Genomic DNA, 115,343 nt, shown 5'->3' with positions numbered 1-115,343 from the left:
TGCTATTCGTTTTTTAGAAGGTAAAAGCCAAGACATATTGGATGAGTTGGGTGTGCGTATGGATGCAGCAGTAGCAGCTTTGCAATTTGAAGAGGCGGCAAGATTACGCGATCAGATTAAATCTTTGCGCTTGGTTCAGGAACAGCAGAGCGTGGTGCAATTAAGGGGAGATGCAGATGTTATCGCTATTGAAGTAAAACCTGGGTTTGCTTGTGTGCAGTGTGTAACGATTCGGGAAGGACAAATTTTAGTAAGCCAGAAATTTTTCCCTTCCGTCCCAGAAAAAAATTTTGAAGAAGATGAAAACGCGTATGATTTATGGCAACAAGTGTTCTCTGCGTTTATTTCTCATTTTTATATAGACACACCTGAAAGAATTCCCGCTCTTATTATTACCAATCATAAAGTTATCGATTGCCATGCGCTTGAAAAAATGCTCAGTAATTTGCGTGGAAAGACTTGTAAAATTCAAACCAATCCACGGGGGGTAAAAGCTCGCTGGTTTGATTTTGCGCAAAATAATTTACAGCTCGCAATTAATGAACACCGCGCGTCCACAAAACTTTTACACGTCCGTTTTGAAGCTCTATCACAATTATTAGGAATGGAACGAATTAACCGAATGGAGTGCTTTGATATTAGCCATACCCAAGGGGCGGAAACCGTTGCATCTTGTGTGGTTTTTGATGAAAAAGGGCCATGTAAAAGTCAATACCGGTGTTTTAATATCAAGGGAATAAAAGCGAATGATGATTATGCTGCTACTGAGCAAGTACTAATCAGACGGTTTAAAAGATTAAAAGAAATGCAAAATTTACCCAATTTAGTAATTATTGATGGTGGGAAAGGCCAGGTAGGCGTGGCAAAAAGAGTTTTTAACCAACTAGAGATAAATAATATTAAGCTATTAGGTATTGCTAAAGGCCCTACCCGAAAAGCAGGGTGGGAACAGTTAATTTTAGCGGACGAAGAAAAAGAATTGGTTTTACCTCCTGACAATCCGGCGCTACATTTGTTACAACACATACGGGATGAAGCGCATCGATTTGCAATTACTTTTCATCGCAAAAAAAGACAAAAGGTTGGAATAGAGTCTTCTTTGGAGAGTATAGAGGGCGTTGGAGGAAAACGAAGGCAAGCATTATTGCGCCGTTTTGGGGGGATCAGGGAACTTTCACGTGCATCTATTGATGAGATTGCCAAAGTCCCGGGAATTAGCGAAAGCTTAGCCTCACGCATTTATGAGCATTTTCATGCGAATTAATAGGTAGGTTGGCGCCGATAGGCCTAAGATCCTCACTTCTTTAATGTTGTCATTTCCTCCTACGCGGGAATGACAAAAAATCTTCGGCGCCAATCACGGTTTTAAGAAGATGAAGATTCTTGTTTCTAAATATTTTTTTCTAAGTTAAAGTGTTTTTATGCAAAAGAAATAAATTAATCTATGATTACATTAAACTTTTGCTAAAAGTAGCCGAAAACAAGAATAACAAAGAACTGAGTAGAAAAATGAAAAGAAAAATTATAGCAGCAGCGGCACTTTGTTTTATCTCTTTTGTAGTAAAAGCAGAAGACAAACCTATTTATTATGGCCCCGCGCTTTGCGCGTATCCCGAGTACGAATGTATAACCATTCGTGGGGGAGAAACCTGGGAAAAGCTTTTTCCTAATGAAGAGCAGCGCGACATAGTGCAAAGGATTAACCGAAGTTATAATTATCTTTGGGCGGGTAAGAAAATTGCCGTGCCAAAGGATTTAGATCATATCACTGTATTTGATGTTTCACCGTTTCCTTTAAAAATTCACGAGGATGAAAAAGAAAAACAGATTGTTGTGGATCAGGACAAGCTAGCTTGGGCAGCTTATGATAATGAAGGTAATTTAGTGAAATGGGGGCCTATTTCTTCTGGAAGTGATAGATGCTCTGATAACAGCAGCCCAACTTGCCGCTCACTAACGGGTATCTACCGTGTCTTTAGTAAAGAGGGTCCAAAATGTAAGTCCAATATATTCCCAATTGGTAAAGGCGGGGCCAAAATGCCCTGGTGTATGTTTTTTCACAAAGGGATAGCTTTACATGGTTCAGATGATATCCCGGGCTACCGCGCTAGCCATGGATGTATCCGTATGTTTACAGAAGATGCCAAATGGTTAAATTTGAATTTCGTAGAATCATCCAATGCTAGCAATAACAATCTAGGCACCAAAGTGATTGTAAGGCCGCTTCAAGATACCGAGAAAAAACCATGAAAAATAAATTAAAATTTCTGACAGTCGGAGCAGTCGCCATTTCTTTATTGAATGTTGCTTTTGCAGCGAAAGAAACCGAAGATTTTAAAAATCCTTTTGGCTGCCGGGATGCCGGGTATCATTTTGATTTAAAAATTTTAGAATTATTACCGGAAGCTGCTGGGGAACGCCAGTCTCTGTATTTTATTTTAAATAAACAAAACCTCCCGGTTAGCCTTTATCAAATGCGTAAAGAAGAAAGCTCACGCAATTTGTTTTTAAATAGTACCTTAAACCCTATGCAATGGTCTGTTTTATCTACAGCTGAAAAATCCATGAAGTATATATGCACGGTTCCCGATGCCAAATTACCTTATGGTCGGATTGTAGATTGCGGTGAAAGCTTGCAAATTTGCGAGTACGTGAATGTAGTGTATGGTTTGAATAACCGAGGCGCATATTGGATAGTAAAAAATACTAGTAGAAGCGCTGCCGTTTCTGGGGTCGTCCATTACGGAATCATTCCTAAATAATTTTTTTTTAAGTTGTGCTTAGAGGGAGAGTCAAATGAAATCGCTTGTGCCATGGGTTTGTATAGTTGCTACTAGTGCTATTCAAGGAGCATTTGCAAGTGATGGCATTGAGGCTTATAGGAAAGGCGAATATAAAATCGCTGCAGAACAGCTGCCTGCTCTATCCGGGAAAGATGCAGAAGCCGATTTCTATTTAGGAAAAATGCGATTATATGGCTATGGTCAGTTAAAAAATAACACTTTGGCGATTCGCCATTTTAAACAGGCGGGTGAAAAAGGGTATTTAAAAGCCCAGCAAATTATGGGGCGCTATAGTTTACTTGTAGAAAATAATCCCGAACAAGCATTTTATTGGTTTAAAAAAGCAGCGGATGCGAATGATGTTGATGCGCAAATGTATTGTGCAGCAGCTTCTTTGTTTGGCTATGGGGTGAAGAAAAACACGGATGCGGCTAAACGCTACTACACTGCTGCCGCAAAAAATGGAAATAGTATCGCGCAATACACATTAGCTGATGATTTTCTTAATTCAAAACATGCTCAAAATAAAAAATTGGGACTGTTATGGTTAAATAAAGCAATAGGCCAAGGCAATTTAGCTGCACAAGTCAAATTAGCTGAAATATATGCTACAGGAAATGCAGTTCCCAAAGATCTTAACAAAGCCAAAGAACTGTTGGACGTACCCTTAGCCCAAGGCTCGGTATTGGCACAGATAAAAATGGGGGAAATCGCGGAAGCGGAAAAAAATCTGCCTTTAGCAAAAACATGGTATTTAAAGGCAGCAGAAAAAGATTATATTCCTGCTCAAATAGCATTGTCCAATCTTTATTATCAAACCAATTCTCCCGTGTTTGATCCGCGCGAAGGCTATCTATGGCTATTAAAAGCCGCCCAGCAAGGGTCTACCGATGCACAGTTAGCTTTAGCAAACATGTATAAAGAAGGACGCTTTGTCGCTAAAAATGAAGAGTTGGTACAAGAATGGCAAGAGGAAGCGAAAGAAAGTACTAAAGAAAATAGTCAACAGGCACAAAAAAATGCGGCCGAGTGGCTAACTAATGGCAAGGAAAAAACCTTAGCAAAAAGCGGTTATAAGTTGGAAGGTATTTTTTCGGATTGGCGAAATCCCGATGCGCTTAAAGAGAATATTTACAACCAACCCCCGCAAATGCAAGAAGTGTCACGCGAAGAATTGTATCAGCCTCAATTTACTATGATTTCGCCCAATGAAATACCTATTAATGAATATTATAACGCGCTGAGTGCGAGCTTGGGTGAAATTAAAAACTCCTATGCCTATCCTTCTTACCCTATTAACTTAAATTACACCAGTTTTACTTCAGAAGAGGGTTTAAGCCCCTATATAGCAAAAGAAAATGCAGAATTCTCTTTTTCTTTTGATACGCCTTTTGATGCATTAACCCTATTAACACCGCAAAGACACGTTAAGAAAGCAAGGAATACTACGGCCATCAAGCAATTATATGACCTGGCGATATTAGGGGATCCTGGCGCGCAATTTACCATGGGACAACGTTATCAAGGTGGAGTAGGCGTTAATAAAGATATTGAAAAAGCTATTCAATTTTATCAATTGGCAGCAGCGCAGAAAGATACCCGATCTATGTATGCATTAGGAATGTTATATCTTGAAGGGAAAGAAGTTCCAAGAAATTATGAAGCTGCTTTAATGTGGTTAAATGATGCGGCTTTTAAAGGAAATCCCTATGCCCAATTTATTCTTGCTGAACTTTATGAAAAAGGGATGAAAGATGAAAATGGCAAAGAAGTAATAAAACAAGATCTACCGCAAGCCACTTCACTATATTTTCTCTCTGCAACTAATAATTATGGTCCTGCCCAGTATCATCTTGCAGAATTATTGACCCGTGAACAAAATAAAAATCAAACGTTGGCGGAAAAAGAACAGAATCAAAAATTAACTAAAAAACTATATGAGTCGGCTGTAGCTCAAGGAGTGCCGGAGGCAAAACTACCTCTCGCTTTCTTTAATGCGATGGATAAAGATGCTACGAAACAGCTACAAGCTTTCTCCGTTGCCCAAAAAGAAGCTGAAACAGGAAATACACAGGCCGCATTATTGTTAGGATTGATGTATGACCGGGGGTTATCTATACCACAAAACCAAATGGATGCATTGGTGTGGTATGAAAAAGCTGCTCAAAATCCAGTGAGTGCTTTTATTTTAGGTACTTACTATAGTGACGGTAAACTTGTAAACAAAGACACTAATCGTGGTAGAACGCTACTACAACAAGCTTCTGATGCAGGTTTCTCCTATGCGAATTTTAATCTGGCTATTTTAAAACATAACACCGGAGAAGCTTTTCTGCCGGAACTTGATGCTGCACTTGCATTAGGGAATAGCAAAGCGGGTTTGTTGCTCGCAGACTACTATTTGTCTACTGCCAGTGACGAACAAAAAATGAAACAGGCGCGCGAAATTTTTAAGCTCTTTGCTGAAAAAGGCGATAAAGAAGGGCAATTGAAATATGCTTATATGCTGGAAAATGGATTAGGCGGCACCGCAGATATAGCCAATGCGCAGATGTGGTATACCCAATCCGCAGATTTAGGGCAGCCAATTGCGTCATTCTTTTTAGGAAGAATGTATCAATTAGGAAAAATAGATAAACAACCTAATTATGAATTAGCCAAGAAGTGGTACAACTTGGCTAAAAATTCCTTTGCGCCTGCCGCAATTGCTTTAGGGTTTATTAATGAAACGGTTGATGATGATTACACGCAAGCATTTGATAGTTATCAGTATGCTGTTAATCAGACAAATCCCATAGGCGCTTTAAACTTGGGCCTTATTTATGAAAACGGAAAGGGGAGGGCGGTTGATTACACGCAAGCAAAAGATCTGTACGAGCAGGCTGTCGTTCAGAATCAACCACAAGCGATGGCACAGCTGGCAGGTCTTTTAGTAAATGGTTCCTTAGGTATACGAGAGGAGCAAAAAGGGTATGAATTATATAGAAAAGCAGCCGAAATGGGGGATAGTGACGCTTTGTATCATTTAGGACTATTGAATGAAACCGGCGTGGGCACTCCATTGAACTTGAGTGAAGCGACTAATTTTTACCAAAAAGCAGCGGAAAAAGGTAATGGTAAAGCTATTTTAGCGCTTGCCCGTATGTATCAGTATGGTCTGGGTGTGGAGAAAAATATTAAAAAAGCTGAAGAACTTTACAAAACAGCGGCTAATTTAAATATTCCCTATGCGCAATATCAATTAGCCACCTTATATTATGAAGGCGCAAATGGTGCGCCAATGCCTGAGCAAGGCAAGCGGCTATTACAACAAGCCCAGGAAAATGGTAGCGCGCAAGCGAAGAATATTTTGCAGTTAATTAACGCACAAACTGAAGTGAAAACGAGTTATATAGAACCGCTTCCTACCAAAACTATCTCTACAATTGCTCAATTGCCAGCAGACTTACTCTATTTGGATGCAATAAGCGAGTGGAATAGTGGAGATGAAGCTTCTTCGCGTAAGATTCTTGATAAAATAATCATGGAATTTCCACACTACACCCCTGCAAAACGGGCTTATGAACAATTAAATCAACCGTCTAAAATTTTAGGAAGTAAACAATATACACAACTGAATGCTTAAGGGTTTTTATGTCTAAAAGGAATGGCGGACAACTGTTGGTACAGTGTTTAGAAGAGCAAGGTGTTGAATATATTTTTGGAATTCCCGGAGCTAAAATTGACATAGTATTTGATGCTTTGCTTGATTCCACAATTAAATTAATCCTTTGTCGACATGAGCAAAACGCAGCTTTCATGGCTGCAGCATATGGCCGTATAACGGGTAAGCCAGGGGTCGTACTGGTAACCTCGGGTCCGGGAGTAGGTAATCTTGTAACAGGATTACTTACCGCAACTACAGAAGGAGATCCAGTGGTTGCTATTGGTGGAAATGTTCCTTTAGCCATGAGCTTAAAACAATCGCATCAAGTAACTAATAATGTAAAATTAATGGAAGCTGTTACGAAGAGTAGCGTTGAAATCCGTGCGGTTGATTCAATTCCCGAGGTGATTGAGAACGCTTTTCGCACGGCATTACGCCCAACGTGTGGTGCAAGTTTTATTAGTCTTCCGCAAGATATTTCTATGGCCATTACCAACGTGAAGCCTATTCCTCGATTACTCCAACCGTATTATGGCGAAGCGCCTGTTAAAGCAATAGAAAAAGCTGCGGAAATAATTAATCAAGCGAAACAACCCGTCATTCTTTTAGGCTTGGAAGCCAGTAGAGCAGAAAATACGAAAGCTATTCGCCAATTAATAAAAAGAATTTTTATTCCAGTTGCCGGTACTTTTCAAGCCGCAGGAGTACTTCCCAGAGACGATATTGAATTGTTTATCGGAAGGGTTGGGCTTTTCAAAAATCAGCCCGGAGATCAAATTTTAGATTTGGCTGATGTGATTTTAACAATTGGTTTTAACCCCGTCGAATACGATCCGGAAATTTGGAATGCTAAAGATAATAAAGTCATTATTCATCTTGATTATCACTCTTGTAATATCCATAGTACTTACCACCCCCAAATCGAACTATTAGGGGATATAGCCACCAATATTTCTCAATTAGGTGAGTTACTTAAGCCCCGTCAACTTGAGCAACAGAATAAAAATATTCTTAAAGTAAGGGAGAATTTAAAAAATAAAATTGACTCTGGCCAACGTTTTAATGGGGCACCTATCCATCCTTTGCGTTTTATTTATGAATTGAAACAAGCAATTGATGAAGAAACCACCATCTGTTGTGATATTGGAAGCGTTTACATGTGGATGGCGCGTTATTTCTACTCTCATAGGCCGCATCAATTGTTATTTAGTAATGGACAACAAACATTAGGGGTCGCTCTTCCTTGGGCTATTGCTTGTAATTTCGCTCGTCCAAAGACAAAGATAGTGTCTATTTCGGGAGACGGTGGTTTTTTATTTAGTGCTATGGAATTAGAAACAGCGGTGAGAGAAAAAGCTCAATTTGTTCATTTTATTTGGCGAGATGGCACTTACAATATGGTTTTAGAGCAAGAGGTCATGAAATATAAAAGAAAAAGCGGCGTGGATTTTGGTACTATTAATATACCTGCATTTGCAGAAGCTTTTGGAGCTATAGGCTGGGAAATGAAAGATCCTGGTCAATTTCAAGCGATGTATAAAGAGGCAATGCAAACTAAAAAACCCGTTCTAATTGATGTTCCAATTGACTATAGCGACAACAAAGAACTCTTTAAAACAATTGATCCGCATGCAGGGCATTAAGAGATTTGAATGGATAGTATTAGTCTTTAACAGTCACTTTCGCGCAGTGGGAACGCACACTCAGACATTTTAGAGGTTTATTTCTCCCATCAAAAGCTTGGAGAGGTAAATTTAAATCAATTAAGAAAAAACTCAATTGTTAATTTATATAGTGGACGGGTAACATATTTTAGTTAAAATGTGTTACCCATGTGTTCGGACATGTGTAACCTATCTGTCCGGGCTAAACAGCCTACGCGGGAATAACAAAAAATAAAATGAAAGAATATTGATAGGATTGAATAATAAGTGACGATACTTTAGGCCGAAGGCCCTACTTTCCATATTTAACTTATTTTCTTCTCCACTTTCGTAACCGAGCTCAAAATACCCAGATCCAAATCCATTTTGTCAAAATCATCTGATTTAAAAGCTTCCATTTCGAAACGGCGCAAAGGAATAATAGAAACCTCTCCCTCCTCCATTTCTAGTTCAAAAACATGCCCTCCCGTTTCTTTTTTATCATCTAAATAATGAAAGTGAAACTGGGGTATGCAAAGACCTTGACTGTATTTCGGGCAATAAAAGCCCACGAGGGTGCCCTTTGAATTTTTTAAATTAAAAAAAGTTTGTAATGTAGGCAAGGTTTCCGCCAAAGGTCGGTAAGTTTTCGTTTGGCATTTCTCGCTGCGAAATTGAATGGAGGTAAAATTACCGTCTATACGGATTGCGTAGAAGATATTTGGAGTGGCCATATGATCTTTTTCAAGCACATTTTCCAGTTTCTCAAAACTATTTATATTTTTTAAAGTGAAAGTTTTATTTGAAACGAAAGGGGTTACCAGAGCAAAAGGAGTGCACATTTGAGCGGGTAAAATCTCTGCTTTTCCTTCGGCATTTATTCGATAACAAACGCCATCTAAAATGACGAGCTCCCCATCTACGGCATTCACAGTTCCCAGACCAAAATTTCCTTTTTTGGTAAGTTCCTCCATACTAAAGGTGCTGTCAAAAACCCCCTGCAAAAAACCAATAACTGTCCCTACCTGAAATAAGCTTGTCATTTTCGTTATCTCGTTAATAGCATATCTTTAAATATACCCAAAATCCCTGGGAATGCTAGAAAGTTCACGTAACCTTGATTTTTACAAAATCATCTCTATATCTATTTATACTAGTTCATTATTATTTACTAGAAAACAGGATAATTAGTATTCATAAAGGAGAGTAAAATGGCAGACATGATGAAACGTGACCAACAATGGCCAAGAGATTATTTCGGTTCTTTATTGAATCAATTTCTAAGACCTTATAATGATGAGTCTACTGTGGAAACCAATTTATGGAGTCCGGCAGTGGATATTAAAGAAGAAAAAGATCATTATATTGTGAAAGCAGATATTCCTGGTGTTGAGAAAGAGAATATCCATGTTTCTTTAGAAAACAATGTTCTTTGTATAAAAGGTGAACGAAAACAAGAAACGAAAGAAGAAAGAGAAGGGTACTCACGAATTGAGCGAGTACAAGGACAGTTTTATCGCCGCTTCGCACTTCCTGATACTACTGATGAAACAAAGATAAAAGCAAAATATAAAAAAGGCGTATTGGAAATAGTTATTCCTAAACGTGAAAATGCAAGAAGTAAGAATATTGAAGTACGTATTGAGGAATAAAAAAACCGAACCGGATTAAACCGGTTCGGGTGTCTTCGGACTTAGAGCTACGGAAACGCTGGATTAAGCAGCCAATGCTTTTACACGTGAGCTTAGGCGGCTTTTAATACGAGCAGCTTTATTTTTATGAATTAAACCTTTGCTAGCTGCTTTATCAATAATGGGCTGCGCTTTGGCAAAAGCAGCTTGTGCGGCTTCTTTATCTCCGGCTTCTACAGCTTTAAGCACATTTTTAATAAAGGTCCGATACATTGAACGCGCAGAAGCATTATGTTGACGCAATTTTTCATTTTGGCGTGCGCGCTTAATTGCTGACTTAATATTTGCCACTTACAGAATCTCCACTGATACAATTTAATCAAAAGAGGATAATATTGCCTAATTTATTATTTTTTGTCAAGTTAGATCCTGCTCTGTATTGTTAATGCAAATCAATTTGCTGAACACATCTGTTATTGTCGGTTAAGCTATCCAGGATTTTGCCTTTCTCTGGGTAGTTTACGTGTTTTTTATGGCGATAAATACATAATCAGGCTATTATTACCCATTTTCACCCTGCGCATTAAAATGTCTGCTCCTGAAATGATAGTGCCTAAACGTCAAAGTCTATTGCGTTCCACCTCATTAGTTTCCTTAATGACCTTTATCTCTCGTTTACTCGGATTCGCAAGAGATATGATTATTGCGCGTATTTTTGGAGCAGATGCGGCAATGGATGCCTTTCTTGTAGCATTCAAAATTCCTAATTTTATGCGTCGATTGTTTGCTGAAGGGGCTTTTTCACAAGCTTTTGTTCCAGTACTTGCCGAGTATCAAAAAATGCGATCGGTAAGTGAGGTACGAGAATTCTTAGCGAGAGTAGCGGGAAGTTTAAGCGCTGTTTTAACTCTTATTACTCTTATAGGTATTGTAGCTGCACCTCTTGTGGTTTATTTATTTGCTCCGGGATTTGGTTCAGGTACTACCCGCTCTATTTTAGCAACCGAAATGTTGCGCCTTACTTTCCCTTATTTAATGTTAATTTCTTTAACTGCCATGGCAGGAGCTATTTTAAATACTTATGGGTATTTTGGGGTTCCGGCATTCACCCCTGTTATGTTAAATGTTTGTATGATTGTGGCTGCTCTTTATTTTAGTCCTTATTTTTCTGAACCTATTGTAGCGCTTGCCTGGGGAGTATTGGCGGCCGGGATTGTGCAGTTATTATTTCAAATTCCTTTCTTATATCATCGGCAATTATTGGTAAAGCCTAGCCTGGTGTTTAATGATCCAGGCGTAAAACGCGTATTGAAATTAATGGTGCCTGCTTTATTTGGTGTTTCTATTGCACAAATTAATTTGCTCATAGATACGGTTTTTGCTTCTTTTCTTCAAGTGGGCAGTGTTTCTTGGTTATTTTGGACAGATCGCTTAACTGACTTTCCTTTAGGGGTATTTGGAGTTGCTATTGCAACCGTTATTCTCCCTCATTTGTCACGTAAACATGCGGAGCAAAATATTGAACCTTTCTCCCGTGCTCTCGATTGGGGGTTGCGATCTTTGCTTTTAATTGGCGTTCCTTCCGCGATGGGACTAGCCGTTTTTGCCATGCCGCTTGTTGCTAGTTGCTTTGCCTATGGCGAATTTAATGCCAGCGATGTTTTACAAACGCAAAAAAGCCTTATTACTCTAGGACTGGGTGTTCCCGCTTTTATGATGGTTAAAGTCTTGGCTTCCGGTTTTTACGCGCGTCAAAATATTAAAACTCCGGTGAAGGTCGGGGCTTTGGCAATGATATTTAATACGCTGCTTTGTGCGCTCTTTATCGTACCCTTAGCCCATGCGGGGTTAACTTTAGCTTCTACCCTTGCGGGTTATATTAATTGTGGAATTCTTTTTTACCTATTGATTCGCCGTAAAATTTATCAACCGACCAAGGGTTGGGGACGTTTCCTTTTGCGGCTGTTTATTGCTAACACCTTTATGAGTATTTATTTATTTTTTGTTTCTGGAAGTGTGGAATATTGGATGTCTTTTCATCTGGCATCACGTATTGGTCTGCTTTTAGCACATGTACTGGCCGCTTTGGTCATTTATTTGCTATCATTAGCACTTTTAGGTATGCGTCCCTCTCAGTTTCGTGGGCAAATGAAGGAGTGAAAGTAAATGCAAGCAAGTCTTTTCTACAGCACCAATTATGAGAATTCTATTCCTTTAATTTTATTAAAAAAAGATCAATGGAAAAATGATACTTCACTGTCTTCTTTTGAACTAAAGTTTCTGAATGCCCAACAATTTACAGGAAAACTTGGAGAAGTTGCTTTATTGCATTCCCAGGAGGGGGGTATTGAAAAAGCATTCGTGGGTTCAATGGAAGGTCAAGATAATCTGGCTGTGGCTCATGCGCTAAATCGTCTTCCCAAAGGTACTTACTCTACAGCGCAACTTTCAAAATCAGCCTTATTAGCATGGTCATTGGCTCAATACCGTTTTGACAAATATAAAAATATCGAAATAAAACCGCGTTTGTTAGCGGTTACTCCAGAAAAACTGGAAGACGTTTTAAAGGAAGCCGATGCTATTTTTCTTATCCGCGATTTAATTAATACTCCCGCGAGTGATTTAGGACCAAAAGAATTGGGAGAAGTGGTTGCCCATTTAGCAAAAAAATTCAATGCAGAGTTTGAGGAGTGGGTAGGAGAAGATTTATTAAAAAATAATTTTCCGGCTATTCATGCAGTGGGCCGTGCAGCCAGTGCCGCCCCTCGCTTACTTTCGCTGACTTGGGGTGATAGAACCCATCCAAAGATTACATTAGTAGGGAAGGGGGTATGTTTTGATTCTGGCGGATTAGATATCAAGCAACCAGCAGGCATGCGTCTTATGAAAAAAGACATGGGCGGGGCTGCACAAGTCATTGGTTTGGCCGCTATTTTAATGGCTAAAAAGTTACCTATTCATTTGCAGGTGTTAATCCCTGCAGTGGAAAATGCCATTAGCAATGATTCTTATCGACCTGGTGATATTTTAACCATGCGCAATGGTTTGCGGGTAGAAATTGAAAATACTGACGCTGAAGGAAGATTGGTGCTGGCCGATGCTCTGGTAAAAGCCTGTGAAGAGAACCCTGAGTTAATTATTGATTTTGCTACTTTAACCACCTCAGCAAGGGTTTCCGTAGGGACAGAAATTTCAGCCATGTTTTCTAATGATGATAAATTGGCACAAGATGTGACTCTGGCTGGAAATGAAGCAGGCGACCCGGTTTGGCGTATGCCTTTATATAAACCCTACGAAAGTTTGTTAGATTCTTCTATTGCAGATTTAACCAATTCCAGTACTTCCCCTTATGCAGGAGCTATTTTAGCCGGATTGTTTTTACAACGTTTCGTTAAAGAAGGTATTCCATGGGTGCACTTTGATATTATGGCATGGAATCTAGTTAACAAACCTGGAAAGCCTGAAGGGGGTGAAGCGATGGCAGTATTAGCGATGACTAATTATTTATCACATCGTTACGGATAAAGCTTAAGTATCTTTGAACTAAGGAATAGGCGCATTTTGCTACTTTGTAAAGTTATTGTTCAAGATTAAGTTGGGTTTTACAAACACGTATAAAGCCATCCTGGAGCTCTCAGACGCCATCCTTGGCGTCAGAGGGTTTGTAAAAAACCTGCTCAATCTTGAACAATACTGCGAGTTCTGTGGAAAAATGCGCCTATTCTCAGTATCTACGATTTATAAGACGTGTGTATGTAGATTATATTGTTTGGAACGATATTCTCGATAATGCTGTCGACTTACTTCCTTTGCGTCTTCCGTTCCATTTACAATTTCTATAATTCGTTTAAAACGTCCAGTAAAGCTGGGAATAGATTTTGATAAATTGAGCAATATGTCATTGTAGCCTCTTGGTTCACTACTAAAACCAATTTGCACCGCAGGGGGTGGTTCTGGACCTTCTCCTTGCAAATTATGAGGAATAAAGCTGTCTTCCTTAAAAGTCCACAATAACTCATCGATTTTATGGGCGTCTGTTTGTGAATCACAAAAGATAAAAACACGATGCCCGCGAAGGTATGCTTTTTCCACCAAGCGACAAGCAGTTAGCCAAACTGTGTTTACATCATTAGTGGGTAGGAGATAAAAATCAACACGAATTGGTGTCATGGACTACAAAAAATGCCAGAAAGAAAGGTAAAAGTTTACACACCTTTTTCTTTCAATGCTATATAATAGATTCTTTTTCAAAACGAGATTAGTAAAAAACGATCGTGATCATTTTCCGCTATTTAGCCAAAGAAGTGTTCGTCACGTTAGCTGCCTTAACCACGATATTGTTGCTCATATTTATGAGTAATCAATTCGTACGCTATTTAAATCGTGCGGCGAGTGGGCAAATTCCTGCTATGTTCATTATGAAATTAATGGCGCTAGAATTACCCAACTTAATTGGGCTACTGCTTCCCTTAGGCTTTTATGTGGCATTATTAGTCGCATATGGGCGTTTGTATGCTGAAAGTGAAATGACTGTTTTGCAAGCTTGTGGTTATAGTCCTGGCAAATTATTAAGACATAGTTTTTACTTAGCAAGCTTTGTAGCTTTGGTTGTAACTGTCCTGATGATTTGGGTAAGTCCTTATATCGCTATTGAACGGGCAAAACTCTTAAAGACCACTGGTATCAAAACGCTTATTCAAACCATTGTCCCGGAACGCTTTAATGAGATTCCTGGGGGACAAGTTTATTATGTAGAATCCATGAATCGTGCTCATACTGTGGCTAAAAACATTTTCCTTGCCAAGATTGAAGAGAAAGAGGGAAAGGCACAATGGAATATTATTCGCGCTGAAAAGGGCTATGCCCATACTGATGCAGGTACCCGGGAGGATTATGTCAATTTCCAAAAGGGCAAAGCTTATCAAGGCGTGCCAGGAGCTTCTGATTTTCAAGTGGCTGAATTTGAAAATTATAAGGCGCGATTGCCACATCCGGTAATGGGTGGAAAAAATGATATTCGCACAGCATCAACTGCGTCCTTGCTTCCACTCAATAACCCCGATCATAAAAAAGCAGCGGAATTACAATGGCGGCTTGCCGTTCCTATTATGATCTTTACTCTTACATTAGTAGGTGTACCACTGAGTCGTGTTAATCCTCGCTCGGGTAAGTTTGCCAAAATATTACCTGCGATTGTTCTTTATATTATTTATGCGAATTTTATTTTTGTTGCCAAAGATTGGATTATCGATGGAAAAATGCCCACCTGGATTGGCATGTGGGGTCTGCATCTGGCAGTGGCGATTTTGGGGATAGGCCTTATCAAACGTAATCAAGTGAAGCCTGCATGAAAAATCGAATTCTTGATCGCTACATAGCGAAAACTATTCTTGCCTCGATTGGCTTGGTTACTTTAATGCTTTCTGGTTTACAAATTTTTATTTTGTTTGTAAACCAGCTGGATGATTTAGGAAAGGCCAATTATGGATTTGTGCAAGCCGCTTTTTTTGTTTTGTTACAAATGCCCTACCAAGTCTATCTGTTTTTTCCTATGGCAAGTTTATTAGGGAGCTTGATTGGATTAGGAATAATGGCTAATCACCGCGAGTTAGTGGTTATGCGAGCTGCAGGAATGTCAATTGGTCAAGTAACCGTGGCAGTATTGAAAGCAGCTTTGATTGTAATTCTTATTGTAACGGCCCTCAGTGAAACGATTGTTCCGCGTTTAGCGCAATTAGGAACCGATCAACGTTTACAAGCTTTAAGTAGTGGTCAAGCGTTTCGTACCTCCAAAGGCATATGGCTACGTTATGAAAATAATTTTATTGCGGTAGGTTCTCTACAACCTAACAATACATTACAAAATGTAAATCAATTCCATTTTGATGAGAAACATAACCTTCAATTTGCCCGTTTGATTAATCAGGTGCGTTTAGTTAATAACAACTGGATAGCAAGTGATGTAGCTGAAACGCGACTCTATGATGATCATACAGAGACCAAGCAAATTAAAAAGATGGTTTGGGAAGTTCCTTTGAAACCCGGTCTCTTAAATATGAGTGGGAAAGAGTCGGAGGAGATGACTCTTTCTGAATTGCGCCATTTTCTTCATGATCAGAAGATGGACCACCATGCTTTATTTAGTTTTAAACTATCTTTTTGGCAACGTATTATACAACCGTTTACTACAGTGGTAATGATGATCTTGGCCATTCCTTTTATATTTGGGCCTTTACGATCTTCTACTATGGGTTCAAAGTTATTGGCAGGTGCAACGGTAGGGTTTGGTTTCCATATTATTAATCGCTTCTTTGGCCCTATCGGTCAAGTTTTCCAATGGCCTGCAGAAGTTGCGGCTTTTGCCCCTACGTTTTTATTTGCACTCTTGGGATTATATTTAATTAAGAGAGTAAGATAGTATTTTGGTATTCTTATTTTTCTATCCATTCCGATAATATACTAATAATCTTTTTGGCCTGATCGTTACTGGAAATAGTAAATTTCGATTTTTGCCAATATTGATTATTCTTTTTTTGATATCGTCTTATAGAAAATTTAGGAGGACCATATTCGTTTTTTGAATTATCCCAGTCTTGATAACGAAAAATAATAGTAGTCCATGCACCTTTTGTTAAAATACATTTGTCCAATTCTTTTACCGTTTCCTTACCATTTTCTGAGTAGGAAACGGTTAAATCTTCAATATTTTCACTCATATATAACCCTCAAAACCTATCATTGCGAACTATGCTTTCTCTCTAATCGATGGATTCTAGTTTGCCATTAACAAAAGTCAAGCTATAAGGGGAATGAAATTGATCAACTTGATAAACCCAAACTTCGGGTTTGCTATTACTGGGAACTGGTTGATTAATGTAGGTGTTGTTAACCATAGTGGGGTTGCCACAGGCTTGATATACCAAATTTTCTGCAGAACCTATTTCAATATTAGTGCCTCCACAAAGGGAAACGGCATTGGAAGAAGAACCATTTATGCGAACATTAGCAACTTTATTATCAATAATATCTACCTCAACATTTACACCGGTTTGCCCACTCGGTATGGACCACATATTGTAGATATTATCGAGACCTGGATATACCGCTCCTTGGTTTAAAGTTGTATAAATTAATTGTTTTACGGGAACCCTTTGAGTCACTGGGGCGTTAGAAGCTTGCTTGCTAAGTGGTACCCCGCAGGCGGCTACAACTTGATCTTGCGTCATGCCAATATTGATAAATGCACTATGTTGTGGGCAGTAAAAAGAGTCGGCGAAAGCAGATGTGATGAGCAAAAAGTAAAGAGAAAAACTAATATACGTTGTTTTCATGTAAGTCCCTGTGTCATCCTTTCTAGTTAAATCATAGCAGGTAATTTCTTACCGCGTCATTTCTTATATTGGATGATTTAACATATACCCATGCTCTTCCAAAAAAGATAATGGGTATAGTTTTGCTGCTGCTCTCGCGGAATACATTACAGACTCTGAATTTTTGCACCCCGCAATCGCGATTCTTGATTAGTCGGGAAAGAAAACTTTGATTATTATGCCAGAGCAAAGTTAAGAGGAAGCCATTAAACCTGGGCCTTCAAAGTCTGGAGGTCCATAATAAGGTAATTCATTTTGGACCACTTTAGCGAGATAGGAGAGGGTAACTTCACCACCGGTACCTTCCTCTTCCGGTGTTTTTTGCGATGCCTCTATATAATTTAATCTAGAATTGGACATTTCCTGAATGATATTTTCAAGCTGCTCAAAAGTTTCTGCATTAAGGCGTAACGAATCGGTTAAATCAGCTTGGCGCAACATGTGTTCTGCAATTTCCTGTCTTTTAGCTTCGTTTTTTATATGAGCAAGAAATGTTAAAAATAATGCCGTATCAGGCATACCTGAACTATCGTTTAGCTCACCCATGGCTTGCGTATAACTTGCCCCGCGCTCAATGAAATCGCCTGCTTCTCTGAAGTGTCGTCCAGCTAAATATCCTTTTACAGCATGATTAAATAAACCGTATATATCGATTTCTTTAGCATTACGGAGATTTTTAGGATTGACTTTTGTACTTGGAGAAATGCCACATTTCTTTAATAATTCATTAACTAAATCGGAATGTCCTGATTTAGCGGCATGATAAATGGCTTGCGGGTAAAAACGAGTACCCTCTATAAAGGCAATCAACTGAGTTCCTTGATTCGCGCTGGCAAAGCCTTCTACCGCTTTTGCAAACAAGCGAATCTCACGGTTGACCATAGTAACAACGCTTTCTTTTTTTCCTGATTGGGCACGGCCTAATAAATAAAAAGGTTTGTAACTCCTCGTTTCATCAATAGCTCCAACAGACTCGAAATCTTCTACTTGCGCAAAACCTCTTATGGCCTGTTCAATGCACATACCTTTTCTTTCTTCAGGACACTCTCTAAGTAGAGCTAAAATCTGATCACGGTTACGTGCTAATGCATATCCATAAAAAGCATCTTCCCACTTTCCTCCCAATTCTTCAATGAGATACCTTACAATTTCATGATGACCCATCTCTGCAAAATAACTTACTAAAGTTTTTCCATTCTCTTGAAAATCAAGAAAAGCACCTTTAATCATCGCCATTTTACTCATATATTTAATCCCCATTATAATCTATGATATTTTAGCGCGAAATCGAGTTATCGCGTGTCAATACCAATGTGCGATTCTTTATCAATTTCTTCTTCATCTATCTTATCAACAGTCTTTCTTGGATTTTCTTCGAGAGTCTGTACTTGCAAAGCATCAACTACCTCATCCTCTCTTTGATCGGTTTGGTGAGAGCGATGAACATCAGCTACTCCTACCCCATGAAGTACCGCATAAGATTCTGGAACATCTGCTTCTTCGTCGGGAGACAATTCTTGCATGTCTTCCGAAGCAAGCGTGGTGTCTTTTGTGGTTTCTCCACCGCGGGTCAGCTTATCGGTAATTGCTCCTGCGCCTAAACCTGTCAGAGTTCCTGCGACTAAACCTGCCCCTCCTAATACAATAGCACTAGTAACGACACTCGATAAACCAAAAACCGCTATTCCTAATGGAGCTAAAACTCCTGTTAGAACTAGGGCGACTCCAATAGCTGCGCCTATTAAACCGAGTAAAGTTCCCCCGATAATTTTTCCTTTATTGGGGCTTGCACGAAAGTCAGGGAATAATTGCCCATGGCCTTCTAACCATGCTCTGAAATTTGCGAAAGGCCTTCGCGCTTCTGAGAAATTCACAAAAGGTAATAAATTGGCATAGCCTTTTAGCGACGCGATAAATGGAACAGACCAATGTGAATATTTAACTGCTCTACCTTCATGTCCAGGATCGTAACGATCATAAACCTTCCACGTATCTAAACTGTATTTACTAAGGGAGAAGCTGGTTAATAATTTTTTAGTTTTATCATTAAGCTCCAGATGCGGAACAGTATCTACCAATTTTTCAACTGGGTGTTTACCATCCAGACACACTACTTCGGTATCTTGAATTGTACGTTTGAGGTTAGTCCAGAGCTTTTGAACGTTGTTCTCATAGTCGTGAAAGAGAAGATTAATTTTAGCGACATTAATCTCTTCGGCTAACAATTCTTTTTGTATGTGCGGCCATTGCTCATTCCATGCCTTATCTGATTTGTCAAAGAAGGTAGTCCAGGCAGGCAACAATTTTTTTTGTTCCCCTTTATCCACTTGTTTCAACATATCGTCAAAAAATGAATTAGTTAAGCTTCTTCTAAAATCGCCCACGGTATTCTTAATTAAACGCTCACATTGCTTTTTCCTATCCATTAAAGCCTGTTCACGCTCAATATAGGCTTCAGTATTTGCATAAAAACCATCAGTCAAAGTAGTTTTACCCAGTTCTTTTTTAAGGCGTTGTTTATCAAGAACTAGTGAAGTTTCTCCCATTGCCCCAAAGCGACCGCTTCGCCCAATAATTTGGGCAAGGTCCCGGGGACGTGGTAAATAGGTGACCATTACATTAAGGCCATGCGCTTTTGCCCCACCTTTTAGGGAAATGTCGGTTCCACGGCCAATCATGTCAGTAGATACGGTAATTTGTCCTGGGAACCCGGCTTTCCCTGTCAATTCTTTTTCATCTTTTGATGATAATTGACTATGAATGTGTTGAAGCTTGCTATCATTTTTAAATACTTCACCGAGCTTCTTGAATAAAAATTCACTTTCTTCGTCATTCTCCGCAATAATGAGAATAGGTTGATTTTTACTGCGAGCAATTTTGATTTGGTCGACTAAAGTATTAATTTGCTGTCTTTGGTTACCCATAAGACGAATAGCTCTGTCAATCCTGTTCATCCCTTTATCTCTTGGAACATCCACAAATTGCATTTTTCCAAGACGCTGTTGTGTAGCTAAGCCGTAGAGGGCTTCTGCTTCCTGGCGTTCAATAATAGAGCCAGAAGTGCCGGTTACTGCTTTTAAAGTTCCCTTGGCATAATCATCGAGTAAGTTTTTACTCGTAGACGAATAAACAATTTGTTTTTCATCTTGTACAAAGAAAGGATTCTCACAGCGGCTTAGTGCGGTACGTAAATTAAGATCTTTAACGGCATCCAAATTATTTCTGGCTATATTTAAACCCGCGTGTAAACATTGGTGAACGCCAAAGGAGAATTTGGAACTTTTTGACACGCGATTGGCAAATAATAACTGCGCTTCACTTGAAATCCTTGGGCCATGGGCTGTACTAATTAATACATCGGGCTCAATAACAAAATCTTCTTTGAATTTTAGTTGACATGCAGTGACGGCTGAGACTTGCCATTGTTCAATTTGTTCATTTGACAAGGCTTTTAGTCGCATTAAATCGCTGGACTTACATTTGCCACTGGCAAATTGCAAAAACTTTTCGCGACTAAGATCGATGTTTTCATAATATAAATCAAGTGGAGAAATAGAAGTTTTATCGTTAAGTGGTGTAGATAAAGCAACTGTTTCCTGAGCGAAATATTCCATAAGTAAAGAATACACAAAGCTCATACCACGGATATTCTCATCACTTTCGGTGGAGAAATTAAAACGCGTATCAGCCACGTCGAAGTAAGTTTTATCCGCTTCATCAAGCAACAATGCACGACTTCGCTCGTCCGGATCAAGTACAAGCTCTCCTTTACCTAAACTACGTGCCTTGTTTCTAAATAAGCTAAGATTAGATGGGTCAGAAAAATTAATCCCGCCAATTTGATATTGAGATGGATCGGTGTTAGCAAATATCATACTAGATTTTGCGCCCATCATTTCAAAATAGGCTTGGTATTCTACAAAATCACGCGTTGCCAATTGCGCATCACTGGTAACGAAATCTACGGTTTTACCTAAAGCATTTTGACAGGCTATGGAAATCATCATAATTCTTGATTTGCCTTCTCCTGTACCTATCTGGCTAGTTACATGACCAGGTGTTTTTAATGATGACAAAATGGCTAAATACTGAGTGGTATTAATTTCCATAGAACTGCCCAGTGCAAAGTCACCCGTTACCATATCCTTTTCATCTTTCCCTTTACTACGGTGTAACAATTCCGCAGCGACCGCTACCAGAGTGTCGTAATCTTTTGCCAGAGCTGGATCATAACTTGGATTTTTGGGATTAAATTTGGCTAATATGCTTAATAACTCATCCGAATTTTTATCGCGCATTGCATCGGTTTTGGCCTTAAATGCTTCGATATTAATTACATCCTGTTTTAATCCTTTGAATTGGCGAAGTTGTTCCTGTGCTTTGGAAATATGAAAACCATTTAATGGGTCGCCATGATAAAAGAGCTCGCGGTGGCAAGGGGCCTTATCGTAGGTTTTATGTAAATCATGCATAGTAAGCGCATAATCCCGGCTTTTATCAGCCAGCTCATGCCAGGTTTTGATTTGTTCAATTGTAGGGAAGGGCGCTTTCTTATATATAGTAGTGAGCGCATCAGCCAATTCTGGTTTTGCATGGGCTAACTCACTAAGCTCTTTAAATTCTTTCAGAGTGAAATCTTTCTCATTGTTAATGAGCGCTACAGCGATTTTAAGTAGTGTTAGTCGATGTTTTTCAGCTACGGAATCAACTATATCTAATAGTTGTAATAATTTTTCGGGTTGAAAATTTTCGTCTTTGTCATTATTAAATTGTAAACATAAGGATAAAACGATATTTTTGTCCTCAATAGTTTCAAATGATTTTTCCAGCCTACTTACAAAGTCATCCAGGTATTTTAATAGTTCCCCGTGTTTTTCTGGAGAATAATGATCGAGATAACGATCATATAATTCAAGAAATTGTCTTTTGCTAGTAGGGTTTGCAGCGGCAAGTGTATTAATCTTTTTGAATAAAGAAACGAGAACAAAAGGATATTTACTGAGTTCTGCATCCATTTCTTTGAGTTCCTGGTGCAAAGTAGCCGTTTGATTTTTTAAATCCGCTACTGTTTGTAAATCTTTCTCAAGCCCTTCAAAAAGTAAGCCTAATTTTTTATCGTCTTCTAACAAATCAGGGGAGCCTGCAGCGGTAAGCATATCTTTTGCAACCATTGCATTGAAAAATTCAGGATTATTTTGTAAAAATGGAATAAAATCTTTATTTAGTAAAATTGAAGGATGGGTTTCAAATTGTTTTTCAATTTTTTCTTTATATCTTTTTTCAAAAGCAATACGTTCTTGTTCAGGTAGTGAATCGTTTAAGTAAGCAAACAATAAAATGGCTGCCGGGTTTTGTGAAATTCTTCCCATGTCTTCGAGAGTAATATTTTTAGGCTTATTTATTTCTCTTAGAGTACTTTGGTACTGAATTATAGAGTCATTTTTTTCAAGATTGGCCTCTTTTGCAAAATGGGATGTGGTAATTCGTATTGTGTTTAAGTCTATTGAGTCGCCATTTTGTATTGCTTTAAGAACTCCAGCCAATTCTCTCTCTTGCGTAGTAATAAGATGTTTTTTGTCATGGACTACATTGCTACCGGCAGTTAATTGCTCTACTGGTGTTTTTAAGAGAACCCTGTGAAGTCTAGGGGATAAATCTAATTGCGCAATCACCAAATTCTCAATTTCTTTGATGCCCGGAACAATTCTGTCTTGATACACCAAAAATTTTTGAGCTAAAGCGGGTATGGTTTTCTCTCCCGACTGCGCTGTTACGAAAAATGCATCGATCGCTTCCTGAGAAGCATGATGAAATAGATCGCGTTCAGATGCCACAAAGTTTAAAAACTCAGAAGGTGAACCCTTGGCAGTGATGCTATCCAGTAACTTAACAAAATAATTATTCTCATCGCTTAATGCTTGTGGATTAACAAGCAATCCCGGTGAACCGGTTAATTTGCTAACAAAAATATTTTTTTCTACAGACGCGAGTGTTTTTGTAATAGCAATAATTTTATTAACCAGTTCTCCATAGTGCAGGTTATCGCCCGGTTGCGAAAACCGGAGTAAAAGTTTGCTTATTTGTCCTTGCTGCTGTTCACTAAAATTCGTCGCTATTAAACGAGCGATGTCTTCGGGAATGCCTTCTTTTCCATAATTTTCAAGAATATCCTCTGGAAAATAGGCAGCTAAGGGCTGGGTACCGGAAAGTTGAAACCCCTTAAGAACGTCTATAACGGCTTTTGGAGTATGGTCAACAGCATCCAGGATAGCGGTGAGATCGGCAAAAGTTAAAGGTCTTAACTCAGGATGATTGACTACAGATAAATTTCTCAGCAAAAGCAGTGCTTCATTACGTCTTTTACGATTAACTCCTTTTACATCGCTAAAATTATTGTCTAAAACAATATCGATATTTTCAGGGGTAATTTGGAAAGAGCTAATCATTCGCATTAATAACTGCGCGTCCAGATCATTGTCTTCTAAAGCTTCGGCTATACGATTTACGACGGCCATATGCTCAAAAAACAATTGTGGGTTGTTATACTCCTCTGCACTATAATCCTTTAGACCTTCATAAACACAAGAACCATAGGACTCAACATGTCTATTAAGGTCATTATTGGCTCTTTCGAGTTTAGACAGATTTCTTGCAATACTAATAGGGCCACTCAAGCTAGAAGAAATAAGAGAAACTAAACGGTTTAACACCACAAGAGAAGGGACCTCTCTTAAACTGCTTAATAATTTAGTTATTGTTAAACGCGCATTCTCTTTTAATCCTGCTGGGGTAATCCCTGGAAGGGGAGTATCGACGAATAATTTAATAAGGTGATCCACATCCCGTATCGCTTCTTCAAGCTTTATGGAGGAGACATTGGTAACCTTGGTGGTTGCAGCTGCGATTAAGGGATATAATTCCTTTTTTACCTCTAAAGACAAGCCACTGTCGCTCAAAGCTTGATGAGTATGTCGATAAAAATCTAACGGTAACTGCCCGTTTTTTTCCTGATAAGCGACGAAACGGAAAAAATTTTCATACAAATCCGCAGGATCTGCCGCTTTAATTTTATTCCATCGGGTAGGGGCGGAATATTGTGTGACTGAAGCAAAGACATTTCCCTGCGTTTCATGCGGGGAACTAACGCGCATTTCGGGAGTGATAAAAGCCCATTTTTTAACATCTGGCTTAGCGAGTTTGATTGCGCCATTGCTAGATAAATCTAATTGCCCTATTAGGGCCCATTGGGCATGTCTATTTTGTTTACTGCTATGTTCTAAAAGATTCAATATCCTGGAAAGAGCTACCGGTAAACTTTTAACGCCCGTTATTGCACAAGAAGGCGGAAGTGCTAAGGGCTTCTCATCGTGTGTTTCAAATGTTTTTAACTTTTCTTTAAATGCTTTAAACGCATTAACCATATCTACCAGGTTGACATCGTTTTGTGCTTTACAATGCTGTTGCAAAAGCGTGTTCCACCATACTTTTTCATTGGCAGAAAACCCTTTGATTGCATTGATAGCGTCTGAATATTCTTCCGTCAAAACAGGGACATATGATTTAGTTTGAGCAAAAACCGTTTCGTCCAGTTCCTTGAACAAAGTCAGATCCGATTCAGCCAATTTGGTTAATTGTTCAATCCCTTTCTCACCTAATTGCAAATGTAACTGCAGTAAAGCATTTAAATTAATTGTAGGTACTAAATCTAATAAATAAGTAACTTTTTGCAGGAGAGAAGGGTCATCATGAACCAAAAGCGTAATTAAATGCTTCTCTTTAGCTGGCATTTTTTCTGAGTAGCCATTTATAAAATCCAGGGCTTCTTTCTTTTGACCGGAAAATAGTTCCGTTAAAACTTTATCAATGTTTTTATCTTTAGGATTAGCGGTAAGGACTGTTTGTAATTGCCTGGAGTTTTCTAATAAAAAACGAAACTGTTGCGGTCTAAATGTATCTTGATCAAAACTCAGCGCAAAAAGGTGTGCTAATTCTGTTTGGTCTAATAAGAGGAGTTGAGGTAAAAATTGCTTGAACGTTTGTTGCGCTATTTTGTTGTATTCAGCTGCATCAATTTTGTCCCAGGCGAGTTTAATACTATCTGTAGGACTTACTGCAGCTAACCATTTTTTAAATAGAGAGTGAGGTAATGGCTTTTCACTGGTAAATTCATTTGCTTGCACTTGCAAGGGGTTGTATTCCGCGAGCAGTTTGAAATTTTCATCAAAGTGAATATAGGTAGTGGGACCTTCTGTTTTCAATAGAAATCCAGGGGGTAAGTTGGAAAAATCTATCCCATATTGAAATTTATCTTTATGGCGTAATAGCTCTGCACAAGCTGTTTTGGATATTTGAAATCCAGTGTCGGGTCGTAAAGCTTCTTCTAAAGTCAATGCACCTGTCCAGTTTAACCAAAGTTGAAATGCTTCTTGTTGAGAAGAGTCCACTAAAAAACTTTTTGAAGCGTTACTAAATTCGCCTGCGCTTAAGGCTGCTTGAAATTTAAATATAGTATAAAGCTCGGCATCACTGGCTTCTAAGTCACCCGTTTGGCCTCCTTGTTCTGCACTCGCATCAACTGCCACTTCTACTTGTTGCTCTTGTTGTAGCTCAATATCAATAGCAAGGTTTTGTTTACTGCCCATACGGGGTCTTTTTCTAACTTCTTGCCGGGCTTCTGGTAGCTCTTGGCTCACGGAAGCTTGCTTGCCAAAAGCGGCAATATTTTTACTACGTATAGTATCTGAGGTTGCTTCGTCGATATTTTTTTGGGCTTTGCTATTTTGAAATGGAGCAGGCAAGGTAATATCCATAGCAATAGGTCGATTGGCTACAAACCTAGCTATTTCTTCAACCATCTCCTCTGTCATTTGATTTTTTGTATCAATAAATTTTAATGCCGATAAATTACTATCTGACATGGTTAATAACATTGTTTTCAAATGAAAGAGGAAACTATGTCTGGCATTTTCCGTATCTAATGATAGATTATCCAAATTTAAAGTAAGTGTTTTAAAAGGAACAGGGGCATTGGTTTCGTTATAAGCAATTAATCCTTGAATTGCGGCATTGTCATAACAAGCGATAACCATTTCATCTAGCTGTTTAGCAGTTCCTGATTTTTTTAGTTTTTCATGAATTAAAAGTAAAAATTGTTGATAATCGATACTGCTTAGTAAGGGCTCAGGTTGTTGTCCAGGAAAAGTAACCTTTTTGTGATAAAGTTGGAATTCTGCTAGTTGTTCACCTACCAAAGGGTGCTGTTGAGCGGCTACAGTACTGATGGAAAAATTTAATAAATCGAATTGCTCTTGTAATACTTCTTTTTTTACCTTTCCTAATTGCAAGGCATCTTGCAAAGGCTTTTCTAATATATCTACTTCATCGTCGTTTACCTGAATTGCTTCTAGTTCAACCTGATAGACAAATTGTTTAGTGGCTTGTATGTCATCACCTAAGCCAGCAAATTCTTGTGCTCTCGCATTGTCTGCTACAAAATCCTCAAGTGCTTTATCTTTATAAAGTGCATGAAGTGTTTTATATCCATGCAGTTTTCCTGAATCACTGCTTGCTATCTTTCCGGTAATTTTTGCGCCAGGGAAAGCAGTAAAGGTTTCACCAGCAATCGTTGTTCCTTCAAACTTTATTCCTTTATTAATAAAGTCTTCCAGGGCGGCTTTTTGCGTTATATTTAAAGGGTGCCCACTATTCGCTGTATAAGTTACAGAGTTGCTCAGAGGGTTAATAGTGATATTGACAGAAACCCAATTGGGAGTTGTTGTTTCACTAGTAGTATTAACCATAAAAGCAACAGAGTAAGGCTCATGGTCATCCTGGTGTTTTATTCGAGTATTGTTTAGAAAAAGTCCCATATGTGCAGGAGAACTAATCACATGAATATGCTCCTGCATTCCCGTGTTAACAATAAATCGTTTAATGTCTAGCTCAGTTAATGGCTCATGGGAACTTAGTTGCGATTTTAGATATTTTTCTTGTATCCCGGTAGTTTCCACATCCCGGGCTAAATAAAGCTTTTGGCTTCTGTCCAAGGCTTGTTCAAACGGAATAAGGGCTGCACTTGCCGCTAATTCATCAAAAGCTAAATGGTCGTTTTCAACTGTAATACATTTTTTTAATAAAGCGACTAAATCAGCTTGTGCAGGAGACTGGCTTAAAGCTTCCCAGTCGAAAGTATCCACTTGATGATTTTCTATAAATTGAAAAGCAGCTATAAAAGGTTTCTTATCTAGTGGGATATCCGCATGAACACCCAAGCTTTCTTTATATATTTCAAATAGTTGATCTAAAATATTTGCTTCAATTTTCATTTAATACTCATCAATTGATCATTATAGATTTTAAGGTATTCAAAATCGTCTTCTTGCAATATAGCAAAGATTTCTTAAGAAAAGATGAATTCCTGTTAAAGATTAGAAATGAGTGGATATAAACAAATTATAGTTTATTTTTTATTCGAGAACGCAAATTACTCAACAACTAAATCATATGAATAGGTAAAGATGCAGCGATAAAAATAATGATTAATTTGAGAACAAGCATAACTACCAGTGGCGAAAAGTCCAATCCTGCAATAATCGGTACATAACGTCTTCCTATTCTCAAAACTGGGTCAGTTAGAGAAGCCAGAACATAAGCGAGAGGGTGGTTCCAGCCAGGGTTAACCCAGCTCATCACAACACGTATAAGAATTGCATAAAAGAGAAAATTTAGCGGCTCTACTATGAGGTCTGTTACCACATAAAGTAAAAGCAATAAAAAAGGCATGACTGTATGCAGAAGAAGTAGGCTAAATACAATAAATTTAATGAATTCGACTACGATTAAAGCAGTAAGCGCAGGTAAGTCGATGCGTCTTGCGCTTGCACGTGACCGAAATAAAAAAGAAAAGGGGATAGTGAGTGGATTGGTTAAAGTATGGATGGTTTTGCTAACCGGGTTTAAGCTACTTACATGATAATAATACATCCCAATACGTGCCCAGAGTAAAAAAATGATAATACTGAATAAGACGGAGATTAAAAAATAAACTGCTGTTATCAAACCGGTCATTTAATTTTCCTGTAGTTGCCCTATTTCTTGTGCACGATGATAGGCTGCCTGCATTGCCTCAATTATGATTTTTTCAAATCCTCTCTGCAATAAGATATCTAACGCAGCTTCTGTAGTACCTTTTTTAGAGGTTACTTTTTTCTTTAATTCAGAAAAACTTTGATTATTTGCAGATGCTAAGTGTAAAGCACCTCGCATAGTTTGCAAGGTAAAAGTGTGAGCTATCTCTTCGGGAAGGCCTAATTGCGTTGCCCCTTTTACTAACACGCTTAAAAATTCAAAAAAATAGGCGGGGCCACTGCCTGAGAGGGCCGTAAAAGTATCGAGTAGCTTTTCCTCTTTTACCCAGGTTGTGATTCCTATGGTATTAAAGATATCCTCAATCTCTCTTAATTGATTTTTATTTACATGGGAATTCGCGAATAGCGGTGTTGCTGAGAGTAGCAAAGAAGCGGCAATGTTTGGCATGGCCCTTACTAAAGGAAAATCAGAAAGCGAATTTTGTGCAAACCATTGAATAGAAATTCCGGCGGCAACAGAAATAATTAATGTTTTTTTTAATAAGAAAGGTTTTATTTCTTCGACCACATCTCGCATTTGTACCGGTTTTACTGCCAAAATTACAATGTCGGCTCGAGATATAAAAGCGGTGTTGTCAGGATTTGTTGCAATGTTATCCGCATTCACCCCCACAGGTAAGGAGGGAGAAGTGGCGCTCATCGTATATTTACCATTGCCTTTAAGACCTTGGGCAATTGCCTTACCCATATTACCAAAGCCTACAAAAGTCACATTCATGCTGTATTTTCTCGTTTACCAAAAATTGCTTCACCGACCCGTACCATGGTGCTCCCAGCATTAATGGCCGCTTCCAAATCACTGCTCATTCCCATTGATAAAGTATCGAGTGAGCAATTTAGCCGGTTATTGATTTCATCCCGAAGTATACGCAGACGTAAAAAAGAGTGGTATTGCCTGCTTGCATCGCAAGGTTTTGGAATACACATTAAACCTCGTACGGTTAAATGAGGTAAAGTCTGAGTTTCTTTTACTAAAGGAATTAGCTCGTCGATATATACACCCGTCTTACTAGGCTCACGATCCAAATTAACTTGTATGCAAATGTTCATGGGAAGAAGTGCAGGGGAGCGCTCTTTACTTAGTTTCTGAGCAATAGCAAAACTGGAAACACTATGTACCCAGTGAAAAGATGAGGCAATTGTTTTAATTTTATTGCTTTGAATAGAGCCTATAAAGTGCCAATTGATAGCATAATCACTTAAGGCGTTTATTTTTTCTTGGGCTTCCTGCACGTAGCTTTCGGCAAAATCCCTTTGCCCGCAATGATAAGCTTCAATTATTTTAGTTACAGGTTGTTGTTTGCTAACTGCAACTAGTCGCACCGAGTCCTTGGCTCGTCCATAGGTAAGCTCCAGTGTGTGAATCTTTTCCCTTACAGCACTTAAACAAGCCGCAACTGTCTTAGCCAACGAAACTACTCCAGATACCATAAAAAATAGCGGTTAAGGCAATTAAACCAATGGAGGTTATAAATCCATTAACCACGCTATTTTTATATTTTTGTAAGCCGGGAATTTTAGCTATGGCATACATTGGCATTAAAAATAAAATTAAGGCAATAATAGGCCCGCCTAACATTTCAATTATTTTTAAAATATTGGGATTAATCGTTGCAATAACCCAACAACTGGAAATGACTATAATATCGATGCCAATTTGCCTTTTATTCGTGGATTCTTTTTTTAATGCTGGCCAAAATTTAATGGCCAATCCATCAAGACCTTCACTTGCCCCCAAATAATGACCTAAAAATGACTTGGCAATAGCAATAAAAGCGATGATAGGAGCTACATAAGCAATTATCGGAGTGTGAAAGTGGTTCGCGAGGTAAGACAAAATAGAAATATTTTGCCGTTTGGCTTCTAAAAGATCGTGTGGAGACAAACTAAAGACGCAGCTAAAAACAAAAAACATGACGGTAATTACCATTAAAAAGTGGCTTTGTTTTAAAATCCAGGCACTTTTACTATCGGCGTCTGCTCCAAATCGCTTTTTTTGTTCAACTGCGAAAGAAGAAATAATAGGGGAATGATTAAAAGAGAAAACCATGACAGGGATTGCTAACCACAAAGTAGTTAGGAAGTTATGATGTTGTGAGCTCAACCATGAAGTTTGCAAAAAAGCATTATTCCAGTGTGGAATTAAGTAAAGCGAGAGAAAAATTAAGGCGCTGATAAAAGGATAAACTAACAGGCTTAGCGATTTTAAAATAAAACGTTGTCCGCAACGAACGACTACCATGAGGGTAGCAATTAATAAGGCAGACAGTAGAAATCGGGGAGGCGCGTGCATTCCTAATTGGTTAACAAGAAAACTTTCAGCGGTATTGGTAATTGCTACGCTGTATAATAGCAAGATGGGAAATATAGCGAAGAAATACAGTATGGTTAAAAGTTTACCCGCTTTGGTACCAAAATGTTCTTCCACAACATCGGTGATATTATTTTCATCCCTTGAGCCAGAAATAACAAATCTACACAATGCTTGATGTGAAAAATAAGTCATAGGAAAAGCTAATAAGGCTAATATAAGCAGAGGTCCTAAGCCATTCAAGCCGGCATCAATAGGCAAGAACAAAGTTCCCGCACCAATCGCGGTACCATAAAGACTAAGCACCCAAAGGGTGTCTTGTTTACGTTCCTTTGCGCAAGTAACGTCATGTGTTGCCAAAGTTATCTCAGAGGGCATAAGCAAATCCTCATGTCTAATACAAATAACAGTCGAAATGTTATCCCTAAACTTTTACCACACATATCCATTTGTGTTGCATTGGCTTCTTCGAAGCCTAATTTAGTACGTATAGTAACCTTGCACGCCTATATGGGCTCAAATGGGCGCATACAAGCGTCAACTCATTAAAAGCAGGAAGTGTCACAAAGCTAAATCAACTCTTTCCGCCAAATGTTTAATATAATCATTTATCTTGGCCCACATCTTCTCATGGGGCAGGCCGAAATATACTTTAGATTTTAGCGAAAGGGTTTGTCCCACGTTAGGTTCCGCAGCTTTGTTACCTTTAGCCTGTCTATAAGTTTCTTCTATTTTTTTAATTACATGTATGTATGCGTCATTTATAACAGTAGCTGTGCGCAAGCAAGAAAGTTCCATCTGCCGCGTTTCTGTTTTTAGCACCTTTAAAGTGTCTTTTAGATGCTTAGAGTTTTCTGTGAAAGAATTAGCGACAGAGGAAAGAAATTTAAGATTTTCGTTCGGTAAATGCGGCATGGGAGCGCGGGGCGTATCAGGCTTCTTTGCAAATATTTTATGAGCCATTGCTAATCTCCTTATTAATGCAGCATTTTTGAGACAGTCTATCAATGTATCATTTTTTTATAATTTTTAAAGCATTTTGTAGAAGTTTTTTCTTAGCCGCGTTTCACTTTTCCAAAAAATCGTCTACGCTTTAAACAGAAATTCTTATTTTATCAGAGATATAGATGCAGATTGCGGAACTATTAGGATTTTCAGTAAAAAATAATTCGTCCGACCTCCATTTATCTGCTGGTATGCCTCCCATGATTAGGGTAGATGGTGATTTGCGCAAAATTAATGTACCTCCATTAGAACATAAAGAGGTCTTAAAAATCGTTTATGACATAATGAACGATAAACAACGCAAGGAATATGAAGAGAATTTGGAAACGGATTTTTCTTTTGAAATTCCAAATTTGGCTCGATTCCGCGTCAATGCATTTAATCAGGATCGTGGAGCTGCTGCAGTATTTAGAACTATTCCTTCTAAAATTTTAAGCTTGGATGATTTAAATTTACCACCTATTTTCACTGAAATGGCTAATTATCCCAAGGGTATGGTTTTGGTAACAGGGCCTACAGGTTCTGGTAAAAGTACTACGCTTGCCGCAATAATCGACTATATCAATTCTACCCGTTACGACCATTTATTAACCATTGAAGATCCCATTGAGTTTGTCCATAACAGTAATAAATGTTTAGTTAACCAAAGGGAAGTGCATCGGGATACCTATAGTTTTAATGCCGCATTACGTTCTGCTTTACGGGAAGACCCTGATGTAATCCTGGTAGGGGAATTACGTGATCTGGAAACGATTCGTTTGGCTATGACCGCAGCCGAAACCGGGCATTTGGTTTTTGGTACCTTGCATACCAACTCGGCCACAAAAACAATTAATCGTATTATTGACGTATTCCCCGGTGATGAAAAACCTATGGTGCGTTCTATGTTGTCAGAATCCTTGCAAGCAGTGATTGCACAAACTCTATTAAAAAAAGTCGGTGGAGGCCGCGTTGCTGCGTTGGAGATTATGATTTGCAACGCTGCCATCCGAAATTTAATTCGTGAGGATAAAGTTGCGCAAATGTACTCTGCAATTCAGACAGGACAAGCGCAAGGAATGATGACGTTAGACCAACATTTGGCTCAGTTAGTCAATGCGAATATGATCACTAAAAATACTGCCCGGGATGTGGCGTTTAACAAATCATTATTTTAATGTAGGTTGGGCCGCGAGGCCCAATAATTTTTTCCAACATCGCTTGTTGGGCCTCGCGGCCCAACCTACATAAAGAAACAGGCTATACGATTGTATTAGAAAGATTGACCTAAAAAATATATCTTATGCACTTTTTTGAATGTTAATTAGTTCAACGATACCCGCTTCCGCCAAGCCTAGCATTTCATTTAATTGTGCACGGGTAAAACTTCTGTCTTCGGCTGTTCCTTGCACCTCAATAAAATGTCCTTCTTCATTCATCACAACATTCATATCCGTTTCGGCCAGGACATCTTCGGCATAGTCTAAATCTAGTACTGCTTGACCGCGGTAAATGCCTACTGAAACCGCAGACACATAATTAAAAGTGGGTTTTTTGCGAATTTTTTCACGTGCGATCATCCAGTCCACGGCATCTTTCATAGCCACACAAGCACCGGTAATGGCTGCAGTACGGGTTCCTCCATCGGCTTGAATGACATCACAATCCAGAGTTATGGTATTTTCTCCGAGTAGCTTTAAGTCTACGCAAGTGCGCAAAGAGCGGCCGATTAAACGTTGGATTTCTAATGTTCTGCCCCCTTGCTTTCCTTTACTTGCTTCTCTATCTGTTCGACTATGTGTAGCCCGGGGAAGCATCCCATATTCGGCAGTTATCCATCCTTGATTTTTACCTTTTAGAAAACGTGGTACCCCTTCAAGAACAGATGCAGTACATAAAACCCGCGTATTACCAAACTCTACAAGTACAGCCCCCTCTGCATGCTGGGTGTAATTTCTGGTAATTTTAATCGGTCTTAATTGATTGGCTTCGCGATTACTGGGACGCATGGGGTAAAATCCTCGACAAAAAATGAGTAATTATATCTGATTTTATATTGAAGGAAACTTTCTTTTGCTGTTAGCAAAAATGATGAGGAAGTTTTAAATTTTCTCAATTTTGCGCTATAGTCGCGCAAATTTCTTTATCTGGATCAAAAAATGACCTACAGCATGACCGCATTTTCTCGCGTGCAACTTGAAACACCCGAAGGCATATTATGCTGGGAAATTCGTTCCGTTAATCAACGTTACCTTGATGTTTTTTTTCGTTTACCGGAAAGTTTTCGTTTCCTGGAATCGAGTTTGCGTTCTTTATTAAGAGGTGAGATTCAGCGCGGTAAGCTTGAATGCCAGTTAAAATTCAGCGAAGTAACTGATGGCTCAACTATGGTTGTCAATAACACGCTTATTAATTCTTTGATGGAAACTGCCGAAAAAATTGCTGGGGAGCATCAATTAGCAAATGATTTAACTGTAGGTAAATTATTGCAATGGCCAGGGATTGTGGCAGTTTCCGAGCCAAATATTGAGGCCTTGGCCATCCAGGTAGAAAAGTCATTTAAAGAAGCTATACAAGAATTACAAAACGCGCGGTTGCGTGAAGGTACCCAGCTTAAGGAATATATTCTTAAAAGAATTGTTCGTTTAAAAGATATTATTCATACCTTACGCGCAAATATTAATAATCTTTCTGAAACAGTTAAAAGTAAGTTTCTGGCCCGTATTAGTAACTTAGGGATGAATTTAGAAGAAGGTCGTATAGAACAGGAAGTGGCTTTAATGGTAACGCGATTAGATATAACCGAAGAAATTGATCGTTTAGAATTGCATACCCGTGAAGTTGAGCGTAATTTAGAGAGTAAAGAACCCGTGGGGCGTCGACTTGATTTTCTTATGCAAGAATTAAACCGGGAGGCGAATACTTTAAGTTCTAAATCAGACGCTATGGAGCTTATCCAGGCAGCCGTAGACATGAAGGTATTAATCGAACAAATGCGAGAGCAAATACAAAATATCGAGTAAAAAATGGTTAATCAAGATCAAGGTACTTTATTCATTGTTGCCGCGCCTTCTGGAGGAGGGAAAACCAGTCTGGTAAGAGCTTTGGTAAAAAATTTAGCTAATATTGAAGTCTCTATTTCACATACCACGCGTGATAAAAGAGCAGGTGAGGAAAACGGCATTAATTACTTCTTTATTGATCAGACCGAATTTTTTCAGATGATTAACAATAATGAATTTATCGAGCATGCTTTAGTGTTTAATCATTATTACGGTACGTCAAAAGCACAAATTAATGAGCGGTTAAAAGCAGGTATAGATGTCGTATTAGATATAGATTGGCAAGGTGCTCAGCAAATTAAAAGAATTTTTACCGATGCTGTGGGTATTTTTGTTATACCGCCATCTTTAACAGAATTAAAAACCCGTTTGCAAATGAGGCAGCGTGATAAAGAAGAAATTATCCACTCCCGTATGCAGAAAGCGCAAGATGAAATGAGTCATTATCCCGAATTTGATTACCTTATTGTGAATGATCATTTTGAAAAAGCGGCTGCTGAGTTAGAAGCAATAGTGGTTGCTACTCGCCTAAAGATCGAAAAACAAAGTATAAAGCAACAAAAACTGCTTTCTTTCCTTTTGGGAGCAGAGTAAAATAATAAGTTTTTTAAGTATTTTGTATTGTCATTGTGAGCAATGACGTGCGTTGTTTACTTCTGAGGTGATTTTATTCATAAAGGGTAACAACTATTCTATAATTACTATTTAAGGTGAAATTATGGCACGTGTAACTGTTGAAGATTGCTTGGAGCACGTTGAGAATCGTTTTGAATTGGTTATGGTTGCGGCTAAACGCGCCCGCCAAATCGCGGTTCGGGGTGCACAACCTATGGTTGAATGGGAAAACGACAAGCCCACAGTAGTTGCTTTACGCGAAATTGCTGAAGGTTTAGTTGAAAAAGATATATTAGAAAAAGACTAATTATTTATTGTTAGTTAAACGCTAGGGTGAGAGCGTGGATCATTTTAAGGAACTGCATGAGGAATTAAAGTTATATTTAAAACCTGAGCATATTGAAGAATGTCACAAAGCATATCTGGTGGCTGAGAAAGCACACCAGGGTCAAATGCGCCGATCAGGCGAACCTTATTTAACTCATCCAGTGGCCGCTGCTCTTATTCTTGCCCATATGCGGCTTGATTACCAAACTATCATGGCCACTCTTCTCCATGATGTGGTAGAAGACACCAATATAAGTAAAAGCGATCTTGTTGAACAATTTGGTGAAGATATAACTGCTCTTGTGGATGGAGTTACCAAGCTTACCAAGATTAAATTTGAATCACGCGCAGAAGCCCAAGCTGAAAACTTTCGCAAGATGGTTTTAGCTATGGTGAAAGATATCCGCGTTATCATTGTTAAGTTAGCCGATCGACTCCATAACATGCGTACCCTTGGTGTGTTACCCGCAGCAAAAAAAAAACGTATTGCTATTGAAACTTTAGAAATATACGCTCCTATTGCCAATCGTTTGGGAATGCATTCCATATACACAGGATTGGAGGATTTGGGTTTCAAAGCACTTTATCCTATGCGTTATTGTGCAATTAAGTCTGCCGTAGAAAAATCGCGTGGTAATCGTAGTGAATTAACCCAAAAAATAGAAAAAGACTTAAAAAATGCTTTAGAGGCTTTAAAAATTCCTTACGAGCATGTTTTGGGCCGAGAAAAGCATTTGTACAGTATTTACCGGAAAATGCGCTTAAAAAAAGCATCTTTTGCTGAAATTACCGATGTATTTGCTTTTCGCGTAATTACCGAAGATATTGATTCCTGTTATAGAGTTTTGGGTGCTTTACACCAAACATATAAACCAGTCCCTCAGCGATTTAAAGATTATATTGGCATTCCAAAGGTTAATGGCTATCAATCCTTACATACCACTTTATTTGGTCCTTATGGTGTTCCCCTTGAAGTGCAAATCAGAACGCGTGATATGGATAACGTAGCTGAAAATGGTGTCGCGGCTCATTGGATTTACAAGTCTTCTGGCCTTGAAGTGAACGAAGCGCAACTGCGTGCGCGTGAATGGGTACAGCGTTTGCTGGAAATGCAACGCTCCACGGGTGATTCTCTCGAATTTATTGAAAACGTAAAAATTGACCTCTTCCCGGACGAAGTATATGTTTTTACCCCTAAAGGCCATATTATGGAGTTGCCCAAAGGGGCCACCCCGGTGGATTTTGCCTATACGGTGCATTCGGGAGTAGGGAATAGTTGTGTTGCGGCTAAAGTGAATAGGCGTCTTGTCCCTCTTAGTATTCCATTAACAAATGGACAAACAGTTGAAATTATTACGGCACCAGGTGCTCATCCTAATCCCTCGTGGTTAAATTTTGTGGTCACAGGGAAAGCTCGAAGTAACATCCGCAATTTCTTAAAAACGCAACAGCACGCAGAGTCTATTGCTTTGGGTAAACGTTTATTGGAGCAAGCATTTGCCGAATTGGCAAGTGATTTTACCAAGACTCCCAGTGAATCCATACAAGCTTTATTGCACGATTTAAATTACAAAGCCTTGGAGGATCTTTTATATGCTATTGGTATAGGCAATCAAATGCCTATGGTTATAGCCAAGCGCTTGGTGGTTGCACAAGAAAGTGGGGACCTAATTAAAACTGCTAACAACAGGCCTTTAGCGATTAAGGGAACGGAAGGGATGGTGGTGCATTTTGCTGAATGTTGCCAACCTATTCCTGGTGATAATATTGTTGGAAGATTCCAACAGGGTAGAGGAATTTTAGTTCACGCCAGTGATTGTAATACCATTAACAAAGCACGAGTTAATCCCGAGCAATTTATTTCTTTACGTTGGGATGAAGATGTTCAAGGGGAGTTCTGGGTAGATATAACGGTCGAGGTAGAGAATCAACGTGGTGTATTAGCTGCGTTAGCTACCGCTATTTCCGAAGCAGAATCGAATATTGGTAATATAAATGTGGATCCCCGCGATGGTAGACATAACGCGGTTACTTTTTCACTCAGTGTTTTAAACCGAACGCATTTAGCCAAGGTCATGAGAAGATTACGTGCGAATAAAATGGTCCTGCGGCTTTATCGCAAAAAACAGGGAGAATAAAAATGCACCCCATACACACAGAACTCGCCCCAGCGGCAATTGGTACTTATAGCCAAGCAATTCGGACAGGTAATACCGTTTATATTTCAGGACAAATTCCCCTGGATCCAACTACTATGCAAATATGTAGTGAAGAAATTCGATTACAAATTACGCAAGTTTTAGAAAATCTGGCTGCTGTCTGCGAAGCTGCGGGTGGAAGTATGCGTAATATTGTAAAGTTAACGGTGTATTTGGTAGATCTCAATCATTTCCCTTTAATTAACGAAGCGATGTCACGCTATTTTCATGAGCCTTTTCCCGCTAGAGCTGCTATTGGAGTAAGTGCTTTACCCCGTGGGGCGCAAGTGGAAATGGATGCCATTATGGTACTGGAAAATAAAGTACAATAATGAGTATATTTGCTTTACAAAATGTTAGTTTCAACCTTGCAGGAACGCAGCTTCTTGAGAATGTAAGTTGGCAAATTCAAGAAAAAGAGCGTATTGCTTTAGTTGGTAGAAACGGCGCTGGAAAGTCGACATTATTAAAAATCCTTCAGGGAGAATATTTACCGGATAGCGGCCACTTGCAAAAAATAGCAGGTCTTCGCGTGGCAGGTTTGGCGCAAGAGGTTCCTGTAGAGGAAAATGAGAGCGTTTATCACTTTTTGGTTAAAGATCTAGGTGAAAAAGGAGAGTGTTTAGCACAGTTCTATCAAGCCACTCATAGTGAAAATCTGGAGCAGCAGGCTATTTTTCAACAAAAAATAGATCATTATCAAGCTTGGGATCTTTTACCCAAGGTAGACGTAATGGCTAGCCGCTTGGGTATTGATAAAGACGCCAAAATGAATGCTATCTCCGGCGGCATGAAAAGACGCGTTCTCCTGGCAGCCGCCCTAATATCTGAGCCTACGTTGTTATTGCTTGATGAACCCACTAACCATTTGGACCTTAATGCCATCGAATGGTTAGAGTCTTATTTAAAATCCTACCCGGGGAGTATAGTAGTAGTTACGCATGATCGCAGTTTTTTAAATGCGGTGGCTTCCAGCATTGTTGAAATCGATCGCGGTAAGTTATTTCACTATGAAGGCGACTATGAAAAATTTTTAGAAAGACGGGAAGCGAGACGTTTGAGTGAGCAAAAAGAGAATGCTTTATTTGACAAGCGTTTAAGTGAAGAAGAGGTTTGGATTAGAACGGGTATAAAAGCCAGAAGAACGCGCAATGAAGGTAGGGTACGTGCTTTAAAAAAAATGCGCGAAGCATTTCAGCTTAGACGCCAGGAGATTGGCAAGGTGAAATCCTTTGAATTAGAGGTCTCTCGTTCGGGGAATATTGTTATTCAGGCAGAAAATGTCAATTTTTCTATACAAAATAAAGAAATCATTCGTGACTTTTCTTTTTTGCTAACGAAAGGGGACAAAGTAGGGATTATTGGCCCTAATGGTTGTGGAAAAACCACCTTGGTAAGGCTCCTTTTAGGAGAGTTAACTCCCGATTCGGGTAAAGTTCGCCAAGGTACTTCTTTAAGCATTGCTTATTTTGATCAATTAAGAAGGCAGCTTAATGAACAAGATACGGTGATGGCTAATGTCGCTGAGGGGGCTGACCATGTGGTTATCAATGGAAAGTCCAAACATGTAGCTTCTTATTTACGAGAATTTTTATTTAGACCTGAAACGTTTAATCAACCAGTGAGTTCCCTTTCAGGTGGTGAGCGCAACCGTTTACTTTTAGCCAAACTATTTGCAAAGCCTGCCAATTTTTTGGTAATGGATGAGCCTACTAATGATCTGGACATTGAAACGCTGGAGTTGTTAGAAGAAATGCTCGTTGACTATCCAGGAACCCTCCTGTTAATTAGCCATGATCGTGCTTTTATTGACCAAGTTGTAAGCAGTGTTCTAGTGTATGAAGGTCAGGGCGTATTTAAAGAATACATTGGCGGATATCGGGATTATCAATGTTTGCAAAAACAAAAAAACCAACAAGCAACCACGACAGTTGCTCCAAAACGTACCAGCAACACCAATAAAATGAGTTTTAAGGAGCAAAGAGAGCTAACGTTATTACCCCAAGAAATCGAAGCTTTAGAAGCTGTGGTTTCTGATCTTCATATTAAAATGGCTAATCCTGATTTTTATCAACAAGATAAACAAAAAATTACCGAAATGAAAAAGGACTTGGAAGAAAAAGAAAATACGTTGCAAGAGATGTACCAAAGATGGGAGTTATTGGAAGAAAAAAATGCCTAACCAATTGAGTAAAGAGTAAATGTATCTAACTATTCTTTTAGTCGTGTGCGCTTCTGCTATCGTAGTGTTCTTTTCACAAGAATTCGGCAATTTATTTAAAAGAATTTTTTCTATACCTGGATTTAAATTATTTGTTCCTTTAATCCTTGCTTCCTGGCTGGTTGAATATTATGAAGAGCTAGGCGTTAAAATTCTTCTGTGGATAAAAATCTATTTACACGATTTTATGAATTGGATAGATAATCTTTCTCCTATAGAAAAAAATTCTATGTTATTCACACATATTCTGCATTTATTCTTGTTTGGTATTTTACCGGTTCTCATTTTATTACTCGTAGCGAAGGCTAAAAAAAGATATGAACCCTTAGCGCATACTTATGTAATTGGGATGGCCTTTTGGCTTACATTTGCGATTTTATTGACTGTTCATAAACCTTGAGGCTTAATCAGCTATATTCTGCAGGTTTGACGCCATGTGCAATCCAGCACTAACCGACACGTTTCCAGGGGAACTGATGCTCAACCTGGAACAATACTCTTCTTCTTGGCCGACTGATATCTCGCCTGTAATTCCACATCAATATACCTATCGGTCGTAGCACTTGAGCTATGTCCTGCATCATCTCTTACATGTTCTCGCGGTCTGATTTTTACATCTTCGGAAATACCGGTATGCCTTAACCAATGAACAGTTGCTGCTTTTAACGTATCCGCTTCTTCCTGTTGGTTTTCTTTGCGTAATAAATCCCCGGCTAAATCAAAACAATGTTGCACAATCCTGCGCAGAGGAGCGGTGTCACTCATAGGTCCAGTGCCGCGTATTTTAGGCAGAAGCGGCGAGTTATCGGCAGGAGAGGGCAGGGGAGTAAGGCCTAAGAACAATCGCCAACGGGTTAAACTTTCAAGCATTGCTTCGCTGACTGCAATTTGACGTTCTTTATTTCCTTTGCCTACCGTTGTAAACCACCAAGACCCATTACTATCTTTCGCAAAGTCATTCATCGTAGGAATCCAGCGATCGCTTGCCGCCAGTTCCGAGATGCGTAAATACATGCCATAAAGGATGCTTATAATAAATCGTGTTCTTTCATGTTTTTCCGGGTTTTCTTGCGCTAAATTTTCAGCAGAACGCAAAACGGCATCCCACTGCATTAAACTTAAGCGCCTGATGGGGGCTGTTTGTTGGCGTTTCCTGATAAATTTACTTTTTTGCCTGATTAAAGCGACAGGGTTGGAAACTAAATATTCTTCAGCGATTAAAAAATTAAAAAAAGTACTCAAAATGGCAAATATTTCTTGAATGGCTCCCTGCGATAAATTGAATTTATTTAATGAGACAGTTTCGCCATTTTTGCGGGCAGTTTTTGATAATGTAACAACAAAAGGTCGCCAGTCCGGGTTGGGTACTCGCATTCCTTCTTTTTCTAAAAAACGCGGCACTTTTTTTAAACTAATCCAGGTTTGTGGTGGGTTTTGACAAAATTTAACAAACTGCTCAATGTCCTCTCTTTTTATATGTGGAAGGGTGTTTTTTCTAATCACCCAACACCACTGTAATAGCCGCTCAACTTCGCGGCGATAGCTGTTGAAAGTTCCTAAGCTGCCATTGTAGCTTTTCAAAAAATTGAGAGTGTAATTAAAATCAGTGCGAAATTGTTCACCAGGTAAAACTGCATGCAATGCATTTTTATGTAAATGATCTATATTATCAAATAAAGGAAGTAGAGTTGTTTTCATAACTAATAGTAAGGTTGCTAGATTCAAGCATCGTAACGTAAGAAATAAGAGACAGCAATTCACTATTTTCTTCTTGACCTTCAGGTAGCCTGCGAGTATCATTTGCGCTCTGTCCTTGGGACGGGTTCACGGGGTGTAGCGCAGTCTGGTAGCGCGCCTGCTTTGGGAGCAGGATGTCGGGAGTTCGAATCTCTCCACCCCGACCACTTTAATTGCGCCCGTAGCTCATCTGGATAGAGCATCGGCCTTCTAAGCCGAGGGTAGCAGGTTCGAATCCTGCCGGGCGTGCCAATACACGTCGAGTGCGGTATTCTCTTATTATGGTAATAGTTATGGTGGGCGTAGCTCAGTTGGTAGAGCCCCGGGTTGTGATCCCGGTTGTCGTGGGTTCGAGTCCCATCGTTCACCCCAGTAAATCAAAAATTATGAATTGTCTTACTTCTCGATTCATCCTGAGTCTTTACAAGACAATTATACTGTTTAATAATTCCACCCTGTTTGCGAAAGTGGCGGAACTGGTAGACGCGCTGGATTTAGGTTCCAGTGGGGTAACCCGTGAGAGTTCGAGTCTCTCCTTTCGCACCATTCATAAAAACATCTATTTAAATGAGGTGATTTGATGCAAGTTTCGGTTGAGACTTTAAAAGGTTTAGAACGTAAAGTGACCATTTCGGTACCTACCGAAAAAGTAGAGGAAGAAGTGAGCCTGCGCCTCAAAAATCTAGCTCGCAAGGTTAAAGTAGATGGTTTTAGACCAGGTAAAGCCCCTTTCCCCGTTATTAAAAAACGTTATTCAGATGGCGTGCGTCAAGAAGTTGCGCGGGATATGGTGCAATCCACATTAAGTGAAGCAATGGAACAAAAAAAATTAGTTCCGGTAGGTTATCCTTCTATCGAACCAGAACAATTGGAAGAAGGGAAAGATTTTAAATACAGTGCGACTTTTGAAGTGTTCCCCGAAATTAACATAAATGAGTTAGATCAAGATAAAGTTGAAATCATATCCTGTGAAGTAAAAGACAGTGATGTAAATGAAATGATCGAAAAATTACGGGAACAAAATAAAGACTGGCATGAAGTTTCACGTAAAGTAAAAGAAGGCGATAAAGTTATTGCTAATTTTGAAGGTTTTATAAATGATGAACCCTTTGAAGGCGGTAAAGCCAATGATTTTGAAATTGTTATTGGCTCCAAAAATATGATCCCCGGTTTTGAAGAAGGTTTAATTGGCGCTCAAAAAGATAAGGAATTCGATCTGAAAGTGACATTTCCAAAAGAATATGGGGCGCAAGAGTTAGCAGGTAAAGACGCCACTTTTAAAGTAACTGTTACTAAAGTAATGGAAGGAAAATTACCGGCGTTGGACGATTCTTTTGCTGAAAAATTTAATATCAAAGGCGGTATGGACGCGCTTAAGAAAGATATTAATGACAATATGACGCGCGAATTGGAAAGACGTGTAAGCTCTTTAAACAGAGAAAAAATATTTGATAAACTGCTAGAAAAAAATGCTTTTGAAATACCCAATTCGTTAGTAAACCAAGAAATTGAACACCTGAAACATGAAATGTTTCATCGTATATTTGGTCCAGAACATCATGATCATGAGAAGATTCCTGATTTCCCACGCTCAATGTTTGAGGAACAAGCAACGCGACGTGTTCATCTAGGTCTATTATTCTCTGAATATGTTAAAAAACATCAACTCGTAGCCGACAAAGATCGCGTTAATGGGATGATTGACAAGTTTGCTGGTGCTTACGAAAGCCCCGAAGAATTACGAGAGTGGTATAGAGGCAATAAGGAAAGAATGGCCGAAGTAGAAGCTTTGGTTATGGAAGAAATTGTTTCTGATAAAATTCTTGAAAATGCAAAAGTAAGCAAGAAAACAATGAAATACCAGGATGTTATGAATCCTAAGCAAGAGAAAGAAGAAGAAAAGGAAAAGAGCAGCAAGAAAGAAAGTAAAAAAGAAAGTAAAAAGGACAAAGAAGAGAAAGGAGCTTAAACATGCGGGGTTACTCTGAACAGATAAGAAATGCCAGTCATCTAGTTCCTATGGTGATTGAACAAACAGCAAGAGGTGAACGCTCGTATGATATCTACTCACGTCTTCTCAAAGAGAGAATTATCTTTTTATTGGGTGAAGTAGAAGATCATATGGCTAATTTAGTCGTTGCTCAGTTGCTATTTTTAGAGTCTGAGAACCCCGAGAAAGATATTTCATTGTATATAAATTCACCAGGTGGAGTGGTCACGGCTGGCCTTGCTATTTATGATACAATGCAATTTATAAAACCTGATGTAAGTACTCTCTGTGTAGGCCAGGCAGCTAGCGCAGCTGCTTTATTATTATGCGCGGGTGCTGCGGGCAAACGCTATTGTTTACCTAACTCACGCGTTATGATTCACCAGCCTCTAGGGGGCTATCGAGGCCAGGCAACCGATATTGAGATCCATGCTCGTGAAACCTTAGCAGTAAGAGAAAGGTTAAATAGTATTATGGCCAAGCACACAGGAAAAACACCTGATAAAATAATGATAGATACGGAACGCGATAATTTTATGAGTGCTACTCAAGCCGCTGAATATGGATTAATCGACAAAGTGTTATACGATAGGGATGAGAAATAGAAAGTAGGTTGGGCCAGAGCTAAGGACCATTACTTTTTAATGACTGTCATTCCTGCGTAAGCGGAAATTTATTCGTAGCCTGGTTGCTTGCAACCAGGGTTTCAATCTTAACGAAGAGTGGGGCTGAAACTAACGATTTTGTTTAACCGCGCGCAAAGCCATGAAGGAGTGGGATTTTAAATCCACGGAAAGGTTCGAAGATGAGAGCCGAATGTTAAACTGGCGATTAATTTCTAATTGACTAAAATTTTACTAAAAGAGATGTTTTAGTAAAAAAGGGGTTTAGTAGATGAGTAAAACCGGAAACGGCAATGAAGAGAAAGTTTTATACTGTTCCTTTTGTGGTAAAAGCCAGCATGAAGTAAAAAAATTAATTGCTGGACCTTCTGTTTTTGTCTGCGATGAATGTGTTGAATTATGCAATGATATAATCCGGGAAGAAACCCAAGAAGTTCATGAAGAGACTGAAACCCACCTGCCCACACCAAAAGAAATCGCAGCTTTTCTTGACGAATATGTTATTGGTCAACCCCATGCAAAAAAAGTTTTATCGGTAGCGGTATACAATCACTACAAACGTATGCAACATAAAAGTGAAGAAGGCTTGGAGTTAGGTAAAAGCAATATCCTTCTTATCGGTCCTACGGGTAGTGGTAAAACTTTACTTGCGCAAACATTAGCCAGGTTATTAAATGTTCCTTTTGCAATGGCTGATGCGACTACGCTTACAGAAGCAGGGTACGTTGGTGAAGATGTTGAAAATATCATTCAAAAATTATTACAGAAATGTGATTACGATATTGAAAAAGCCCAACGGGGAATTGTTTATATTGACGAAATTGATAAAATTTCTAGAAAATCAGATAACCCCTCAATTACTCGGGATGTATCCGGCGAAGGCGTCCAACAAGCTTTATTGAAACTAATTGAAGGGACAATTGCCTCCGTTCCTCCACAAGGTGGCAGAAAACATCCTCAACAGGAATTTTTACAAGTAGACACTTCTAATATTTTATTTATTTGCGGTGGGGCTTTTGCAGGACTTGAGAAAGTAATAAGAGATCGAAGTGATAAGTCAGGTATTGGCTTTTCCGCAGAGTTAAAAAATAAAAAAGACGGGGCAGATCTTGAAAAAGTAATGGACTCACTAGAGTCTGAAGATTTGGTAAAATATGGTCTCATACCTGAGTTTGTTGGCCGTCTCCCGGTTGTTACCTCGCTACATGAATTAAATGAAGATGCCCTTGTGGCCATTCTTACACAGCCTAAGAACGCACTCACCAAGCAATTTCTTGCTCTTTTTAAAATGGAAAATGTGGAGCTTGAATTTCGTGAAGATGCGCTTCGACTTATCGCTAAAAAAGCACTTTCCAGGAAGATTGGTGCTCGTGGTTTACGGTCCATCCTTGAAAATATTCTTTTAGACACCATGTATGAATTACCTTCCTTGGAAGGTGTTCATAAAGTTGTTGTTGATGAGAATGTTGTTAACAATGCTGCAAAACCTCTCTTGATTTATCAAGACGAGCAATCCGTGGCTAGTGGTACTGAGTAATTAAATTAGTCAGTACCTCAAAAAATAGTTTGCAACAAAAAGTTTCACGTCCGCATTTTAGTTGAAAGGGATCATAATGTCTGAGAATGAGTTGACGCTACAAAATAAAGAATCATTAGATAATTTACCTGTTTTACCACTACGAGATGTGGTGGTTTATCCACATATGGTTATTCCCTTGTTTGTAGGCCGCGAAAAATCAATCCGTGCTTTAGAAGCGGCTATGATAAACAATAAACAAATATTTTTAGTTGCCCAAAGAAAATCTGCGCATGATGATCCCACCCCTGCAGATATTTTTGATTTAGGTACTATTTCAAGTGTTCTGCAATTACTAAAATTACCTGATGGAACAGTAAAAGTACTTGTCGAAGGCGAGCGTAGGGCGCGGGTGAAAGAGTATCACCAATCTCAAAATTATATTACCGCCAATCTGGAACCTATTGAGGAAGTAAGCGACGCTTTAAAACAAGTTGAAATTGAGATTTTAATGCGTTCTATCATGTCTCAGTTTGAACAATATATAAAATTAAATAAAAAAATCCCACCCGAAGTACTGAGTTCCATGGCTGTGATTGAAGAGCCCGGGCGTTTGGCGGATACCATTGCGGCTCACTTAACCCTTAAGGTTGAGGATAAACAGATATTATTAGAAACATTGGACGTTGGTGCGCGTTTAGAAAAATTAATGGCGGTTATTGAAACAGAAATCGATCTTTTACAAGTAGAAAAACGCGTGAGAGGTCGGGTGAAACGTCAAATGGAAAAAAGCCAGCGCGAGTATTACCTCAATGAGCAAATGAAGGCCATTCAAAAAGAACTGGGGGACATGGGTGAAGAAGGTAATGAAATCGAGCAGCTAGAGAAATCAATTATCAAAGCAGGAATGCCTAAAGAAGCCAAGGAAAAAGCGCTTTCTGAATTGCAAAAATTAAAAATGATGTCACCTATGTCTGCCGAGGCGACAGTCATTCGCAACTATTTAGATTGGATGCTTTGTGTACCGTGGAAAAAGAAATCCAAAATTCAATTTGATTTACGTAAAGCGGAAAAAATATTAGATAAAGACCACTACGGTTTAGAGAAAGTAAAAGAGCGTATTCTTGAGTACCTCGCTGTACAACAGCGCGTAAAACGTATTAAAGGGCCTATTTTGTGTTTGGTAGGGCCCCCAGGTGTAGGAAAAACATCATTAGGACAATCCATTGCCAACGCTACAGGCCGAACCTTTATCCGCATTGCATTAGGAGGCGTTAGAGACGAGGCCGAAATTCGTGGCCATCGCCGTACCTATATTGGCTCCATGCCTGGCAAGATTATACAAAAGCTTTGCAAGGCGAAGGTGAAAAATCCTCTTATTATGCTCGATGAAGTGGACAAAATGGCTATGGATTTTCGTGGCGATCCTGCTTCTGCACTATTGGAAGTACTCGATCCGGAACAAAACCATACCTTCAATGATCACTATTTGGAAGTAAACTATGATTTAAGCGATGTAATGTTTATTGCTACCGCTAACTCGCTTGAAATACCTGCTCCCTTACTGGATCGTATGGAAGTTATTCGTTTGGCCGGATATACCGAAGATGAAAAAGTTCATATCGCTGAAAATTATCTGGTTCCCAAACAACAGTCATTAAATGGCTTAAAAACGGAAGAAATAGATATAACCAGTGGTGCGATACACGAAATTATACGTCACTACACACGTGAAGCCGGTGTTCGAAATTTAGAACGTGAGATAGCGCATATTTGCCGGAAAGTAGTCAAAGATATTTTGACCCATAACAAGAAGCGTAAAATAGTGGTGGGCAAAAATAATATTGAAAAATTCTTAGGGGTGGAAAAGTTTCGCTATGGTTTGGCTGAGCAGTTTGATCAAGTCGGCCAAGTCACAGGACTTGCATGGACTAGTGTAGGCGGCGAGCTTCTAACGATTGAAGCCTCTATGATGCCAGGAAAAGGTAAAACCTTGCATACCGGCCAATTAGGTGAGGTGATGCAGGAATCTATTCATGCCGCTATGACTGTAGTAAGAAGTCGGGCAAAGCTCTTTGATTTAGCGGAGGATTTCTTCGAGAAACAAGATTTCCACGTGCACGTACCCGAAGGTGCGACACCTAAAGATGGGCCTAGCGCAGGAATAGGAATGTGTACGGCTTTAGTCTCCGTAATAACGCAAATCCCCGTCCGTGCTGATGTGGCAATGACAGGTGAAATAACTTTACGTGGGCAAGTTCTTCCAATTGGCGGTTTAAAAGAAAAGTTATTAGCTGCGCATCGCGGAGGAATCAAACATGTCATCATTCCTGAGGAAAATAAAAAGGATTTGGTGGAAATTCCAGATAACGTCTTGAAAAAACTAACAATTCATCCCGTAAAAAATATAGAACAGGTATTACAAATAGCGCTGCAAAAAAGTCCGTTGGTTCATGAGCCTACTGTAATTTCTACTTTTCCGGAGCAAAGTGCAAAAAAAAACGGAAATAAGGATTTACACGCCTCTGAATAACGGGTATATTTCTCGTCGTTGCCCGCTACTGGCGGGCTCTCAAGGAAGTAACAAGCTTGACTAGAGCGGATGAATCTGATTTAATCAGCTCCGGAAAAGGATGAATAATCAGCAAAGGGGAAATGATGAATAAAAGTGAATTGGTTGAAGCCATCGCTAATGGTTCAGGAGTAACAAAAGCAGATGCTAATAGAGTGCTAGATACATTTATGGCAACTATTACAGATGTGCTGAAACGTGGCGATCAAGTTGTTTTACCAGGATTCGGATCTTTCTCAACTGGTAACCGCTCTGCGCGTACCGGACGTAATCCGCAGACAGGAAAGGCTATTCAGATTCCAGCTTCACGTGTTGCCAAGTTTAGAGCTGGCAAAAAACTAAAAGAAGCTGTACAGAAGTAATTTTCTGGGTGCTTAGCTCAGCTGGGAGAGCATCGCCCTTACAAGGCGAGGGTCGCAGGTTCGATCCCTGCAGCACCCACCATGAATTGGAGTGGTAGTTCAGCTGGTTAGAATATCGGCCTGTCACGCCGGGGGTCGCGGGTTCGAGTCCCGTCCACTCCGCCAGCACAAAGCGCGCCTAACTGGCGCGTTTTTTTTACCAAGATAATCAATACTCGTCAAATGGAGATGTGGTATTTGAGGGAATCGACTTTATATACGTACCGTATATAATACATGACTCCAAAGAGTGTATATCAATAAATGGAACTCCTCATATGTTGCAGAAGTTAAATGAACGTATTCAAGGTGTTGTGGCTTGGGTAGTAATAATACTAATCGCAGTCACGTTTACGTTATTCGGTATTGATTACTATATGCAATCTCGCCAAAACTCCAATACCCAAATTGAGGTAAATGGCCAGGCTATATCCAAAGATTCTTTTGAATTGCAGTACCGACGCACTCGCCAAATGCGTGATCCCGCACAAATTACGGCTGCCAATGAGAACAACTTAAAAAACCAGGTTCTTGATAATATGGTTGCCACAACCGTGAGTCTGCAAGCTGCGCGTGCTAATGGCTTTGAAGTGAGTCCTAATCAAGCCGACGCTGCTATTTTTGGTATTCCGCAGTTCCAAGAAGATGGGCATTTCTCTGCAGATCGTTATCAGCAAGCACTAAGTGGCGCTTTTTATACGCCGGAAACTTTTCAAAAAGAAATCCAGCAGGGCATGCTGCTTAACCAGCAACGTTTTGCATTTATCGGCACGGCTTTCGCTTTACCCTCGGAAATTAAACGATTTGTTAGATTGTATTTGCAAACAAGAGATTATAGTTACCTGACTATTCCTGCTTTTCCATTCATTAAACAAGTGTCGGTGAGTGAAGAAGAAATTAAAGATTATTATGTTAAAAACAAACAGGAATTTTTAACCCCTGAAATGGTGAGCGTTGATTATGTAAGTTTGTCTATGCAAGGCTTGAGAGCAAAACTTTCGGTTACGGACGAACAAATTAATCGCTACTATGAGGAAAATCAAAGCAACTACTTAACCCCTGCACAATGGCAAGTGGCGCATATATTATTTTCCACGCCTGTTAATGCTTCGCCTGAAGAGCAAGCAAAGGCAAAAGAAAAAGCGGATAAGGTCTTTGAAGAATTACAAAAAGACCCCGGCGTTTTTGAGGAAAAAGTTTTAGCATTGTCTGATGACAAAATATCTGCACGAAATAAAGGTATTCTTCCTTGGATTACTGCTGGACAATCTGAATTTGACAAAGTTTTACTGGATTTAACCAAGCCTGGCGAGATTTCGACCCCTGTTAAGTCGCAACATGGTTATGAAATTTTTAAAGTAGTGGATTATAAGCCGGCTGTTGTTAAACCTTTGGCAGAAGTGCAAGATCAAATTAAAGATGAGCTTTTGAATGAGCTTGCGCAAACACAATATTCACAAGCTCTAGAGCAAATGGCTGATCTTAGCTATCAATCTCCTGACTCTTTAACACCTGTAGCTGAAGCTTTAAATCTCATCATAGAGCATTCACAGCCTTTTTCACGTGAGGGCGGGGAAAACGAGTTTACAAAGAACAAGCAAGTTATTAATGCAGCTTTCAGTCAAGATGTTTTAGAAATGGGCAATAATAGCGCACCTATTCAAGTTGATAATGATAACGTTGTGGTTTTACGGGTTAACCGACATGTTCCCGTTACAGAAAAAAGTCTTCCCGAAGTAAACGCTGCTATCTTCGATCTGCTTGCCAAGCAAAAAGCTGCTTTAGCTGCTAAAAAAGTGGGAGAAGAATGGCTTAAAGCTGGAAATGACCCTGCTACCCGCGAAAAAATTATTGCAGAAAATAATTTACAGTGGCGAGAAGTTACTAAGTCGTCCCGAGAGGGAGTAGACCATGAGATTGAAATGATAAACGAACTTGCATTCAATTTGCCAAGAGCAGGGGAAACTGCCGGCAGTAATTTGGATAACGGTGATTATGTTATCGTTCAATTAAGACAAATTAATGATGGCCAGGTAGAAAATCTGGATGATGAGCAAAAAGCGAGTATTACTCAGCAAATTGAAGCTACATACGGTATTTTAGATTATGACTTGTACATTCATTCGTTGATTGCCAAGGCGAAGATAGATAAGCCATAAGCTGTTTTTCTCTGATTTACGTAGGTTGGGCCGCCAGGCCCAACAATCTGTTCACCATCTCTTGTTGGGCCTGACGGCCCAACCTACTTTCTTCCATACTTGAAAAAATAATAGTCAAATAGTACAATCTGCACAACGTTTTAACTCTAGGAGTAACAATGGCTGGGAAATTAACCGATAAGCAATATAAAGATCTGTATTATGGCTTATTACGCCATTATCAATATTGTAGAGAGAGAGGTATTAACGAGTACTGGCAAATCAGGCAGGAGCTCTTTGCAGCGGTAAATACACTGCTTGGAGAGCGTAGATTTCCTGGCATAAAAGAGACGGAATATGCCAATTTATATAATGCAGTTGAAGTATTTGCCAAAGCGACTCCAGCTGGAAGAACGCTTAAAGAAGAGACTATGCCTTCTTCCATGCTCTCCTACCAACCTGTGACATCGTCAGTACAAATAAATAATTATTATCAATCTTCTTTATCACGTTGGGATGATTTTATTTTTTTTACCCCTCGTCCTATTCCTTATTATCCTCCTGTAGTAGTGATAGATCGATCTAGTAATACTTCGAATGACGATAAGAAAAAAAATGATATGTTTGCGAGCTTGGCAATCCTTGGGCTCGTATTATTTGCGGTAGCTGCTACGGGGATTGCAGTTTATTATCTTCTTAAAGAGATATCGCATAATATGGAGCGATTTACCTATAATGAGGGTTGGTTTCAGGCGGCAACCTCTATGTGTAGTATGGCGGCTTTTGCGTTTGCCTCCTCTTGGTTTTGTTCTGCCTTCCTGACTTCTCCGCTTTCGACCTTGGCAATTAGCCTCGGAATGGCAAACCCCTTAAGTGCTGCTATGTTTGGAGTTGTTTGTTGTAGCATTCTAGGCACCGCAGCCGCAACCTTTATATTTACCCTTATCCAACAAAAAATGCTAAAAAATAGCAACCCTGATGCATTGGATGCTAACGATCCGTATCGTTATATAATTTCACCATCACAAGAAGAGGCTCTCGAAGAAAAAAGAATAAACCCGGTGGCAGTAAAATTGGCAATAATTGCCCTGCGCGCAGAGATGTCTGAAGAGCAACCTATGCACCGTTTGTGGAGCTGGCGTACTCAGGTTACAAAAAAAAATATGGATACTATTCGTAAGCTGAAATCAGGGGATTTAGATGAAGTGAAAGTAGGCGATTTATCCTTTGACTGCCGTAAATATGATGTTGTCTCCAGCTACACGGCTTACCCTGCTGCATATGGGCAACCGCCAGCATATAATCCCTATTCTGTACCCTCCGCGCCTCCTGCGGATTCGCGTTTCGGCATATAAGTTTGAATAAAAATCCCCCATTAGGGGGATTTTTATTTATTTAGAAAAAAGTATCGAGTTAATTATCACTCATCTAAATCCACATTGGACACCGCGTGATAGCCTGCATCGACATGCACTACTTCCCCGGTAATTCCTGAAGCCAAGTCAGAGCAAAGAAACGCTGCTGCATTACCTACTTCCTCGGCGGTAATATTGCGTTTTAATGGGGTAATATTTGCATAGGCTGCTTGTATTTTACGAAAATCTTTAATCCCAGCTGCTGCTAATGTTTTTATTGGTCCTGCAGAAATGGCGTTAATACGCAACCCTTTGGGTCCCAAGCTTGCTGCTAAATAGCGCACAGCCGCTTCTAAACTGGCTTTTGCAATACCCATAACATTGTAATTTGGGACGGCTTTTTCTGCTCCATAATAACTAAGGGTAAGCAAGGAGCCCTTGGTATCTTTCATTAATGGTAAAGCTGCTTTTGCCAGAGCCACTAAACTATAAGCGCTGATGTCGTGGGCAATACGAAAGCCTTCACGGGAAGCGTTTTCTACATAATCCCCACCAATTTGATCTTGGGGTGCAAAAGCGACAGAATGGATGACTATATCGAGTTTATTCCATTTACTGCCTAACTGCTCAAATACCGATTGAATTTCTAGATCGCTGGCTACATCACAAGGAAAAGTTAAACGGGATCCAAATTCTGCCGCCATGTTCTCAACACGTTCTTTTAATTTTTCATTTTGATAAGTAAAAGCTAACTCAGCACCTTGCTCATGAAAAGCCTTAGCAATTCCATAGGCAATGGAACGATTACTCGCCAAGCCTACGATTAGTGCTTTTTTTCCGCTTAAAAATCCCACAATAGGTCTCCTCATTTATGTGAAGCTAATAGTTCACGCATTTTGGCTTGAATCATGTCAATGGCAATCCGATTCTCACCTCCGCGAGGAACAATTATATCTGCGTATCGGCTGGACGGTTCAATAAATTGTAAATACATAGGTCTAACCGTTGTCTCATATTGGTGCAATACTGATTCGAAAGAACGGTTTCGCTCCACAACATCACGCATCAACCGGCGGCTTAGGCACACATCCAAAGGAGCGGACATAAAGATACGAATATCCATTAACTCCCGTAATGTTTTATCACTAAAAAGCAGGATCCCTTCTAATACAATAATTGCATGCCCACCCACCGTACGGGTTTCTGGCATCCTAATATGTTTGGAGTGGGAATATATTGGTACTTCGATAGAGTGGCCGCGCTGCAATTGTTTTAAATGCTCACAAAGCAAAGCATGGTCAAAAGCATCAGGGTGATCAAAATTAATTTTTTCTCTTTCCGCCATAGGTAAATGGCTATTATCTTTATAATAGGAATCCTCGGAAATAACTACTACTTGATCAGAGCCAAGTTCATTAACAATGGTATTGGCTAACAGACTTTTACCGGAGGCAGAAGGGCCGGCAATCCCAATGATGATAACTTTTTTACTCATAATAATAAGGCTGATTATTTAGTGCAAATGGTAAGGGTTTATCTAGAGAAATTCAATGTTCTCATGCTATCTGTAATCACTAATTACTCTCTTCGTGTGACTAAGTGAAGAGGTAGCATTGATTTCGCTAGCGCTGCATTAAGCTACTCCTCGTTACGTACAGCTATTTTCTATTTTTCCTCAATAACACATATAAAGCCCCCGTGCCTCCATCACGTGGTAAAGCACTATGAAAAGCAATGACTTGGGGAAGTTGCCGTAACCATTGATTGACATAATTTTTTAGCAAGGGGAGATCGCCATGTCGACCCCCTTTACCATGAATAACCAGAATCAAGCGCTTATTCATATCACTATACGCTTCAATCAAATGGCATAATGTGTCGGCGGCTGTTTCAAAACGAACGCCGTGTAAATCCATCTTTGCTTCCCATTTGATTTTGCCTGATTTCAATTCTTGAAAACGATTAGCAGGTATATCTGGTTCGCAATAGCTTAAAATTGTTTCAGGGCCAACTTCTTCAAAAATAGTGTGGCTGAGTCCATATTTTCTGGAAATATCAGGCTTAGGGATTACATCGGGTTTTCCAGTAGAGTCTTCTTTATTTGGTATTTTTAAATTCGCTACGGTGCTACGGAAGAGTTTTTTATCTTCATCAGATACTTCATTTGCCATATTTATTACGGATAAAACAATTTATTTAAGTATAACCCTTCTCTGTTCCATATTTAAAAATATGCTAAAATAGTCCCCTTTTTCTTTTAAAATTTTTTCATAAGGTTTCTATATGAAGTCGCAAAAATCCCTCGCGTCTCTGTTGCCATTATTTTTAGTATTATTCATTGATGGGATGGGATTAGGCTTGCTTTTCCCTATTCTAAATTCCATTTTAATCGAGCCTCAAGCGGGTTTTTTACCGGTTGATATGAGTATCAATACCCGCGATTTTTTATATGGGTTAACTATCGGCATCTTTATGATTTGCTGGTTTTTCGGAGCTGCTATTTTAGGGGATTTATCCGACAATATTGGTAGGAAACGCTCGTTAATGATTTGTTTAATTGGGTCGTTTATAGGATATTTCTTATCCGCCATTGCGGTGTTATTTCACAGCTTTAGTTTTCTTCTCCTCGGACGTATTATCGCCGGCTTTACTGCCGGGAGCCAACCGATTGCTCAAGCTGCTATCGTAGACGTAAGTACTGAAGAAAATAAAGCCCGTAATATTGGATTTATTTTACTCGCGGTCTCCTTGGGGTTTGTATTTGGACCTATTTTTGGTGGGTTGCTTTCCAATTCTCAATTAGTTTCCTGGTTTAATTTTGATACGCCAATGTATTTTGCAGCTCTATTGTCTTTGTTAAATGCGTTCTTATTGCATTGGTCATTTGAAGAAACTTTTGCCAAAGGTAATGAAACAAAAATAAAAATTAAATGGCATCATGCAGTACATATTTTTATTTCAGCATTTAAGCATCCAGGTATTAAGAAGTATTCGATTGTACTATTAATTATGATTTTCGGTTGGTCTAATTATTTTTCGTTTATCTCTCTCTATTTATTAGAGGTTTACCACTATTCCGCAATGCTGAATTCTTTTTTCCTGGCGGTTATGGGTTTAGGATTTAGCTTAGGTTGTGGTTATGTTGTAAATTGGGCAACGCAGCGTTACTCTCATGTTAATGTAGTAATTAATGGCTTATTGGCTACTGCGTTATTAGTTTTGGTAACTCTCTTGTCTAAAGAGCAATGGGTGGCTTGGGTAGCTACCCTTCTTATTGGCATTAGTCTATCCGTTGCATATTCGGTTTTGTTAACTATCTTTTCTGACCAGGTGGGAGACAAAGAACAAGGATGGGTAATGGGAGTTACTGGCTCCATTATGGCTCTTTGCTTTGGGTTAACTTCTATTTTTACAGGGCTAATTGCTCAAATTGGCGCCATACTGCCTATGTTGTTAGCCTGTGGGGGATTAGCACTAAGTGCTGTTTTTCTGGTGTTATTTAAAATAACAGGTAAACCCAAATTAACTTATTCTGAATCTTAAAGGAATTAAAAAATGGCGGGAGCATTTGCAAATGAAACCAAGACATTTAATACCATAATTGATTTTCTACGTTTTGGAATTTCCAAAGCCAACGCCCAAAATATATACTTTGGTCACGGTACGGACAATGCCTATGATGATTTATTCCATTTGATTTTAGAAACGTTATTTTTACCCTTCGATTTGGGTCCGATTTTTTTGCAAAGCGTCTTAACAACAGAAGAGAAAAACCTTTTGTGTAATCGGCTGGAACAGAGAATCATTGAGCGTATTCCTGTGCCGTATATAACGAATAGAGCCTATTTTTGCGATTTACCTTTTTACGTTGACAAAAGAGTGCTCATTCCCAGATCGCCTATTGCTGAGTTAATTAAACAGTATTTTTTACCTTGGATTGAAAAAGATGTAAAAAATATATTAGATCTTTGCACCGGCAGCGGTTGTATTGCTATTGCCTGTTCCCATGCTTTCCCGGAAGCGATGGTTGATGCAGTAGACATCTCGGCAGATGCCTTAAAAGTGGCCAAAATCAATTGTGAAATGCATGGGGTTGAAGAAACCGTTCATTTGATACAATCTGATTGTTTTACAAATGTTCCTCCAAAAAAATACGATTTAATCGTTAGTAACCCTCCCTATGTGAGCCAGGATGAAATGCAAATATTACCGCAAGAATATTTGCATGAACCCCGTCTTGCTTTGGAAGCGAAAGGGAAAGGATTGGCAATTGTCGATCAGATTTTAAAAAATGCTGTTAACTATTTAAATGATGAAGGTATTTTGGTTGTCGAAGTAGGAAATAGCGAAGAGGCTCTTATCGCTAAATATCCACAAGTTCTGTTCACATGGTTGGACTTTGAAAAAGGGGGGCATGGAGTGTTTCTTCTAACAGCCCAACAATTAAAAGAGTATGGCCACTACTTCGCATGAGCGGCAACACTTTTGGCACATTGTTCACTGTAACCACTTTCGGCGAGAGCCATGGCAAAGCCATTGGTTGTATCGTTGATGGCTGTCCTCCTTTGCTAAAACTTGACGAAAGCCGCATCCAACCCTTTCTTGATAAACGGCGTCCTGGCCAATCTAAATACACGACGCAAAGACGCGAGGAAGATAAGGTTCAAATTCTTTCGGGAGTATTTGAGGGTGTGACTACGGGAACGCCTATAACTCTACTAATTGAAAATACCGATACGCGTAGTCGCGATTATGAAGAAATAAAGGATCTCTATAGGCCCGGTCATGCAGACTTTACCTATCAGCAGAAATATGGGATTCGCGATTATCGCGGCGGTGGACGCTCTTCAGCAAGAGAAACTGCTGCTCGCGTTGCTGCTGGCGCAATTGCCAGGTTATATTTAAAAGAATTTTTAAATATAACCATTCTGGGTTATCTACAGCAAATGGGGCCTATCGAAGTTGTTTTTGAAAGTGAAAAGGAAATTAATAACAATCCTTTTTTCTGCCCTAATGCGCATCAGATTTCTGAATTAGAAGAATATATAAACGCCATACGTCGAGAGGGGGATTCGATAGGTGCCAAAATAGGGGTGTTGGCAAGGAATGTTCCTGTGGGCTTGGGCGATCCCGTATTCGATAAACTTGACGCTACATTGGCTTACGCAATGATGTCGATTAATGCAGTGAAAGGGGTAGAAATTGGCGCTGGATTTGATGTGGTTCGGCAAAAAGGAAGTGAACACCGCGATGAGTTAACTAAAAAGGGTTTTTTATCTAATAATGCAGGTGGTATTTTAGGGGGGATTTCTACAGGTCAAGATGTAATTGTAAGTATGGCGATAAAGCCAACTTCAAGCATTATAAAACCTGGAAAAACCATAGATATCTATCAAAATGAAAGAGAGATTGTAACGAAGGGACGTCACGACCCCTGCGTGGGAATTCGAGCGGTGCCTATTGCAGAAGCGATGATGGGACTTGTTTTAATGGATCATTATTTGCGTCATAAAGCCCAAAATATGAAATAATGTTGGGTTTGCGGTCTGAGGTATCTCCATCTATAAAAGATGTCATTCCCGCGTAGGCGGCAATCTATTTTTAAGTTGGTACAAATTTAAATAATAGAAATGGATTCCCGCCTACGCGAGAATGACAAGGTAAGATAAAGAATGAGGGACCTCAAATTTAGCCACCTACGAATTGAGGATAAAACATGTCAAAATTAATTAATATAGCAATTGTAGGAGCAACAGGAGCTGTTGGGGAAACGTTTATTAGTGTTTTAGAAGAAAGAAATTTCCCCGTGGCGGAATTGTTTCCTTTAGCTAGTGCTCGCTCAAAGGGTAAAACTATTCAGTTTAACTCTAAAGAATACGACATTCTTGATTTAGCGGAGTTCGATTTTTCTAAAGCGGATATTGCCCTTTTTTCCGCAGGAGGAGATGTCTCCAAGCAATATGCGCCTATTGCAGCAGCGGCAGGGTGTATTGTAGTTGATAACTCTTCCGCTTTTCGTTATGAAGAGGATATTCCTTTGGTGGTTCCGGAGGTAAATCCCCACCGAATAGCTGACTATACCAACAGAGGGATTATTGCTAACCCTAATTGCTCAACTATTCAAATGGTTGTCGCTTTAAAACCCATTTATGATGCCGTGGGTATTTCTCGAATCAACGTTGCCACCTATCAGGCGGTTTCGGGTACCGGCAAAGAAGCTATTCATGAATTGGTAAAGCAACTGACAGAATTATTAAATGGCCGTCCAATTACCTCCTCTGTTTACCCTAAACAAATTGCTTTTAACGTTTTGCCACATATTGATGAATTTCAAACAAATGGGTATACCCGTGAAGAAATGAAAATGGTTTGGGAGACACAAAAAATTATGGAGGATGACAGTCTTATGGTTAATCCTACAACAGTACGAGTACCTGTATTGTATGGGCATTCCGAAGCTATCCATTTGGAGCTAAAATCACCGTTGACTTCTGATGATGCGCGTGCCTTATTGAAAAAAGCTCCTGGAGTAAAAGTAATAGACAACCCCTCTAAATTGGAATATCCCACCCCTATTACGCATGCGAGTGGGCATGATGAAGTTTTCGTGGGTAGAATAAGACAGGATATCACTCATCCTACAGGTCTTAATATGTGGGTCGTAGCTGACAATATCCGCAAAGGTGCAGCCACCAATGCCATTCAAATTGCAGAAATTCTGTACAAAGAGTATTTATGATTTATACTAATACAGGATACTGAGGTAATGTAGGTTAAGTCTTACGGCCTGATGAACCTCTCATTTTTAGAGCAGTTGTAGGTTGGTGCCGCCAGGCCCAACAAACGATCTTGCTAATGAATGTTGGGCCTGCGGCGCCAACCTTCATTTAGAAAGTTGGACCGCTTGGTGGCTTGTTTCCAAATGGGAGGATTCCTCAGGCCTCGCGGCCCCAATCTACAACCTGGTATTTAGAAGTGTCTTGGGTATATAAATTATGATAAAGCGTATTACAGATATTCAACTCCCAGATGGTACCACAGTTGTTAAAACCTCTTTTTTGGTGGACGAAAGCGATACCATGGAAAGAGAGCGTCGGCTTAACGAGCAACAAGGGCATAGACAGTTAGGTGTTAAGGTCAATGCGCGTGATCACACCGAAAAACGCGAACCGGCGCCAGAAGGAGAGTTACAAAATGACATTCTTGCACATCCTGAGTTGGAAAACAGGCAAGATCTCGATGGCTATGATCCAAACGTCAGCCCGGCTCCGCCTTTAAATACCGATGCCAGACGGGAATTTGATAATGAACGGCGCGAGCAAGAAATGGAAAAACAATTACGTCTAGGTAATATGCCTAAATTCACAGCTCCAAGACCCAATCAACCATGAGTATAGCAAATGACATCTTAAGCCGACGCGTACCTGACTTCGATCGTTATGTCCGTGCTGGAGACTCATTAGATGATATTGATGAGTATGGTTTTACCCCGCTTATAGAAACGGCTATTACAAAACAAGTTCACATTGCTGAACTATTAATAAACCGTGGGGTAGAAATTAATAAACCTGATGTGACCGGCAGGACTGCTTTGCATTGGGCGGTTGATAATAATGATATGGATATGGCGCGTTTATTACTCGTTCACGGGGCTGATGCCAATGCTTATACACGCGCGGGTCTTTCAATTTTAGTTTATCCTGTATTGCGCGGCCAAGAAGAGTTAAAACACTTGTTATATCAATATGGAGCTAAATTAGACTTTGCGCTGGATTTTATCTATGCAAAATTACTTGGCCATCGTTTTGAATTAAAAGGTGACGTAGACATTGTTACTGCAAAAGACGAATTCATAGAGCTGGATTATGAAGGTTTTATTTTAGAGTTTACCGTAGCAGTAGTAAAAGATGCTTTAAGACGATTCACGGGCAGTTATTCTACCCGCCACCTGAGAAGATATTTTCCTTATTTGCATTCCATTATAGATAGTTTTAATAGTGCAGAAGAATTATTAAAACTACAGCGGCAAGTTCCTTTTGCAGAAGCACAAATAGATACTTTACATACATTAATGCAGTCACCTTTGTTGATTCTTCCCGCCGCTAGTCGTGGTCATGCTATGTGTTTTGTGCGTTATCAAGAGTGGTGGGCAAAGATTGACCGCGGTGAAAATAGCCTTAAAGAAGGAAGTGTAAATCTTTATCGTATTTCCAATCCCAAAGGATTTGATTTAAGTTTCGTACAGGATTTTTTATATAAAAAGCAACCACGCCGTTTCTTTCACCAAACCATCAATCAGCGCCTAGGCTTAATACCTGTTGCTACCATGCCTATAAGCTCCCAAATAACTGGCAACTGTTCTTGGGCAAATGTGCAGGCCGTAGTACCCGTGGCTTATGCCATGCAACAATTGGCAGGTTTTGGAAAATTTTCTAATGATGAAGCAATCGCTCTTTATAATATGTGGGTAGAGTGGGATAAAGATCGCTCCCTTGATGAATGTATTCAACGTTTTTATTTGGCAAATCCTTTAAGGAAGGCAAGCTACGCTGCAATGCTAGGCGGCGTGCTTTTTCAAGCTTGCGATGCAACCGTTCCCCTTGATTTACAACGTGCTGAAAAAATACTAACTATTCTTACATTGCCCGAATACAACTATATATTACAAAGCTACTTAGACACATACTGTATTAAGCGTTTGACCAGGCGTGGGAATAATTTATTAAAAATTTTGGATGATTGTGGGGTAAACCCTAATATTGGGGTTACCCCTATTGCTACCGGATTAAAACCGCGGGAGTAATCAAAACCCTTCGCGCCGCGACCGCAATTAACTATTCGCTGGGCTCTCTAACCGCAGTTTTCTTCTTCGCCTCTGCATTCAAAGGAATTACCCGCCCGCTTTGCTGAGGTACTGCATTAGGGTTAGTGCGTTTTTTTCCCCCCTGGCGAGTTTGTTGGTTTGGCCGTCTTCTACGATTTTGGTTTCTTTTTTGTTGATTGCCGGTTTGTTTTTCGTAGGCCGGCTTTTGTTTTTCTTTTGCTATAGGCTCTTCAACTTCCTTAGCAAATAAGTTATTCCATAGGCGTATAAAAAAACCAACTTCTTTATGCCTGCTGAACGCCTGTCTTTCATAAGCTTTAACCACCGGCTCGTCGGTTTTTGAACCCTCTTCAGAACGGATTACTGCTAACTCAGGCTGCTGAATCAATGAATAGCTGGGTTTCTTATTTTTTCCTACATTATCTTCTTTTAAACGAATAATATTATAGTGCGGGGCATGCAAATAAGGATTTGCAATAATAAGTACTCTTACACCATGGCGCTTTTCTATATTTAAAATAAAATCGCGTTTTTCATTGATAATGAAAGTTGCAATTTCAACAGGAAGTTGCACTTGAATTTCTGCAGTTTTTTCTTTTAAAGCCTCTTCTTCAATTAAGCGAATAATTGACAAGCTATGGGATTGAATGCTACGTACTGTGCCCCGGCCTTCGCAACGAGGACAGACATCTTGCGCAGACTCCCCTAAAGACAGACGTAAACGTTGTCGTGACATTTCTAAAAGACCAAAGCGAGAGATGCGGCCCACTTGAATGCGTGCTCTATCGGCTTTTAAGGCTTCTTTAAGACGATTTTCAACATCGCGCTGGTTTTTAGCCGAGCTCATATCAATAAAATCAATAACTACTAACCCACCGAGATCACGTAGTCGCAATTGTCTTGCAATTTCATCTGCTGCTTCTAGATTTGTGTTTAATGCAGTAGCTTCAATATCTGCACCGCTGGTTGCCTTAGCAGAGTTAATATCAATAGAAACTAAAGCCTCTGTGCGATCAATAACCAGGGCGCCACCAGAAGGTAATGGCACTTCACGCCGGTAAGCCATTTCAATTTGGCTTTCAATTTGATAATAGTTAAAAAGAGGAACAGTACTATTGTAGAGTTTTAGGTTGGGGAGAAAGTCAGGCTTTACCTGCTCAATAAATTGTTTAGCTTTTACATAAGAAGCTTGGTCATCAATAATAATTTCCCGAATGGATTTACGTAAATTATCCCTAATGGAGCGAATAATTACGTCTCCCTCCTGGTGGATAAGGCAAGGGGCAAGCTGGGTGTTATAAGCATTTTTAATTGCCTGCCACTGATTTAATAACATGTCCAAATCGGCTTGTAATTCATCTTGGCTTTTACCAACTCCCGCCGTGCGAATGATAAGTCCCATATCTTCATTTAGATGTAATGAATTTAAGGTTTCTTTGAGCTCATCGCGGTCGTCGCCTTCAATACGACGTGAAATGCCGCCAGAACGAGGACTATTGGGCATAAGAACCAAATAACATCCTGCGAGTGTAATAAAAGTAGTTAAAGCAGCGCCTTTATTACCCCGTTCTTCTTTATCTACTTGAATTAATAATTCTTGCCCTTCGCGAATTAAAGCAGTGATAGGGGGCTTTTCATCACCCGCGGGAACTTGCTTTAAGTATTCAGGCGCTATTTCTTTGAGAGGAAGAAAGCCTTGTTTTTTTGCGCCATATTCAACGAATACTGCATCCAGGCTAGGTTCTCTTCGTGTGACTATCGCTTTGTAAATATTTCCTTTTTTCTTTACTTCCGTGGGACAATCGATGTCCAGGTCAAATAACTGATGATCTTGGACAAGTGCAACACGTACTTCTTCCGTTTGTGTCGCATTAATTAACATTTTTTCCATCTTAAACCCCATTTTATGGGCGCATACTCAAGATAGAAGAGTAAAAGGCGGATACTACTGCTGAATTATTATTTTCATTTTTAAATAATCTTTGGTGTAGCGATTATTTACATGAGTTGTTCATCTCGAGAAAATAATTGAATTCAAATATTCAATAATATCTAATTTACGCAACACTCCATACCTTAAGAGGGAGTCACATTTCTTAGGAGAAATTTACCAAATATTTTATCTGCAAACGTGGCGAAGCATGTTGAAAAATAATTATTTTTTACGAAAGAAAATTTGTCATTCGCCAACAGTTTCAGCTTTATTAAATACTGAAGCTTATTTTGCAGGGTAAAATAGTTTGGAGACATACTCTTAATGACAGACCACACGCATTTTACTTTTGCTTTCCCAAGCGCAAAAAGCGTTAGCTCAAAAATAGAATTTTGAAGTTTCTTGGGTTTATAGCATGTCAAACATGCGAGGGTATCTGATGAGTTCTTATTCAATTTAGCTCTGGTACTGGGTTGCTTCCTTTATTCTATCTTAAGAGAAGCGCATTTTTATTTCATGTGGCGTTTTACGGCCATAACTATTTTATTTTGTATAAAATATAAAATTCTGTCGCAGAATATAAATCTGCTTATGTATAATATAACATAAATTGACTCTGGAAAATAGATTATTAATGGGTGATGTTCGCTATACCGAGATAAATGCTGAAGAAGAAGGGCAACGATTAGATAATTATTTGCTACGAATTTTAAAAGGCGTCCCTAAAAGCCGTATCTATCGCATCATCAGGGCCGGGGAGGTCAGGGTGAATAAAAAAAGGGCGCAGGCGTCTACGCGTCTTTCGGCTGGGGATATCATACGTATTCCTCCTGTTCGTATGAGTAGCGAAGAGATTGGAATAAAAATACACTCCCATGTAAGCCAACGGCTAAACGATTGTATATTGTACGAAGACAATCATTTATTAGTTTTAAACAAACCGGCAGGCATGGCGGTTCATGGGGGAAGTGGGCTTAGCTTAGGGATAATTGAAGCCCTGCGAAAAATCCGAGCGGATATTCCCTATTTGGAGCTAGTCCATAGATTAGATAAAGAAACCTCTGGTTGTTTGATTCTTGCTAAACGACGAAGCACATTGCGCGCCCTGCATGCACTGCTGGAAAAGCGTGAGGTAACCAAAATCTATTGGGCTTTGCTAGTAAAGCCCTGGAAGGGTAAGAAAGTGGTAGATGTTGATGTTTCTCTTGAGAAGAATACCTTGCAATCAGGAGAAAGAATGGTTGTGGTAAATCCTCAAGGCAAAGCGTCGCGCACAACTTTTAAGTTACTTGAAAATTTTTCCCGGGCGTGTTTGGTGGAAGCTACACCTAAAACAGGAAGGACGCATCAAATTCGTGTACATAGTGCCCATCTTGGCCATCCAATCCTGGGGGATGAAAAATATGGAGGAGAGCTGCCTATTCCTGAGCTAAAGTGCAAATTAAGGCGTTTATATTTGCATGCGCACTCGATTCATTTTACTCTGAATGAGAAAGAATATTCCTTCGTTGCAGATTTAGATGATAGATTTTCCAATACTTTAACCGTATTACGAGAGTTAAAAATTAATGAGTAAGTCTTACCGCTTAATTGTTTTTGATTGGGAAGGGACACTAGGTGATACTTTAGGCCAACTTGTTCATACTCTTCGTCAAGAAGCAAATCGTTTGCAGCTTGGTGAATTTAATGAAGATTTGGCTAGAAAATATTTAATGATGGGAATGCCTTTCGCTATTAGTCAGCTATTTCCACAACTAACGTTACGGCAACAAGAAGAATTAATAGAAGCGGTGCAATATACGCCAAGCTCCCGCTCACAAGTTTATCTTTTACCGGGGGTCAATGCTATATTGAATCAGCTTGCCCAGGCCGGGATTGAAATGGCCGTGGCTAGTAATAAAAGTCAAAATTCTTTAACTCGTGTTTTACAAAACTCAGGCGTGGGTGCTTTTTTTAACGTCACCAGGACAGCAAGTCAGGCCCCCGCTAAACCTTGCCCGCAAATGCTAGAAGAAATAATTGATTTTTGTGGGGTTGATAGGACGCAAACGTTAATGGTGGGTGATTCCGTTTCTGATATTGAAATGGCTATTCGTTTAGATGTAGATGCAGTAGGGATTGATTTTTATTATCAAGAAAGTCAGCGTAAAGCATTAAAAGAAGCCGGTGCTTTACAAGTTTTTACAAATTATCAGGAATTTGCTAATTACTTAAAATTACCATGATAACGGATGCAACCAGTAAAAAAATGAGAGAGGTCAAAGTGAGCACCCTTACGAGTTTGCCTAATTTGCTAACTTTATTACGCATTGTGCTCATTCCTGTTTTAGTAGGAGTATTTTATTTACCTTTCTCCTGGGCACAGGGGGCAACTGCGATCATTTTTGCTTTAGCAAGCTTTACGGATTGGTTAGATGGCTATTTAGCCAGACGTTTAAAACAAATGTCACCTTTTGGCGCGTTCCTGGATCCCGTCGCAGATAAGCTTTTGGTAGCTACCAGTTTGTTACTGTTAGTAGGGGCTAAAGATTTAAACTACATTACCATACCTGCTATAATCATTGTTGGTAGGGAAATTGTAATTTCTGCATTAAGAGAGTGGATGGCCGAAGTAGGAAGTCGGGCTAGCGTCACGGTCAGTTATATAGGCAAAATAAAAACCGCAGTGCAAATGGTAGCTTTGGTTTTGTTATTGGCATACAACCCTGCTTATTCATTATTAGGAAAAGTAGGATTTGTTCTGCTTTATTTGGCAGCAATTTTAACGATTTGGTCGATGGTTATTTACTTAAGTATCGCTTGGCCGCAATTAATTAGAAAAAGATAACCCTAAAGCAAAAAATAATTGACAGGGTGCGTATTTCCGGTAGAATCTCACCCCGTAACGGCGCGGGAATAGCTCAGTGGTAGAGCACAACCTTGCCAAGGTTGGGGTCGCGAGTTCGAGCCTCGTTTCCCGCTCCAATCAAAGCGACCCATGTCGCTTTTTTTTTACAAAGTTCGAAATGGAGAACATGGCTGTGTGGCAGAGTGGTTATGCAGCGGCCTGCAAAGCCGTGTACGCCGGTTCGATTCCGGCCTCAGCCTCCAAAGTAGATGTTTAAAATGCCCAGGTGGCGAAACAGGTAGACGCAAGGGACTTAAAATCCCTCGGGAATAAACATCCCGTGCCGGTTCGACTCCGGCCCTGGGCACCATATTTTTCCTCACCCTTCGTTACAACTTCAAACTCCGCTCCTCATTTACTGGTGTAAACTCCGGTGCTCGTTTTTCGTTGCGCCTCGGTTGAGAAAAAATCTGGTACCCAGGGAGACTCTGGGCACCAATTACACATTTTGTAATTGTTCGTAAAGGTTAAAATTAGTACGTAACTGATTGATAAATAATAGAATAACACTGACTTTTCTTTCTCAACGATTCGTTAATTTTCGTATTGAGTACTGAACCGCCCGTGCGATATTGGATAAGACAGCGAGCAATGGGCTATCAAGCATGGTTACACCAGTATTCTCAAAACCAGTGGGTTACTTTTTAAGTCCTAACAGTGAAGTTCTAATAAACCTGCTCTTTCTTTATTAAAGACTAAGCTCACTATGAGAGCCCAATCTTACCAATTGCAATGTTTGCCTATCGGGCTTGCGATAAATTAAAACTAAATCAGGTTTTATATGGCAATCACGATGATCCTGCCAATTATTAGATAGCGCATGATCCCGGTGTTTAGCTGCCAGTGGTTCATCTCGTGCTAATGTATCAATAATCTCAATAAAGAGATTACTGAAGACTGCTTTGTATTTACCTTTTATTTCGCGCTTATAATCACGTTTAAATTGTGTTGTGTATTCAATCGTCCTCATTATTTAAATCATCCATGAGCGATTGAACTGTTTTAAACGATTTTAACTGGCCACGTCGGGCTTCCTTCATCGCATTGATAGTTTGTTGGTTTGGAATAAGAGGTTCAAAAGGCAACGCATGCTCTTTAGCTATGCGCGTTAGCAACATACGGAATGCATCAGACACGGTTAGCCCCATTGATGCAAGCACGGCTGACGCCTCTTCTTTAATATGCTCATCAATTCTCGCTCTTACCACTGCATTAGTAGTCATTATATTCTCCTGTCTTTTGAGCTACATTGTAGCACAAAAATAGGTTTCTGCGTATCTATTCGCATTCTTTCGTTATGATAGGATATGCAAGGTTGGACCCCGTTCATATTACTTTAGTTGAATGTAATCAATAAGTTACATGCATATTCGATTCCGGCTGGCTGGCACCAACTATATTTACAATACCATTCTAGGCTGTTTATGAGGCAACACTAGGACCTTCTGAAATAGTCCAATAGTGTTCAATACTTCTGAAGATATCTACTATTTTTTTGTAATCAGTAGGTTTTACAATGTATCCCACAATGCATTTATCAAAAGCCTTCATTTTATCTTCAGTTCGGCTTGAGGTTGTAAAAACAATCACGGGAATATTTCTATAAAGCTTATCTTTTCTGATAATTTCTAAAAACTCTATACCATTCATTCGCGGCATATTTAAATCTAAAATAATAAGGGCCGGTCTTTCAACTTCCTTAATATATTTCAGGGCTTCTTCACCATTATCACGAACGATTAATTCATTTATAATGTTAAGCTCGTTAAATGCCCTTTGAACGGACATTTGATCAATTTCATCGTCCTCTATAAGTAGGACAGGTTTAGTAGAATACAAAGCTATCGTTCCTTAAGTTTTTCTTTCTCTAATGTAAAATAAAAAATGGTTCCTTTACCCACGTCAGAGGTAAACCAGATTTTTCCGTTATAAAGATCTACAATTTTTTTGGCTATCGTTAACCCGACTCCCGTTGAAGTGTTGTTTTCTTTATTTTCTAAAGTTTGAAATAATTCGAATATTTTGTCTTTATAGCGTTCCGCAATGCCCTTGCCATTATCTTTTACAAAGAATAACCACTCGTTAGTGTGTTCAGTAGCACCAATTTCAATTCTTCCTTCTTTTTTATCGTTATATTTAATGGCATTGCTAATCAAATTTTGGAAGATTTGATATATATGCGTTCTTCCGGCAAAGATAACCGGTAGATTTTGAGATACGGTGATTTGAATGTGTGCAGGAGGCATTAATACCTTTATAATATCTTTAATTATACGATTTAAATCGAGCTTTTCTAATTTTTCTTTCAGGCGGCCGATTCTTGAGTATTCTAAAATTCCATCAATTAGAGCCTGGAGTTGTTTGACTCTACTATCAAGGAGAGCTAAATATTTATGCCCTTGTTGATCCAGCTTTTCCTGGTATTCCTCCATAATCCAATTGGAAATGGTAGCAATTCCTCGTAATGGGGCTTTTAAATCGTGTGAAACTACATAGGCGAAACGTTCCAATTCAATATTACTATTTTTAACGATTTGTTCGGTTAACTTTCTTTCCGTTATATCAATGACAGAGGCTAATACGAATGTTCCCGAGGTGGTTTTTAAAGGATTTAAGCCAATTTCAACAGGAAATTCACTACCATCACTTCGCAAACCAAAAAGATCGCGCCCCGACCCCATCGCGCGTGTCTGGGGTTTCATGAAATACGCTTTTCTATATTTTGGGTGACTTTCACGAAACCGCTCGGGCACCAATATTTCTACTTTTTGGCCTATTAACTCTTCTTTTTTATACTTAAACATTTTAAGTATTTGCTCGTTAGCAAGTTCAATTTCTCCCAGTGTATTAACCATTAAGATGCCGGAAGGGGCAGACTCAATTGCTAATTGAAATTTTTCCTGTTCCTTTTTTCTTTCCGTAATATCCACAATCGAGGCCAAAACGAAACTGCCGTCTTCTGTAATTAATGGGTTAAGACCAATCTCCACTGGAATTTCGGTGCCATCTTTTCTTTGACCGTATAATTCACGTCCTGCTCCCATAACGCGAGCCTTGGGCTTCTCAAAAAAAACCAATCGATGTGCGGGATGGATTGCTCTATATCGTTCAGGAACCAGCATTTCAATTTTCTGGCCCATCAGCTCATTTCTTTCATAGCCGAACATTTTGAGGACTTGTGTATTTAAAAGTTCAATTTGCCCTGCCCGATTAATAAGAATCATCCCTGTGGGAGAAGCTTCAACGGCTAATGCAAAGCGCTGTGTCAATCGTTTTCTTTCAGTAATATCTACAATGGAGGCAAATACAAGCAAGCCTTCTTTGGTGTGTAAAGGATTTAAACCTATTTCAACAGGAAATTCGGTGCCATCTCTTCTTAAACCATACAAATCGCGACCGGCGCCCATTAAGCGCGCTTTTGGATTTTTGAAAAACTCTTGTCTGAACAATGGATGATTTTTACGAAAGCGCTCGGGTACTAGCATTTCTACCGTTTTTCCTAAAAGCTCATCCCGTGCATACCCAAACATTTGTTCAACTTGTGCGTTAACCAGCTGCATTTGGCCTGCAGCATCTATCATAAGCATACCATTGGGAGCCGCCTCAACGGCCAATTCAAATTTCTTTTGCTCAAGAGTTACAAACGGGATCTCTCTTGCTATAGAAGCAGCTCCAATTATTTTATTTAAATGATTTTTTATCGGAGAAATGGACAAAGAGACCTTAACCGCCGTTCCATCTCTTTTAAGGCGTACCGTTTCATAATGGTCGATTTTATTGCCATTTTTAATTTTTTCCAGGAATTGGGCAATTTCGTAATGCTTCTCAGGGGGTATAATATACTCTATTGATAACCCCAGGATTTCAGACGCTTTATACCCATAAAGATTTTCCGCAGCTTTATTCCAGCTGATAATGATTCCATTAAGATCTTTTCCAATAATAGCGTCATTACTTGACTCTACAATTGCTGCATAGAGGGCCTCTTCATTTACAGATTTTTTATTTCCTTCCTGGGCTCTTCTCATAAAAATTATACTTGTAATAAAATTTTATTTATTCCCGTTACCATCCTTTCTATATTAATTATGGCAAAGTATCAATAGCTTAAGGAAAGAAAGATAATCTTATTTGTAGATGGGTATATATACTTTAGCAAGAGGCTTTTAGACCCATTAGCATTATGGTTTAATAGGCATTTTAGTAACGAGTTCTTTCGCTATGACCTTTGTTGTGACTGAAGATTGTATTAAATGCAAATATACGGACTGCGTTGAAGTGTGTCCGGTGGATTGTTTTTATGAAGGCCCTAACTTTTTGGTTATTCATCCTGAAGAATGTATTGATTGTGCATTGTGTGAACCGGAGTGTCCTGTAAATGCTATTCTTTCTGAAGATGATTTAACTGAGAATCAGATGGTTTATAAAGAACTCAATGCTGAGCTTGCTCCCAAGTGGCCGAATATTACGGCTAAAAAAGAAGCTCCTAGTGATGCCAAGGAGTGGGAAGGAGTGGAAGATAAATTGCAATATTTGCAGAAAGAGTGGTAAGCATCGAAGAAATCACTGATGATTTTGAAACTGCCTGTCAGCGTATTTTAGGTACGAAAGGGCGTTTAAGTACTGCTATTCCAGGTTTTATTGCCCGTGACCAACAAGTGGAATTAGCCGCTGCTATTGCAAAAGCTATTAAAGAAAGCAATATCTTAGTCGCAGAAGCAGGCACAGGAACTGGAAAAACATTTGCTTATCTTATCCCTTGTTTATTAAGTAATAAAAAAGTTCTGATTTCGACTGCAACAAAAACTCTGCAAGATCAACTTTTCCACAAAGATTTGCCTATGCTTTTGCATGCATTAGGTTTGCCTAAACGCCTACAGAACTTGAAAGGCAGGGCCAATTATCTTTGCCGTTATCGCATTGAATTGCATAGCGAAGAAGGGCGGTTTAATACCCCACAGTGCGCCGAAGAGCTCTTATTAGTTAGAGAAAAAATGGCGCAGATGCAAGTGGGGGAGCGTAGTGAATTACCGGAAGTTAGTGAAGATTCTTCTGTTTGGCCTTATGTGACTTCAACTACAGAAAATTGTTTAGGGGTTGAATGCCCTCACCATCAAACCTGTTTTCTTATGAAGGCGCGAAAAAAGGCTTTAGAGGCGGATATCGTAGTAATTAACCACCATCTTTTTTTTGCCGACTCCAAACTAAAGGAAGAAGGTTTTGGAGAGTTGCTGCCGGGTGTGCAGGCAATTGTTTTCGATGAGGCGCATCAATTAGCGGAAATAGCGGCCAATTTTCAAGGAGAGCGCATTAGTACGCGTCAGTTTCGTGAAGTAATGGATGATATTTTACGGGAATGGCCTGTCCTTGATTTAGCAAATCAGCCATTAAAATTACTCAGTCTTCAGTTAGATCGTGCCATTAATTCTATTTTGTCCGTTAGCTTTAAGGAAGACCGGCTTAGTTGGGATCAATTTATACGAAAAGAGGCTTTTATCGAAGGATGGAAAAATTTGGAGCAAATAGCGAGTGAAATTTTGCAATGTTTTACTAAAGATATGGAGGAAAATACCGGTTTAACGCGTTGCAGAGACAGAATTGAAGAATTGCACCGCCACTTAAAAAAATTTTTTGATATACAAAATATACAAACCATAAAATGGCTTGAACGGTTTAAACATTCTATGGTTTTGCATTCTACTCCTTTTGAGGTAGCGAAGAATTTTAAAAGTACTTTAAAAAAAGAGTGTGCATACATTTTTACTTCTGCCACTTTAACCATGGCGAACTCATTTCATTGTTTTTTAAAACCTCTAGGCCTTGAAGAATGTGACACGTTAACTTTGCCAAGTCCTTTTAATTTTAAAGAGCAAGCTTTGCTTTATTTACCTAGAGATTTACCCGATCCTAAACAAGAAGGATATTATGATCATTTAATTGCTAAAACGATTCCTATTATTACTGCTTTGGGCGGACGGTGCTTCTTTCTTTTTACCAGTCATAAAGCTTTGCAAAAAGTCGCTTTGCAGTTAGAAAATAAAATTTCTTTACCCCTTCTTATTCAAGGGGACGAAGCGAAGCCTATTTTATTAGCCCGATTTCGCCAATTAGGCAATGCTGTATTATTAGGAACTGCCACTTTTTGGGAAGGAGTGGATGTAAAAGGAGAAGCGCTTTCTTGTGTAATCATTGATAAGCTACCTTTTGCAAGCCCTACAGATCCTATTATTCGTGGTAAAATGGATTTTTTAAAGAAAAAAGGTTTATCTGCTTTTGATGAATTGGCTTTGCCTAATGCGGTAATTGCCTTAAAACAAGGAGTAGGGCGTTTGATTCGCGATAGTTCAGATAAAGGGATATTGATGATCGCCGATCCCCGTTTAACCGGACGTGATTATGGCAGGCAAATATTTGCGAGTTTACCATCTATGTTAAAAACGCGTGATGAGAAAACAGTGTTAGATTTTATTAATCAATTGGCATTAAATAATGAAGTTATTAGCGCTTGATACTTCAACTGATAGAGCCTCTATTGCGTTATCGTATCACAATCAAATAGAAACCCGAGAGCACCACGATATACGGCAACATGCCCAATTTCTTTTACCGATGGTAGAGGAATTATTATCTTCGTGTGACTTATCTATTAAGCAGTTGGATGGAGTAGTTTTTGGCCGTGGCCCTGGTAGTTTTACGGGCTTACGTATTGGCTGTAGTGTAGCAAAAGCTTTAGCTTATGCCGCTGATCTTCCGCTTTATCCGGTGAGTACTTTAAATGCGATTGCCCAGAAGATATGGGAGAAGGGGTTAACGAATGTCCTGGCGGTTATTGATGCCCGCATGCATGAGCTGTATTGGGCTGAAATAATTCCTGGTAAACCTTTTCAAGAGTATGTTTCTGCTGCTGAGAAAATCCAATTAAGCACTAATGAAAAATATATCTTGGCAGGTGTTGGTTATGAAGTATATGAATCGGCACTATCCCTATCTATTAAACAGCAAATTATGAAAAAAGAAACGACTTATCCCGAAGCCGCTTCGATGTTACAGCTGGTATTAAATAATAAAATAGCTGCCGTGGACGCGGATGAAGCATTACCCGTTTATATTCGCGATGATGTGACCCAAAAATAGGAATAAAAATATGGATAAAAAATTATTGGAAATTATTGTTTGTCCTGTATGCAAGGGAAAGCTCATACATACCAAAGGAGAACTTATTTGCCGTTTTGATCGTTTGGCCTATCCAATTCGAGAAGGTATTCCGGTGATGCTTGAGAATGAAGCGAGGCAAATTTCTTTAGAAGAAAAGGATAAATTAAGTTAAAGAATTGCTCAATCCGTAATTGCTATAGCTTTGCACACTGGGACTTTTTGGAAAAAATGTGAGTCAATTCTTTTGATGGTTGGCCCTGTTTTAAAGGATTAACAATTGCAATCAAAAACGCATTTTAGAGAAAATTTTTTTACCTACGCCGGTTTATTCTTAATAAGTTTTGCTGTTTTACTGCTGGAAATAACGCTTACTAAAATTTTTTCTGTCATTCTTTGGTATCACTTTTCTTTTTTTATCGTTTCCCTTGCTATGTTTGGGCTGGGATTTGGCGGTTTGGTAATTTATCTTTTAGCAGACAGCTTTCATTTGCATCTTAGAAGAAACCTCCAACTTTTAAGTTTAACTCTTGCTATAAGTATTGTTTTTAATTTATGGAGTGTGCTTTCTTCCCATTTTTCAAGCGCTGTCAATTGGTACCAGTTAATACCTTTTCTTTTTCTTTATGTTACTTGCACTATACCTTTTGTCTTATGCGGAATGATTGTTTCAATTCTTTTTTTAAATAAAGCGCAAAATTCTTATATGATTTATGGTGCTGATCTTTTAGGTGCCGCGGCAGGCTGTATTGCTTGTATTGTCTTAATTACGTATCTTTCTGCGCAACAGGTGGTCTTAATCGCCAGTTTACTTTGCGTAATGGCGGCCTATCTATTTAATATTAAAAAATTTCCTCGCTATGAAATTCTCTTAGCTATAGGAATTCTCCTTCTTATTGTTTTTGCCAACTTCCTTTTCCCAGTGGTGAAAACGAAAACTTATTCCGAATTAAATGCGCATAAAATTTATGAAAAATGGTCCCCACTTTCGCGCATTACCGTTTTTCCCAAAGTTTTTACTTTAAACACCAAAATCGGGGAACCTTTTGGTTGGGGAATGAGTGATGTTTATCAGCCGCAAGGATATTTCAAACAGTTGTGGTTAGAGCAAGATGCGCATGCGGGGACACCCATTGTCTTTTTTGAAGGGGATTATAAAAAGGTAGAATATTTAAAGTATGATATAACCGCTCTCCCGTATTACCTACGAAAAGATGCTTCCGTGTTTATTATCGGCGTGGGAGGTGGGCGCGACGTGCTCACCGCACTCCTCTTCAACTCCAAAATTATTACCGGGGTTGATATTCACCCCATTATTGTGAGTTTAGTGAAAGAAAAATTCGCAGATTATGCGGGACATATATACAGCCACCCAAAAGTTAATATCGCGGTAGGCGAAGGCCGAAGTGTTTTGAAGAAGAGTAATAATACATACGACATTATACAAATCCCATTAGTGGATAGCTGGGCCGCTACCGTAGCAGGGGCTTTTGCTATGAGTGAAAATAGTTTGTATACCCAAGAAGCTTTTACCACGTATTTAAATCATTTAAATCCTAATGGCTTACTCAGTGTTTCGCGTTTTTATTTCACTCCTGAAAATGAAACATTAAAAGTAGCTATACTTGCTCGGGCTGCTTTAGAAGGGATAGGGGAGCGGGCGGCAAATCATATTGTTATTTTAAAAAGTAAGCCTAGACTAAAGGCGGCTATTGCAACTACTTTGGTCAAACGCACGCCTTTTTCTACCGCTGAGTTGGAACAAATCAGTGCGCATTCCAGGCAATTGAATTTTGATATTGTTTATATGCCTCATAATGCGAAAAATAATCCCTTATTCCAAAAAGCGATAACTACAAATCGCCTTAACGAATTTCTAAATAGTTATTACTATGATGTACGGCCTACTATGGATGACAGGCCTTTTTTCTTTCAAATGTTTTATATGAGCAATGTACTTGATTTATTTAAGGGTACGAAACTTTCTGGGCAAGCATTTAATTTTTATAGTTTAGGCGTATTTCTCGTTCTTCTTTTTATCTCAATTATTCTTCTTTTAGTATTCTTTTTCTTCCCACTCTTTGTCAGTAAAAAAACAAGTAAAATTTCATTGGGCTGGGGTTTTTATTTTACCCTCCTTGGCCTTGGATTCATGTTGATTGAAATTCCGGTTATACAATTAGGTGCTTTATACTTGGAAGGGACAACTTATGGTTTATCCGTCGCCTTATTTAGCCTTTTATTTTTTGGGGGTATAGGTTGCATTATTGCGCAATCCTTAACTAAACATCTTTTTAAAATTTTACCTGTCGCTTTGTTAATCATTTTGGCAGTTACCATTGCCTATCCTGCTTATTTTAAAGTAATTATGGAAAATACCTTTAGTTTTGTATGGGGTATAAAATTATTATTATTTGTTGTTATTTTAATTCCTTTGGCAATTTGTATGGGCATGGCTTTGCCCACGGGGATAAAGATTGTAAAGGAAACGAAGCCGGTTATGGTAAATGCTATTCCGTGGTATTGGGCATTGAATGGTGGGGCTTCGGTTATTGGTTCTATTATTGCTATGGCTAGTGCGATGGAGCTGGGGTATTCGATGACGCTTTATATCGCGGCATTTACCTATTTTGGGGCTCTTTTGGTTTTTTATTTTTTGCAGGTAAGAAAGATGATGTAAGGAGTGTTGGGTCTTTGGCGCCAACCTACACATTTAATAAATGTAGGTTGGGAAAGGCCACCATTCCTACCCTTCAGCAACCAACAAACCTTGTTTTTGTAACCCGTTTTTTCGCAAGTATAAAAGGTAGGCCGGTAAAATCATCAGTAGAATTCCGCCTGAGAATATGGCACGGAAGTGATTCGCTCCTCCTACATCCATACTGTTTTCAGGGGGGAAGAAACCGACTATGAGAGTAATGGTACAGCCTGCAATTCCTAATAAACAGGTTAAGTAATAACCGTATTTCCCTCCAGGGATGGCAAATGGGCGGGGGAGATGCGCGTATTTTTTCTTTAAATGAAAAGCGGCTAAAAACATCATGACATACATTAAAATATACAGTTCGGTACTTAATGAAGTGAATAACCAATAAATAGCATTAACACTGGGAAAGAGCAGAAAACCGCTGCATAACAGTGTGACCAGAACAGCTTGTAAGATTAAAATTCTTGAAGCGATGCCGTGTTTATTTAATCGGTATAACCAAGGGGGAAGAAAGCCGTTATCTGCTGCTAATAATAAGCCTTTGGCTGGAGAGATAATCCAATTCACCATGCCGCCAACGCTGCCCAATAACAGTAAAATTACTACCACCGGCATTAAAGCTTGTAAATGGTAAGCCTTGAAAAAATTGGTAAATGCCTGCATAACCCCATGGACCAAGCTAATGTCTTCTTGGGGTAAAACAAAAGCAATAGCTAATGAGCCAAAAATCATGGTGATTAAAATGAGTAGTACAGAAAAAAACATGGCTTTAGGAAAGTTTTTTTGCGGATTATTTACATTGCGTACGTGCACTGCAGCAAGCTCCATCCCTAAAAATGAGGTCATAATGGCTGTTAAGGAAACCCAGGATTGCGTATCTTTCCACTGCGGGATGAGGTTATTTAAATGGAGATCTACTGCTAGAGGATGGCCTTGTAATACCCACAGAACAGCTAAAAAGATAATAAAGCCCATAGGGATAATCATCCCCACAATCGCACAAAAGCTCGCAAACTTGGCGGAAGCTTTTAATCCCGAAAGGCCAAGCAAGGTAAGGGACCAAAAAGTGATAAGAATGACACTAATTAGGTAGTATTTATTTTGCGCAAGCTCTGGATTGATTAAATAGGCAAGGGTGCCTGCGATAAATGAAAGTATGGTTGGATACCACACCATGGTGTTAATCCATTGTAACCAGATAGTGAAAAAGGCCCAATTCTCACCGAAAGCATTTCGCACCCAGCTATACACGCCCCCTTCCTCTTCTGACCATGTAGAAGAAAGCTCGGCTGAAACAAGCGCTACGGGAATTAAAAATACAATGGCTGAGAATATAAAAAAGAAAATAAGCGAAGAACCAAATAAAGCCGTTGCTGGTAAATTCCGAATACTATCAATAGCGCCCGTGATTAATAGAACCAAGGCCAGTACTGAAATTTTTTCGGAAGACCAAGCTTTCATATAAATAAGCCTATTTGTTAAAAAGTTAAACACTTATTATAAAGGATAAACGGCTACCTGTGAATGTATTTTTCGCAAATCGAGTGTAAATATTGATGATTTTTCGTAAATTGGTTATCCGAGCGCTCCCTGACGGTCGCGGCTCGGATAGTAATCGGAGTATTAAATAGTAGCGGTTAACCCTGTATCCACAGAAGGCTCTTTATTTGGGGTGGTATTATTACCTCGATTGCGGGAGAACATTCCAGCTCCACCGAGCACTAAGGCAACGCCAGAAACGATTATGCCAGCAGCGAGTGCGGGATTTACCGCAGCGCTTAAGGCTGCTGCTCCGGCTATAGCAATAGCTAACCCCAGCCCCATTAAAGCGAGGCTCAGATTTTTCCATACAGTGCCCGTTTTATTTAATTCTTGAGCGGTTTTTATTAAAGCATCGCCTTTTTTTATTTGTTGTGCAGCATCTTTTTCACGGGCAAGTGCCGCGGCGTTTTTAGCCAGTTCCAATAAACGCTCGGATGGTACGTCAGCTGCTGCTACCAGTTGTTGCAGTTCAGCATGTGCTTGCGTTGCAAATTGTTGTGCAGGACCCGTCAATTCAAGTGTTTGTCTTTGCAATTCTTGCAATGCTTCTTGCAATTGTCCCAGGGGCGTCTCGGTTTTCGCAGGAGAAGTATCACACGGCATTTCACCAATATCCAGAGGGGTGGCGCCAACAACAGGCGTAACAGAGGCAGGCTCTACCCCATCAAGTGCTTCCCAGACTGGTAATGCTGGTGGGAGTTGTTCTTCGGCTGTTACAGATTGCGGAGTAGAAACCGCGCTTTCGGTGCTGCTATCTGTAATCATAGGCGGGATGTTACGAAAAGCCGATAAGAATGCTGCGACAGGTATGCGAAGTTTACCATCTGTTAAGATTGGTCTTCCACCGTTATTGACAAAATTCATTTGGATTGTTTGTCCTGGAAATTGAATTCGTAGAGAATCTTCAAGGAAAGAAACGCTGATGAGACCTCGTAAGAATGCCTCACGTACTAGTTGGGGTTTGGCAAGTGCGGCATCGACTAATTGTTGCGTTAGCACAGGTTTTCTAACCGCTACATCTAAAGATGCCATTGGAGAAGGCATTTCGGTTAGAGGACCAGCTTCCACAAGTGCAGGACGCACTGCTGAATCAACGGGAAGTAGAGGAGCAGCAAAAGGGCGTTCCGGGACTATATTTTGTGTTCCCGCTCTTAATCTTGCTAATGCTTCTTCTTGTCGTCTAGTACGTATTGCTCTGCTTCTTTTACCCATTTGAAATCCTAAATATAGTTACTGGAAGAGTGGTATTATTTTTTCTACATGCGTAAAAAAAAACGCGAATATAGCATTATGTATAAACAATATCAATTAGGTATAAAAAACCTGCAAATTGCTCTTCAGGTTGATGGTTTGGTTTTAACAGTAGCAAGGGTGGGGTTTGCGGCCAACTTTTTTTTAAGTCTCTATGGGATTAGCATGGTAGCCGGTGGCGGTGATAATAATTTTTCGCTGTCCGCCCTTATTACGATGTTCGCATAGGTAAATTCCTTGCCATTCACCGAGTAGTAGAGCTTTATCTTTTATTGGAATAGTTAAACTCACGCCTAAAATGACATTTTTAATATGGGCAGGCATGTCGTCTACACCTTCCACGGTATGCTGGTACAGCGTATTGTCTTCAGGGATTAAACGAGTAAAAAAGCGTTCCAAGTCCACTCTTACTTCTTCGCAGGCGTTTTCGCTAATTGTAAGTGAGGCAGAGGTGTGTTGCAGAAAAAGATGGATAGTACCAATTTGCATAAAGGGCATTTGGTGTATGGTTTCCTGAATTTCCCGAGTAATTAGATGGAAGCCGCGTTTCTTCTGGGGTAATACGCAAGTGGTTTGCCAGTAAATGGGAGTTATTTTATTCATTTTTTCATTCTTTGACAGTCAGGGGTTTTAGGGGCGCCTTTTGCTTTTTGCATTTGCCATTCTTCATTTGTATATAAATGCAAACTTAAAGCATGCAGGCCCATTTTAAATTCATCTTTTAAAAAGTCATTAATTAGACGGTGACGGGCAACTTTAGTCTTGTTTTCAAAGTCATTACTTACCGCTACTACTTTAAAATGAGACTCAGAACCTTGAGGTACTTGATGTCCTGAAGACTCATCATCTACTTCAAGATGGGCTAGGGCAAGATTTTTTTGTAAAGCAGTTTCTATTCGTTGTTTGCGGTTCATTAAACGACTCATTGGATTTATCCTCTTAAATTATCAAAGTATCAAGGAAGAATAAAGCGTCCGCCTCTTAACTCTGGTTGTCAAAAAGTGACAATTTTTGACAATTCCTGTATAAAGGAATGGAGTAAGCCGTTGTAATTCATCATCTTTATAGTTGGCATTCTTTTTGCATCATAATTTATGATCAGAATTTTATGAGGAAATGTTATGAAAGAGAAAGGTTTTACATTGATTGAGCTAATGATTGTAGTAGCAATCATTGGTATTTTGGCTGCAGTGGCAATTCCTGCTTATCAGGACTATACAGTGAGAGCAAGAGTCAGCGAAGGTCTCAATTTGGCATCTTCTGCAAAATTGGCTGTTTCTGAAACAGCATTGTCAAATGGTGGTAATTTGCCAGCAAATAATGCAGACGCCGGATATGGTGGGCTAACTGCTGGTAATCCAAATGTATCTTCAATAGCTATTGGTAATGCCGGGGTTATAACCATTACTTATACTGCTGCTGCAGGTAATGGTACCTTAACTCTAACTCCAACTGTCCAAGCAACTGGAGAAGTTACTTGGGATTGTGGTGGAGCGGCTGATACCTTGCTAGCAAAATACCGTCCAGCCAATTGTCGTTAATCCGTCTTGAAAGCTCTTGAAAAAACCGCTTAAAAAGCGGTTTTTTTATTTTTAGTTATACTTAATGAGTGGTTGAAATATAGTCTTTTCTGGATTTACTAATAATTTGAATAAAGCGATGCTTCTAAAAGGTTTTACAATGATCGAGCTGATGTTGGTAATTGTCATAATTGCCATATTGGCTGTGGTAGCAATACCAATTTATGGAAACTATGCTAGCCGTGCTCGTATAGAAGAGGGTTTAAATCTTGCTTCTTCTCCCAAGTTTGCGGTATCAGAGTATGCTTTAGCCAATAAATCGCTCCCGCCTGATCAACATGCTACTGCATACGTAAGTCCACAACCCACACCCAATGTTCAATCAATAACCATTGCGGATGATGGCACTGCGGCTGTGGTCATTACATATACCGAAGCCGCAGGTGGAGGAACTATTGCGTTGACTCCCAACATAGAAGCGAGTGGGGAGATTTCCTGGCGATGCTCTGGCACCTTGCCGGATCAGTATTTGCCGACTAATTGCCGTTAATTAATGGATCTGAAGGCATAGTTGGATGCGGGAGGCGAAACAATCATAGAATGGTGGGCCTTGCGGCCCAAGCCATATTAGAATAACTTTTTTTGTACCAGTTGGTTTTTTAACCGTACATAATCAGGTATGCCACTAACGAAAGGAGGATAGGCTTCCCCTTGGATAAGAGGGTTTAAGTATTGACGGCATTCTTCTGTTATTCCCATACCATCACTGGAAATAAATTCAGCAGGCATTTTCTTTTCTTGATTAGCTACTTCACTTAATGGGACATGATCAATTGACCATTGATAGGGGGCTGCATTTTCGCGAACGATAATGGGCATAATCGCATTATGTCCACTAATGGCTAACTTTACTGCCTCTTTTCCTAAGGCATAGGCTTGTTCTACGTCAACACGGGATGCGATATGTCTTGCGGCCCTTTGTAGATAATCGGCAACAGCCCAATGATATTTTAGGTTCAGTTCGGTTTTAACAATTTTTGCAAGAACGGGGGCCACCCCGCCTAATTGGGCATGGCCGAAGGCATCCCGGCTGCCACTTTCGCTTAAAAATTGTTTGTTCTCGTCACGAATTCCTTCTGAGGCTACTACTACACAATAGCCGTATTTTTTAACGCACGCATCCACCTTACTCACAAATTTTTGTTGATTAAAAGGAATTTCAGGAAAAAGAATCAAGTGCGGTGGCTCTCCTTCTTTTTTACTAGCTAAGCCGCTGGCGGCTGCTATCCATCCTGCATGACGGCCCATTACCTCTAAAATGAAAACTTTTGTTGATGAGGCACACATAGAAGCCACGTCAAAGCCAGCTTCCATGGTAGAAACCGCTACATACTTTGCAACCGAGCCAAAACCTGGGCAAGTATCTGTGAATGGAAGATCATTGTCTACGGTTTTCGGGATACCAATACAAGTCACCGGGAAATTTAAAGCTTGGCTCATCCGGGCTACTTTATCGGCAGTGTCCATGGAATCCCCCCCACCATTGTAAAAAAAATAACCAATATTGTGGGCTTTAAATACTTCTAATAAACGGCTGTATTCCTCTCCTTCATCACGTAATTTAAAGCGACAGGAGCCAAACGCGCCGGAAGGAGTATGCATAAGTTTGGAAATGGCATCATCGCTTTCTAAAGAGGTATCAATAAGATTCTCTTCTAAAGCACCAATAATTCCGTCTTTTGCCGCAAATACCTTCCCAATGTGTTCGGGGTGTAAGCGAGCTGTTTGTATGACGCCACAAGCAGAAGCATTGATCACGGCGGTAACCCCACCAGACTGTGCGTATAAAGCATTTTTTATTGTCATAATTTCTCCAGATATTTCAAGCTGAACTCGCAGAAGGCGATTGATAGGATTGTTCATACTCAAAAAGTACAGCGTCAATGCTATGAATCAACTGCTCAAAAGCTGTAGTAAGTTCTGTAATATTTTTAGCTTGCTTTGCCGCAGTTTCCAGTTGGGCTACATGCATTTGCAACTGCGGTACTCCACAAAAACAACAGGCACCATGTAATTTATGAGCAGTGCTTTCCAGCGCTTTTATGTCTCCATGTTCTTTGTAGTCAATAAATTCTTGACGATTGTTTTTAAGCTCTTCGATAAAACGGTCTAAAAATTCACGTGCCAATGCTTGATTACCAGAGACCCTTTGTATACATAAAGACCAATTAATGGGATTTATTTTATTTTTATTAATGACTTCTAATAATTTTTTAAGAAGCGTTTCTTCATCAATTGGTTTTGCAATACAGAGTTCAACGCCGGCTTTTTGCAAGCGTTCAGAATTAAGATCTGCGCCGTTCGCACTGATTAACATAATAGGCGTATTCTTATTAAGAATAGATTGTTGTCGTATAAGTTTAGCGGCGTCAAACCCGTTGGTTCTTGGCATCTGAATGTCTAAAAGAATAGCTGAGAAACGCTTTAAATTACATCTTTCTACTGCCTCGGCTCCATCTTCTACTGTTTCAATAATGGCATTTTCTCGCAGTAAAGATTCAAAAAGCATACGATTAACCGGGTTATCCTCAGCAATGAGGATAGTGGGTTGTTCCATACGCAATTGGGCACGCAAACTTTCTAATTTCTCATTATTATTTTTGCTCACTTCATTGTGATTAAGAAGCGATTCTACTGTTTCTTGTAATTTTTGGATATTCGGGGGTTTAAATAGAAATCCTTGGCCACCTAGTTCCTGGTAATTTTGAATGACCCATTTGGATACAAAAACGCTGGGGATGGGTTGTTTCTTAATAACGTGGGCGACTTGTTGCTCGCATCCTTCATTAACGCTTACAAAAGCCAGATCGCATTCTTGATGCTTGTTAAATGTATCTTCTAGCTGGTTAAAATTATTTACACGAATACAGTTGATGCCCCAGTAACCGAGACCATTACACAATGCTTCCAAATATAAAGGGTTATCATCAAAGCAAATGACATGCAAATTAGAAAAACGATGCGATTGATTTTTTTCAATCTCATATGCTGCCAATTTCGCTAATTTAATATGTACAGAAAAAGTAGATCCTTTATTTACTTCACTGGTTAACAGAATCCTGCCTTGCATATGTTCCGCTAATTTTTTACAGATAACCAAGCCTAAACCAGAACCGCCATAGCGACGGGTCACATTGGTATCTGCCTGGTTAAAAGCATTAAAAAGCGTAGCTTGGTCTTCGGGGGTAATACCCATGCCCGTGTCGGTTACGGATAGGCAAAGCGTATAATCTTTTTCTGTTTCTTGTTCTATTTTTGTTCGTATTAATACATAGCCATGATCGGTAAATTTAATCGCATTACTGACGAGGTTGGTAATGATTTGTTTGATTCGCAGTGGATCTCCTAATATTGTTTTAGGAACATTGGTTGCTGTTGAAGGAATGAGATCAATACCTTTTTTGTGTGCGTTGGGGGAAGTTAAAGCGAGCACTTCATCAATACATGCGCGAATATCGACTGGTATACAATCCAGGTTTAGTTTTCCCGCGTCCATTTTTGAGTAATCTAAAATATCGTTGATGATACCCAATAAGTCTTGTGCGGATGATTTAATTGTTTTTACATATTCTAATTGCAGGGGATCTAACTTACTCTCCAGTAACACGTTGGTAAAACCAATCACGCCATTCATAGGGGTACGAATTTCATGGCTCATATTGGCAATAAATTCCGATTTTTGCCGGCTTTTTTCTTCTACTTTTTTCTTTTCCAAAGAAAGTTCGATATTTTTTTCTTCTAATACTTCCAGATTTTTTTGCAAATCTACCGTGGCGGTTTCAATGTATTGGTTTAAATCCTTGACCACGCTGAGATAATTTTTTTGTAAATGCGCACAGCCTTGCTCAATAATTCCTAATTCACCTGCAGCAGATGTCTTAATTTCTGTTTCAAATTCATTAATTAAAATTTGTTTCATGCTGCGGCGTAATCGCGAAATAGGCCGATAAATTTTGCGCGAGAGAAAATAATGAACCGTTAACCCTAGTAGTAAGCCAATTAAAGTGATGAAAATGGTCACTATATACATTTGATAGCGTTTAATAAGTGTTGATTGCGTATCAATATCAATAGAGAGCCATCCTAAAATATCATCCGCCTGTAAGGTCAAAGCAGCGATTGGGCTGGGGAAGGGAATAGGGGAATATAGATTAAATTTAGGTACTGTAATCGGCGCTATGAAATTAATCGTGTTAGGGTTAATTTGTTTGCTTTCAATATAATCACCGGTAAATTCCAAAGGGGTAAAAGGCTTATTTAAAGAATGCTTTCCTCCTCTATAGGCTAATAAACGGCCTTTACCATTATATACCGCTAAAGCTTTTACTTCCGGGTTAATTGTCGAGGCATCGATTAATCCTTGCAAAGTGCGCCGATCATCACGCAAAAGAGCAAGTTGGGTGGCGGGTAACAATTGATGGATATACGCTTGACCCAAGCGAGAAATGTGTTGCTCCAGATCTTTACTGAACTGGCCGTTATAAAACACGGCAAAAAGCAAAGCAACCAGTAAAACCGGAATAATTGTTATTATTCGTAAGTGGTATTTTATGCCTATACCTTTCACGCAGTTCCTTATTGTTGTTAGCTTTGCGTAACTGGCAAAGTCGGATATTATACCCCTCTTGGTTATTTACCTCAATTGTTACACGCTTACAACGGAGCCCTGCTAATGAAGGTTAGAACGCGTTTTGCCCCCAGTCCCACTGGTTTTTTACATGTAGGAGGGGTACGTACTGCTTTATTCTCTTGGTTGTATGCAAAAAAACATAAAGGTGAGTTTGTTCTTCGGATAGAGGACACGGATCAAGAGCGTTCGACGCAAGAATCTGTGCAAGCTATCTTACAAGGGATGGAATGGTTAGGTCTGGATTTTGATAAAGGGCCTTATTATCAAACCGAGAGATACCCGCGTTATTTGGCCATTGCTGAACAGTTATTAGCTAAAGGCCAGGCTTATCGCTGTTATTGTAGTAAAGAGCGGTTAGAAAATTTACGTGCCCAACAGATGGAAGCGAAAGAAAAACCCCGCTACGACGAGCATTGCCGCGAAAAAAATCTGACACAGACTGATCAACCGCATGTGATTCGTTTCAAGAATCCAAAAGAAGGTGGAGTTACTTTTCATGATCACGTGTATGGAGAAATCCATGTGTCTAATAGTGAATTAGACGACTTAATATTAATTCGCTCCGACGGAAACCCGACTTATAATTTTGCAGTGGTAATCGATGATTGGGATATGGAAATCACCCACGTCATTCGTGGCGATGACCATATTAACAATACCCCCAGGCAAATTAATCTTTTTGCAGCATTAGGAGCGCCTATTCCGGAATTTGCTCATTTACCTATGATTTTAGGAGATGATGGCAAACGGCTTTCAAAGAGACACGGTGCTGTGAGTGTTTTACAGTTTAAAGAAATGGGAATTCTACCCCACGCCCTCTTGAATTATTTAGTGCGTTTAGGTTGGTCCTATGGGGATAAAGAAATATTCAGCGTTGCTGAAATGACGGAATTATTTGACTTACAGAATGTCAGCCGTGGTACCTCCAGTTTTAATTATGAAAAATTATATTGGTTAAATCAGCATTATCAAAAAAATGATAATCCCAAAGAGGTAGCAAAAGCTTTGCAGTGGTATTTCGAGCAAGAGGGGATTGATTTAAAAAATGGTCCTGCTTTAGAAGACCTGGTACCCATTCAAGCAGAACGATGTAAAACACTGAGAGAACTGTGTGAAAAAAGCCGTTATTTTTTTATTGATCCACTTGAATATGAGGAAGAGGCAGTAAAAAAACATTTACGTCCAGTGATTTTAGAGCCTCTGGAATCATTACTGAGTTGCTTTAAAGAACTGCAGACGTGGGATAGAGATCATCTGCAATCGTGTATTAATGATGTCAGCGCTTCGTTTGACATGAACATGGGGAAAATTGCGCAACCTTTACGGGTGGCTGTTACTGGAGGAAGTAATTCTCCGAGTATTGATATGACACTCACATTATTAGGTAAAGAACGTGTATTAACCCGATTGCAAAAAGGGATTGAAATGGTTAGAAACCGCAAAGCGGAAGCACTATAAGTTTCACTCTAAACTTTTCTACCTATCTGCCGATAATTCCTAAAAAGAAAAGGAATTATCATGAAAGAGAAACATTTCGCCTATAAAATCATGCGGGATTCTTCGGGGCTGGTGTGCACACACCATGAATTTGAAGAAGACAAAATGGTTGATCTTTTAAAAGAGATTCAAGCCACCCACTCCAATGGCATATATTGGATTTTCAAACAATTTGAAGGCAAGCCGCAAGAAGCTTTAGCCATTATTGATTGCAATCATAATAGAATTTATTACCACTTTTCCGGTGATGTGGAAAATATTTCAGAAACTATTGAGAAATTGAGCAAAAAGACAAAATAAGAGCATGCTGGGGTGGTTTTCTACTTCCCGAAGCGGTAGTTCCTCTATTTTAAATGCATCATTCTGAGGCGGTTTCGTTTCAATTGGAAAATGCAGGATACAGGGGTAAAAATAGGGAGACATATAGCAATTGCTTATTGGGTAGTCTATTATTTTAAGGCTCACAATTTAAAGGAATAATTATGTTAAAAATAAGAAAAATAAATACATTATTAGGGTTAGGAATTCTTTGCCCTGCCTTAACATTTGCTGCCGCCGCTACAGATACTGCTCCGAAATCAGATGGGTCTCAACCAACAGGTACTTCAGCAGGCGCTTCAAACCGCACGGTAACCCAGGTTCCTAAAGATGAATGGCTTAAAAAAATTAAAGAAATAGTTTCTGAACCTATTTGTAAAGGTTTCGTGGAAGATGCTTCGATTTCTGAGCGCTTAAAAGAACAAAAAATCAGTTATGAAAAATGTGTTACTTTAATTCCACCAATTGCTGAGAAATGTGAAAAGAAATATTACGACAGCATACCTGCAATGATTACGGAAGATAATGCAAGTAAGTGGGGACGAATGATTGGTGAATGTATTGGTGCTGATTTCGCTGTGAATTATTTATATCCAGGTTCAGGTACTTCAGCAAGTGCAGATTCTACTTCTAGTAAATCAGATAACAGCACTAATGGAAGTTCCAAATCGAGTAATGGGGCTTCGCAAAAGTCCGGGCAGTAATTTCCAGTGTAACCTGGTTGTTTGTCAACCAGGTTTTCAGTTCCCTTCATTTCGCAAGATAAAACCTGGTTGACAAGCAACGAGGGTACGATACGAATCTTCTGATCCGCAGATAAACCGAGCCGAGCACATAAGTAAGCGGAAAATTTCATTTGCCGCGACGGAATTTAACTATACGCACATCTATAAAACGAATTAAGGGCGGCTGGATAGGTATTTACCCATTGGAATTGTTTTAAGGGTTTTGCTGCATGAAATTTATCCCCGCAATATAAATGACAAGGTAATTTACTGATTACGCAGCCTATATACTTGTATCGCGTATATTTATAAATATACGCGTGGTTTACATTGTTAGGGCATCTTTTTTCATAACAAATGTAAAAACTATCCGCTTTTGGCTCGCCAGGCGGGGTTAAGGGTAATGCGAATACTTCAGAGAAGGAACTTAGGGCAATAAGACTCATAGAAAGAGGTATGATTCGCATAGCGTATTAAATTTTTGTTTTTCTTATTTAAATAACACGTTATAGTCAATAGTGCAAACCTGCTTTTTATTTAGGAGTGAAAGAAAAGTGTTAGTTACTTTTAGTACAGAGGCGCATGAGAATATAACTATGTTTGGTGACATAGCCTTGCGATTAATAAAAATGATGGGGCATAGCGGTACTATTCCCAGTGCCATTTTAGCTGAGGATGTGCCGGATGCATTAGAACGCTTGCAAAATGCAGTAAGTATGAATCCCAATCCTTCTCAAGGTGAGCAAGATAAAGAGAATGGGGAAGCTCCGATTAGTTTGCGGAACCGCGCGTTTCCTTTAATTGAATTATTGAAAGCAGCAGCCAAAAAAAAATGCAATGTCATGTGGAAAGCCAACTAAAATACTATGTTAAAATGCGTTTTTTTTAATTCTAAATTCGGCAGTTGAATCGTAGCGAGGAGACTCATCTTCAGTGCAGTAGGCTTTTATAGTAGATTCATCCGCTGAATTTAGGCTAAAGTGTGGTTCGTATGTTATCTCTTCGTCAAATCAAATTATCTCGCGGCACTAAAATCCTTTTAGAAAATGCCAATGCCACGATTTATGAAAAACAAAAAATTGGCTTGGTGGGGGAGAATGGCTGTGGGAAAACGAGTTTATTCTATTTGATTCTTGGGCATCTGCAAGCAGATGCCGGCGACTATCAAATGAACACGCACTTGCGTATTAGCCATTTATCCCAGCAAATTCCTGATAGTGATGAAAAGGCCATCGATTTTGTCTTGGCTGGCGATGATGCGTATTCTTCACTTTTGCAACGTTTAAAAAAGAGTGAAGCAGAAGGCAAAGACGAAGACGTCCTCTTATGCCATGATTTACTCAGACAGACACAGGGTTATACTAAACCCGCTCTGGCGGCGTCTATTATGGCAGGCTTGGGTTTTCAGGCATATGAGCAGGAAAACTCCGTAAATAGCTTTTCTGGCGGGTGGCGTATGCGGCTTAGCTTAGCGCGCTGCTTAATGAATCCAGCGGATTTATTATTATTGGATGAACCTACAAATCATTTGGACATGGAAGCTATTATTTGGCTAGAAAAATGGCTTAAACAAGTATCCGCCAGTTTAATTGTCATATCGCATGATCGTGAATTTTTGGATGCTATCACTACACATACCCTCCATATTGAAAATCAGTCACTCAATGTATACACCGGGAATTACAGTGCATTTGAATTCTTACGCGCTCAAAAACTCAGTTTGCAACAGGCAACTTTTGAGAAACAACAAGCAAAAATTAACCATTTAATGCAATATGTAAATCGTTTCCGGGCTAGTGCATCCAAGGCCAAACAAGCACAAAGTCGGTTGAAAGCAATTTCCAAAATGGACATAGTTGCACAAGCCCAATCAGACGCATCGTTTTCCTTTGAATTTTATCCCTGCCCTAAAGCGGGTAAACCCCTTTTAAAATGCGAAAACCTTTTTGCAGGATATGAAACAGGGAACGCGCTCTTAAAAAAAATTAATTTTAGTATAAACCCAGGGGATAGAATTGCTCTCTTAGGTCCAAATGGTGAGGGAAAATCAACTTTTATTAAAACGCTAACGGGAAAGTTGCCTCTTATCGATGGCGAGCTCTTTCATTCTCCTACGTTAAAAATTGGCTATTACGCGCAACATCAGCTGGAAGAATTAGATAATTTTTTAAGTCCGGTAGAAACAATTCAAGCACTTTCTCCTGATGTCCGTGAGCAAACTATACGTGATTTTTTGGGTGGGTTTAATTTTATTGGCGAAATGGCAACCAACGTGATCCAGCATTTTTCTGGTGGGGAGAAGGCACGTTTAGCGCTGGCTAAATTGGTTTGGTTAAAACCAAATTTACTGTTTCTGGATGAGCCTACCAACCATCTTGATTTGAATATGCGTTCTGCAATTGAACTTGCTTTACAGAGCTATGAAGGGGCTTTAATTCTTATTTCGCATGATAGGCATTTATTGCGATCGAGTGTTAACGAATTTTATTTGGTTTTTGATAAAAAAGTACAAGCTTTTAATGGTGATCTGGATGACTATTATCAATGGTTACAGGATAAGGACTCTGGCGAATTAAAAAAACCATCCCAATCGAGTTACCGTGAGAAAAAAAGTTTACAAAATCGCGTTAAAAAGTTAGAGCAATTGATGCTGGAATATCAGCAACGCTTAGATAAAATTGAAATACAGTTGGGTGATGAGTCACTTTATTTAGCGGAGAAAAAAGAAAAATTGCATCAAATTTTGCAAGATAGGGAGAAAACTAAAAAAGCGTTTAATTTGGCAGAAGAAGAGTGGTTGGAAGTGATGGAAGAGATTGAGGGATAGCAACCAGGCAACGAATTACTACGAAGATGCTGTAGTTGGGGCATGGCGCCAATCTACATTTTTTTATCAAAATGTGTAATTTGCTTTAAAATTTTTTGCGCTGCTTCTTGTTCCGCGCGGCGTCGATTGGAACCTTTTCCTTCTGCTTTTACCTTCAAACTTTTCACTTCGCAGGATACATAGAATACTTGATCGTGTTCGTCGCCTTCCACATTCTTTAAATTATACTCGGGTAATTGATGTTTCAGAGCTTGTAAGTATTCTTGCAGTTGGGTTTTAGCATCTTTTAAATTTTCATTTAAATGAGGATTTGCCAAACGCGATGCAAATAAATGCAAAATAACCTTTTTAGCTTCCTCCAAACCACCATCTAAAAAAATTGCCGCAAAGATAGCTTCCAGAGAGTCTGCAAGAATAGACTCGCGGCGAAAGCCCCCGCTTTTTAGTTCGCCTTGCCCTAAAAATAAATAATCACCCAGATTAATTTCTACAGCAATTTTTGCCAGCATTTCACCTTTAACTAAAAAAGCACGCAGACGACTTAACTGGCCTTCACTTTCTTGCGGAAATTTTTCGTATAATGCGGTTGCAATAACAAAGCTTAAGATAGAGTCGCCTAAAAACTCTAATCGTTCATAATTTTTCTCACCTGCACTACAGTGAGTTAATGCTTGCTTTAAATAGGCTTCTTTTTTAAAAGTATACTGTAAATGATTACAAAGCCTTTGAAACTTATGTTGGGCCAACATGAACCTCTTCTGTTAAATCAAAATCAAATAATAAGCTTACATGGGCTATTAAGTGCTTTATCACCTGATATTTAACTCCTATTTCATAGACTCCGGGCTTTTTATAGGAAACGGCAATGTCTTCCGGTGGTAATTCAATACTGTTTATATACAACTGGTTGACTAATTTTTCTTTTAGAAGTTGCGCATTAGAGGAGGGTTCAACCGAAAATTCCGATTCGGGAATATTTTTTAAGGCTGCGATTGAACTTTTTACTGAAAAATACTCTAAGTAAACAGGAACGACTCGCATGACAAGAATAAGCCCTATGATCACTACAGCCATGGTGAGCAGCATGCCTACCAGTGTCATTCCTTGATTCTGTCTTATCATGTATGCATCCTCAAAAGGGTTTTAATTAATTAGTTTACCAATTTTATCCCAGCGTACCATGTCAGTTTTACTATTCCAGCTCATCCAAACAATAAATGCTTTTCCGCGTAAATATTCATCGCCGACAAATCCCCAAAACCGACTATCAGCGCTATCATCTCTATTGTCCCCCATCATGAAATATTGTCCCGGGGGTACTTGAACTTCAAAATCGACTGCCGGTACATCCGGCCGAACATAAATATTATGTTCAACACCGTTTAATTTTTCACGGTATTTAGCAACTGCTTTCCCAGAACTTTCATCGGTAGTGTATTCAATAAAAGTTTGCGGCATTTCTTTGCCATTTATAGTTAATACTTTATTGTGGTAGACGATTTTATCGCCGGGAACTCCAATGACCCGCTTAATGTAATCGTAAGAGGGATCAGGCGGCCAACGAAAAACAGCAATTTCACCGCGCTTTGGATTAGCTACGGGGATAATTTTCTTTTCTAAAACAGGTAGACGAAAACCGTAAGCAAATTTATTAACCGCTAAAAAATCACCTACCAATAGGGTTGGTTCCAAGGAACCGGAAGGAATACGAAAGGGTTCAATTAAAAAGGAACGTAGCAGCAATACAATAAAAAAAATAGGGAAAAAAGAACGAGAGTATTCAATTATTTTTGCTGGCTTTTGGTTCGGCGCTCGTTTTTTTGACCAAAAAATAACATCTAATAAATAAATAACGCCACTTACAGCTGAGAGAATCACTAAAACTAATGCAAAATTCATTACCCCACCTATTTTTTTCTATCAGTTTGAAAAACGGCCATGAATGCTTCTTGGGGTATTTCAACATGCCCAACCTGCTTCATTCGCTTTTTCCCGGCTTTTTGTTTTTCTAAGAGTTTGCGTTTTCTGGTTACGTCGCCACCATAACATTTAGCAGTCACATTCTTTCTTAAGGCTTTAACCGTTTGCCTTGCGATAATATGGCTTCCTAATGCTGCTTGAATGGCTACATCAAACATTTGTCTTGGAATTAAATCACGCATTTTTTCCACTAAGGCTCTTCCGCGCGTATGAGACGTGCTCCGGTGAACAATCACGGCAAGCGCATCTACCTTGTCTCCATTGATGAGCACATCCATTTTTACTAAATCGGCTTCCTGAAACTTTAAAAAGTTATAATCTAATGAAGCATATCCCCGGCTTACTGATTTTAGGCGATCAAAGAAATCCGAGACCACCTCGCTCATAGGTAAATCATACGTTACGGAAACTTGACGCCCGCTGTAAGCCATATTTACTTGTGTACCACGGCGCTCTACACAAAGAGAAATGATTTGCCCTAAGTAATCCTGAGGGACCAGGATATTAGCGCGCACGATAGGCTCTAACATTTGTTTGATAATTTGCAGGGGAGGTAGTCGTGAAGGGTTATCAATCATTAAGGTTTCACCTTTGGTGGTGACTACTTGATAAATAACTGTAGGAGCGGTAGAGATAAGCTCTAAATTATATTCGCGTTCCAGGCGTTCCTGAATAATCTCCATATGTAACATACCCAGGAAACCACAACGGAAGCCAAAACCTAAAGCATCAGACGATTCAGGTTCATAGAATAGAGAAGCATCATTAAGACTGAGTTTTGCTAACGCCTCACGAAATGCTTCAAAATCATCAGAACTGATAGGAAAAAGACCAGCATATACTTGTGGTTTTACCCTTTGGAAACCGGGGAGAGCTTCTTGCGCCTGGTTCTTTTCTAAAGTAAGGGTATCTCCAACTGGAGCACCCTGGATTTCTTTAATGCCTGCCACTACATAACCTACTTCACCTGCCTGTAGCATTTTGCTTGGGGTGCGCTTTGGCGTAAAAATACCAACATCGCCTACATCATAGCTTCGCCCGGTTGACATGACGCGTAATTTATCCCCTTTTTGCAAGGAACCATTGACTATACGGACCAGGGAAACCACCCCCAGATAACTATCAAACCACGAATCAATAATTAGTGCTTGCAAAGGGGCGTCAACATTCCCTTGTGGAGGGGGAATACGGGCTACTAATGCTTCGAGTACGTCTTCCACACCCATTCCACTTTTAGCGCTAACGCGAATGGCATCATGTGCATCTAAACCAATAATGTCTTCAATCTCTGAAATGACTCTTTCTGGCTCTGCTTGGGGTAGATCAATTTTGTTGAGTACAGGTAATACCTCTAAATTTTGATCAATCGCTGTATAACAAACCGCCACCGTTTGGGCTTCTACTCCTTGCGCAGCATCAACCACTAAAATAGCCCCTTCGCAGGCGGCCAGCGACCGAGAAACTTCATAACTGAAATCTACATGACCTGGGGTATCGATAAAATTCAACAAGTAGGTTTTACCATCTTTAGCTTTATAATTTAAGGAGACGCTTTGCGCTTTAATCGTGATTCCACGTTCGCGCTCTATATCCATAGAATCTAAAACTTGCGCTTCCATTTCGCGATCGGATAAACCACCACAAATTTGAATAAAACGATCAGCTAAGGTGGACTTGCCGTGGTCAATGTGGGCAATGATGGAAAAATTACGAATGCGGCTTAAATCGCTCAACTTTGAAAACCTGTGAATAAAATTGCGGCTATTTTAACGTAATTATTGCGAAGAGGGTAGGGAGGGAGTGGGGAAAGGTATTGTCCAGGGTTGGGCTGGATTTTACAAACACGCATAAAGCCATCCTGACGCTCTCAGACGCCATCCTTGGCGTCTTAAGGTTTGTAAAATCCAGCCCAACCCTGGACAATACCATCTAGTGTAAAGTGGTTGTTGCAAATTAAATGAAATCCGGGGAAGATCCGGGATAATTTTTTTAAAAAGGATTCTCATGCGACGTGGTTTCTTGTTATTTATTACTTTTGCTTTTTCCTTGATGAGTACACAAATCTTTGCCGACTCAGATTTATTAAGAAAAAAAGAAGTACAATATTTTATTGCCTATATGGTTAAAAACCAGGGGTTTAATCGTAGTGAATTAGTGAATGTTTTACGCGAGTCGCAATACCAGCCTCAAATTATTGAGTCGATGGAAAAACCGTATGAGAAGAAGTCCTGGGATGTTTATAAAAATCTTTTTTTAACGCCACAACGTGTTGAAGCAGGGGTGGCTTATTGGCAGAAAAATAAAGAAGCGTTAGAGAAGGCCGAGAAACAATTTGGGGTACCTGCGCCTATTATCGTTGCCATTATTGGAGTAGAAACTTTATACGGACAGCGCCAAGGGGAATACAGAGTTTTAGACGCCTTAACTACCTTAGCTTTTTATTATCCTAAACGTGCACCTTTTTTTACCAAGGAATTAAAAGAGTATTTATTGCTGTGCCGTGAACAAAAAGTGTCCCCTACTTATTATATGGGTTCTTATGCCGGTGCGATTGGAAAACCACAGTTTATGCCGAGTAGTTACCGCTTTTATGCGGTGGATTTTACTGGAAATGGCAAACGCGATCTGATTAATGAAGATCGGGATGTTATTGGTAGTGTAGCGAATTTTTTTCATAAACATGGTTGGCAAAGTAATCAGGAAGTAGCGCAACCGGCAAAGGTTGTAGGGGACAGTTATAAAAAATTGCATACCAATACCAAAATGGCTAATTATAGTTTTAAACGCTTGGTAACGGCAGGTGTTCAGCCAACAACCGCCTTAAGCATACCTCCCGGAAAGGCAGGGATTATTGAATTAAATACGGAAAAGGGAGAGGAATATTGGGTGGCTTATCCTAATTTTTATGTAATAACCCGTTATAATAATAGCCCTCAATATGCATTAGTGGTCTATTTGTTAGCACAACAATTGCATAATCAATTGATTGCTGAGCAAAATAGTAACCAGCATAAATTTGGATAATTTTAAAAAGGATTGCGGGTGGCAACTTGTTTTTTATTTGTAAATCATTTTGATGAAAACAATTGCTTAAGCTTAAGAATCAACACACAGGGGCAAATTGATGCTCCTTTGTTGAGTCGCAGCCTTACTGAATTTAAAACATTACAAGAAAATCATAAAACCTGGATTATTCTTAATTCTGACCTGGCCAGTTTACATGAGGTAGAGTTGCCCTGGTTAGGCGAACGCAAGGCACGTTCGGCTATTCCTTATGCTTTAGAAGAAGAAGTTGCGCAAAATGTGTCTTCCTTGCACTTTGTTTTTGATAAAGCGCATTATCAAAATAATCGCTATCTTGTAGCTGTTTTAGATAAATCCTTTTTAACGGATTTAATCACGCAAATAGAAGAGCATGATATAGCATTCGACCTTATTACTCTTGATTGGTTTGGGCTAAAAAATGAAGAGGTATGTTTTACTCCAACTAATATTTTAGTTAATTCCCTTCTCTATAAAGGGGCTTTGAATAGGGAGCTAGCCGCTTATTTTTTTGATAAATTTAGCGAGAGGGCGGTTGAAAACCAGCCGAGCATTTTAGTTTTTAAAGATTCTATTTCCAGTGATTACCTGGCAGAAAAATTTGCAATCACACAAAGGAATGAGAGTTATTTTGTGTGGCTTGCTACCCGATTATTCTCCTCCAAACCACTTAATTTTTGTCAGGGAACTTTTGCTCGAAAGGATAAAGAGTCAAAAATCAGGTTGTGGTATTGGGTTGCCGGCGCAAGTTTCGGATTATTGGTCCTGACTACCTTAATCACCAATTTGGTGCAGTTATGGTTATTAAATAATGCGCATCAAAAAATTGATAAGCAGATTGCTGCTATTTATTATCAATTTTTTCCTGAGGCTAAGCAGGTGGTTAGTCCTCAATTCAGGATTAGCTCACTTTTAGAAAAAGGGAAAAAACAAACGGATGCTTTTTGGGAGTTACTTGGGATTTTTGCCGCGCAATTTAGAGGGACGGTTTTTAGTCTGGAACAAATTCGGTTTCAAAATAATGTGCTCTCCGTCACTTTATTGAGTAATGATTTTGCTGCATTAGAAGACCTTCAACTGCGTTTAAAAAATGCCGGGGTGCAGGTAATGCAGGCGCAGGCCTCCTCCCAAGATCAAAAAGTATTGGCCACCTTGGATATTACCTTATGAATGCTCTTCTCAATTACTGGCAAAACTTAAATGACCGAGAGCGCTTGATAACGTCCGTAGGTATAGTAGCGATAGTGATTTATCTTTTTTATGTACTAATCTACGCTCCTTTAAGTACGGCCATTGCTGAAAAAACCATTCAATTAAAAGAAAAAAAAGAAACATTAATTTGGATGCAACAAGCGCAAGTGGAGAGGCGAAAAGTAAAAAAACAACAAACGATAACTAATAGTCAATTACTCACATTACTTGCGCAACAACTCAAAACAAAAACATTTCAATCATTCCCTTTTAAACTTGAACAGACGGGCATTGGGGATATTCAACTTTCGTTTGAGCTCGTTCCATTTATAGATATTGTTAATTGGTTAAAACAATTGAGTGAGCGTTATGCGATTAGTATCAGGCAATTGACCATTGAAAAAACAGATAAACCCGGGTTGGTGAAAGTGTTGGTTTTTTTGGGGGCAAGGGATGAGAAATAGCAAGGAATCATTGGGCCTTGCGGCCCAGTTTACTCATTAATATTTCCCTGCACATTGCCCCAATTTTTTATCGTCGCATTGGCTTTCACATCCTCTGGTAAGCTATTGAGAGATTGTTGTGCAGCTTCATAACTGTTATAGCTTCCATACAGGCCTTTATAATATGACTGTCCATTTTTTTCATATTTTACTTGCCCTACATGCTCCGTTTTTGGAACTTTTTGTAATGTTTGGGCGACTTGGGATGCTTTTGCATCATCAGCTAACTCAATAGTATATCCTTGCGGGCTTTGACTTGTAGCCCAATTGCGATCTTGGTCTTTATGAGAGACAGGAGAGCGCATTGGACCTACGTGATAAGTATCAGGAACTTCTACGCCTTTTTTAACCATGTCGGGTTCTGGCGCTGAATAATAGCGATAATTAGAGTAAGTATCATAACTTTCTGGATATAAAGGCTCACTTTTGTATACATACGATTGATAATTCATATACCCGTTGGGATTATAACTGGTACAGGCAGAGAGCGTTGCGGCACAAAGGAAAAATCCAATGGCGTTTGGGAGTTTCTTGGATTTGCCTAACATACTCTCCTCCTGATTTTGTCCTGCTTCTTCCTTTATCTGCAGGTTAATAAAAAACTTTAGGGTTTTAACCTAATTCGGCAGATGAATCTACTATAAGAGCCTACTGCACTGAAGATTAGTCTCTCCTCGGTACGATGCAACTGCCGAATTTAGGTTAAAAATTCCTTGACAGTGCTAAGCGGCATAATTAAACTTCGGTTCTCTCTTAAGGGGTTATAGCTCAGCTGGGAGAGCGCTTGCATGGCATGCAAGAGGTCGGCGGTTCGATCCCGCCTAGCTCCACCATCGTAAGATGGAAAAGATCCTAAGGTCCCCATCGTCTAGAGGCCTAGGACATCGCCCTTTCACGGCGGTAACGGGGGTTCGAATCCCCCTGGGGACGCCATTTTTGTGTTATACTGCTGCATATAGCAGAAAAAGATCCTGAGGTCCCCATCGTCTAGAGGCCTAGGACATCGCCCTTTCACGGCGGTAACAGGGGTTCGAATCCCCTTGGGGACGCCAATATCCTATAATCTTTCAAAAATAGTACGGGTATTAAAACCAAACAATCTTTCGTGCATGCGGTAAGCGTATTCATCCGTCATATTAGCAATATAATCGCAAATAATGCGCATAGCCTCGTTATCAGTTGTTGCTTCGCTATATAATTTTCGGTTTTTATTGTCTAAAAGGCTGGTAGGGTTTGAGCTAATTGCTTCAAATAATCGTAAAACTACGGTTTGGCCACCATACTCAAACGTTCGAGCTTCTTGCGAATCAATAACATTTTGGTAAATACATTGCGTTAAGAAATCTAATAGGGCACGGGATTCTGGTAGTAATACTAAATTATATTTTAAAAGTGTATTTTCGAACGCTTTATGGGTTTCTTTAATTTCTATAGCAGTGATAAAGTAATTAACCATCTCTCCAATTGCTTGTTTACGCTGAAATATTTCTGGAGAAAAAAGTAAGTCGATAATTTGTCCTCCATTAGCGCCTAACGGGGTAGCGGATAAAAGGTTCCTAAAATGGGAGGTATCTACGTGACTGCGATTTATAAGACGTAAATGAATAGCATCTTCTAAATCATGGACCCCATAAGCAATGTCGTCGGCAATGTCCATGACGGAGCAATCAAAACTATGGTAAAGCGCTTTACCGTGATGCTTGCCGTTGGGGGTTTCCGCTAATGATTGAAAAATTTTACAATCTGATGCAGAAAATGGAGATAAAAGCCAATCTACCTCTTGTTGTTCACTATCGAAATAAGCTTTAGGAGGTAACCAATCATTAATACGGATAATTTTACTCTTAGGTGTAGGAATTTCCGGGGCAGCTACAGCAGACCAGGGAACAGGGTATTTAAGAGTGCCTAGTAGGGCCCTTCTAGTCAAATCCAAACCAAAGTGGCCATAACTATTTTCTACTTTCGTTAACAAGCGTAAAGTTTGCCCGTTTCCTTCAAATCCTCCATGCTCGCGCATCATATAGTTCAGTGCCACTTCCCCGCCATGGCCAAATGGAGGATGGCCAATATCATGGAGCAGGCAAATTACACTAATTAAATCATCATTAGGAAGCAACTCACTTAAAGCATCATTCTGGACATGAAAATTAAGGTGACGAATTAAGCTTCTTCCTATCGAAGCTACTTCTAGAGAGTGAGTTAAACGGGTGCGATGAAAATCTCCTTCGTCAGTTCCTAAGATTTGCGTTTTTCTTTGTAAACGACGAAAGGCAGGACAATGAATGACTCGCGTTCTATCACGTTCGTAAGGGTCGCGATGATCAAGGCTGCCTCTTTGGTTAGTTTGTCCGGAACGTCGGCTTGTCCACATACATGCATCCTAAGCGTTTATAAGGGGCTTTTATTGCCCCTTTGATGACAATTAAAAACCACGCCCATGCCCATGAGGGTGACCAAGATGATCGTGACCATGACTATGACTATCAGTAGAATAGGGCGGTGGAGCAGTATGCCCATGATGATGGGCTGATTGTGGGAGATGGCCATGGGTATGAGTAAAACTTTGTGGTTGAGCAGGCACATGAGCCTGATAGGTGGCAGGATAAACCGGCACAGAAGTGAATGAGAAAAACCCTTGCCGTGGGCGATTCGCTACATACACTGGTTCACTATGCCGACAAGCATAGATAGCCAAAGCTAAAATACCCGCCGTTAATAGTAACCCGCCACCCAATACAACCAAAGTTGAGAGAAGTATACTGTGATTAATGACAACAGCAGAAGCCATTAAACCGGCATTTGTTTTTGCGGTTAAGGCCAAATAAGCGGCTGCTGCTAGAAGAGTCGTGGAAACTCCAATGATGCACTTTAATAAAAAAGAATAATTGGTTTGATGGGCCGGGTGTCTTTTAGCTATATCTGTTCGCATGCACTTCCCCTTTTAAAAAGGGGAAGTATACATAAAACTGATAAAATTTGGAAAAAGTACTTCCTGGTTGACTAGCAACCAGGCTACTCAGGGGAAAGTAATTGGCGGGCAACAGGTTCGTTTATGAATCAATCCTGGAATAAAGAGTGTGTAAAAGATGTAAGAGGTTATCCGCTTGGTTACCGAAGGCGTCTAATGTAGCTATGGTGTCCTGATGTAAGTTTTTTATTAATTGCCGTAGCTCCTTTTGCGAGTAAATAGAAGCGAAGGTTAATTTCTGATTCACCAAATCAGAGGCGCGGTCTTTTCCTAGGCTGATACTACAATAGCGATCCAGATAATCATCTTCCATTTGGAATAATAAACCTAAATGTTCAGCGAAGGAATTTAAAGCACTTTCCTTTTCCTCATCGACACGGGCCGCTGCAATTACCATCTTTATGCAGGCAATTATGAGCTTACCTGTTTTTAGCATATGAATATCGCAGAGGGTAGACTCAGAAATGCTGGGTTTTACGAGTTCTGTTAAATCGAGACTTTGTCCACTAACCATACCGGCGAAACCACTGGCACTGAGTAAAATTTGGGCTAGATGGATAACTTTTCCAGCAGGAAGGAAAGCAGTTAATTTAGCAAGCAAACACTCAATAGCCATGGCTTGCATTCCATCTCCTACCAAGATGGCGGTAGCTTCATCAAAATAGCGATGGCAGCTCGGTTTCCCTCGACGAAAGTCATCATTATCCATGGAGGGTAAATCATCATGGACTAAGGAGTAGCAATGGGTTAATTCAATTGCTGCGGCAATATTATCTAAAATGTCGATAGGTACTTCTAATATTTCACCGCAAAGATAGACTAGCAGGGGGCGGATACGTTTCCCACCGGGAAAAAGTGCATAGTTAATTGCTTCTTTTATGCGTTGCGCTGGCACATATATTTCGTCTATTAAATTGAGGAGAACTTTTTCTTGACGGTCTAGATAGTAACTGAAGGGGTCATGACTCATTCGTACTTCCAATAGGACCCTTGGCAGCCGAGAGAATTTCGATCTTTTGTTCTGCTTGACTTAATACTTCCTGGCATTTTCTTGCAAGAGTAATACCTTTCTCAAACTGCTTTAAAGAATCCTCTAGAGGTAAATCCCCTTTTTCCAATTGCTTAACAATATCTTCAAGTTCAGCAATAGAATTCTCAAAATGAATAGTCTCGCTCATGGGTGTATATTTCTCTGAAAAATGTAGGAATTATACCCAAGATACTGCAAAATGCTAGGTTTTGAACGATTCGATTTTTGTGTCTGGGAAATTAAAAAAGAGGAGTAATAGTAGGCTATTGGCAGTCTTTTTTAATTTCTCAGAAGTAGGTTGGGCCGGCAGGCCCAACAAACCCATGGTACATAGATTATTGGACCTAGGCTCAACAGAGGTATAAGGAAAATTGGTGAAAGTAAAAACAAATTTTGTTTGTAGTGCATGTGGGGCTGTTTTTTCTCAATGGGCCGGGCAATGCACCCAGTGTGGGGCTTGGAATGCGATTAGTGAGGAAAGTGTTAGTAACCCCAAGAATATCCGGGTAGGAAATTATGCTAATCAGCGTTCAAGCGTGACTTTTCTGGAGGATGTTATTTTAGATGCCGAAGTAAGAATGGACTCCGGGGTATCGGAACTAAATCGCGTTTTAGGCGGCGGATTAGTTGAGGGCTCTGTAGTATTAATTGGAGGGGACCCGGGAATTGGGAAATCTACATTGTTATTACAAACCTTGGCGAATCTCTCGGAAAAACAAAAAGTACTGTATGTCACCGGCGAGGAATCGTTACAGCAAGTAGCTATGCGGGCGAAACGTTTACAGCTCAACATAGGTAATTTGCGTTTATTAGCCGAGACCCAGGTAGAGGCGATTATCCATCATGCGCAAAAAGAAGCTCCTAAAATTATGGTCATTGATTCCATCCAAACCATTTTTACCGAAGCGATAACTTCAGCTCCCGGCGGAGTGAGCCAGGTTCGGGAGTCGGCTGCACAGTTAGTACGTTATGCCAAAATGACGCAAACCGCCGTATTTTTAGTGGGGCATGTAACTAAAGAAGGAGCGCTTGCCGGGCCGCGCGTTCTCGAGCATATGGTGGATTGTGTGCTTTATTTTGAAGGCCAAAGCGATAGCCGTTTTCGTGTTATTCGTGCCATTAAAAATCGTTTTGGGGCTGTGAATGAATTAGGGATTTTTGCTATGACAGACCGTGGGTTGAAAGAAGTTTCAAACCCCTCCGCCATTTTTCTTTCAAGACAACCCGATCCGACTCCTGGGAGTGTAGTAATGGTGACATGGGAAGGCTCCCGGCCCATGTTAGTTGAAGTGCAAGCACTGGTTGATGAATCACACGGGCAACAAGCGAAACGAATAACTGCCGGGCTAGACAATAGTCGCATTGCTATACTCCTTGCTGTTTTACATAGGCATGGAGGTATAGCAACGTTTGATCAAGACGTATTTCTAAATGTTGTAGGCGGAGTCAAAGTCACAGAAACCGCTAGTGATTTAGCCTTAATTGTCGCGGTCGTATCCAGTCTCAAGAACCGAGTTTTTGAAAATGAAACGATTGTATTTGGCGAAATCGGTTTAGCGGGAGAGATACGTCCGGTACAAAGTGGGCAAGAGCGTTTAAAAGAGGCAGCCAAGCATGGATTTAAAAAAGCCATCGTTCCTTTTGCAAATGCTCCTAAACAAGATATAGGTATTGAAGTGATCGCTGTTAAGCATTTGCAGGAGGTCTTGAATTTAATCTAACCAAGCGGGTGCGAACAGAAAAAAAATTCTCCGCTCCCGCACGGTCGTAGCTCGGATAGATTGAATAACCGCCGCGCACGTTAGCAAGGAGATTATTGGGTTGATTCCTGGGATTTTGGTTTCACAATAATCGCATCACTGACTTCAGAAAAGCCTGGTACGTGTAGGTGAAAAGAATCTATCTTGGCATAGAGCTGGCTTGAGCTGCCGCCATCGAGATTAAGAGCATCCTCACAGTGGAGTTGATTGTGCATTAATTCCGCTAATGCGGTTGTGGTCATTGGAAAATGTTCTGTGACTAAAATAATTACATTCCCCTCTTTATCAATCCCGAGCGCAGAACGCTCAGCTACTCCCGTTTTTAAAGAAGGAATTTTACCTTTTATTAATAATCGGGGACCGCTTTGTAAGGCGAAATCAATGGATTTGTCTGCTTTAAAGCGGGTTACATTGGATATAGAAGGTTGTTGGTTTTTAATATAAAAAATTCCCCACCAACTAATGTTTTTTATTGGGTTATGTTGATTATGATGACTTAAACGTAAGCCTAAAGGTTGGTGATCCTGATCAAAAAATCCCCCATTTAAAGTGATTAATGCCTTACTATGTTCGGAGAAATCTTTTGCCGAGGCGTATTTTTTAGCAAGTTTTTTTGCCATGACCAGGTCTAATTCATTTTTCTCTAAATTAATACGAAAAACATGGATATGAGACCAGGGAGACAGCGTATTTTTATTAATGTCTTTATACTCGACCCCGGGAGCCAGGGTTTTCCAGTTCTTGGCAAGCGCAGGCAGACCTATAGCGATTAAAATAATCACAGGTAAGATAAATAGCTTTAGTATTTTCTTGATTCTATCCTTGAATACGGCTTGCCTTGGCATTTTATTCTTGTATCCTTGTTACAATTTAAATTTTTTATTGGAATGTCATGCAAACTCTTTCGCAAAATACCAATAGATCTGAGCCTAAGTCAACTAAGGAATTGGTTGAGATTATGCACCAAGTTTTAAATTTGGCCAAAAAACAGGGCGCAACAGATGCTTCTGTGGCAGTTAACCATGATAGTGGGTTTTCTGTAGACGTGCGCATGGGTGAAGTAGAGACGGTTGCTTTTAGTGAAGATAAAGGGGTAAGCGTAACGGTATTTTTTGGCCACAGAAAAGGTTCTGCCAGCAGTACAGATACTTCAGAAAAAGCATTAAACAGCATGATTGCCCATGCTTGCGATATTGCTAAAGTAAGTGCTGTTGACCCTTGTTCTGGTCTTGCTGATAAAGAATTAATGACCAATGCTTATCCTGATCTTGCGCTGTATCATCCTTGGAATATTTCTCCGCCCGACGCCATTGAGAAAGCTATCCAGTGTGAAAAACAAGCCTTAGCTTCGGACAAGCGTATTGTTAACTCGGATGGTTGCAACATCGCTACTTATAATTTTTCCCATGGTTATGCTAATAGTCATGGAGCCTTAGGTATAATTGACAATACCAGGCATAGCATCAGCTGCTCTTTAATTGCTGCAGAAGGTGAGGCAATGCAACGCGATTATGATTACACCACTACACGTAATCCGGAAGATTTAATGGACATCGCGATATTAGCAAATAGTGCGGCTTCCCGTACTACGAGTCGTTTAGGGGCAAAAAAGTTAAAAACCCAAAAAGTGCCGGTTATTTTTTCCTCCCGGTTGTCTCATGGAATTCTTTCCAGCTTTATCAATGCAATTAGCGGAGCTAATTTATACCGCAAAAATTCTTTTCTTCTTGATTACCTTGGTAAACAAATATTCCCCCAATGGGTACGCATTTATGAACAACCACATCTTTTAGGAGCATTAGGTAGCGCACCATTCGATGGAGAAGGCGTTCCCACACGTAATAATGTTTTTGTTACTGAAGGCACGCTGCAACAATATGTTTTGGGAAGCTATTCTGCCAGGAAATTGGGCTTAAAAACCACGGCAAATAGCGGCGGGGTATTTAATTTAACAATAGACCCTAACAGTGGTGATTTACCGCAACTTCTAAAACAAATGGACACGGGGCTCCTGGTAACAGAATTAATGGGCCAAGGTGTAAATGGTTTAACAGGAGATTACTCTCGGGGAGCGGCAGGTTTTTGGGTAGAGAAAGGCCAAATCCAATTTCCGGTAGAGGAAATTACGATAGCTGGAAATCTTAAAAATATGTTCCGCAACATTATAGCAGTGGGAACAGATATTAATCCCAATGTGGCTACCCGTTGCGGTTCAATTTTAATAGAAGAAATGATGCTTGCTGGTAATTAATTCTTATCGCGAAAGGTTATACGACCTTTGGTTAGATCATAGGGAGTTAATTCGACACGTACTTTATCACCTGTAAGAATACGGATATAGTTTTTACGCATTCTACCGGAAATATGTGCGGTAACAATGTGACCATTTTCCAATTGTACTCTAAACATAGTGTTAGGAAGGGTGTCAATAACCGTCCCTTGCATCTCTAAATGATCTTCTTTTGCCAATCGGTCTCTCAAAAAATATTAAAGCGCTGATCGTGCCCTAAAATAAAGAAAATGGCAATTGGGATATGGATCAGAACGAGTATGTTTTTAATGATAGTATATTTTTTGCTCTACTAAATCAGATATTATACATTTTTATAAAAAGAGATTAAAGTTTTTCTTCCTTAAATAGAAAAAGTAGTGGAAGTGCTCAAATAAATTTTTGCCAGGAGCCTTCAATAGTTGGATGTTGCAGGGAGTGTTTAAGTTTTTCCAGAAACGCTACCCTGCTAATTTTTATTCCGCCCAGGCTTTGCAAGTGCGTAGTGGGCAGTTGGCAGTCGATAAAATCAAATTGCAGACGTTGAGTGATTTTACAAAGAAAATACATTGCTAGCTTGGAGGTATTTGGCATCATATGAAACATAGATTCACCAAAAAAAGCGTTACCTAAGCTAATTCCATATAAACCGCCGACTAATTGGTTTTCAAACCATATTTCCACAGAATGCGCAAAGCCTAGTTGATGTAATTGATGATACGCATCCTGCATTTCTTGCGTTATCCACGTTGCATTTTCTCTTTTTCCCGTAGTGGCGCAAGCAGTAATAACTTCACCAAAGGCTTTGTCTAGTGTGCATTCAAAGGGTTTTTTTAGCATTTTACGTAAACTATGGGATAGCTGAAATTGATCGGGATATAAAATCATACGAGGATCAGGAGACCACCATAATATGGGAACGCCTTCTTCATACCAGGGGAAAATGCCTGAGCCGTATGCCGCTAATAAACGTGCTGGAGATAAATCTCCCCCAATAGCAAGTAATCCCTCTTCGTTTGCTGTATTCGGATCGGGAAAGGTGAGATCGTTTGAATCTAAAATGGTTGGTTTAATAGTATTCACTATGGTTTTGTAAATAGTAAAATCGTAGCCTTGATGTAGCGTAGCAAAAATTAAGATTTTCCTTCGCAATTACATACTATTCCTTGATTACGCTTGCGCTACATCTGGGCTATTTTTCTGAAAGATCGATCGGCTCATTTCCACAGAACTCTCGGTATTGTTCAAGGTTGGGCTGGTTTTTTACAAACCTTCAGACGCCAAGGATGGCGTCTGAGAGCGCCAGGATGGCTTTATGCGTGTTTGTAAAAACCCAGCCAACCTTGGACAATACCCTCCCAGAACCACAATAAGTCAATCTCTCTCAGGCTTAATGACTATCTAAATATTTTTCCGCATCTAAAGCGGCCATACACCCAAAACCCGCTGAAGTGATTGCTTGACGGTATACATGATCCGCTACGTCACCGCAGGCAAATACGCCGGGAATGTTGGTTGCAGTGGCCATACCCTCTAATCCCGAGCGAATTTGAATGTAGCCGTCTTTCATATCTAACTGATCTTTGAATAGTTCGGTATTAGGAGTATGCCCTATGGCGATAAAGATACCGTCAACAGAGAGTTCCGTTTTTTCTTGGGTGCGTACATCTATCAAACGCGCTCCCGTCACTTTCATGCCATCGCCCAACACTTCTTCTAAAGTGTGGTGCCAAAGAAGGCGAATATTTCCATTGCGTTCTTTTTCAAATAATTTATCTTGCAGAATTTTTTCTGCGCGTAAAGAGTCGCGGCGATGAATTAAGGTTACTTTCGAGGCGATGTTAGATAAATACAAAGCTTCCTCAACAGCGGTATTTCCCCCACCGATAACACAGACTTCAAGGTTGCGGTAAAAGAAGCCATCACAGGTAGCACAAGCAGAAACTCCTCTCCCTTGATAGGCCTTTTCAGACTCTAAACCTAAATAACGGGCAGAAGCACCGGTGGCAATAATTAATGCATCACAAGTGTATACTTCCGAATCGCCTTTTAAAACAAACGGTTTTTTATCTAAATTAGCTTCCACGATGTGATCAAAGATCACTTGCGTTTCAAACCGTTCAGCATGGGCTTGCATACGCTCCATAAGTGCGGGGCCTTGTAAACCTTCTACGTCGCCCGGCCAATTATCTACTTCCGTGGTGGTCGTTAGTTGGCCGCCTGGTTGCATTCCCGTTAGAAGGACCGGTTTAAGATTTGCTCTTGCTGCGTAAACTGCCGCTGTGTAACCTGCAGGGCCTGAGCCTAAAATGATTAATCGATGATGGTTGCTCATTATCAAAAAAATTTATGTTAAGATGGTGGGAGTATGATAATACACTTGCTTTAAAATACCTATGACAAAACAACAATCCGGGAGTCAGGCGGGAGCTCCTAAAACAGTCGTGCCTAATTTTTTTCTAAAACGTATTAGCGAAGGCAGTTTTATTTTGGTTTTAACTGCCGCGCTGTTTATATTTTTTTCCTTACTTACCTATAGTCAGGCAGATCCTTCATGGACTCATCCGTATAACCCACAAGGGGAAATCGCCAATGCTGGAGGGCAAGTAGGTGCTTATATCGCGGATACGCTTTATTTCCTTTTTGGTTTCCTCGCGTATTTATTACCAGGGTATTTTATTCTGCTGTCGTGGGTTGTTTTGCATGATCAGCGCACAATAGGCAAAAGCAATAAGGCGATGTTGTCACTTCGACTTGCAGGGTTAGTTCTCTTGCTTTGCGGTGGCTGTGGTTTATTAGCGTTCGAATTTCAAGGAAGCCAGCTTTCTATTGCGCGAGCGGGAGGAGTTCTGGGGCACTATCTTGCTTTGTTTTTTAGTTACACCTTAAATATGCAAGGAGCTACTTTACTCTTTTTAGCTTTGTTCTTAGTAGGAGTGACTTGGTTGACCGGTCTCTCCTGGATTTTTGTTACTGAAAAAATTGGCCTTTATTCCCTGCGTTTCTTTCATTTTACGCTGAGAAATTTTGCATGGTTAAAGGAAAAAACCAGTGCTAGCTTGGCAAGATATAATCAAGCTAGCAGTAAAAAGACACCCGCGCGAACGCATGTGCCCAGTTTAGCTCCTTTGACAGAAGTATCGAGAGCACGAAAAGAAAAAAATATTCCTAAAATTACAGTGGAAGAACCCATTTCCGTTGCTCCACGTAAGCCTAAAAGTGAGCAGGCTAAGGTGGCTTCCATGGGTGGTTTGCCCTCTTTGGATTTATTGAATAAAGGGAAACCAGGAAAGCCTATGGGAGGGTATTCTCATCAAGAATTGGAGCAACTTTCCCGAGACGTAGAGCAACATTTATTAGATTTTGGAATTCAAGCCGATGTAGTCTCGGTACACCCAGGACCCGTTATCACCCGGTTTGAATTGCAGTTAGCCGCGGGGATAAAAGTTAGTAAATTAACAGCACTGGCGAAAGATTTAGCGCGCTCCCTCTCGGTAACAAGCGTTCGTGTTGTTGAAATTATCCCTGGGAAAACGGTTGTGGGCATTGAATTGCCTAATCAAGACCGCGCGATGGTTTCTTTATCGGATGTGCTCTCAGCAGAGGTGTATCAGTCAGCCCATTCGCCTCTCTCCTTAGCTTTGGGAGTAGATATAGCGGGACATCCCATGGTAGTAGATTTGGCAAAAATGCCGCATTTGCTGGTAGCCGGAACCACAGGTTCAGGAAAATCAGTAGGTATAAATGCCATGATTTTAAGTTTACTTTTTAAAGCGACCCCTGAACAAGTGCGTCTAATCATGGTGGATCCCAAGATGTTGGAATTATCCATATATGATGGTATTCCTCATTTATTAACGCCTGTTGTTACCGACATGAAAGAAGCTGCCAGCGCTTTACGTTGGTGTGTTGCGGAAATGGAACGACGGTATAAATTAATGGCAGCTTTAGGTGTCCGAAATTTAGCCGGTTTTAATACCAAAATTGCCGATGCAAAAGCACAAGGAAATCCACTGCAAGACCCGCATTGGAAACCTACCGACAGTATGGATAACGAAGCTCCGGTATTAGAGCAACTTCCTTATGTAGTAGTGGTAATTGATGAATTAGCCGACATGATGATGGTGGTAGGTAAAAAAGTCGAGCAGCTTATCGCAAGAATCGCACAAAAAGCACGAGCAGCTGGAATCCATCTTATCCTTGCTACTCAAAGACCTTCTGTGGATGTATTAACTGGATTAATTAAATCCAATATTCCAACGCGTATTTCTTTCCAGGTTTCCTCAAAAATCGATTCGCGGACCATTTTGGATCAACAAGGTGCAGAACAGTTATTAGGGCATGGAGATATGTTATTCTTAGCTCCTGGAACAGGAGCGCCGTTACGAGTACATGGTGCGTTTGTTGATGATCAGGAAGTTCACCGGGTGGCTGATGATTGGCGAACACGAGGGGAGCCTGAATACATTGATGAGATTACCCAAAACTTTGCTGACAATATGGATGGTGGATTTGGGGGTGAAGAGTCTCAAGAGACGGAAGAGAGTGATAATTTGTATGATCAAGCTGTGGAGTTTGTCGTTCAAACCCGCAAAGCTAGTATTTCTGCGGTGCAAAGACGTTTTAAGATAGGCTATAACCGCGCTGCCCGGTTAATTGAAGAAATGGAACGCACCGGTGTCTTGGGACCGCTAGAGGGCGGTATGAGAGAAGTGCTGGTTTCGACAATGTCTGATGACTAAGGGAGAGAAAATGAAAAAAATAGTATTGGGTAGTTTTTTATTGCTTTCGCAATTTTGTTTTGCGGAGGATGCCGCAGTTAAGGTGCAAGATAAATTAAATGCGATACGGACTATGAGCGCTAGTTTTTCTCAAGTAGTAAAGGCTAAGAAAAAACAAGTCTCTCGTTCTTCAGGAACCATGGCTTTATCCAGGCCAGGAAAATTTCGCTGGCAGACTAAAAGTCCTATGCCGCAATTAGTAGTGGCTGATGGGAACCGTTTGTGGGTTTATGATGTCGATTTAGAACAAGTGACAGTTAAAAAACAACAAAAAGGTATAGGTGGGACTGCAGGTCTTTTTTTAAGCGGGTATGACGATACGGTTAATAGAGATTTTAATGTTACTGAATCCAGCAAAGGAAATTTAGAATATTTCGATTTAAAAGCCAAATCAAGTAAGGCTAATTTTCAACGCGTAAAATTAATTTTTGAAGGAGAAACCTTAAAAGGGATGGAATTATTTGATCAATTAGGGCAGCACACGCATGTGACGTTAAGTAACATTAAAACGAACCCTTCTTTATCATCCAGTCTCTTTAAATTTAAGGCACCCAAAGGGGTAGATGTGGTTCAGCAATGACATCCCCTCTCCCTCCCCCTCTCGCTGAATTATTAAGGCCGACCACCTTAAATGAGGTAATCGGCCAATCGCACCTTTTGGGGCCAGGAAAACCATTGCGTTTAGCTTTTGAGTCGGGAAAGTTGCATTCCATGATTCTTTGGGGTCCCCCGGGAGTAGGCAAGACTACCATTGCCAAGTTAACCGCTAATACTTTCGATTGTGAATGGATTGCCTTATCTGCCGTTTTTTCGGGGGTAAAAGATATACGAGCGGCGGTTGAGGAAGCTAAAAATTATCAGGCCAAAAATAGGCATACTATTCTTTTTATTGATGAGATTCATCGCTTTAATAAAGCGCAACAAGATGCATTGCTCCCATATACGGAATCGGGTCTTATCACTTTTATAGGTGCGACAACCGAAAATCCTTCTTTTGAAGTCATTTCTGCTTTACTTTCCAGAGCGCAAGTGTATGTATTGAAACCGTTAACGGATAAAGAATTGCGAGAACTTTTAAAACGTGCACACACCAAAGTTCTCTCGCATCTCAATTTTGAAGAAGAAGCGATTAAAATGCTAATCTCCTATGCAGATGGAGATGCGCGTCGATTTTTAAACTTGTTAGAGCAAGTAAATACAGCGGCGCTTACCTTAGAGAAAACAGAAATTAACGCGGAATTTATTAATAATGTGCTTGTACAAAGTGGCCGGCGCTTTGATAAAGGCGGTGAAAATTTTTATGATCAAATTTCGGCTTTACATAAATCTGTACGCGGTTCTAGTCCTGATGCGGCTTTGTATTGGTTATGCAGGATGCTAGATGGCGGAGTGGATCCCAAATATCTTGCCAGGAGAATCATTCGTATGGCGTGGGAGGATATTGGCCTTGCCGATCCCCGTGCTCTTCAAATTGCCAATGATGCGGCCACAACGTATGAACGTTTAGGAACGCCGGAAGGAGAGTTAGCATTAGCGCAAGCGGTTATTTATTTGGCCACAGCAGCTAAAAGTAATGCCGGATATACTGCTTTTAATGAAGCCATGGCTTTTGTGAAAAAAGATAAATCACGGGAAGTACCGATTTATCTTCGCAATGCTCCGACTCATCTTATGAAAAAATTAGGTTATGGCGCAGCTTATCGTTATGCTCATGATGAGCCTTATGGTTATGCAGCAGATGTAAACTATTTTCCCGAAGGAATGTCTTCGCAGACTTGGTATAAGCCCGTTGACAGGGGTCTGGAGCTTAAAATTGCTGAAAGGCTTGCCTTCCTAAAACAACTAGACGAACAAGCACGTAAACGTGAATAAATATATTAAAAAAGTTTGGGTTCCTTTTGCAATTTTTATTATCCTTTTAGCGATCATTTTTAGTGTTTTTCGCGCATTAACACCTTGGGCTAAGCAATATAAGGGTGAAGTCGAGCAACATTTATCATTAATGTTAGGGCAACCCGTTTCTATTAAAACGATGGAGACCGGTTGGTACTGGTTTCAACCCGTTTTAAAGCTGGATAATGTTTCACTTTCTGATCAAACGCATCATAAAATTACTCTTAATAAGCTATTTATTGGCATTGATATTTTAAGCTCTCTGTGGCATTGGAGTTTGCAGCCCGGTCTTTTTTATGTTGATAAAGTAAATCTTACGATTAAGCAAACAGACAATGGCTGGGAAGTTGCGGGTTTTCAGACAAATCAAAGGATGACCCTTGATCCCAATACATATTATTTAGTAGCTAATTGGCTACTCGCACAAAAGAAAATAATTATAAAAGAAGTAAGTGCAACTGTTTACTTACAAAATGGGATGGTGCTTCCTTTAGATAATATTTTCTTAACCGCAAAAAATCATTATGGAAGATACAAACTTAAAGGAGCCGCACGGTTAAATCAAGCGCAACCGACCACAGTAACTTTTTTAGCGGACCTGGAAATCAACCCTGGTAACTGGAAAAAAATATTTGGAAATGTTTTTCTATCCTTAAAGAATTTTTATCCTGCCCAATGGCAAAGTTTTTACCCCCAACTTCCGCTTACAATAGAAAAAGGAGCGGCCAATGTAGATTTCTGGATAGACATTGAGAAAGGAAAAGTTGTTAATTTACAAAGTCAATTAAGTATTGCCAATTGGGTATGGACTAAACAAAACTCCACGGTAAAAAATACTATTTCTTCATTTATGGCTAATCTGGCCTGGCAGCCTCGCAAAGACGGGTGGCGCGTTACCGGCGATCATATTAGGTTAAAAACCCCCACCCAAGTGTGGCCGGAAAACTCTTTACTAATAGAATACCGGGTTTCCGAGGATTTTTATCGAATTTTTGTTGAAAAATTGTTGCTAAAACCTCTTTTGCAAGCCGATATTGCGTGGCCTGACAATCTGAAACCTTTTCTCAAAATAAATCCTGATGGCAACTTACTGTACAATCAAATTGAAATTAGAAATAGCCAGCCTACTTATGTATTAACCCAATTTGATAATTTGCATTGGCCACTAACCAAAGAAATTCCAGGCGTCAGTCATTTATCAGGCGTTCTTTATTGGCAACCTAATGAGGGAAGGGTGGAGATTTCCTCACAACATATGGCGTTAAAACCGCGAGCAAAACTTCCTCCCATAGTATTTAAAGAGATGAATACCATAGTAGACTGGAAAGAATTAAGTCATGGTACCCGTATTACTTTCGAGCGCTTGGTTATTGCCCATCCCGATTTAGTAATAAGTGGTGAAGGTGCTTGGGATAATCCTTCTGCACCCACTGGTGGATTATTGCGTTTGAGTGGTTCATTTTCTGCAACGAATGCCCAACAGTGGCTTCCCTACGTTCCAGCTAAATACATAAAACCAAAATTAAATACCTGGTTAAAAAATGACATTAAACGTATTGGGCAATTAAGTGGTGAAGTAAAGGTTAATGGGTTAGTAAATGATTTTCCCTTCGATATCTACCCAGGCGAATTTTCTATTAATACTTACTTACATGGCGTAGATTTAATTTTTAAAGAACAATGGCCTATCACCCGTAATATTGAAGGGTCTTTACAAGTAAATAAACGGATCTTGGAAGCCAACGTTATCAATGCCGAATTATTAAATATTTCGGCACATGAGATAAATTTACGTGTGGAAGATTTAGGTCAGAAAGATACTATGTATATTCATGGTAAAGTCGAAGCACCTGCAAACGCGGCACTTAATTATGTAACACATTCGCCATTGAATAAAATATTATCACGCCTCCAAACGCTTTCCATGGATGGATTATTGAATCTGGATTTGAAATTGGAAATTCCTCTTTATCCCGAAAACGATAAATTGTTAGCAAAAGGTTCGGTAACTTTTAATGACAACAACGTCGTGGTGCACCATCCAATAAATGATATTCCAGTCACTAATATCAACGGTATTTTACTTTTTGACCAAGATGGTGTAACCAATAGTGCTTTAGAAGCTGTTTTGATGGGTGATCCGGTTTCTTTACATGTACGTTCCGTTCGGAATAATCCACAACCTTATACAGAGTTGCAGATACTAGGGAATACCACCATTGAGGTTTTAAAAAACAAATTCAACTTTCCAATTTTTTCTTTCATGCAAGGACACTTAGCGTTAGAAGGAATAATCACCTTAACTGACGACCCGAATGATTTGGATCATATTAGAATAAACAGTGATCTGGAGGGTGTTGCTTTAAAGTTACCTCCTCCATTTAATAAAAATTTTACGGATAGAACCCCACTCTCGGTAGATGTTAACTTTAATCCAAAAAAAGCAGTGCATTTACAATTTAATTATAACAATCAACTGAGCAGCAATTTTTGGGTTGCCAGTAAGAAAAAAGGATATGTTTTAAAGAAAGGTGAAATTCATTTTGGCCCAGGGGATGCAAATTTACCCGAAGAAGACGGTATCGATATTACTGGGACATTACCGGTATTTGATTGGAATAAATGGACAAAAGTATTTGCGTCAATTCCCGAAGAAGGCCCTTCGCCATTAAAAGATAAGATTAAAACAATTGATGTGAGTATCCATTCTCTTCTTTTTAATCAAAATGAAATAAATGACATTGCCATTCAAGCAATTAAGAAAGGAGAGGCCAGTTGGGAAGTGGCAATCCAACAAAAAGCCATTGAAGGGCAGTTACTTTATCAAGGTAAAGAAAATAGCATTAATGGATCTATTAAACATTTAATACTTGAAAACTCCTTGGTTTCGAGTTCTGAAAAAAATAAAACCTTCATGGAGCTCTCACCTGATAAAATTCCCAATCTTTCTTTAACCATCGATGATTTTGTAGTGGGAAAAATGAACCTGGGTAGTGTAAATCTCGAAAGTAAAAGTACGGGTAATCGCTTGCAAATTGAAAGTTGTAAAATAGCCTCTCCGGCATACAGTATTAGCGTAAAAGGGAATTGGCTGAAAGAGGGTAAAATTAACCGTACCGACGTAGAAGCTACGATGAAAATAAAAGATTTGGGACAAACTTTAGTGCGTTGGGATATTTCCCCGGCTATTGAGGCAGAGAAAGGACAAATTTATTTTAAAGGTGGCTGGAGTGGCGGGGTTAATGCGTTTGCTTTAAAAAAATTAAATGGAGATTTGTATTTAGAATTAGAAGACGGGCGAATAACCCAACTAAGCCCCGACACCCAAAAAAAATTAGGTATGGGTAAACTACTCAGTATTTTGAGCTTACAAACGATACCAAGACGTCTAAAGCTGGATTTTAGCGATTTGGCAGATTCCGGGTATAGTTTTGATGAGTTAAAAGGTAACTTTGTAGTGAAAAATGGGGTAATGCATACGGAGGATAGTTATATAGATGGACCGGTGGCTTACGCAAGTATGGTCGGTGATTTGGATTTAGTCCAAAAGCTATATAATGTAGATTTGCGAGTGAATCCTCATATTACCGCAAGTCTTCCCGTTGTAGCGACTATTGCCGGTGGGCCTATCGCGGGCATAGCAACCTGGGTGGCGAGCAAAATTATCAATCGTAGCATGCAAAAAATTAGTGGGTATACTTATACGGTAACAGGGCCCTGGAAGGATCCCATAGTGCAACAAGTAAGTATTTTTAAAAGGGAAAGTTAATGTGGGCAACATTA

96 protein-coding genes, 12 tRNA genes and 1 pseudogene (2 of these 109 cut by a window edge) are annotated in these 115,343 nt (G+C 39.7%); 68 read left to right on the top strand and 41 right to left on the bottom strand.

Annotated features, from left to right (window positions below; all coding sequences use genetic code 11):
* The 5 genes from uvrC to alsS form a co-directional block, all read left to right on the top strand.
* A protein-coding gene (gene uvrC / locus EL206_RS01945; RefSeq protein ID WP_058461173.1) for an excinuclease ABC subunit UvrC crosses the window boundary here: on the top strand, positions 1 to 1,264 show its 3' portion. 590 nt of this gene lie to the left of the window's left edge; 1,264 of the gene's 1,854 nt are visible here — the last part of the coding sequence; its start codon lies off the left edge, out of view; it ends in the stop codon at positions 1,262 to 1,264.
* A 245-nt stretch (positions 1,265 to 1,509) separates the two neighbouring features.
* A complete protein-coding gene (locus EL206_RS01940) occupies positions 1,510 to 2,250 on the top strand; it encodes a L,D-transpeptidase (RefSeq protein ID WP_058462325.1) in 741 nt (246 codons plus the stop codon).
* Positions 2,247 to 2,762, top strand: a complete 516-nt coding sequence (locus tag EL206_RS01935) for a hypothetical protein (protein WP_058461174.1) — start codon at positions 2,247 to 2,249, stop codon at positions 2,760 to 2,762. The genes EL206_RS01940 and EL206_RS01935 overlap by 4 nt, the downstream gene beginning before the upstream one ends.
* A 34-nt stretch (positions 2,763 to 2,796) precedes the next feature.
* Positions 2,797 to 6,408 (top strand): tetratricopeptide repeat protein, encoded by a 3,612-nt coding sequence (locus tag EL206_RS01930; RefSeq protein ID WP_058461175.1) that lies wholly within the window; start codon positions 2,797 to 2,799, stop codon positions 6,406 to 6,408.
* 8 nt (positions 6,409 to 6,416) lie between these two features.
* On the top strand, positions 6,417 to 8,072 hold the full coding sequence (gene alsS, locus EL206_RS01925) for an acetolactate synthase AlsS (protein ID WP_058461176.1): 1,656 nt from the start codon (positions 6,417 to 6,419) through the stop codon (positions 8,070 to 8,072).
* Between the two features lie 326 nt (positions 8,073 to 8,398).
* Here the strand turns inward: alsS and budA are convergent, their stop codons facing one another.
* On the bottom strand, positions 8,399 to 9,115 hold the full coding sequence (gene budA / locus EL206_RS01920; RefSeq protein ID WP_058461177.1) for an acetolactate decarboxylase: 717 nt from the start codon (positions 9,113 to 9,115) through the stop codon (positions 8,399 to 8,401).
* 168 nt (positions 9,116 to 9,283) lie between these two features.
* On the opposite strand from budA, the gene EL206_RS01915 reads away from it, so the two are divergent.
* Entirely contained in the window at positions 9,284 to 9,724 is a 441-nt protein-coding gene (locus tag EL206_RS01915; RefSeq protein WP_232048502.1) for an Hsp20/alpha crystallin family protein, read from the top strand.
* Positions 9,725 to 9,787: 63 nt separating this feature from the next.
* Here the strand turns inward: EL206_RS01915 and rpsT are convergent, their stop codons facing one another.
* On the bottom strand, positions 9,788 to 10,054 hold the full coding sequence (gene rpsT, locus EL206_RS01910; RefSeq protein ID WP_058461178.1) for a 30S ribosomal protein S20: 267 nt from the start codon (positions 10,052 to 10,054) through the stop codon (positions 9,788 to 9,790).
* 237 nt (positions 10,055 to 10,291) lie between these two features.
* Here rpsT and murJ point away from each other — a divergent pair, with 237 nt between their 5' ends.
* Both murJ and EL206_RS01900 read left to right on the top strand, forming a co-directional pair.
* Positions 10,292 to 11,863 (top strand): murein biosynthesis integral membrane protein MurJ, encoded by a 1,572-nt coding sequence (gene murJ, locus EL206_RS01905; protein ID WP_058461179.1) that lies wholly within the window; start codon positions 10,292 to 10,294, stop codon positions 11,861 to 11,863.
* A gap of 6 nt (positions 11,864 to 11,869) precedes the next feature.
* Entirely contained in the window at positions 11,870 to 13,228 is a 1,359-nt protein-coding gene (locus EL206_RS01900; protein WP_058461180.1) for a leucyl aminopeptidase family protein, read from the top strand.
* 213 nt (positions 13,229 to 13,441) lie between these two features.
* On the opposite strand, the gene EL206_RS01895 is transcribed toward EL206_RS01900, so the two are convergent.
* Positions 13,442 to 13,873, bottom strand: a complete 432-nt coding sequence (locus EL206_RS01895) for a DNA polymerase III subunit chi (RefSeq protein ID WP_058461181.1) — start codon at positions 13,871 to 13,873, stop codon at positions 13,442 to 13,444.
* A gap of 104 nt (positions 13,874 to 13,977) precedes the next feature.
* Here EL206_RS01895 and lptF point away from each other — a divergent pair, with 104 nt between their 5' ends.
* A complete protein-coding gene (gene lptF, locus EL206_RS01890; protein WP_058461182.1) occupies positions 13,978 to 15,054 on the top strand; it encodes an LPS export ABC transporter permease LptF in 1,077 nt (358 codons plus the stop codon).
* Positions 15,051 to 16,121, top strand: a complete 1,071-nt coding sequence (gene lptG / locus EL206_RS01885) for an LPS export ABC transporter permease LptG (RefSeq protein WP_058461183.1) — start codon at positions 15,051 to 15,053, stop codon at positions 16,119 to 16,121. The genes lptF and lptG overlap by 4 nt, the downstream gene beginning before the upstream one ends.
* Before the next feature lie 13 nt (positions 16,122 to 16,134).
* On the opposite strand, the gene EL206_RS01880 is transcribed toward lptG, so the two are convergent.
* The 9 genes from EL206_RS01880 to EL206_RS01840 form a co-directional block, all read right to left on the bottom strand.
* A complete protein-coding gene (locus EL206_RS01880) occupies positions 16,135 to 16,419 on the bottom strand; it encodes a hypothetical protein (RefSeq protein ID WP_058461184.1) in 285 nt (94 codons plus the stop codon).
* A gap of 42 nt (positions 16,420 to 16,461) precedes the next feature.
* The gene (locus EL206_RS01875; RefSeq protein WP_058461185.1) at positions 16,462 to 17,034 is read right to left on the bottom strand and encodes a DUF2845 domain-containing protein; all 573 of its coding nucleotides are present in this window, start codon (positions 17,032 to 17,034) and stop codon (positions 16,462 to 16,464) included.
* A 231-nt stretch (positions 17,035 to 17,265) separates the two neighbouring features.
* Positions 17,266 to 18,318 (bottom strand): hypothetical protein, encoded by a 1,053-nt coding sequence (locus EL206_RS01870; protein ID WP_058461186.1) that lies wholly within the window; start codon positions 18,316 to 18,318, stop codon positions 17,266 to 17,268.
* A gap of 47 nt (positions 18,319 to 18,365) precedes the next feature.
* A complete protein-coding gene (locus EL206_RS01865; RefSeq protein WP_058461187.1) occupies positions 18,366 to 27,398 on the bottom strand; it encodes a preprotein translocase subunit SecA in 9,033 nt (3,010 codons plus the stop codon).
* 169 nt (positions 27,399 to 27,567) lie between these two features.
* The gene (locus EL206_RS01860; RefSeq protein WP_058461188.1) at positions 27,568 to 28,140 is read right to left on the bottom strand and encodes a YggT family protein; all 573 of its coding nucleotides are present in this window, start codon (positions 28,138 to 28,140) and stop codon (positions 27,568 to 27,570) included.
* Positions 28,141 to 28,938 (bottom strand): pyrroline-5-carboxylate reductase, encoded by a 798-nt coding sequence (proC, locus tag EL206_RS01855; RefSeq protein ID WP_058461189.1) that lies wholly within the window; start codon positions 28,936 to 28,938, stop codon positions 28,141 to 28,143. It abuts the gene before it with no gap.
* Positions 28,935 to 29,630, bottom strand: a complete 696-nt coding sequence (locus tag EL206_RS01850; RefSeq protein WP_232048501.1) for a YggS family pyridoxal phosphate-dependent enzyme — start codon at positions 29,628 to 29,630, stop codon at positions 28,935 to 28,937. The genes proC and EL206_RS01850 overlap by 4 nt, the downstream gene beginning before the upstream one ends.
* Positions 29,623 to 30,909 carry an SLC5/6 family protein gene (locus tag EL206_RS01845; protein WP_058461191.1) on the bottom strand — a complete coding sequence of 429 codons (1,287 nt, stop codon included), beginning with the start codon at positions 30,907 to 30,909 and terminating at the stop codon, positions 29,623 to 29,625. Before EL206_RS01845 ends, EL206_RS01850 begins: the two co-directional genes overlap by 8 nt.
* A gap of 183 nt (positions 30,910 to 31,092) precedes the next feature.
* Positions 31,093 to 31,494, bottom strand: a complete 402-nt coding sequence (locus EL206_RS01840; RefSeq protein WP_058461192.1) for a hypothetical protein — start codon at positions 31,492 to 31,494, stop codon at positions 31,093 to 31,095.
* A 164-nt stretch (positions 31,495 to 31,658) separates the two neighbouring features.
* Here EL206_RS01840 and EL206_RS01835 point away from each other — a divergent pair, with 164 nt between their 5' ends.
* The gene (locus tag EL206_RS01835) at positions 31,659 to 32,693 is read left to right on the top strand and encodes a type IV pilus twitching motility protein PilT (protein ID WP_058461193.1); all 1,035 of its coding nucleotides are present in this window, start codon (positions 31,659 to 31,661) and stop codon (positions 32,691 to 32,693) included.
* A gap of 123 nt (positions 32,694 to 32,816) precedes the next feature.
* On the opposite strand, the gene rph is transcribed toward EL206_RS01835, so the two are convergent.
* Positions 32,817 to 33,524, bottom strand: coding sequence for a ribonuclease PH (rph, locus tag EL206_RS01830; protein ID WP_058461194.1), 708 nt, complete (start codon positions 33,522 to 33,524; stop codon positions 32,817 to 32,819).
* A gap of 150 nt (positions 33,525 to 33,674) precedes the next feature.
* Here rph and EL206_RS01825 point away from each other — a divergent pair, with 150 nt between their 5' ends.
* The 7 genes and pseudogenes from EL206_RS01825 to EL206_RS01795 all read left to right on the top strand — a co-directional run bounded on the left by EL206_RS01825 (position 33,675) and on the right by EL206_RS01795 (position 40,338).
* Positions 33,675 to 34,538 carry a YicC/YloC family endoribonuclease gene (locus EL206_RS01825; protein WP_058461195.1) on the top strand — a complete coding sequence of 288 codons (864 nt, stop codon included), beginning with the start codon at positions 33,675 to 33,677 and terminating at the stop codon, positions 34,536 to 34,538.
* Positions 34,539 to 34,541: 3 nt separating this feature from the next.
* Positions 34,542 to 35,171: a guanylate kinase gene (gene gmk / locus EL206_RS01820; protein ID WP_058461196.1), complete on the top strand. Its 630-nt coding sequence runs from the start codon at positions 34,542 to 34,544 to the stop codon at positions 35,169 to 35,171.
* Between the two features lie 124 nt (positions 35,172 to 35,295).
* Positions 35,296 to 35,493, top strand: a pseudogene (rpoZ, locus tag EL206_RS01815) (DNA-directed RNA polymerase subunit omega); the annotation flags it as partial.
* Between the two features lie 40 nt (positions 35,494 to 35,533).
* Positions 35,534 to 37,657: a bifunctional GTP diphosphokinase/guanosine-3',5'-bis pyrophosphate 3'-pyrophosphohydrolase gene (gene spoT, locus EL206_RS01810; protein WP_058461198.1), complete on the top strand. Its 2,124-nt coding sequence runs from the start codon at positions 35,534 to 35,536 to the stop codon at positions 37,655 to 37,657.
* 2 nt (positions 37,658 to 37,659) lie between these two features.
* A complete protein-coding gene (locus EL206_RS01805) occupies positions 37,660 to 38,049 on the top strand; it encodes a RidA family protein (protein ID WP_058461199.1) in 390 nt (129 codons plus the stop codon).
* A complete protein-coding gene (locus tag EL206_RS01800; protein ID WP_058461200.1) occupies positions 38,049 to 39,899 on the top strand; it encodes an ATP-binding cassette domain-containing protein in 1,851 nt (616 codons plus the stop codon). The genes EL206_RS01805 and EL206_RS01800 overlap by 1 nt, the downstream gene beginning before the upstream one ends.
* Positions 39,900 to 39,918: 19 nt before the next feature.
* The gene (locus EL206_RS01795; protein ID WP_058461201.1) at positions 39,919 to 40,338 is read left to right on the top strand and encodes a hypothetical protein; all 420 of its coding nucleotides are present in this window, start codon (positions 39,919 to 39,921) and stop codon (positions 40,336 to 40,338) included.
* 80 nt (positions 40,339 to 40,418) lie between these two features.
* On the opposite strand, the gene EL206_RS01790 is transcribed toward EL206_RS01795, so the two are convergent.
* Complete coding sequence (locus EL206_RS01790; RefSeq protein ID WP_058461202.1) at positions 40,419 to 41,636, bottom strand: tyrosine-type recombinase/integrase; 1,218 nt, start codon at positions 41,634 to 41,636, stop codon at positions 40,419 to 40,421.
* Between the two features lie 129 nt (positions 41,637 to 41,765).
* Between EL206_RS01790 and EL206_RS01785 the strand changes: the two genes are divergently transcribed.
* The 13 genes from EL206_RS01785 to EL206_RS01725 all read left to right on the top strand — a co-directional run bounded on the left by EL206_RS01785 (position 41,766) and on the right by EL206_RS01725 (position 52,270).
* A tRNA-Pro gene (locus EL206_RS01785) sits at positions 41,766 to 41,842 on the top strand.
* A gap of 8 nt (positions 41,843 to 41,850) precedes the next feature.
* Positions 41,851 to 41,927 (top strand) — tRNA-Arg (locus EL206_RS01780).
* 44 nt (positions 41,928 to 41,971) lie between these two features.
* Positions 41,972 to 42,047: transfer RNA gene (locus tag EL206_RS01775), tRNA-His, on the top strand.
* Between the two features lie 89 nt (positions 42,048 to 42,136).
* A tRNA-Leu gene (locus tag EL206_RS01770) sits at positions 42,137 to 42,221 on the top strand.
* 34 nt (positions 42,222 to 42,255) lie between these two features.
* Positions 42,256 to 43,644 carry a trigger factor gene (gene tig, locus EL206_RS01765; RefSeq protein ID WP_058461203.1) on the top strand — a complete coding sequence of 463 codons (1,389 nt, stop codon included), beginning with the start codon at positions 42,256 to 42,258 and terminating at the stop codon, positions 43,642 to 43,644.
* 2 nt (positions 43,645 to 43,646) lie between these two features.
* Positions 43,647 to 44,270: an ATP-dependent Clp endopeptidase proteolytic subunit ClpP gene (gene clpP / locus EL206_RS01760; RefSeq protein WP_058461204.1), complete on the top strand. Its 624-nt coding sequence runs from the start codon at positions 43,647 to 43,649 to the stop codon at positions 44,268 to 44,270.
* 289 nt (positions 44,271 to 44,559) lie between these two features.
* Positions 44,560 to 45,825 (top strand): ATP-dependent Clp protease ATP-binding subunit ClpX, encoded by a 1,266-nt coding sequence (clpX, locus tag EL206_RS01755; RefSeq protein WP_058461205.1) that lies wholly within the window; start codon positions 44,560 to 44,562, stop codon positions 45,823 to 45,825.
* A 76-nt stretch (positions 45,826 to 45,901) separates the two neighbouring features.
* Positions 45,902 to 48,337 carry an endopeptidase La gene (gene lon / locus EL206_RS01750; RefSeq protein WP_058461206.1) on the top strand — a complete coding sequence of 812 codons (2,436 nt, stop codon included), beginning with the start codon at positions 45,902 to 45,904 and terminating at the stop codon, positions 48,335 to 48,337.
* 125 nt (positions 48,338 to 48,462) lie between these two features.
* The gene (locus EL206_RS01745) at positions 48,463 to 48,738 is read left to right on the top strand and encodes an HU family DNA-binding protein (protein WP_058461207.1); all 276 of its coding nucleotides are present in this window, start codon (positions 48,463 to 48,465) and stop codon (positions 48,736 to 48,738) included.
* 6 nt (positions 48,739 to 48,744) lie between these two features.
* Positions 48,745 to 48,820: transfer RNA gene (locus EL206_RS01740), tRNA-Val, on the top strand.
* A 6-nt stretch (positions 48,821 to 48,826) separates the two neighbouring features.
* Positions 48,827 to 48,903 (top strand) — tRNA-Asp (locus EL206_RS01735).
* Positions 48,904 to 49,055: 152 nt separating this feature from the next.
* Positions 49,056 to 50,936, top strand: coding sequence for a SurA N-terminal domain-containing protein (locus EL206_RS01730; RefSeq protein WP_058461208.1), 1,881 nt, complete (start codon positions 49,056 to 49,058; stop codon positions 50,934 to 50,936).
* Positions 50,937 to 51,094: 158 nt separating this feature from the next.
* Positions 51,095 to 52,270, top strand: a complete 1,176-nt coding sequence (locus EL206_RS01725; RefSeq protein WP_058461209.1) for a hypothetical protein — start codon at positions 51,095 to 51,097, stop codon at positions 52,268 to 52,270.
* Between the two features lie 65 nt (positions 52,271 to 52,335).
* On the opposite strand, the gene EL206_RS01720 is transcribed toward EL206_RS01725, so the two are convergent.
* From EL206_RS01720 to EL206_RS01710, 3 genes are all read right to left on the bottom strand, one after another.
* Positions 52,336 to 53,139 (bottom strand): enoyl-ACP reductase FabI, encoded by an 804-nt coding sequence (locus EL206_RS01720; RefSeq protein WP_131739660.1) that lies wholly within the window; start codon positions 53,137 to 53,139, stop codon positions 52,336 to 52,338.
* Positions 53,136 to 53,765: a uridine kinase gene (udk, locus tag EL206_RS01715; protein WP_058461211.1), complete on the bottom strand. Its 630-nt coding sequence runs from the start codon at positions 53,763 to 53,765 to the stop codon at positions 53,136 to 53,138. The genes EL206_RS01720 and udk overlap by 4 nt, the downstream gene beginning before the upstream one ends.
* Positions 53,766 to 53,928: 163 nt before the next feature.
* On the bottom strand, positions 53,929 to 54,441 hold the full coding sequence (locus tag EL206_RS01710) for a Smr/MutS family protein (RefSeq protein WP_058461212.1): 513 nt from the start codon (positions 54,439 to 54,441) through the stop codon (positions 53,929 to 53,931).
* Positions 54,442 to 54,553: 112 nt separating this feature from the next.
* On the opposite strand from EL206_RS01710, the gene EL206_RS01705 reads away from it, so the two are divergent.
* From EL206_RS01705 to ankH, 6 genes are all read left to right on the top strand, one after another.
* On the top strand, positions 54,554 to 55,813 hold the full coding sequence (locus EL206_RS01705) for an MFS transporter (protein WP_058461213.1): 1,260 nt from the start codon (positions 54,554 to 54,556) through the stop codon (positions 55,811 to 55,813).
* Between the two features lie 12 nt (positions 55,814 to 55,825).
* Complete coding sequence (gene prmB / locus EL206_RS01700) at positions 55,826 to 56,743, top strand: 50S ribosomal protein L3 N(5)-glutamine methyltransferase (RefSeq protein WP_058461214.1); 918 nt, start codon at positions 55,826 to 55,828, stop codon at positions 56,741 to 56,743.
* A complete protein-coding gene (aroC, locus tag EL206_RS01695; RefSeq protein ID WP_058461215.1) occupies positions 56,740 to 57,801 on the top strand; it encodes a chorismate synthase in 1,062 nt (353 codons plus the stop codon). The genes prmB and aroC overlap by 4 nt, the downstream gene beginning before the upstream one ends.
* 185 nt (positions 57,802 to 57,986) lie before the next feature.
* Positions 57,987 to 59,009, top strand: a complete 1,023-nt coding sequence (locus EL206_RS01690) for an aspartate-semialdehyde dehydrogenase (RefSeq protein ID WP_058461216.1) — start codon at positions 57,987 to 57,989, stop codon at positions 59,007 to 59,009.
* Positions 59,010 to 59,265: 256 nt separating this feature from the next.
* Positions 59,266 to 59,661, top strand: coding sequence for a hypothetical protein (locus EL206_RS01685; protein ID WP_058461217.1), 396 nt, complete (start codon positions 59,266 to 59,268; stop codon positions 59,659 to 59,661).
* Positions 59,658 to 61,073 carry a Dot/Icm T4SS effector AnkH/LegA3 gene (ankH, locus tag EL206_RS01680; protein WP_058461218.1) on the top strand — a complete coding sequence of 472 codons (1,416 nt, stop codon included), beginning with the start codon at positions 59,658 to 59,660 and terminating at the stop codon, positions 61,071 to 61,073. Before EL206_RS01685 ends, ankH begins: the two co-directional genes overlap by 4 nt.
* A 31-nt stretch (positions 61,074 to 61,104) precedes the next feature.
* Here the strand turns inward: ankH and EL206_RS01675 are convergent, their stop codons facing one another.
* Positions 61,105 to 62,985, bottom strand: a complete 1,881-nt coding sequence (locus tag EL206_RS01675; protein WP_058461219.1) for an Rne/Rng family ribonuclease — start codon at positions 62,983 to 62,985, stop codon at positions 61,105 to 61,107.
* Between the two features lie 676 nt (positions 62,986 to 63,661).
* On the opposite strand from EL206_RS01675, the gene EL206_RS01670 reads away from it, so the two are divergent.
* The 6 genes from EL206_RS01670 (at position 63,662) to EL206_RS01645 (ending at position 66,224) form a co-directional block, all read left to right on the top strand.
* Positions 63,662 to 64,603, top strand: coding sequence for an RluA family pseudouridine synthase (locus tag EL206_RS01670; RefSeq protein ID WP_058461221.1), 942 nt, complete (start codon positions 63,662 to 63,664; stop codon positions 64,601 to 64,603).
* Entirely contained in the window at positions 64,596 to 65,252 is a 657-nt protein-coding gene (locus EL206_RS01665) for an HAD family hydrolase (protein WP_058461222.1), read from the top strand. Before EL206_RS01670 ends, EL206_RS01665 begins: the two co-directional genes overlap by 8 nt.
* Before the next feature lie 38 nt (positions 65,253 to 65,290).
* Positions 65,291 to 65,854, top strand: a complete 564-nt coding sequence (pgsA, locus tag EL206_RS01660; protein ID WP_058462327.1) for a CDP-diacylglycerol--glycerol-3-phosphate 3-phosphatidyltransferase — start codon at positions 65,291 to 65,293, stop codon at positions 65,852 to 65,854.
* A gap of 62 nt (positions 65,855 to 65,916) precedes the next feature.
* A tRNA-Gly gene (locus EL206_RS01655) sits at positions 65,917 to 65,991 on the top strand.
* A 52-nt stretch (positions 65,992 to 66,043) separates the two neighbouring features.
* Positions 66,044 to 66,117: transfer RNA gene (locus tag EL206_RS01650), tRNA-Cys, on the top strand.
* A gap of 17 nt (positions 66,118 to 66,134) precedes the next feature.
* Positions 66,135 to 66,224: transfer RNA gene (locus tag EL206_RS01645), tRNA-Leu, on the top strand.
* Between the two features lie 378 nt (positions 66,225 to 66,602).
* Here EL206_RS01645 and EL206_RS01640 read toward each other — a convergent pair.
* The 4 genes from EL206_RS01640 to EL206_RS01625 form a co-directional block, all read right to left on the bottom strand.
* Complete coding sequence (locus EL206_RS01640) at positions 66,603 to 66,884, bottom strand: type II toxin-antitoxin system YafQ family toxin (protein WP_058461223.1); 282 nt, start codon at positions 66,882 to 66,884, stop codon at positions 66,603 to 66,605.
* Complete coding sequence (locus tag EL206_RS01635; protein ID WP_058461224.1) at positions 66,871 to 67,137, bottom strand: type II toxin-antitoxin system RelB/DinJ family antitoxin; 267 nt, start codon at positions 67,135 to 67,137, stop codon at positions 66,871 to 66,873. Before EL206_RS01635 ends, EL206_RS01640 begins: the two co-directional genes overlap by 14 nt.
* 199 nt (positions 67,138 to 67,336) lie before the next feature.
* Positions 67,337 to 67,753 (bottom strand): response regulator, encoded by a 417-nt coding sequence (locus EL206_RS01630; RefSeq protein WP_202971921.1) that lies wholly within the window; start codon positions 67,751 to 67,753, stop codon positions 67,337 to 67,339.
* Positions 67,754 to 67,755: 2 nt separating this feature from the next.
* Positions 67,756 to 69,942 carry a PAS domain-containing sensor histidine kinase gene (locus EL206_RS01625; RefSeq protein WP_058461225.1) on the bottom strand — a complete coding sequence of 729 codons (2,187 nt, stop codon included), beginning with the start codon at positions 69,940 to 69,942 and terminating at the stop codon, positions 67,756 to 67,758.
* Positions 69,943 to 70,135: 193 nt separating this feature from the next.
* Here EL206_RS01625 and fdxA point away from each other — a divergent pair, with 193 nt between their 5' ends.
* The 5 genes from fdxA (at position 70,136) to EL206_RS01600 (ending at position 75,746) form a co-directional block, all read left to right on the top strand.
* Entirely contained in the window at positions 70,136 to 70,465 is a 330-nt protein-coding gene (gene fdxA / locus EL206_RS01620; RefSeq protein WP_058461226.1) for a ferredoxin FdxA, read from the top strand.
* A gap of 2 nt (positions 70,466 to 70,467) precedes the next feature.
* Entirely contained in the window at positions 70,468 to 72,423 is a 1,956-nt protein-coding gene (locus tag EL206_RS01615; RefSeq protein WP_058462329.1) for an ATP-dependent DNA helicase, read from the top strand.
* Complete coding sequence (gene tsaB / locus EL206_RS01610) at positions 72,404 to 73,048, top strand: tRNA (adenosine(37)-N6)-threonylcarbamoyltransferase complex dimerization subunit type 1 TsaB (protein ID WP_065310915.1); 645 nt, start codon at positions 72,404 to 72,406, stop codon at positions 73,046 to 73,048. Before EL206_RS01615 ends, tsaB begins: the two co-directional genes overlap by 20 nt.
* A 10-nt stretch (positions 73,049 to 73,058) precedes the next feature.
* Entirely contained in the window at positions 73,059 to 73,241 is a 183-nt protein-coding gene (locus EL206_RS01605) for a Trm112 family protein (RefSeq protein WP_058461228.1), read from the top strand.
* Positions 73,242 to 73,346: 105 nt separating this feature from the next.
* Positions 73,347 to 75,746, top strand: a complete 2,400-nt coding sequence (locus EL206_RS01600; protein ID WP_058461229.1) for a spermine/spermidine synthase domain-containing protein — start codon at positions 73,347 to 73,349, stop codon at positions 75,744 to 75,746.
* A 66-nt stretch (positions 75,747 to 75,812) separates the two neighbouring features.
* Here the strand turns inward: EL206_RS01600 and EL206_RS01595 are convergent, their stop codons facing one another.
* The 4 genes from EL206_RS01595 to EL206_RS01580 form a co-directional block, all read right to left on the bottom strand.
* Complete coding sequence (locus tag EL206_RS01595) at positions 75,813 to 77,234, bottom strand: APC family permease (protein ID WP_058461230.1); 1,422 nt, start codon at positions 77,232 to 77,234, stop codon at positions 75,813 to 75,815.
* Positions 77,235 to 77,396: 162 nt separating this feature from the next.
* A complete protein-coding gene (locus tag EL206_RS01590; protein WP_058461231.1) occupies positions 77,397 to 78,527 on the bottom strand; it encodes a hypothetical protein in 1,131 nt (376 codons plus the stop codon).
* A 183-nt stretch (positions 78,528 to 78,710) separates the two neighbouring features.
* Positions 78,711 to 79,169, bottom strand: a complete 459-nt coding sequence (locus EL206_RS01585; RefSeq protein ID WP_058461232.1) for a secondary thiamine-phosphate synthase enzyme YjbQ — start codon at positions 79,167 to 79,169, stop codon at positions 78,711 to 78,713.
* Positions 79,166 to 79,492 (bottom strand): BolA family protein, encoded by a 327-nt coding sequence (locus EL206_RS01580; RefSeq protein ID WP_232048500.1) that lies wholly within the window; start codon positions 79,490 to 79,492, stop codon positions 79,166 to 79,168. The genes EL206_RS01585 and EL206_RS01580 overlap by 4 nt, the downstream gene beginning before the upstream one ends.
* Positions 79,493 to 79,687: 195 nt before the next feature.
* Here EL206_RS01580 and EL206_RS01575 point away from each other — a divergent pair, with 195 nt between their 5' ends.
* Both EL206_RS01575 and EL206_RS01570 read left to right on the top strand, forming a co-directional pair.
* On the top strand, positions 79,688 to 80,107 hold the full coding sequence (locus tag EL206_RS01575) for a pilin (RefSeq protein ID WP_058461233.1): 420 nt from the start codon (positions 79,688 to 79,690) through the stop codon (positions 80,105 to 80,107).
* A 139-nt stretch (positions 80,108 to 80,246) separates the two neighbouring features.
* Positions 80,247 to 80,636 (top strand): pilin, encoded by a 390-nt coding sequence (locus tag EL206_RS01570; protein ID WP_233419363.1) that lies wholly within the window; start codon positions 80,247 to 80,249, stop codon positions 80,634 to 80,636.
* A gap of 77 nt (positions 80,637 to 80,713) precedes the next feature.
* On the opposite strand, the gene EL206_RS01565 is transcribed toward EL206_RS01570, so the two are convergent.
* Positions 80,714 to 81,952, bottom strand: coding sequence for a 6-phosphofructokinase (locus tag EL206_RS01565; protein WP_058461235.1), 1,239 nt, complete (start codon positions 81,950 to 81,952; stop codon positions 80,714 to 80,716).
* 16 nt (positions 81,953 to 81,968) lie between these two features.
* A complete protein-coding gene (gene letS / locus EL206_RS01560; protein ID WP_058461236.1) occupies positions 81,969 to 84,713 on the bottom strand; it encodes a two-component system sensor histidine kinase LetS in 2,745 nt (914 codons plus the stop codon).
* Between the two features lie 105 nt (positions 84,714 to 84,818).
* On the opposite strand from letS, the gene gltX reads away from it, so the two are divergent.
* The 5 genes from gltX to EL206_RS01535 all read left to right on the top strand — a co-directional run bounded on the left by gltX (position 84,819) and on the right by EL206_RS01535 (position 90,143).
* Positions 84,819 to 86,234: a glutamate--tRNA ligase gene (gltX, locus tag EL206_RS01555; RefSeq protein WP_058461237.1), complete on the top strand. Its 1,416-nt coding sequence runs from the start codon at positions 84,819 to 84,821 to the stop codon at positions 86,232 to 86,234.
* Between the two features lie 60 nt (positions 86,235 to 86,294).
* Positions 86,295 to 86,573 carry a hypothetical protein gene (locus tag EL206_RS01550; RefSeq protein WP_058461238.1) on the top strand — a complete coding sequence of 93 codons (279 nt, stop codon included), beginning with the start codon at positions 86,295 to 86,297 and terminating at the stop codon, positions 86,571 to 86,573.
* Between the two features lie 182 nt (positions 86,574 to 86,755).
* Positions 86,756 to 87,295: a hypothetical protein gene (locus EL206_RS01545; protein WP_058461239.1), complete on the top strand. Its 540-nt coding sequence runs from the start codon at positions 86,756 to 86,758 to the stop codon at positions 87,293 to 87,295.
* A gap of 575 nt (positions 87,296 to 87,870) precedes the next feature.
* Positions 87,871 to 88,176: a DUF1840 domain-containing protein gene (locus EL206_RS01540; protein WP_058461240.1), complete on the top strand. Its 306-nt coding sequence runs from the start codon at positions 87,871 to 87,873 to the stop codon at positions 88,174 to 88,176.
* Between the two features lie 131 nt (positions 88,177 to 88,307).
* A complete protein-coding gene (locus EL206_RS01535) occupies positions 88,308 to 90,143 on the top strand; it encodes an ABC-F family ATP-binding cassette domain-containing protein (protein WP_058461241.1) in 1,836 nt (611 codons plus the stop codon).
* 53 nt (positions 90,144 to 90,196) lie between these two features.
* On the opposite strand, the gene rnc is transcribed toward EL206_RS01535, so the two are convergent.
* The 4 genes from rnc to lepA are packed head-to-tail and all read right to left on the bottom strand — an operon-like array spanning position 90,197 to position 93,856.
* Positions 90,197 to 90,892: a ribonuclease III gene (gene rnc / locus EL206_RS01530; RefSeq protein ID WP_058461242.1), complete on the bottom strand. Its 696-nt coding sequence runs from the start codon at positions 90,890 to 90,892 to the stop codon at positions 90,197 to 90,199.
* Positions 90,876 to 91,265 carry a DUF4845 domain-containing protein gene (locus tag EL206_RS01525; RefSeq protein WP_058461243.1) on the bottom strand — a complete coding sequence of 130 codons (390 nt, stop codon included), beginning with the start codon at positions 91,263 to 91,265 and terminating at the stop codon, positions 90,876 to 90,878. The genes rnc and EL206_RS01525 overlap by 17 nt, the downstream gene beginning before the upstream one ends.
* A 21-nt stretch (positions 91,266 to 91,286) precedes the next feature.
* Positions 91,287 to 92,042 carry a signal peptidase I gene (lepB, locus tag EL206_RS01520; RefSeq protein WP_058461244.1) on the bottom strand — a complete coding sequence of 252 codons (756 nt, stop codon included), beginning with the start codon at positions 92,040 to 92,042 and terminating at the stop codon, positions 91,287 to 91,289.
* Between the two features lie 8 nt (positions 92,043 to 92,050).
* On the bottom strand, positions 92,051 to 93,856 hold the full coding sequence (gene lepA / locus EL206_RS01515) for a translation elongation factor 4 (protein WP_058461245.1): 1,806 nt from the start codon (positions 93,854 to 93,856) through the stop codon (positions 92,051 to 92,053).
* A 271-nt stretch (positions 93,857 to 94,127) separates the two neighbouring features.
* Between lepA and mltB the strand changes: the two genes are divergently transcribed.
* From mltB to gspM, 3 genes are read left to right on the top strand one after another with little or no spacing between them, the layout of a single operon-like run.
* Complete coding sequence (gene mltB, locus EL206_RS01510; RefSeq protein WP_058461246.1) at positions 94,128 to 95,147, top strand: lytic murein transglycosylase B; 1,020 nt, start codon at positions 94,128 to 94,130, stop codon at positions 95,145 to 95,147.
* Between the two features lie 18 nt (positions 95,148 to 95,165).
* On the top strand, positions 95,166 to 96,335 hold the full coding sequence (gene gspL / locus EL206_RS01505; protein ID WP_058461247.1) for a type II secretion system protein GspL: 1,170 nt from the start codon (positions 95,166 to 95,168) through the stop codon (positions 96,333 to 96,335).
* Entirely contained in the window at positions 96,332 to 96,820 is a 489-nt protein-coding gene (gene gspM / locus EL206_RS01500; protein WP_058461248.1) for a type II secretion system protein GspM, read from the top strand. The genes gspL and gspM overlap by 4 nt, the downstream gene beginning before the upstream one ends.
* Before the next feature lie 29 nt (positions 96,821 to 96,849).
* Here the strand turns inward: gspM and EL206_RS01495 are convergent, their stop codons facing one another.
* Positions 96,850 to 97,407: an SPOR domain-containing protein gene (locus EL206_RS01495; RefSeq protein WP_058461249.1), complete on the bottom strand. Its 558-nt coding sequence runs from the start codon at positions 97,405 to 97,407 to the stop codon at positions 96,850 to 96,852.
* A 209-nt stretch (positions 97,408 to 97,616) separates the two neighbouring features.
* Here EL206_RS01495 and EL206_RS01490 point away from each other — a divergent pair.
* The 3 genes from EL206_RS01490 (at position 97,617) to EL206_RS01480 (ending at position 97,911) form a co-directional block, all read left to right on the top strand.
* Positions 97,617 to 97,692 (top strand) — tRNA-Ala (locus EL206_RS01490).
* Between the two features lie 24 nt (positions 97,693 to 97,716).
* Positions 97,717 to 97,792 (top strand) — tRNA-Glu (locus EL206_RS01485).
* Positions 97,793 to 97,835: 43 nt separating this feature from the next.
* A tRNA-Glu gene (locus EL206_RS01480) sits at positions 97,836 to 97,911 on the top strand.
* Between the two features lie 5 nt (positions 97,912 to 97,916).
* Here EL206_RS01480 and EL206_RS01475 read toward each other — a convergent pair.
* The 4 genes from EL206_RS01475 to EL206_RS01460 form a co-directional block, all read right to left on the bottom strand.
* Positions 97,917 to 99,230, bottom strand: a complete 1,314-nt coding sequence (locus tag EL206_RS01475; protein ID WP_058461250.1) for an anti-phage deoxyguanosine triphosphatase — start codon at positions 99,228 to 99,230, stop codon at positions 97,917 to 97,919.
* Between the two features lie 51 nt (positions 99,231 to 99,281).
* Positions 99,282 to 99,788, bottom strand: a complete 507-nt coding sequence (locus EL206_RS01470) for a hypothetical protein (RefSeq protein ID WP_058461251.1) — start codon at positions 99,786 to 99,788, stop codon at positions 99,282 to 99,284.
* A 121-nt stretch (positions 99,789 to 99,909) separates the two neighbouring features.
* Complete coding sequence (locus EL206_RS01465; protein WP_058461252.1) at positions 99,910 to 100,797, bottom strand: polyprenyl synthetase family protein; 888 nt, start codon at positions 100,795 to 100,797, stop codon at positions 99,910 to 99,912.
* Positions 100,787 to 101,005: an exodeoxyribonuclease VII small subunit gene (locus tag EL206_RS01460; RefSeq protein WP_058461253.1), complete on the bottom strand. Its 219-nt coding sequence runs from the start codon at positions 101,003 to 101,005 to the stop codon at positions 100,787 to 100,789. Before EL206_RS01460 ends, EL206_RS01465 begins: the two co-directional genes overlap by 11 nt.
* A 223-nt stretch (positions 101,006 to 101,228) precedes the next feature.
* Here EL206_RS01460 and radA point away from each other — a divergent pair, with 223 nt between their 5' ends.
* Positions 101,229 to 102,578: a DNA repair protein RadA gene (gene radA / locus EL206_RS01455; protein WP_058461254.1), complete on the top strand. Its 1,350-nt coding sequence runs from the start codon at positions 101,229 to 101,231 to the stop codon at positions 102,576 to 102,578.
* Between the two features lie 92 nt (positions 102,579 to 102,670).
* Here radA and EL206_RS01450 read toward each other — a convergent pair whose 3' ends face one another.
* Complete coding sequence (locus EL206_RS01450; RefSeq protein ID WP_232048499.1) at positions 102,671 to 103,399, bottom strand: phosphodiester glycosidase family protein; 729 nt, start codon at positions 103,397 to 103,399, stop codon at positions 102,671 to 102,673.
* A 110-nt stretch (positions 103,400 to 103,509) separates the two neighbouring features.
* Here EL206_RS01450 and pmbA point away from each other — a divergent pair, with 110 nt between their 5' ends.
* Positions 103,510 to 104,868 carry a metalloprotease PmbA gene (gene pmbA, locus EL206_RS01445; protein ID WP_058461256.1) on the top strand — a complete coding sequence of 453 codons (1,359 nt, stop codon included), beginning with the start codon at positions 103,510 to 103,512 and terminating at the stop codon, positions 104,866 to 104,868.
* On the opposite strand, the gene infA is transcribed toward pmbA, so the two are convergent.
* The 3 genes from infA to trxB form a co-directional block, all read right to left on the bottom strand.
* Complete coding sequence (infA, locus tag EL206_RS01440) at positions 104,865 to 105,086, bottom strand: translation initiation factor IF-1 (protein WP_058461257.1); 222 nt, start codon at positions 105,084 to 105,086, stop codon at positions 104,865 to 104,867. The two genes, pmbA and infA, sit on opposite strands and share 4 nt — an antisense overlap.
* 190 nt (positions 105,087 to 105,276) lie before the next feature.
* Positions 105,277 to 105,948, bottom strand: a complete 672-nt coding sequence (aat, locus tag EL206_RS01435) for a leucyl/phenylalanyl-tRNA--protein transferase (RefSeq protein ID WP_058462331.1) — start codon at positions 105,946 to 105,948, stop codon at positions 105,277 to 105,279.
* 328 nt (positions 105,949 to 106,276) lie between these two features.
* Positions 106,277 to 107,221, bottom strand: a complete 945-nt coding sequence (gene trxB, locus EL206_RS01430) for a thioredoxin-disulfide reductase (RefSeq protein WP_058461258.1) — start codon at positions 107,219 to 107,221, stop codon at positions 106,277 to 106,279.
* Positions 107,222 to 107,282: 61 nt separating this feature from the next.
* Here trxB and EL206_RS01425 point away from each other — a divergent pair, with 61 nt between their 5' ends.
* The 5 genes in view from EL206_RS01425 to EL206_RS01405 are tightly spaced (at most 10 nt apart) and all read left to right on the top strand, a layout consistent with a single transcriptional unit that may run on beyond the window.
* Positions 107,283 to 109,628 carry a DNA translocase FtsK gene (locus EL206_RS01425; RefSeq protein ID WP_058461259.1) on the top strand — a complete coding sequence of 782 codons (2,346 nt, stop codon included), beginning with the start codon at positions 107,283 to 107,285 and terminating at the stop codon, positions 109,626 to 109,628.
* 10 nt (positions 109,629 to 109,638) lie between these two features.
* The gene (gene lolA / locus EL206_RS01420; RefSeq protein WP_058461260.1) at positions 109,639 to 110,247 is read left to right on the top strand and encodes an outer membrane lipoprotein periplasmic chaperone LolA; all 609 of its coding nucleotides are present in this window, start codon (positions 109,639 to 109,641) and stop codon (positions 110,245 to 110,247) included.
* Complete coding sequence (locus EL206_RS01415) at positions 110,244 to 111,539, top strand: replication-associated recombination protein A (protein WP_058461261.1); 1,296 nt, start codon at positions 110,244 to 110,246, stop codon at positions 111,537 to 111,539. Before lolA ends, EL206_RS01415 begins: the two co-directional genes overlap by 4 nt.
* The gene (locus EL206_RS01410) at positions 111,532 to 115,329 is read left to right on the top strand and encodes a YhdP family protein (RefSeq protein WP_058461262.1); all 3,798 of its coding nucleotides are present in this window, start codon (positions 111,532 to 111,534) and stop codon (positions 115,327 to 115,329) included. The genes EL206_RS01415 and EL206_RS01410 overlap by 8 nt, the downstream gene beginning before the upstream one ends.
* Positions 115,329 to 115,343, top strand: partial view of a hypothetical protein gene (locus EL206_RS01405; RefSeq protein ID WP_058461263.1) — the beginning only. The gene runs 528 nt beyond the window's last position; the window shows 15 of its 543 coding nt (coding positions 1-15); its start codon is at positions 115,329 to 115,331; its stop codon lies beyond the right edge, outside the window. Before EL206_RS01410 ends, EL206_RS01405 begins: the two co-directional genes overlap by 1 nt.

The organism is Legionella adelaidensis (genome assembly GCF_900637865.1).
In the GTDB taxonomy this organism is placed as follows: Bacteria; Pseudomonadota; Gammaproteobacteria; order Legionellales; family Legionellaceae; genus Legionella_A; species Legionella_A adelaidensis.
The sequence above is the reverse complement of the archived record's forward strand: the minus strand, read 5'-3'. Positions and strand labels throughout refer to the sequence as shown.

Excerpts from the sequence above, each read along its gene's own strand:
- EL206_RS01940 (WP_058462325.1), top strand. The coding sequence starts at position 1,510 with ATGAAAAGAAAAATTATAGCAGCAGCGGCACTTTGTTTTATCTCTTTT.
- EL206_RS01935 (WP_058461174.1), top strand. The coding sequence starts at position 2,247 with ATGAAAAATAAATTAAAATTTCTGACAGTCGGAGCAGTCGCCATTTCT.
- EL206_RS01930 (WP_058461175.1), top strand. The coding sequence starts at position 2,797 with ATGAAATCGCTTGTGCCATGGGTTTGTATAGTTGCTACTAGTGCTATT.
- alsS (WP_058461176.1), top strand. The coding sequence starts at position 6,417 with ATGTCTAAAAGGAATGGCGGACAACTGTTGGTACAGTGTTTAGAAGAG.
- budA (WP_058461177.1), bottom strand. The coding sequence starts at position 9,115 with ATGACAAGCTTATTTCAGGTAGGGACAGTTATTGGTTTTTTGCAGGGG.
- EL206_RS01915 (WP_232048502.1), top strand. The coding sequence starts at position 9,284 with ATGGCAGACATGATGAAACGTGACCAACAATGGCCAAGAGATTATTTC.
- murJ (WP_058461179.1), top strand. The coding sequence starts at position 10,292 with ATGTCTGCTCCTGAAATGATAGTGCCTAAACGTCAAAGTCTATTGCGT.
- EL206_RS01900 (WP_058461180.1), top strand. The coding sequence starts at position 11,870 with ATGCAAGCAAGTCTTTTCTACAGCACCAATTATGAGAATTCTATTCCT.
- EL206_RS01895 (WP_058461181.1), bottom strand. The coding sequence starts at position 13,873 with ATGACACCAATTCGTGTTGATTTTTATCTCCTACCCACTAATGATGTA.
- lptG (WP_058461183.1), top strand. The coding sequence starts at position 15,051 with ATGAAAAATCGAATTCTTGATCGCTACATAGCGAAAACTATTCTTGCC.
- EL206_RS01880 (WP_058461184.1), bottom strand. The coding sequence starts at position 16,419 with ATGAGTGAAAATATTGAAGATTTAACCGTTTCCTACTCAGAAAATGGT.
- EL206_RS01875 (WP_058461185.1), bottom strand. The coding sequence starts at position 17,034 with ATGAAAACAACGTATATTAGTTTTTCTCTTTACTTTTTGCTCATCACA.
- EL206_RS01870 (WP_058461186.1), bottom strand. The coding sequence starts at position 18,318 with ATGAGTAAAATGGCGATGATTAAAGGTGCTTTTCTTGATTTTCAAGAG.
- EL206_RS01865 (WP_058461187.1), bottom strand. The coding sequence starts at position 27,398 with ATGAAAATTGAAGCAAATATTTTAGATCAACTATTTGAAATATATAAA.
- EL206_RS01860 (WP_058461188.1), bottom strand. The coding sequence starts at position 28,140 with ATGACCGGTTTGATAACAGCAGTTTATTTTTTAATCTCCGTCTTATTC.
- proC (WP_058461189.1), bottom strand. The coding sequence starts at position 28,938 with ATGAATGTGACTTTTGTAGGCTTTGGTAATATGGGTAAGGCAATTGCC.
- EL206_RS01845 (WP_058461191.1), bottom strand. The coding sequence starts at position 30,909 with ATGCCCTCTGAGATAACTTTGGCAACACATGACGTTACTTGCGCAAAG.
- EL206_RS01840 (WP_058461192.1), bottom strand. The coding sequence starts at position 31,494 with ATGGCTCATAAAATATTTGCAAAGAAGCCTGATACGCCCCGCGCTCCC.
- EL206_RS01835 (WP_058461193.1), top strand. The coding sequence starts at position 31,659 with ATGCAGATTGCGGAACTATTAGGATTTTCAGTAAAAAATAATTCGTCC.
- rph (WP_058461194.1), bottom strand. The coding sequence starts at position 33,524 with ATGCGTCCCAGTAATCGCGAAGCCAATCAATTAAGACCGATTAAAATT.
- EL206_RS01825 (WP_058461195.1), top strand. The coding sequence starts at position 33,675 with ATGACCTACAGCATGACCGCATTTTCTCGCGTGCAACTTGAAACACCC.
- gmk (WP_058461196.1), top strand. The coding sequence starts at position 34,542 with ATGGTTAATCAAGATCAAGGTACTTTATTCATTGTTGCCGCGCCTTCT.
- EL206_RS01805 (WP_058461199.1), top strand. The coding sequence starts at position 37,660 with ATGCACCCCATACACACAGAACTCGCCCCAGCGGCAATTGGTACTTAT.
- EL206_RS01800 (WP_058461200.1), top strand. The coding sequence starts at position 38,049 with ATGAGTATATTTGCTTTACAAAATGTTAGTTTCAACCTTGCAGGAACG.
- EL206_RS01795 (WP_058461201.1), top strand. The coding sequence starts at position 39,919 with ATGTATCTAACTATTCTTTTAGTCGTGTGCGCTTCTGCTATCGTAGTG.
- EL206_RS01790 (WP_058461202.1), bottom strand. The coding sequence starts at position 41,636 with ATGAAAACAACTCTACTTCCTTTATTTGATAATATAGATCATTTACAT.
- tig (WP_058461203.1), top strand. The coding sequence starts at position 42,256 with ATGCAAGTTTCGGTTGAGACTTTAAAAGGTTTAGAACGTAAAGTGACC.
- clpP (WP_058461204.1), top strand. The coding sequence starts at position 43,647 with ATGCGGGGTTACTCTGAACAGATAAGAAATGCCAGTCATCTAGTTCCT.
- clpX (WP_058461205.1), top strand. The coding sequence starts at position 44,560 with ATGAGTAAAACCGGAAACGGCAATGAAGAGAAAGTTTTATACTGTTCC.
- lon (WP_058461206.1), top strand. The coding sequence starts at position 45,902 with ATGTCTGAGAATGAGTTGACGCTACAAAATAAAGAATCATTAGATAAT.
- EL206_RS01745 (WP_058461207.1), top strand. The coding sequence starts at position 48,463 with ATGAATAAAAGTGAATTGGTTGAAGCCATCGCTAATGGTTCAGGAGTA.
- EL206_RS01730 (WP_058461208.1), top strand. The coding sequence starts at position 49,056 with ATGTTGCAGAAGTTAAATGAACGTATTCAAGGTGTTGTGGCTTGGGTA.
- EL206_RS01725 (WP_058461209.1), top strand. The coding sequence starts at position 51,095 with ATGGCTGGGAAATTAACCGATAAGCAATATAAAGATCTGTATTATGGC.
- EL206_RS01720 (WP_131739660.1), bottom strand. The coding sequence starts at position 53,139 with ATGAGGAGACCTATTGTGGGATTTTTAAGCGGAAAAAAAGCACTAATC.
- udk (WP_058461211.1), bottom strand. The coding sequence starts at position 53,765 with ATGAGTAAAAAAGTTATCATCATTGGGATTGCCGGCCCTTCTGCCTCC.
- EL206_RS01710 (WP_058461212.1), bottom strand. The coding sequence starts at position 54,441 with ATGGCAAATGAAGTATCTGATGAAGATAAAAAACTCTTCCGTAGCACC.
- EL206_RS01705 (WP_058461213.1), top strand. The coding sequence starts at position 54,554 with ATGAAGTCGCAAAAATCCCTCGCGTCTCTGTTGCCATTATTTTTAGTA.
- prmB (WP_058461214.1), top strand. The coding sequence starts at position 55,826 with ATGGCGGGAGCATTTGCAAATGAAACCAAGACATTTAATACCATAATT.
- aroC (WP_058461215.1), top strand. The coding sequence starts at position 56,740 with ATGAGCGGCAACACTTTTGGCACATTGTTCACTGTAACCACTTTCGGC.
- EL206_RS01690 (WP_058461216.1), top strand. The coding sequence starts at position 57,987 with ATGTCAAAATTAATTAATATAGCAATTGTAGGAGCAACAGGAGCTGTT.
- EL206_RS01685 (WP_058461217.1), top strand. The coding sequence starts at position 59,266 with ATGATAAAGCGTATTACAGATATTCAACTCCCAGATGGTACCACAGTT.
- ankH (WP_058461218.1), top strand. The coding sequence starts at position 59,658 with ATGAGTATAGCAAATGACATCTTAAGCCGACGCGTACCTGACTTCGAT.
- EL206_RS01675 (WP_058461219.1), bottom strand. The coding sequence starts at position 62,985 with ATGGAAAAAATGTTAATTAATGCGACACAAACGGAAGAAGTACGTGTT.
- EL206_RS01670 (WP_058461221.1), top strand. The coding sequence starts at position 63,662 with ATGGGTGATGTTCGCTATACCGAGATAAATGCTGAAGAAGAAGGGCAA.
- EL206_RS01665 (WP_058461222.1), top strand. The coding sequence starts at position 64,596 with ATGAGTAAGTCTTACCGCTTAATTGTTTTTGATTGGGAAGGGACACTA.
- EL206_RS01640 (WP_058461223.1), bottom strand. The coding sequence starts at position 66,884 with ATGAGGACGATTGAATACACAACACAATTTAAACGTGATTATAAGCGC.
- EL206_RS01635 (WP_058461224.1), bottom strand. The coding sequence starts at position 67,137 with ATGACTACTAATGCAGTGGTAAGAGCGAGAATTGATGAGCATATTAAA.
- EL206_RS01625 (WP_058461225.1), bottom strand. The coding sequence starts at position 69,942 with ATGAGAAGAGCCCAGGAAGGAAATAAAAAATCTGTAAATGAAGAGGCC.
- fdxA (WP_058461226.1), top strand. The coding sequence starts at position 70,136 with ATGACCTTTGTTGTGACTGAAGATTGTATTAAATGCAAATATACGGAC.
- tsaB (WP_065310915.1), top strand. The coding sequence starts at position 72,404 with ATGAAGTTATTAGCGCTTGATACTTCAACTGATAGAGCCTCTATTGCG.
- EL206_RS01605 (WP_058461228.1), top strand. The coding sequence starts at position 73,059 with ATGGATAAAAAATTATTGGAAATTATTGTTTGTCCTGTATGCAAGGGA.
- EL206_RS01595 (WP_058461230.1), bottom strand. The coding sequence starts at position 77,234 with ATGAAAGCTTGGTCTTCCGAAAAAATTTCAGTACTGGCCTTGGTTCTA.
- EL206_RS01590 (WP_058461231.1), bottom strand. The coding sequence starts at position 78,527 with ATGGGTAAAAGAAGCAGAGCAATACGTACTAGACGACAAGAAGAAGCA.
- EL206_RS01585 (WP_058461232.1), bottom strand. The coding sequence starts at position 79,169 with ATGAATAAAATAACTCCCATTTACTGGCAAACCACTTGCGTATTACCC.
- EL206_RS01580 (WP_232048500.1), bottom strand. The coding sequence starts at position 79,492 with ATGAGTCGTTTAATGAACCGCAAACAACGAATAGAAACTGCTTTACAA.
- EL206_RS01575 (WP_058461233.1), top strand. The coding sequence starts at position 79,688 with ATGAAAGAGAAAGGTTTTACATTGATTGAGCTAATGATTGTAGTAGCA.
- EL206_RS01570 (WP_233419363.1), top strand. The coding sequence starts at position 80,247 with ATGATCGAGCTGATGTTGGTAATTGTCATAATTGCCATATTGGCTGTG.
- EL206_RS01565 (WP_058461235.1), bottom strand. The coding sequence starts at position 81,952 with ATGACAATAAAAAATGCTTTATACGCACAGTCTGGTGGGGTTACCGCC.
- gltX (WP_058461237.1), top strand. The coding sequence starts at position 84,819 with ATGAAGGTTAGAACGCGTTTTGCCCCCAGTCCCACTGGTTTTTTACAT.
- EL206_RS01550 (WP_058461238.1), top strand. The coding sequence starts at position 86,295 with ATGAAAGAGAAACATTTCGCCTATAAAATCATGCGGGATTCTTCGGGG.
- EL206_RS01545 (WP_058461239.1), top strand. The coding sequence starts at position 86,756 with ATGTTAAAAATAAGAAAAATAAATACATTATTAGGGTTAGGAATTCTT.
- EL206_RS01535 (WP_058461241.1), top strand. The coding sequence starts at position 88,308 with ATGTTATCTCTTCGTCAAATCAAATTATCTCGCGGCACTAAAATCCTT.
- rnc (WP_058461242.1), bottom strand. The coding sequence starts at position 90,892 with ATGTTGGCCCAACATAAGTTTCAAAGGCTTTGTAATCATTTACAGTAT.
- EL206_RS01525 (WP_058461243.1), bottom strand. The coding sequence starts at position 91,265 with ATGATAAGACAGAATCAAGGAATGACACTGGTAGGCATGCTGCTCACC.
- lepB (WP_058461244.1), bottom strand. The coding sequence starts at position 92,042 with ATGAATTTTGCATTAGTTTTAGTGATTCTCTCAGCTGTAAGTGGCGTT.
- mltB (WP_058461246.1), top strand. The coding sequence starts at position 94,128 with ATGCGACGTGGTTTCTTGTTATTTATTACTTTTGCTTTTTCCTTGATG.
- gspM (WP_058461248.1), top strand. The coding sequence starts at position 96,332 with ATGAATGCTCTTCTCAATTACTGGCAAAACTTAAATGACCGAGAGCGC.
- EL206_RS01495 (WP_058461249.1), bottom strand. The coding sequence starts at position 97,407 with ATGTTAGGCAAATCCAAGAAACTCCCAAACGCCATTGGATTTTTCCTT.
- EL206_RS01475 (WP_058461250.1), bottom strand. The coding sequence starts at position 99,230 with ATGTGGACAAGCCGACGTTCCGGACAAACTAACCAAAGAGGCAGCCTT.
- EL206_RS01470 (WP_058461251.1), bottom strand. The coding sequence starts at position 99,788 with ATGCGAACAGATATAGCTAAAAGACACCCGGCCCATCAAACCAATTAT.
- EL206_RS01465 (WP_058461252.1), bottom strand. The coding sequence starts at position 100,797 with ATGAGTCATGACCCCTTCAGTTACTATCTAGACCGTCAAGAAAAAGTT.
- EL206_RS01460 (WP_058461253.1), bottom strand. The coding sequence starts at position 101,005 with ATGAGCGAGACTATTCATTTTGAGAATTCTATTGCTGAACTTGAAGAT.
- pmbA (WP_058461256.1), top strand. The coding sequence starts at position 103,510 with ATGCAAACTCTTTCGCAAAATACCAATAGATCTGAGCCTAAGTCAACT.
- trxB (WP_058461258.1), bottom strand. The coding sequence starts at position 107,221 with ATGAGCAACCATCATCGATTAATCATTTTAGGCTCAGGCCCTGCAGGT.
- EL206_RS01425 (WP_058461259.1), top strand. The coding sequence starts at position 107,283 with ATGACAAAACAACAATCCGGGAGTCAGGCGGGAGCTCCTAAAACAGTC.
- lolA (WP_058461260.1), top strand. The coding sequence starts at position 109,639 with ATGAAAAAAATAGTATTGGGTAGTTTTTTATTGCTTTCGCAATTTTGT.
- EL206_RS01415 (WP_058461261.1), top strand. The coding sequence starts at position 110,244 with ATGACATCCCCTCTCCCTCCCCCTCTCGCTGAATTATTAAGGCCGACC.